Origin of the sequence: Pseudoclavibacter sp. RFBJ3, assembly GCF_002931375.1 — a bacterium.
In the GTDB taxonomy this organism is placed as follows: domain Bacteria; phylum Actinomycetota; class Actinomycetes; order Actinomycetales; family Microbacteriaceae; genus Pseudoclavibacter.
Window position 1 is genome coordinate 57,672 of the sequence record NZ_PSXZ01000013.1, and the last position, 115,343, is coordinate 173,014.

Sequence of the window (115,343 nt, forward strand, 5' to 3'; positions counted from 1 at the left end):
GATGGCAAGGGCTTCGACGTCAAGGTGAAGGCAGGCGACAAGGTCACGCCGGACACGGTGCTCGTCGAGTTCGACCGCGACATCGTGGAGGCCGCGGGCTTCTCGCTCATCACGCCCGTCATCGTGCTGAACGCGGGGTCGTTCGCGTCGGTCGAGGCGGTCGGGCTCGGCAGCGGCAAGGTCGGCACGCCGATCCTCGAGGCGGTGACGAAGGCGCCCGCGCCCAGCGAGGTGTAGCTGGCTTCTGCGGGGCGACCGGTTTCGGCGGCTGAGCGCGACCAGGCGTCCCCGCGTCGCGTCAGCGGACCGCGTCAGCGGATGCGTCAGCGGATGCGTCGTGGAGGAGATCGTCGAGCTCGCGAACCCGCACGGTGGGCATGGGTCGCGCCGACTGCGCTCCAGCGAGCCGGATGCGCGCCTCGATGTCGGAGTTCTGGGCGCCCCGTTCCTCGATCGAGACCTGATTCGAGCTGCCGAGGGCGCCGCGGACGAGCACCAGCTGCGCCCCGACTGGCCAGCGGTCTGCAGGCTCGCCGTCGCCGCGACCGGCCCGGTTGCGCGCGGCCGCGCCGTCGAGCTTGTGGAGGAGGCGACCCGCGACCTGCTCGGCACTCCCCTCGCCGATCTCGCCGAGCAGCACCCCGAAGTGCGTGACCTCGCCGAGGTTCAGCTCGATGCTCTCGCGCACCTCGGCCAGCGCCTCGGAGGTCGTCGCCGTGAGCTCGACGGGCATGACCGCGTCGGCGTAGTCGTCGACGAGCAGCGCGAACGGCGCGACGTCGCGGCCCACGATCGCGACCGTGCTGCCGCCACGGAGCAGGGCGTCGGCAAGCCGCCGGTCTGCTCCATCCTCGCCACCTGCGATGCACCAGATCTGATCGGTCATGGTCGACTCCGTCCCTGTCCCGGCATCCGCTCTGGTGCCCACCTCGAACTATACTTAGACACATCCTCACTATTAGTGAGAAGCTCGACGATCTCAGGGGGTTCACATGGAGCAGGGCGAATCGCGCGAAGCACTCCTCACCCAGCTGAATGACGTCAGGAACGAACTCACCAGGGGCCTCGCCGCGAGGCACATGGCCCCGTTCCTCGAGCTCGACATCACCGCCCAGCAGCTGAAGACCGTCTTCCTCGTGACCACCGGCACGGTCACGACCGTCTCGCAGGCCGCCGAACACCTCGGCGTCGCGGTGCCGACCGCATCCGCCAGCATCGACAAGCTCGTCGAGCACGGGCTCGTGACCCGCACGGAGGGGAAGCCCGACCGGCGCATCCGCCACCTCACGGCGACCCGCAAGGCCATCCGGCTCCACGAGCGCTTCCTCGGACTCCGGACCGACACCGACGAGTTCGCCGCGCACCTGAGCGACGAGGAGCTGCAGGGGCTCGTCATCGGGTTCCAGGGCATCCGCCGAGTGCTGCGTCAGCTCACCGAGGGCAGCTGAGCCCTCAGGAGGCGAACGACCGCCAGAACAGCTCGAGCGCGCGCCGAACGACGGCCTCGCGCTCGACGAAGGGCGTGCGCGGCAGAACGCCGGCGAGCATCGAGAGCAGCAGGAGCAGGTCGTCCGCGCTGATCTCCCGGTCGACCCGACCGCTCGCCCATTCGCGCTCGAGAACGTCGCCGAGCACCGCGAGCATCCGGTCTCGAACACTCGCCCCCTGCGCGTCGGCGGTGTCGGTCAGGGTGAGCTGGATGAGTCCGACCGACACGAGCATCTGCCGGGCGATGAGCTCGAGCAGCCCTGCCAGATCAGCCTCGGGCGAGGCTGCGAGGTCTTCGAGCTCGACGATGGCGTCGCCGAACACCGCGAGCGCAAGCGACGCCCGATCCGGGAAATGCCGGTAGAGACTGCCCTGGCCGACGCCAGCGCGCTTGGCGACGGCGCTGAGCGGGGCATCCACTCCCCCCTCGCCGAAGACCTCCCGCGCGGCCGCGATGAGGGCACGTCGGTTCTCGGGGCCAGCACTTGGCCCTCGGTTGGCTTTCGCTGGAGTCGACACCGGGATAGCATAATCCGGACAGTGTTGTCCGGTTCGTTCGATCCGACACTGTCGCCACCCCAGCCCACGCTCGCCGCGAGCGCGGGCTCGGCGGACCGAGCAGAAAGCTGGCACCACCATGACCTCGAGCGCACACCCCCTCACCGGCGACACCACGATCGGCGAATGGCTCACCGACCCGACGGGAGGCGTCGTCATCCGCGAGATCCTCGCCCAGGGCGGCCAGGACGCATCCTCCCTCACCCCCGTCGCGGGCCTCCCCCTGTCGCAGCTCGTCGAGCTGAGCCAGGGAAAGTTCCCCCAGGAGATGGTGGATGCGATGATCGCGCGAGCGAACAGCGGCGAGGTCACCCCAGCGCAGCCCGGCGAGTTCGGCCCCGCCGTCGACCACGACGCCCCTCGCGCGCCGCGGGCGGCGGCCTGGGTTGAAGCCACCACGGGCGGCCGCTTCGACGGCAAGACCGTCATCGTCACGGGCGCCGGCTCCGGCATCGGCAAGGCGACCGCTTCGCGCATCGCGCGCGAAGGCGGGCGCGTCATCGCCGTCGACGTCTCCGCAGAGCGCCTCGCCGCGCTCGTCAGCGAGCACGACGGCGCCGACATCGTCACCCTCACCGCCGACATCACCGACGACACCGGTGTCGCTCGGATCCTCGAGGCGGCCGGCTCCCGCATCGACGGCCTCGCGAACATCGCCGGCATCATGGACAACATGACACCGGTCGGCGAGGTCAGCGATGAGGTCTGGAACCGCGTCTTCGCCGTCAACGTGACCGGCACGATGAAGCTCATGCGCGCCGTCGTGCCCGCGATGCTCGCCGTCGGCACGGGCGCGATCGTCAACGTCGCCTCCGAGGCCGCACTCCGCGGGTCGGCCGCAGGCGCCGCCTACACCGCGTCGAAGCACGCCGTCGCCGGGCTCACCAAGTCGAGTGCGTTCATGTACGGCCCGAGTGGACTCCGCATCAACGCCGTCGCCCCGGGACCCGTCGCCACCAACATCGAGGCCCGCTTCGACTCCGAGCTCGGCGGGCAGCGCGTCCGTCAGGCGATGGCGCTGCTGCCGACGCCGACCACGGGAACCGCGCTCGCCGCCTCCATCACGTTCCTGCTCAGCGACGACGGCGTCAACATCAACGGCGTCATCCTCCCCTCCGACGGAGGCTGGTCCGCCGCGTAGGCTTCCCCCATGAGCAAACCCGTCACGCGCACACGCAAGTTCTTCTGGATCGGCCTCGTCGTGATCGCGTTGATCTTCATCGGCTCCGGCGTCTACGAGATGCTCGCATAGGGTCCGCGCCGGTTCCGGCCCTCACCCGGGCCTTGGCCACCCTCGTCAGCCCCACCACCCTGCCGACCCCTCTGTGTTCTCCGGATGGCTTCCTCGCTTCCGGATGGGAAAGAACCCATCCGGAAGCGAGGAAGCCACCTCGAGACCGCGCGCGGCCGGCGCGCGATTGCTCGGGACACAACGGAAACGGCCGGGCGCCTCCGCACAGCAGCGGATGCACCCGGCCGAGCCGGATCACGAGATGCGCCCGATCAGGGGCCCGGACCTAGGACGTGAGCTGACTCTGCTCGGCATCCAGGTCGCTGACGGCCTGCTCGAACTGCGAGTTGTAGAGCCTCGCGTACGCGCCGCCCTGCTTCACGAGCTCATCGTGCGTCCCCTGCTCGACGATGGAGCCGTGCTCCATGACGAGGATCAGGTCGGCGTCGCGGATCGTCGAGAGACGGTGCGCGATGACGAAGCTCGTGCGGCCCTGGCGAAGCGCCGCCATCGCCTGCTGCAGGAGCAGCTCCGTGCGCGTGTCGACCGAGCTCGTGGCCTCATCCAGGATGAGGACCTGCGGGTCGGAGACGAAGGCGCGCGCGATGGTGATGAGCTGGCGCTCGCCGGCGGAGACGTTCGACGCGTCCTCGTCGAGCACCGTGTCGTACCCCTCAGGCAGTGAGTGCACGAAGCGGTCGACGTAGCAGGCGGTCGCAGCGGCGAGCACCTCCTCGTCGGTCGCGTCCTGACGCCCGTAGCGGATGTTCTCGCGGATGGACCCCGCGAACAGCCACGGATCCTGCAGCACCATGCCGGTTCGACTGCGGACGTCCTCGCGCCTGAGCTCGGCGATGTCCTGCCCGTCGAGCAGGATGCGCCCGCCGTCGAGCTCGTAGAAGCGCATGATGAGGTTCACGAGGGTCGACTTGCCGGCACCGGTCGGCCCGACGATCGCGACCGTCTGGCCTGGCTCGACCGAGAAGTTGAGGTTCTCGATGAGCTTCTGCTCCGGCGTGTACGAGAAGGTGACGTCGTCGAAGACGATCTCGCCCGCACCGTTCGCCGGCTTGGGCGCGTCGCTCGCGTCGGGCTCCTGCTCGTCCTCGTCGAGCAGCTCGAACACGCGCTCGGCCGAGGCCGTACCCGACTGCAGCACGGCAGCCATCCCGCCGAGCTCGGCGAGCGGCTGCGTGAACTGCTGCGAGTACTGGATGAACGCCTGCACGTCGCCGAGGCGCAGGTTGCCGCCCGCGACCATGAGGCCACCGAGCACCGCGATGCCCACGTAGGACAGGTTTCCGATGAACATCATCGCCGGCATCATGACGCCCGCCCAGAACTGGGCCTTGAAGGCCGCCTGGAAGAGCTGCTCGTTGTCGACCTGGAACTGCTCGCGTGCATCCTTCTCGCGGCCGAACACGCGAACGAGGGCGTGACCGGAGAACGACTCCTCGACGCGCGCGTTGAGGCGTCCCGTCTTCTTCCACTGCTCGGCGAAGTTCCGCTGCGACTTCGGTCCGATGACGCCGAAGATGACGCCCATGAGCGGCAGGGTGACGAGCGCGACGAGCGCGAGCTGCCAGGAGATGGAGAACATCATGACGAGCACTCCGACGACCGTCAGAACGCTCGTGACGACCTGCGACAGCGACTGCTGCATCGTCTGCGTGATGTTGTCGATATCGTTCGTGACGCGGCTCAGCAGCTCGCCGCGCTGCACGCGGTCGAAGTAGCTCAACGGCAGCGCGTTGATCTTGCGCTCGACGTCCTCGCGCAGCTTGTACATCGCCTTCATCATGATGATATTGATGACGTACCCCTGCAGCCACATGAGCAGCGCCGAGAACACGTAGAGCGCGAGCACCGACAGGAGCACCATGCCGAGGCGCTCGAAGTCGACTCCCTCGCCAGGCGTGATGTCCATGGCGGCGACCATGTCGGCGAACTGCGTCTGGCCGGAGTCGCGGAGCCCCGCGACGACCTGGTCCTTGGAGGCGCCCGCCGGCAGCTGGCTGGAGACGACGCCCTCGAAGATGAGGTTGGTCGCCTGCCCGAGCACTCGTGGCGCGATGACGGAGAGCACGACGCCGACGGCGCCGAGGAACGACACGATGATGAGCGCGGCGCGGTAGGGCCGGAGCCTGCCGAGCAGCCTGCCGAAGCTCTGCCCGAAGTTCTTCGCCTTGCCGGGAGCGACGCTGTCCCAGTCGCCGGACGACTGCCTCGCCTGCTCGGCGAGCTCCAGCTCGAGCTGCTCCTCCTCGGTCAGGACCTTCTCGACGACCTCCTTCGGCCTGCGCTTGCCCCGACGGGCGCCCTTGGCGTCCTGGTTCTGGTCGTCTGCGTCACGGCTCATGACTGCGCCTCCACTGCGAGCTGGGAATCCACGATCTCCTTGTACGTCGTGCAGCTCTCGAGCAGCTCGTCGTGCGTTCCGAGGCCGACCATGCGGCCGTCGTCGAGGACGACGATGCGGTCGGCGTCGACGATCGTCGAGATGCGCTGCGCGACCACGATCTTGGTCACGCCGGGCAGCTGCTCCCACAGCGCCCGCCGCAGCCTGGCGTCGGTCGTGAGATCGAGCGCGGAGAAGGAGTCGTCGAAGACGAACACCTGCGGTTCGTGCACGATCGCGCGCGCGATCGCGAGCCGCTGGCGCTGCCCGCCGGAGACGTTCGTGCCGCCCTGCGCGATGCGCGCTTCAAGCTGCTTGTCCTTCTCCTGCACGAAGGCCGTGGCCTGCGCGATCTCGAGGGCCTTCCAGAGGTCGTCGTCGGTCGCGGCCTCACGGCCGTAGCGCAGGTTCGAGGCGATCGTTCCGGTGAAGAGGAACGGACGCTGCGGGACCAGGCCGATGCCGTCCCACAGCAGCTCGGCGTCGGCCTCGCGGACGTCGACGCCGTTGACGCGCACGGAACCGCCCGTCGCGTCGAAGAGACGAGGGATGAGCGAGACGAGCGTCGTCTTGCCCGCTCCCGTGGAGCCGACGACGGCGACCGTCTCACCGGGGGCGGCGCGGAAGGAGATGCCCGTGAGCACCGGCTCCTCTGCACCCGGGTACGTGAACTCGACGTCGTCGAACTCGATGACGCCCGGCTCCGGGAAGTCAGAGACGGGGTCGGCCGGCATGATGAGCGTCGACTCGGTGTCGAGCACCTCGGAGATGCGGTCGGCGCTGACGGCCGCGCGCGGGATCATGATCGTCATGAAGCTCGCCATGAGCACGCCCATCAGGATCTGCATGACGTAGGCCATGAACGCGAAGAGCGTCCCGATCTCGACCGTGCCCTGGTCGACCTGGATTCCGCCGAACCAGATGACGCCGACGACGGTGATGTTCAGCACGAGCATCGCGAGCGGGAAGAGCGTGACGAAGAGATCGCCGACTCGCTTGCCGAGGAGGAAGAGGTCGTTGTTCGCGACCTCGAACCGCTGCTCCTCGATCGGCTCGCGCACGAACGCGCGCACGACGCGCACACCGGTGAGCTGCTCGCGCAGGATCCGGTTGATGTTGTCGAGCTTCACCTGGAACTGGCGGAACAGCGGCACCATCCGGCTGATGATGATGCCGACCAGCAGGAGCAGCACGGGGGCCGCGACGCCGATGATCCAGGAGAGGCCCACATCCTGCTGCAGGGCCATGATGATGCCGCCGATCGCGAGCATGGGAGCCGAGACGAGCATGGTGGAGCCCATCATGGCGAGCATCTGCACCTGCTGCACGTCGTTCGTGTTGCGCGTGATGAGCGAGCCCGCCCCGAAGCGCGAGACCTCGCGCTCGGAGAAGCCGCTCACTCGCGCGAAGACGTCGGCGCGGATGTCACGGCCGAGCGCCATGGCGGCGCGCGCGGCGAAGACGGTCGCGATGATCGAGCACGTGATCTGCCCGAGCGAGATCGCGAGCATGACGGCGCCCGTCGACCAGATGTAGTCGGTGTCGGCGTTGGCGACGCCCTTGTCGATGATGTCGGCGTTGAGTCGCGGCAGGTACAGCGACGCGAGCGCTTGAAGGAATTGGAAGACCAGCACGCCCGCGAGGAGCGGCCAGTACTTCCTGAGATAGCGGGCGAGGAGCTTACCGAGCATCGATTCTCCGGAACGACGAGGCGTCTCGCATTGCGCATCCGCTAGCGTGGTGGATGCGCGTCGCTGGGGACGCGGAGTGGACGGCAATTCGGCGGGCCCGGACTGGACCTGGCACACCGGACCATTGCTGGTCGTGCAGTCATTGCTGACCGACTGGCAGGACGAACTGAGCGAAAGCTCAGCCCTGTAGCTAAACACGACGTAATACATGACGCAACACCCTTCCCACTCCGTGGGAATGTGCAACGCGGCCAATGTCGCCCAACTGCCACACGCTCGGCGTGGTGAGAACCTCCAACCGAGCGCATCTGACAACCTTCTCCCGATAAGTTTGTCGAATCGAGCCAAATCCGGCCGCACCGACCTCAATAGGCTTAGGAACCATGTCGCGAATCTCGAAGCTCCTCATCGCCAACCGTGGCGAAATCGCCGTACGCATCGCACGAGCGGCTCGAGACGCGGGTATCACCTCCGTCGCCGTGTACGCAGACCAGGACCGTGACGCACCCCACGTCCGCCTCGCCGATGAGGCGTACGCGCTGCGAGGCGCCACGAGCGCCGAGACGTACCTCGTGATCGACAAGCTGCTCTCCATCGCCCGCCGCTCCGGCGCCGACGCCGTGCACCCGGGATACGGCTTCCTCGCCGAGAACGCCGAGTTCGCACGCGCCGTCATCCGCCAGGGACTCACCTGGATCGGCCCGTCCCCCGAGGCCATCGAGGCGCTCGGCGACAAGGTCACGGCGCGCCACGTCGCCGAGAAGGTCGGCGCACCGCTGGCCCCGGGCACGCTCAACCCCGTCGAAGGCCCGAGCGAGGTCCTCGACTTCATCGACATCCACGGACTGCCGGTCGCCATCAAGGCCGCGTTCGGCGGCGGCGGGCGCGGGCTCAAGGTCGCACGCGAGCGCGAAGAGGTCGCCGAGCTGTTCGAGTCCGCAACCCGCGAGGCCATCACCGCGTTCGGACGCGGCGAGTGCTTCGTCGAGAAGTACCTCGACAAGCCCCGCCACGTCGAAACGCAGTGCCTCGCCGACTCCCACGGCAACGTCGTCGTCGTCTCCACGCGCGACTGCTCGCTGCAGCGACGCCACCAGAAGCTCGTCGAGGAGGCGCCAGCGCCCTTCATCACCGCCGAGCAGGAAGCCGAGATGCGTCGCGCATCCAAGGCGATCCTCAAGGAGGTCGGCTACGTCGGCGCTGGAACCTGCGAGTTCCTGCTCGCCGCCGACGGCACGGTCGCGTTCCTCGAGGTCAACACGCGCCTCCAGGTCGAGCACCCGGTCTCCGAGGAGGTCACCGGCATCGACCTCGTCCGCGAGCAGTTCCGCATCGCCCAGGGTGAAGCGCTCGGCTACGACGACCCGACGGTCACCGGCCACTCGTTCGAGTTCCGCATCAACGGCGAGGACCCGGGCCGCGGATTCTTCCCAGCCCCTGGCACCGTCACGACCTTCCGCGTTCCTGGAGGCCCCGGCGTGCGCGTCGACTCCGGCGTCCGCGAGGGCGACGTCGTCTCCGGCGCCTTCGACTCACTGCTCGCGAAGCTCATCGTCACGGGCGCCACGCGCGAGGAGGCGCTCGAGCGCTCCCGCCGCGCCCTCGAGGACTTCGAGCTGAACGGCATGCCGACCGTCCTGCCCTTCCATCGCTCCGTCGTCCGCGACCCCGCCTTCACCGCCGAGAACGGCGAGTTCGGGGTCTACACGAGCTGGATCGAGACCGAATACAGCAACACGATCGAGCCGTGGGGTGGCGAGGCCGGCGATGTCAACGAGCCGATCGCGCGCCGCAACGTGGTCGTCGAGGTCAACGACAAGCGCCTCGAGGTGTCCCTCCCCGAGCGCCTGCTCGCCGCCACCGGTGTCGGCCACGGCGGTGCGGGTCGGACCATGGCGGGACACGCCCCGAAGCGTCGCTCCCACACCAACGTCGAGACCCACTCGAGCGGTGACGTCGTCGCCCCCATGCAGGCGACGATCGTGAAGTTCGCCGTCGAGGAGGGGCAGAAGGTCGTCAAGGGCGACCTCCTCGTCGTCCTCGAGGCCATGAAGATGGAGCAGCCCATCCAGGCTCCCCGCGACGGCATCGTCGCATCCATCTCCGGTGCCGCCGGCGAGACGGTCTCGAGCGGCACGAAGCTGCTCGAACTCGCCGACGCCGAGTAGCCTCGGTAGGTGATCGACGCCTCCCTCCTGACCTCCACGCTGCTCTCGTCGCCCCTCGACGCCGCGCTCACGACGAACGACGCGAGCTGGCTCGAGTCGTTCACGGGGCTCGAGGGATTCAACGGCTGGCTGCTCGCGCTCGTCATCGCGGGCGGCTTCGCGGCCGGCTGGGTTGACGCGGTCGTCGGCGGCGGCGGACTCATCCAGCTCACGATGCTCCTCACGCTGCCCGGCGTCACCCCCGTGCAAGCACTCGCGACCAACAAGTTCGGCAGCATCGCCGGCACCGCGACCAGCTCCATCACCTACTTCCGACGCGTCAAACCCGACCTGCGCACCGCGCTGCCCATGGCCGCCATCGCGCTCTTCGGCGCCTACGGCGGCGCGATCCTCGCCTCCAGCATCCCCGCCGCAGCCTTCAAGCCCATCATCGCCATCGCGATCCTCGGCATCGGCATCTTCACCGCCTTCAAACCGAGCGTCGGGCAGCTCGACAAACTCAAGTACGAGGGACGCAAGCACCACGTCATCGCGGGCCTCATCGGCTTCGCGATCGGCGTCTACGACGGCCTCCTCGGGCCAGGGACCGGGTCCTTCCTCGTCATCGCCCTCGTGTCCCTGCTCGGCTACTCGTTCCTGCAGGCCAGCGCGAAAGCCAAGATCGTGAACCTCGGCACCAACCTCGGCGCGCTCCTCTTCTTCGCCCCACAGGGCTACGTGCCCTGGGGGCTCGGTGCCGTGCTCGCCGTCGCCAACGTCGCCGGCGGCTACCTCGGCGCCCGCACCGCCATCCGCGGCGGGAGCAAGCTCATCCGCTGGGTCTTCCTCATCGTCGTCAGCGTGCTCTTCATCAAGCTCGCCATCGACATCTGGAACGAGTACGTCGCGAGCTGACCGCTCTCACGGCGCGGAACGCCGCCAGGCGCCGTTCCAGCACCGAGAAAGCCGAGCTAGGGAGTGTCTGACAGTGGATCGCCGCAGCGAGCGCAGCCTGGTCGTGTGAGCTGCAAGGCGGAGAACGAAGCCCAATGCGGAGCATTGCGCGAGTTCTCCAACGCAGCAGATCGCGCGACCAGGACGAGCGGAGTCGGCGAGGCATTGTCAGACACGAGCTAGGCCTTCGTCTGCTCCTCGTACGGCATGTGCATGGCACGGGCGGCATCCGAGATGCTGCTCGCGAGCGACGGGTAGACCGCCCAGGCACGCGCGACCTGGTCGACCGTGAGGCGCTGTTCGATGGCGATCGACAGCGGCAGCACGAGCTCCGAGGCACGAGGTGCGACGATCACGCCGCCGATGACGGTGCCCAGGTCGTTGCCGGCGATGAGCTTCACGAAGCCGTCGCGCACGCCCTGCATCTTGGCACGCGGGTTCTCGCCGAGCGGCAGCTTGTAGACGCGACCCTCGCGGGTGCCGTCCTCGATGGAACGCTGCTGCCAGCCGACCGTCGCGATCTCCGGGTACGTGAAGATGTTCGAGGCGACATTGCGCAGGTTGATGGGCCGCACCTCGTCGCCGAGCGCGTGGAACACCGCCGTGCGCCCCTGCGTGGAGGCGACGGATGCGAGCGGGAAGAACTCCGTGCAGTCGCCGGCCGCGTAGATGTTCGGCACCGAGGTGCGCGCGACGCGGTTGACGCGGATGTGCCCGGACGGCGAGACCTCGACACCGGCCTCCTCGAGCCCGATGCCGGAGGTGTTCGGGATCGAGCCGACCGCGATGAGGCAGTGCGAGCCACGCACCTCGCGCCCGTCGTCGAGCGTCGCCACGACCTCGTTGCCGTCGCGGACCACGGTCGCCGCACGGGACTTCGACAGCACGGTCATGCCGCCGCGCTTGAACACATCCTCGATGACATCCGCCGCGTCCGCGTCCTCGTTCGGGAGCACGCGGTCGCGGCTCGAGACGAGCGTGACCTTCGAGCCGAGCGCCGAGTAGGCCGACGCGAACTCGGCCCCGGTCACGCCAGAGCCGACGACGATGAGGTGGCTCGGCATCTCCTTGAGGTTGTAGAGCTGGGTCCAGGTGAGGATGCGCTCCCCGTCGGGCTTGCACGAGTCGAGCGTGCGAGGACGAGCACCGACCGAGATCACCGCCGAGTCGAACTCGATGCGGTCGAAGTCCTGCCCACCCGAGCCGGTGCCGACCGTGACGGCCGAGTTGCCGTCGAGCTTGCCCTCGCCCTGGATGACGTTGACCCCGGCAGCCTCGAGCGTGCGCTGCATGTCGTCCGACTGGTTCTGCGCGAGGCGCAGCAGCCGCTTGTTCAGCTTCGAGAGATTCACCGCGACCTCGGGCTTCAGCGGCTTCCCCGTGTCGCCTTTCGCGAAGAACTGCACGCCGAGCTCGCCGGACTCGCGGATCGCCGTCGCCGCCTCTGCGCTGGCGATGAGGGTCTTGGAGGGAACCACGTCGGTGAGGACGGCGGAGCCGCCGACGCCGACGCGTTCGATGAGGGTGACTTCTGCGCCGAGGCGGGCGGCCGAGAGCGCGGCTTCGTACCCGCCTGGCCCCCCGCCGACGACGACGATGCGGTGCTTGCGATCAAAGGGCGTGGCCATACCCGCTATTGTCCTCCTCCCGCATGAACCCGCCAAACCGGAGAGGTTTCCGCGCCGTTCCGAGACGGGGCGGGACATCATCCGCCTGTGCTCCACGCAGGTCCCGCCCCGGTCGCTACGCTGGGGTGCATGTCAACGCACGAGTCAGAGTCGATCGACGATCCAGCCACCTCACCCTTCGAGTTCGCGCAGGCAGCTGCCGCGGTCATCGCCGAGAAGACGGGTGTCGAACGCCACGACATCGCGCTCACGCTCGGCAGCGGATGGGGGCAGACGGCCGAGCTGCTCGGCGAGACGATCGCGACCATCCCAGCCGACGAGGTGCCCGGATTCGCGAAGTCCGACATCCCAGGCCACTCCGGGACGCTGCGCTCGATTCGCCTCGCGAACGGCAAGCACGCACTGGTCATCGCAGCGCGCACGCACTACTACGAGGGCAAGGGCGTGCGCCGCGTCGTGCACTCCGTGCGCACCGCCGCGGCGGCCGGCGCCTCGGTCATGATCCTCACCAACGGCGCTGGCGGCGTGCGCCCCGAGTGGGGCCCTGGCACGCCCGTGCTGATCTCGGACCACATCAACCTCACGGCCGACTCGCCCCTCGAGGGAGCGACCTTCATCGACCTCACCGACCTGTACTCGGCACGCCTGCGCGAGCTCGCGCTGACAGTGCGCGACCTCGACGAAGGCGTGTACGTCCAGTTCCGCGGCCCGCACTACGAGACCCCCGCCGAGGTCAGGATGGCGCGCACGATCGGCGGCGACATCGTCGGCATGTCGACGGCGCTCGAAGCCATCGCGGCTCGCGAGGCCGGCATGGAGGTGCTCGGCATGTCACTCATCACGAACCCGGCGGCCGGCGTCTCGCCCAACCCGCTGAGCCACGCGGAGGTCCTCGAGGCAGGCAAGGCGGCGGAAGCCGATCTCGCCGAGCTGCTCTCCCAGATCGTGGTCAAGCTCTGATGAGCGGCATCGCACGGTCACTGCAGGTCGCGCTCCGGCACAACGCGATGTCCTGGCTCGAGCAGGACCCCGACGAGGTGACGCGCGCCGAGCTGCAGCAGCTGCTCGACGCCGCCGGCGACGTGTCGCCCGAGCTCGCCATCATCGAAGACGCTGACACCAGCGAGCGCGCCGCGGCCTGGCGCGAGCTGCAGGACCGCTTCTGCGCCCGCCTCGCGTTCGGAACCGCCGGCCTCCGCGGCCGCCTCGGCGCTGGCCCGAACCGCATGAACCGGGTCCTCGTCGCCCAAGCCGCTCGAGGCTTCGCCGACTTCCTGCTCGCGCGAGAGGAGTCCCCGTCGATCGTCATCGGCTACGACGCCCGCAACAACTCGCAGCGCTTCGCGCAGGACACTGCGGAGATCATGCAGGCCGCGGGCGTCGCCGCCACGATCCTGCCGAGGCAGCTCCCGACGCCCGTGCTCGCCTTCGCCGTCCGCCGACTCGGCGCATCCGCTGGCGTCATGGTCACCGCCTCGCACAACCCGAAGTGGGACAACGGCTACAAGGTGTACCTCGGCGGGGCCGACGACGGCTCGCAGATCGTCGCGCCCGTCGATGCCGAGATCGCCGAGGCGATCGGCAAGGTCGCGGCCGGCCGGAAGGTGCCGGAGCTCCCGCGATCCGCGGCGTACGCGACGGCCGACGAGTCCATCGTCACCGACTATGTGTCCGCGACCGCGGCCCTCCTGCGCGGAACGCCGAGCGACGTGCGCTTCGTCTACACGCCCCTGCACGGTGTCGGCTGGGAGACGTTCCGCGCTGTCGTCGCAGAGCTCGGCATCGCCGAGCCGGTCGTCGTCGCGCAGCAGGTCGAGCCGGACGGCGCGTTCCCGACGCTCGATTTCCCGAACCCCGAGGAGCCGGGCGCACTCGACCTCGCCTACGAGACGGCGGATGCTGCGGGAATCGACCTCGTCATCGCGCACGATCCCGACGCCGACCGACTCGCCGTCGCCGTCAAGGGCGCGTCCGGCTGGCGGCGCTTCGGCGGCAACGACATCGGGAAGATCCTCGGCTGGCGCGCCGCAGAGCAGGCGAAGGCCGACGGCGTGCACGGCACGCTCGCGACCTCCGTCGTCTCCGCCCCAGCCCTCGGGCGCATCGCCCACGAGTACGGGCTCGACTACGCCGAGACGCCCACGGGATTCAAGTGGATCTCCCGCGCCCCGAACATCCTCTACGGCTACGAGGAGGCTCTCGGCTACCTCGTCAACCCGGAGACGGTGCACGACAAGGACGGCATCTCCGCGTCGGTCGCGATCCTCGAGCTCATCATGGGGCTCCAGGCCGAGGGGCGCACGCTCATCGACCACGACGACGCCTTCGCCGAGCGCTTCGGCACGTTCGTGTCGACGCAGGTCTCGGTGCGCTTCGACGACATCGCCCAGATCCCCCGCGTAATGGCGGTCCTGCGCGGCCACACGCCCACCGAGGTCGGCGGCGTCGCAGTGCTCGAGACCGGCGACCTGTCCGGCGACGAGGTGCCCATCGACCTGCTGCGCTACCAGCTCGCCGACGGCACACGCGTCATGGTTCGGCCCTCGGGCACGGAGCCGAAGATCAAGGTGTACGTCGACGCATCCAGCGAGGACGGCACACCAGCCGAGCGCGCGGCAGAAGCCGAGGCGAAGGCAGCCAGGGCCGGCGAGGCCCTGCGGGTCACCCTCACCACCGCGTAGCCGAAGGACTCCACACGAGAGCCTCTCCTGACGGACCAGGGTCCGCTCAGGGGAGGCTCTCGTCGCAGCACCACGTTCCGCGCTGGCTTCGCGCTGCACCCCGGCTTCGCGATCTGCCAAGGTTTCGGGATGGCTTTCACGCCTCGCGATGGCTTGCAACCCATCCGCAAGCGCCGAACCCATCCCGAGACAGACGAGCGGCAGACGTTCCTGTCTCGGGATGACTTCCTCGCCCGCTTCGCGATCACCCCGGCCACGCGATCCACGCCCGCTTCAGGATCCACCCCGACTTCGGGATGGCTTGCACGCCTCGCGCTGGCTTGCAACCCATCCGCAAACGCCAAACCCACCCCGAAACAGACGAGCGGCAGACGTTCCTGTCTCGGGATGGCTTCCTCGCCCGCTTCGCGATCACCCCGGCCTCGCGATCCACGCCCGCTTCGCGATCACCCCGGCCTCGCGATCCACGCCCGCTTCAGGATCCACCCCCGACCTCGGGATGGCTTGCACGCCTCGCGATGGCTTGCAAGCCATCCGCAAGCGCCAAACCCACCCCGAAACAGACGAGTGGCAGACGTTCCTGTCTCGGGATGGCTTCCTCGCCCGCTTCGCGATCACCCCGGTCTCGCGATCCACGCCCGCTTCGCGATCACCCCGGCCACGCAATCCACGCCCGCTTCAGGATCCACCCCCGGCTTCGGGATGGCTTGCACGCCTCGCGATGGCTTGCAAGCCATCCGCAAGCGCCAAACCCATCGCGAAACAGACGAGCGGCAGACGTTCCTGTCGCGGGATGGCTTCCTCGCCCGCTTCGCGATCACCCCGGCCACGCGATCCGCGCCCGCTTCGCGATCCACCCCGGCCACGCGATCCACGCCCGCTTCGCGATGCACCAAGGTTTCGGGATGGCATGCACGCCTCGCGATGGCTTGCAAGCCATCCGCAAGCGCCAAACCCATCGCGAGACGGCAGACGAGGTCGCCCGGCGCGTCAGCCGGCGTGGGCGAGCTCGCGCTGCAGGAGGGAGCGCTTGACGTCGATACCCCACGCGAATCCGCCGAGCGTGCCGTCCGAGCGCAGTACCCGGTGGCAGGGCACGAAGAGCGCAGGCGCGTTGCTGGCGCAGATGCTCGCTGCCGCGCGCACGGCCGTCGGCCGGCCGAGAGCCGTCGCGAACTCCGTGTAGGTGAGCGGATGCCCTGCCTCGATGGCCCGCAGACCGAGCCACCCCTGCATCCGGAACGTCGCGCCGAACTGGGCGACGAGCACATCGTCGATGGCGCGGAGATCACCGTCGTAGTACGCACGCACGGCATCGGAGGCGGCAGTGCGACCCCGCGCGACGGCGTTCGGCCTGGCCTGCGCCGTGATGCGCTCCAGGACACGCTGCTCGTCGTCGCTCCAGCCGGAGGAGAGCACCGCCCCGTCACGGTCGCGGGCGATGATCGTGAACGGCCCGTCCGGGGTGTCGAGCGTCTCGATGACGGCCCGAGCTTCACTGCTGGTCTGCGTGCTCATGCTGGTGTCTCCGTGGTGGTGGGCGGTGTCTGCGCGGTGGCGCGGATCTTGGTGCCGGGTCGCGCCCTGGGTGGGACAGCTCCCCAGAGGTGGAGGGACAGGTAGCTTCGCCACGGCCTGAACTGCTCCGCGACGTCCGTGAGGGCTCTGGGCTCAGGTGGAAGGCCGAGCGCTCTGGCTCCGCTTCGCAGGGCGACGTCTCCCGTGAGCAGCACGTCTGGGTTGCCAAGCACCCGCATGCTCACGTAGCCGGCCGTCCAGTCGCCGATGCCCTTGAACGCCGTCAGCGCCTCGTGCTGCTCGGCGATGTCGTCACCCGGCGAGAGCCGCAGTCGGCCGTCCGCGATCGCCTCGGCGACGCGTGTGATGGTCGCCGACCGTGCCCTGGGGCCGGCGAAGGACTCCTCGCCGAGCTCCGCGATGGCGGCTGCGCTCGGGAAGAGGCGGTTCACGCCGAGCTCGGCCGCGTGTTCCTCGTTGTCGCCGTTCTGCTCGAGCGAGGCCCCCGCCCGCGCGGCGAGGCGACCAAGAGCCGTCCGTGCCGCCGAGACGGTGATCTGCTGACCGATGATCGCGCGAAACAGCATCTCGTCGGGGTCCACGGCGCCGGGCAGGCGGCGACCCGGGCGAAGGCGCACGCGCTCCGCGATCGCCGGATGCACGGAGAGCGCTCCGTCGACGGCCGCCGGGTCCGCATCCAGGTCGAACAGCCGGCGCACACGCGTGACGAGGGCCTGCAGGTCGCTGAGGTCGGTGAGGCGCGCGCGGAGTCGCAGCGACGCGGGCTGCGGGCCGCCAGCGTCCACGCCGAACCATGCGGGGCCTCCCGGGAGGAGGAGACTGCGCTCGTACCGATCGTCGGTCGCGACCTCGACCCCGTCGATGGCGCGCTCCCGAAGCCAGGTGAAGACGCCCGCGGCGTCGTACGGCTCCCGGTACGCGAGCGACAGCGTCAGCGGGGCGGCTCCGGTGCTGAGCGCCAGGCCAGTGCCGAAGCTCCCGAGGCCGCCGTCCGCAACTCGCGGCGCGGCCGCCGCGGCTCGTCCGCGTGATCGCTCGCGGACGAGGGTCGGCGTCAGCTGGAAGACCTCCTGCACGGTCTCGTTGAACGCTCTGACACTCGCGAAGCCGGCCGCGAAGGCCACCTCGGCGAAGGGCAGGTCCGTCGCGCCGAGCAGCGTCGCGGCCGTGCGTGCCCGCTGCGCACGTGCAAGCGCAAGCGGGCCCGCGCCCAGTTCGGCGGTGAGCACCCTCGCGAGGTGCCTGGACGAGTAGCCGAGTCGGGCAGCGAGGCCAGGGACCCCTTCACGCTCCACGACCCCGTCGGCGATAAGCCGCATGGCCCTGCCGGCGACGTCGCCGCGGAGGTTCCAGGCTGGGTCACCGGGTGCCGCATCCGGCAGGCAGCGCTTGCAGGCCCGGTACCCGGCCTCGTGGGCGGCGGCGCTCGTCGGGTAGAACGTGACGTTCTCCCGCTTGGGTGTGCGGGCGGGGCAGCTCGGTCTGCAGTAGATGCCGGTCGACCCGACGGCGGTGATGAACTGCCCGTCGAAGCGTCGATCCTTGGCGAGGATCGCGCGGTACCGCTCGTCGCCGGTGAGGGTGATGCTTGCCATGCGAAGAGTCTGGCAGGTTGACCCCGCCAGAGCTCGCGGAAATCGGACACGACGGTGGGGGTGTTCCCCCGCCCTGCGGCACTTTCTGCGCACCGAGCGGCGGCGCGCTCCTGCGCCGTGTCGTGCCGATGAGACGAGAAGCCCGGTCAGGCGATGAGCAGCCCCGCTGCGACGAGCCTCGGCTTGAGGAGCTCGACGAACTTCTCGGGCGTGGCTGCGGCGACGAGCTCGCCGAGGACAGCATCGTTGTCGAACGTCTTCGCCAGCGCGGCGATGAGCTTGAGGTGCTCCGACGCGCTGGTCGCCGTCATGCCGACGACGATGCGCACGGGGTCGTAGCGAGCATGGCCGAAGCCGACGCCTTCCGGGTAGGTGATGACGGCCAGGCCGTTCTCGATGGTCTCCTCACCGGGACGCGCGTGCACGAGCGCGACGCCCGGACCGACGACGACATACGGCCCGAAACGTTCGATGACGCGGACCATGTTGCTGGTGTAGCCGCGCTTCGCGTAGCCGCGCTCTGCGAGCAGCTCGCCCATCTGACCGACGGCCTGCCGCCAGTCGAGCGCCTGCTCGGCGAGGCGCACGCTGCTTGCGTCGAACTGAAGCTCAGGTGTGGCCTGCGCGTTCATGCTCCTGCCTCGTCGAACCCTTCGCTCACGATCTCAGCCAGCTCTTCCCGGTCTTCGATCGGCAGGAACGCGCCCTCGGCGGCGTTCAGCTGGAACGTCTCCAGGTCGGCGAGGTCGTAGTCGAAGGCGTCGGCGAGCAGCGTCAGCTCTCGGGAAATGCTGGTCGCGCTCATGAGGCGGTTGTCGGTGTTGACGGTCACCGTGAAGCCGAGCTGGTAGAGCAGATCGAAGGGATGGTCTTCGATGCTCTCTCCCCAGGCGGCGATGGCGCCGGTCTGCAGGTTCGAGGATGGGCTGAGCTCGAGCGGGATGCGGCGGTCGCGCACCCACTGGGCCAGCCGGCCGAGCGACACGTAGGTGCCGTCGTCGTCTTCGCCCTCGAGGTCGATGTCTTCTGCGATGCGCACGCCGTGGCCGAGGCGCAGCGCGTGGGCGTCGAAGAGGGCGCTCTCGATGGAGTCGAGGCCTGCGGCTTCCCCGGCGTGGACCGTGGCGGGGAACCGTTCCGACATGAGGTAGTCGAAGGCTTCCTGGAGGTTCGTGGGCGGGAACCCGTCTTCCGGGCCGGCGATGTCGAAGCCGACGACGCCAGCCTCGCGGTGGCGCACGGCGAGCTTCGCGATCTCGAGTCCGTTGCCAGCGTGGCGCATGGCGCTCACGAGCTGGCCGACGCGGATGCGCTTGCCGTGGGATCGGACGTCGTCGATGCCCTCGTTGATGCCGGCCTGGACCGCGTTCACGGCGTCGTCGAGGCTCAGGCCACGCTTGAGGTGCTGCTCTGGCGCCCAGCGGACTTCGCCGTAGACGACCCCGTCGGCACCGAGGTCGTTGACGAAGTCGCGAGCGACGCGCCGCAGACCGTGTGTGGTCTGCATGACGGCCGTGGTGACGTCGAAGGTCTTGAGGTACTCGACGAGCGAGCCGGAGTCGGACTGGTCGGAGAACCAGTTCGACAGTTCGGGCGCGCTCGTCGCGGGAAGCTCCAGACCGATCTCGTCGGCGAGCTCGATGATGGTCTGCGCCCGCAGCCCACCGTCGAGGTGGTCATGCAGCGACACCTTCGGCAGCGCTCGGATGCTGGTGCCGTCTCGTAGCGTGAAATCGCCCTCGTCGTATGGCGCGGAGCTCTGCACAGACACGGTGTTCCCCTTCGAATGTGGCCGCGAACCAACAAGTGCGGCCGTCCAGAGCCCTGATTCTATCGGGCGGAGACAACCGGCGCGCGAGGCGGCGCGGCGGTGTGGAGAAGGTTTCCCTTCTCGACACCGCCTGCCTGCACTATTCGGCCCCGATGCGTCCTGCGATGAGCGGACCGCCGGTGAGGACCTCCGACCCGGTGTCCCCGACCTCGTACGCGCCCTCGAGCGCCTCGAGCGCACGCGGGAATCGAGCGGCGTCTTCGGCAGAGAGCGTGAAGAGCACGTCGCCCTTCTTGACGGTGTCGCCCGGCTTCGCAGCCAGGTCGATCCCGGCTGCGTGGATGACCGGATCCTGCGCGCGCGCGCGCCCAGCTCCGAGGCGCCACGCGGCGATGCCGAAGGGCAGCGCCTCCTGGCGGGTGAGCACGCCGTCGCGGTCTGCCCGCACCTCGTGCGTCTCGTTCGCCACAGGCAGCGCGCCGTCCGGGTCTCCGTCCTGCGCCGCGACCCAGCGCCGCCACACGTCCATCGCCGCGCCGTTCTTCAGCGCACCCTCGACGTCGGCGTCCGGCTGGCCCGCCAGACGGAGCATCTCGCGGGCGAGCTCGACCGTGAGCTCGACGACGTCGGAGGGCCCCCCACCCGCGAGCACCTCGACCGACTCGCGAACCTCGTTGGCGTTGCCGATCGCGAGCCCGAGCGGGACGTTCATGTTCGTGAGCAGCGCCGACGTGCGCACGCCGGCGTCTTCGCCGAGCGCCACCATGGTCTCGGCGAGCGCACGGGAGCGCTCGATGTCGCCCATGAAGGATCCGGAGCCGAACTTCACGTCGAGCACAAGCGAGTCGGTGCCCTCCGCGATCTTCTTCGACATGATGCTCGACGCGATGAGCGGGATGCACTCGACCGTGCCGGTGATGTCGCGGAGCGCGTACAGCTTCTTGTCGGCTGGCGCCAGGCCGGCTCCAGCGGCGCAGATGACGCCGCCGATCTCCTGGAGGAGGCGGAACATCTCCTCGTTGCTGAGGTCGGCCCGCCAGCCGGGGATGGCCTCGAGCTTGTCGAGGGTTCCTCCCGTGTGGCCGAGCCCGCGGCCGGAGAGCTGCGGCACCGCGACACCGAAGGAGGCGACGAGCGGCATGAGCGGAAGCGTGATCTTGTCGCCGACGCCCCCGGTGGAGTGCTTGTCGACCGTGACCTTGCCGAGCCCGTCGAAGTTCATCCGCTCACCGGATGCGATCATCGCGAGGGTCATGTCGCGGATCTCGGTGCGCTCCATGCCGTTGAGGAAGATCGCCATCGCCATCGCGGCCATCTGCTCGTCGCCCACGAAGCCGTTCGCGTACCGCGAGATGAGCCAGTCGATCTCCGGCGTCGACAGGGATCGCCCGTCGCGCTTCGCCTTGATGAGGTCGACGGCGTCGAACGCCTCGATTGCGGAGAGGGCGGGGGTGGAGCTCATGCGATCCCTTCGAGATCTCTGGGGCCGAACGCATCCGGCAGTACCTGGTCGATGGTGCGGATGCCCGAGACGGTGTCGAGGAGCATCCCTGGTGCTGAGAACTCGTACAGCAGCTGACGGCAGCGGCCGCACGGCATGATGATGTCGCCGGCGCCGTTGCAGCAGGAGAACGCGACGAGCTTGCCGCCGCCGCTCGCCTGGAGCGCGGACACGAGCCCGCACTCGGCGCACAGGCCGACTCCGTAGCTGGCGTTCTCGACGTTGCAGCCGACGACGATGCGTCCGTCGTCGACGAGCGCGGCGGCGCCGACCGAGTAGTTCGAGTACGGCGCGTAGGCCTTCGCCATGATGTCGCGTGCGGCCTGACGCAGGGCTTCCCAGTCGGGTGCGAGCGCTTCGGTGTCCGGTGCTGTCATCACTATGCCTTCACGTAGGGTTTGCCCGCCGCGGCGGGTCCGCGCGACTGGCCGACGAATCCGGCCACGGCGAGGATCGTGACGATGTAGGGGATCATCGCCATGAACTCGGGTGGGATGTTCGCGCCGACCTGGCTCACGAGGGTCTTCAGGTTCGAGGCGAAGCCGAAGAGCAGCGCCGCGAGGGTGGCGTAGACGGGGTGCCAGCGCCCGAAGATCAGTGCGGCGAGGGCGATGTAGCCCTGGCCGCTTGTCATCTCCTGGCTGAACGAGCCGACGCTGCCGAGCGTGAAGAAGCTCCCGCCCGCGCCGGCGATGGCGCCCGAGAGGAGGACGTTCCAGAACCGGGTCTTGTTGACCTTGATCCCGACCGTGTCGGCAGCCTTCGGGTGCTCGCCGACGGCGCGGAGGCGCAGGCCCCAGCGGGTCTTGAAGAGCGCGAAGGTGAGCGCGGGCACCGTGAGGAACATGAGGTACACGATGAAGGTGTTGTCGAAGAGCAGCGGCCCGATGACGGGGATGTCGCTCAGCAGCGGGATAGCGAAGCGCGGGTACTTCTCGTTCTGCGCGATCGTGTTGAGGAACCCGCTGTCGCGGGTCATGACGCCCGAGTAGAGGAAGTTCGTCAGGCCGATGACCAGCATGTTGATGACCACGCCGACGACCACCTGCTCGACGAGGTAGCGGATCGAGAAGACTGCGAGGATGAGCGAGACGAGCATGCCCGCGAGGATCGCGCCGAGGAGGCCGAGGAACGGGTTGCCCGTCATGGAGCCGATGAGCGCCGAGGTGAACGCGCCGGCGAGGAGCTGGCCCTCGATGGCGATGTTCACGACGCCGACGCGCTCCGAGACGAGTCCCGCCATGGATCCGAAGATCAGCGGGGTCGAGATGGCGAGCGTTCCGGTGAGGAGCCAGGTGAGCGGGACGTTGGCGTTGGCGCCGATGAAGACGATGAGCGCCCACACCCAGAGGATGCCGAAGACGACCATGACCCACATGGGCAGCTTCTCGCCCGCCGCTGTGCGGAGGAAGGCGACGACGGTGATTCCGGCGAGGATCACGCCGATGATGAGGTTCGTCATCATGGTCGGCAGGACCAGGGGGGCGAACTTGATGGGGACGCCATCCGAGTTCAGGTCGATCGTGCTCGAGGCGCCCGCAGGTGCGAGCAGCCCGAAGACGATGAGGACGAGCGCGCTGAAGAACGCATACGCGATCGGCGCCTTCCAGCTGCGGGTCGAGCGGACCTCGGCCTTGGTGCTTGCCCCTACCGGGATCTGCTCCTCGGTGCTCGGCGTCACTGCGGTCATGCGTTCACCTCGTTCTTCTTGCCGTTGCTGCCCTTGTCGCTGCTGTCTTCCCGGCCCTCGCGCGACGCGCGGATGCGGTCGAGGAGTCGGATGCCGGACGGCCGCGGGAGGCGGAAGATCGCCCGGATGAGCGGCGGCGCTGCGATGAAGAGCACGATGAGGCCCTGGATGACGGCGACGATGTCGATGGGGATGCCCTCGACGACCTGCATGGGGAAGGAGCCCGCCTTGAGCGCTCCGAAGAGGAGGCCGGCGAGGATGATGCCGACCGGGTGACCGGCGCCGAGCAGCGCGACGGTGATGGCATCGAAGCCGATACCCGCGTGCACTCCAGGGTCGTAGCCCGCTGTCGCGCGACCGAGCACCTGCGTGGCACCGGCGAGGCCGATGAAGGCGCCGGCGATGGCCATCGTGAGGAAGGTGATGAAGGCCACGTTGATGCCGGCCGTTCGAGCGGCGCTCGGGTTGAGACCGACCGCGCGCACCTTGAAGCCGACCGTGGTGCGCTCCATGATCCACCAGTAGACGAATGCGGCGGCGATGGCGAGGATGAAGCCCCAGTCGGCGGCACCGACGAGGTCAGGCAGCTGCGCGGACTCGACGATGGGCTTGGCCTTGGCGTTGCCGCCAGCGCCCTCGGCCTGGAAGACCGGGGTCTTCAGCAGGTAGGTGATGCCCCAGAAGGCGATCCAGTTGAGCATGATCGTGACGATCACCTCGTGGGCGCCGGTCTGCGCCTTCAGCCAGCCGGCGATGCCGGCCCAGAGCGAGCCGCCGACGATGCCGGCGAACGCCGCCACGAGGACGTGCACGACGAACGGCAGCTGCAGGCTCGCGCCGATGAAGCCCGTGAAGAGCGCGGCGATGAGGATCTGACCCTGACCACCGATGTTGAAGAGGCCGGCACGGAACGCGAACGCGACGCCGAGGCCCGCCGTGATGAGCGGGGTCGCCCACATGAGCGTGTTGGTCAGCGGCACGAAGCCGTTGCGGGGCGAGTAGATCGCGCCTTCCCACAGCGCGCGGAACGCACCGCCGATGACGCCGCCCGCCGCCGTGAAGAGGTCCATCGGCCGCGAGAAGAAGTAGCCGGTGGTCTCGAGCACGTCGTCGCTCGTGAAGACGACGAGGAGGGAGCCGATGAGCAGCGCCAGCACGATCGCGAGGATCGAGCGCAGCGGCCCTCCGCCGAGGATGTCGCGCCAGAGGCCGTGCCACGGCGACTGCTCGCTCGCGGCGGCCGGCACCTGGGTGCCGGGTGGCGGCGGGGTCTCCGCCGTCACGTTCTGCAGCTGGCTCATACCTCTACCCCCGCCATCATCTGGCCGAGCACGTCTCGTGACGTCTCCGGTCCAACGATTCCCATGCTCTTGCCCTGGTACATGACCATGATCCGATCTGCCAGCTGGACGACTTCGTCGAGCTCCGTCGACACGATGATGACCGGGATGCCCGAGTCGCGGACGCGCACGATCTGCTCGTGCACGAACTCGATCGATCCGACGTCGAGACCTCGGGTCGGCTGCGAGGCGATGAACATCCGCAGGTCGCGGCCGAGCTCGCGGGCGAGGACGACCTTCTGCTGGTTTCCGCCGGAGAGACGACCCACGGCCGTCTCGATAGACGGTGCCCGGACGTCGAAGTCCTTGACGTTCTTCTCCGCGAAGGCGGTGATCTCCCGCAGGTTGAGCGCGATGCCGTTCGAGAACGGCGGGCGGTCCGCCCGGTCGAGCACGAGGTTCTCCGCGATCGTGAAGTCGCCGACGATGCCGTCTTCGGTGCGGTCTTCCGGCACGAAGCCGAGTCCCGCATCCAGCGTCTTCTTGACCGACTGCCCGATGAGCTCGTTGCCGTCGAGGCTGATCGAGCCGAGCGCCTTCTTGTGGAGGCCGAGGATGGCCTCCGTGAGCTCGGTCTGGCCGTTGCCCTGCACGCCGGCGATCACGAGGATCTCGCCCTCGCGCACCTCGAAGCTCAGCTCGTCGACCTGCTTGGCGCCGACTTCGTCGAAGACCGTCAGCTCGGAGACGACGAACGTCGTCTCGCCCAGCTTCGGGGCCTCCTTGTCGACGTCGAGGTCGACCGCTCGGCCCACCATCTTCGCCGCGAGCTCTTCGTTGGACTCGCTCGGGAGCGCCGTGCCGACGACCTTGCCTCGCCGGATGACCGTGATGCGGTCCGCCACCTTGCGGACCTCTCGCAGCTTGTGCGTGATGAAGACGATGGAGGTGCCGGCCTTGCGCAGCTGATCCATGATGACGATGAGCTCGTCGGTCTCCTGGGGTGTGAGCACGGCGGTGGGCTCGTCCAGGACCAGGATCTTCGCGTCGCGCGAGAGGGCCTTGATGATCTCGACGCGCTGCTGCGCGCCGACGGGCAGGTGCTCGACCAGCGCATCGGGGTCGATGTTGAAGCCGAACTGCGCCGACAGGTCGCGCACCTTCTGGCGCGCGCTGTCGATGTCGAGCACGCCGAGCCCACTGGCCGGCTCGTGCCCGAGCATGAGGTTCTCCGCCACGGTGAAGACGGGGATGAGCATGAAGTGCTGGTGGACCATTCCGATGCCGGCGGCCATGGCATCGCCAGGACCGGAGAAGTGCCGGACGTCGTCGTCCAGCAGGATCTCGCCCTCATCGGCCTGATAGAGGCCGTAGAGCACGTTCATCAGGGTCGACTTGCCAGCACCGTTCTCGCCGAGGAGCGCATGGATCTCGCCCTCCTCGATCGTGAGGTTGATGTTGTCGTTGGCCGTGAAGGCACCAAATCGCTTGGTGATGCCTCGAAGCTCGAGTTTCATAGCGGTCCACTTCGCTGTGCAGTAGTGCGGAATACGGCCTGGTGGGCCGGTGATACGCGAGCCGGTCGCGGTGGTGACCGCCGCCAGCTCGAGATGCATGCGTAGGCATGCTACGGGGCCGCCGCGAGTTTGCGCGACGGCCCCGCATCATGTTGTGCCCAGACGTCAATCTGGACAGCAGAGGATCAGACCTTGGGTGAGGAAGGCGACAGTTCCGGGTACTTGCCGTCGATGACTTCCTGCTTCAGGGTGTCGATCTCGTCGAGCGTGCCGGAGGGCAGCTCGGACTCGAAGGCGCCGAAGCCGGAGAGGCCGACGCCCTCGTTCTCGAGGACGCCCGTGTAGGTCGTGCCACCCTCGAAGGTGCCGTCGACGCTCTGGGAGATCGCGTCGAGAACCGTGACGTCGAGGCCCTTCATGATCGACACGAGGATGATGTCCGCGTACTGCTCGTCTGCGACCGCGAGGTCGGAGTCGACGCCGAGGATGACGGCGTCCTGGCCGCCTTCGCGGATCGCCTCAGCTGCACCCTGGTAGAGGGGGCCGCCGACGGGGAGGATGACGTCTGCACCCTGGCTGAGGAAGCCGGTGGAGATCTCCTTGGCGCGGGAGACGTTCGTGAAGTCGTCCACGAACGAGCCCTGCTGCGAGTCGACGTCCCAGCCGATGACCTTGACGTCCTTGCCCTTGACCTCGTTGAAGTGCTTGACGCCGTTGGCGAAGCCGTCCATGAAGATCGTGACGGTCGGGATGGCGGCGCCGCCGTAGGTGGCGACGGTGCCCGTCTTGGAGTACGCAGCCGAGGCGTAGCCCGCGAGGAACGCGGCCTGCGCCGTGTCGTAGTTGAGCTCGAGCACGTTCGGGATGCCGAGGCCCTCGACGTCGACGATCGCGAAGTCGACGTCTGGGTTCGCCTCGGCCGCTGCGGCCGTCGCGTCTGCCAGCTTGAAGCCGACGGGAACGATGATCTTGCAGCCCTGGTCGACCATGGTCGTCAGGTTCGCCGCGTAGTCGTCCGGTGTTGCCGACTCCGCCTCGAGCACGTTGACTCCGAGCTCGGACTCCGCGTTCTCGAGCCCCGTGTGCGCAAGCTGGTTGAAGGAGCGGTCGTCGAACCCGCCCTCGTCAGACACCATGCACGCGGTGAAGTCGGATGCGCCTTCAGCGGCCCCATCGCCTGCTTCTGGCGCGGGGGCACAACCGGCGAGCACGAGGGCTGCGACGCCCACCGTGCCAAGTGCAGCGAAACGCTGCTTCGAAGAGATAGCCACTCTCGATCCTCCTGAGTTGGATGTCCGTCGGGCCGCAGAACGCGAACACGACGAAGCTGGTGATTGCCCGAGCATAGCCGTAGCGCTGCGTCACAATTCGGCCGAAATCGGAATCGAAACCCGACCGTTGCACAGTTACGAGTGTGTTTCTCGGCGCGTCGCCCGGCGGCGCTCACGGCACCGCATCGTCGCAGGCCGATCGGTCGGTGCGGACGTGCGGATGCCCGCTCCGGGGGTCCGTCAGTTCGCTCCCGTCGGCGATGAGGGCGACTCGACGACGATCTCGCCGGAGATGATCTTGGCCTTGAGCGCCTCGACCTCCGCCTTCAGCTCGGCGGGGATCTTCGCATCCCAGTCGTGGAAGGACGAGAGCCCGACGCCGTCGTTCTCGAGCGTGCCGACGTTGTTGCCCGCCTCGAAGGTCCCCGCGATGTCGGAGCCGATGACGCCGAGGATGGCCGGCTCCATCCGCTTCTCTACCGTCGTGACCAGGAGCGGCCGGTACTCCTCGCCCAGAAGCTCGTACCCGTCGGAGTCGACCCAGATGATGCCGACATCGCCCGCGGCCAGTGCCGCCGCAGCAGCACCCTCGCCCGCCTGAGCCGCGACGGGCATGATGATGTCGGCCCCCTGCGAGATGAGCCCCTGCGCCGTGGTCTGCGCGGCGTTCGTGTTCGTGAAGTCGTCGGTGAAGGATCCCTGCTGCGACTCCGGGTCCCAGCCGACGACCCGCACCGAGGCGCCCTTCGTCGTGTTGTACTGCTCGACGCCCGCCGCGAAGCCGTCCGTGAAGACCGTCACGGGCGGCTGGTTGCCGCCGCCGAACGTCCCGACGACCCCGGTCTTGCTGACCCCCGCCGCCAGGTAGCCGGCGAGGAACGCCGCCTGGGCCGTGTCGTGCACGATGGACGCGACGTTGGGACCATCCACGACCTCGTCGACGATCGAGTACGTGATGTCCGGGTTCGCCTCCGCGGAAGCGCGGGTCGCGTCGGCCAGCTCCCAGCCGACCGTGACGATGTAGTCGCAGCCCTCGCCGACCATGGTCTCGAGGTTCGTCTCGTAGTCAGCCTGCGACTGCGAGACTGTCTCGCGCATGTCGACGCCGTACTCCGCCTTGGCCGCCTCGAGCGACTCGAAGACGGCCTGGTTGAAGGAGCGGTCCTGGATGTTGCCGCTGTTCGCGACCATGCACGCCAGGTAGTCGCTGCCCGCAGCCGCTGCGCCCGTCGACCCCGGCGCCTCCGGAGGCGCCTGGCAAGCCGTGAGAGCGAGCGATGCGACGGCGAGCGCGCCGATGGCGCCTGGAATACGAGAGCGTGACATGCCGGAAGAGTAGTGGGAGCCGGGCGCAGACCGCTACGCGCGTGCACGGATCGTTGTGACCGCGCACGCGCGCAGATGAGTGGAAGGCGGGCTAGAGGACTTCCGGCCGCTTCGACGCCTTGATCTCGGCGACGAGCTGCTTGACCTTCTGCGCGTTCGCCGCGGTCGTGACGAGCAGTGCATCCGGGGTGTCGACCACGACGATGTCCTTGATGCCGGCGATCGCGACGACGCGGTCGGTGTGGTTGACGATGAGGCCGGAGCCGTCGACGACCACGACGTTGCTCTCATCGCCGTGCACGGTCACGCCGTTCCCGTTGGTGCTCTTGCGGAGCCGGCTCACGGCCGCGAAGTCCCCCACGTCGTCCCACTGGAAGTAGCCGGGGATGACGGCCAGCTCGCCGCGGGCGGCCGCCGGCTCGGCGACGGTGTAGTCGATGGCGATCTTCTCGAGGTTCGGCCAGACGCGAGCGGTGACCTCCGCCTGCTGATCGGTGCCCCAGGCATCCGCGATCTCGTTGATGCCGGCGGCCAGTGGCGGGTTCGACTCGGCCAGCGCCTCCATGAGGCGGTCGACGCGGGCGAAGAACATGCCGGCGTTCCAGAGGTACTCGCCGGAGGCGAGGTAGCGGCGAGCTGTCGCCTCCTTGGGCTTCTCGACGAACGCGTCGACCTTCCGCGCACTCGGGGCGGCGGGGATCTTCAGCGGCTTGCCCGCTCGGATGTAGCCGAAGGCGGTGGACGGCTCGATGGGCTGGATGCCGATCGTGACGATGGCTCCGGCGTCGGCCGCCTCGACGGCTTCGCGCACCGCCGCTGCGAAGCGGTCGGTCGCACCGATGAGGTGGTCAGCGGCGAACGAGCCGATGATGGCGTCGGGCACACGCCGCTGCAGGATGGCCGCGGCGAGGCCGATGGCCGCCGTCGACTCGCGACCCTCGCTCTCGAGGACGATGTTCTCCTCGATGAGCTCTGGGAGCTGCGCGCGCACCTCCTTGGCGTGCGCCTCTCCCGTCACGACGAGGAGCCGGTCCTCCGCGCACAGCGGCGCGAGGCGGTCCCAGGTCGCCCGCAGGAGGGTCGAGCCGTTCCCGACGACGTCGTGGAGGAATTTCGGGGCTTCGGCCCGCGAGAGGGGCCACAGTCGGGAGCCGACGCCTCCCGCTGGAATCACGCCATAGAACCGATCGATCGCATCTGCCATGCGCAACACCCTAGGGGAACACTGTCACGCGCTGGTTTCGGCGGGACGAAGCTGTGGAGAAGTCGTCGTGCGGGCGTCGCCGCGAGTTCACCTCCGTGCCACTCCCAGCACCTACGTTCGCCCTATGCGCATCGCGGTCGTCACCGAGAGCTTCCTCCCCACCGTCAACGGCGTGACGAACAGCGTCTGCAAGGTGCTCGACCACCTCGCACTGCGCGGACACGAGGCCATCGTCATCACTCCGGCAGCCGGCTCGCCGAAGGACTACAGGGGGTTCCGCGTCGTCGAGGTGCCTGCTCTCGACTACCGCCAGTTCCCCGTCGGACTCCCCTCCCCCAGGGTCGATCGGCTCCTCGCCGAGTTCGCGCCAGACGTCGTACACGCCGCGAGTCCACTCTTTCTGGGATCGCAGGCGATCGCAGCCGCGAAACGACGCGGCATACCGAGCGTGGCCGTCTTCCAGACCGACGTCGCCGGGTACACGAAGCGCAACAAGCTGAGCGCCATGGAGGGCTTCGCCTGGTGGTTCATCCGCTGGCTGCACAACAACGCAGACCTGACGCTGGCGCCGTCGAGCGCGGCGCTCGGCGACCTGCGGCGCGCCAAGATCACGAACGCCACCCGCTGGGGCCGAGGCGTCGACCTCGAGACCTACCATCCGCGCAACAAGCACGAGCAGAGCGTGCGCAGCAGCCGCAAGCGCCTGGGCGCCGACTCGCGCACCATCATCGGCTACGTGGGCAGGCTCGCGCCCGAGAAGCAGGTCGAGCGCCTCGCCTCGCTCAGGGGGCTCGACGACGTGCAGCTGGTCGTCGTGGGCGATGGGCCGTCGGAGCCGAGCATCCGGAAGGCCCTCAAGGGGGTCCCGGTTCATTTCGCCGGGCGACTCGGCGGCCGAGACCTGGCCATGGCCTACGCGAGCTTCGACGTCTTCGTGCACACGGGGACGGAGGAGACCTTCGGGCAGACGATCCAGGAGGCCCACGCCAGTGGCCTGCCCGTCGTCGCCCCCTACGCGGGCGGGCCCATCGACCTCATCGAGCACGGCGTCGACGGATTCCACTTCGACCCCGACCGAGCAGGCGACCTCGATCTGCGGGTCATGCTCGAGAAGCTCGTCGACGCTCCCGAGCTGCGTGCCAGGATGGGCGAGGCCGGCCGCCGCCGAGTGCTCTCGCGCTCGTGGGAGAGCGTCTGCGACGAGCTGCTCAGCCACTATGCCGACGTGTTGGACGAGGCGCGGCGCCCCGTCACGCTGCCGCTCGCCTGAACGGCCCGGTCCATGCCTCGGCCTCACGCAGACAAGGCCGCCAAGGAAGGTTAACCTTGCCAGTCGGAAACGGCGGGAGGCGTAGTCTAGGCGGGTATCAACATGCCCAACGCAGTGTGGTTGGGAGCTGCCGCTCAGTCTTCACCTTCTCGGCGCAAGAGTCCTGAGCGGAAGAACGCAACGCGACAGAAGGGCAATCCCGTGTCAGCCGTACAGACACCAGCTCCGGCGGGCTCGACAGCCCCAAAGAACACAGCGAAGAAGCCGCGACGCGGCGGCACGCTGTACCGGGGGAACGAGGGCATGTGGTCCTGGGTCCTCCACCGCATCACCGGCGTCTCCATCTTCTTCTTCCTGATCGTGCACGTGCTCGACACGTCGCTCGTGCGCGTCAGTCCTGAGGCCTACAACGCGGCCATCCACACCTACCAGACGCCCATCATGGGCATCGGCGAGGTCGGACTCGTGGCAGCCATCTGCTACCACGCGTTCAACGGAATCCGCATCATCCTCATCGACTTCCTGCCCGGCGGCGCGAAGTACCAGAAGCTCATGTTCTGGATCGTCATCGGCCTCTGCGTCGTCACGATGATCGGCTTCACGCCCCGCCACCTCATCAACGTGTTCAGCCACTAGGAGGGAGCTGCCATGACTATCGAAACCATCGAGTACCCCCGTTCAGCAGCTGCCGCCAAGAACAGCACCAACTGGGAGCGCATCGGCTGGGCGTTCATGCGCGTGTCCGGTGTGCTGCTGGTCATCCTCATCTTCGGCCACCTCTTCACGAACCTCATGGTCGGCCAGGGCGTCGCCGCCATCGACTTCGCGTTCGTCGCCGGCAAGATGGCAGACCCCTTCTGGGTGGTCTGGGACACGCTCATGCTGGTCCTCGCGTTCATCCACGGCGCCAACGGCATGCGCACGATCATCAACGACTACGTGTCGAAGGCGAGCACGCGTCGCGCACTGCAGGTCACGCTGTTCCTCGTCACGACGGTGCTCATCGTCCTCGGCCTCCTCGTGATCTACACGTTCGACCCGTGCCCCGCGAACGGCGCAGCCGAGAACCTGCCGAGCTTCTGCCCGGCCTAGCCGACCCGCTCGGCCACACGACTTCCACCACCTCAGAAAGAAGAGCCACAGACACATGGCAGAGAAGCTCGCTCCGACGCGCACCGTCGACGGCGTCCACTACCACCAGCACGAGATCGTCATCGTGGGCGCCGGCGGCGCCGGGATGCGCGCGGCCATCGAGGCCGCGCAGGGCGCTGACACGGCTGTCGTCACGAAGCTCTACCCGACTCGCTCGCACACCGGTGCGGCGCAGGGCGGCATGGCGGCGGCTCTCGCGAACGTCGAGGACGACAACTGGGAGTGGCACACGTACGACACCGTCAAGGGCGGCGACTACATCGTCGACCAGGACTCTGCCGAGATCCTCGCGAAGGAGGCCATCGAGGCGGTCATCGACCTCGAGAACATGGGCCTGCCCTTCAACCGCACCCCGGAGGGCAAGATCGACCAGCGTCGCTTCGGCGGCCACACGCGCGACCACGGCAAGGCGCCGGTTCGCCGCGCCTGCTACGCGGCTGACCGCACGGGTCACATGATCCTCCAGACGCTCTACCAGAACTGCGTCAAGCACAACGTCAAGTTCTTCAACGAGTTCTACGCGCTCGACATCGTCATGACCGAGGTCGACGGCCAGGAGGTCCCTGCGGCCATCGTGGCACTCGAGCTCAAGACGGGCGAGCTGCACGTCTTCCAGGGCAAGGCCTTCATCTTCGCGACCGGCGGCTTCGGCAAGGTCTTCAAGACGACCTCGAACGCGCACACCCTCACGGGTGACGGCATGGGCATCGTCTGGCGCCGTGGCCTCCCGCTCGAGGACATGGAGTTCTACCAGTTCCATCCCACCGGCCTGGCCGGCCTCGGCATCCTCCTCACCGAGGGTGCGCGCGGAGAGGGCGCCATCCTCCGCAACGCCTCCGGCGAGCGCTTCATGGAGCGCTACGCGCCGACCATCAAGGACCTCGCGCCCCGCGACATCGTGGCTCGTTCCATGGTGCAGGAAGTGCTCGACGGCCGCGGCGCCGGCCCGCACAAGGACTACGTGTACCTCGACTGCACCCACCTCGGTGCCGAGGTGCTCGAGACGAAGCTGCCCGACATCACCGAGTTCGCGCGCACCTACCTCGGCGTCGACCCCGTCACCGAGCCGGTCCCCGTGTACCCGACCGCGCACTACGCGATGGGCGGCATCCCGACGAACAACGCCGGCGAGGTGCTCTCCGACAACGAGACCGTCATCCCCGGCCTCTACGCGGCCGGCGAGTGCGCCTGCGTCTCGGTGCACGGCTCGAACCGTCTCGGCACCAACTCGCTGCTCGACATCAACGTCTTCGGCAAGCGCAGCGGCCGCAACGCCGTCGAGTACGTCAAGACCGCCGAGTTCGCTCCCCTGCCCGACGACGCAGCGGCGTTCGTCAAGGGCATGGTCGACGACCTGCAGGCATCGACCGGCACCGAGTCGGTCGCCGGCCTGCGTCGTGAGCTGCAGGAGACGATGGACAAGAACGCCCAGGTCTTCCGCACCTCGGAGACGCTGACCGAGGCGACGAAGGTCATCCACTCCCTCCGCGAGCGGTACACCGAGATCTCGGTCTTCGACAAGGGCAAGCGCTACAACACGGAACTGCTCGAGGGCATCGAGCTCGGCTTCCTGCTCGACCTCGCCGAGGTGCTCGTGTACTGCGCCCTCAACCGCGAGGAGAGCCGCGGCGGCCACATGCGCGACGACTTCCCGAAGCGCGACGACGTCAACTGGATGCACCACACCATGGCGTACCTCACGGGCGACCGGAAGTCTCCCGACCCCGCAGACCACATCCGTCTCGACAAGAAGCCCGTGCGCGTGACGCGCTACGAGCCGACCGAGCGCAAGTACTAGGAAGGGCTTCACAGAATGACTGCTGCAACGACTGAAGCACCCGAGGCGCCCATCGAGGCTCCCAAGCCGTTCACGGTGACGCTCAACGTGCGCCGCTACAGCCCCGAGACGGACACCGAGCCGTACTGGGAGGCGTTCGATGTCGAGATGTACCCGACCGACCGCATCCTCGACGCCCTGCACCGCATCAAGTGGGACCAGGACGGCTCGCTCGCGTTCCGTCGCTCCTGCGCACACGGCATCTGCGGCTCCGATGCGATGCGCATCAACGGCCGCAACCGCCTCGCGTGCAAGACGCTGGTCAAGGACCTCGACATCTCGAAGCCCATCTACGTCGAGGCCATCAAGGGGCTCCCCCTCGAGAAGGACCTCATCGTCGACATGGAGCCGTTCTTCGAGGCGTACCGCGAGGTGCAGCCCTTCCTGAAGGCTCAGGCCGAGCCGGAGAAGGGCAAGGAGCGCTTCCAGTCGATCGCCGACCGCGAGCGCTTCGACGACACCACCAAGTGCATCCTGTGCGCCGCGTGCACCACGTCGTGCCCCGTGTTCTGGACCGACGGCCAGTACTTCGGACCTGCCGCCATCGTGAACGCGCACCGCTTCATCTTCGACTCCCGTGACGAGGACGCGAAGGTCCGCCTCGACATCCTCAACGACCGCGAGGGCGTCTGGCGCTGCCGCACGACCTTCAACTGCACCGAGGCCTGCCCGCGTGGCATCCAGGTGACGAAGGCGATCGCCGAGGTCAAGCAGGCAATGCTGAAGGGCCGCGTCTAGCCACGACGTGAGCACCAGCGAAAGGGAGCAGCCGTACTCGGCTGCTCCCCTTCTCTTTCTCGCGTCGAGGTGGCGGCCGAGCGCGCGCCCTCCCCGCCGAGGGCACCGCGCGCGCCTAGCCTGCCTCTATGACCACCCCCGGGGCAGCCCATGAGACCAGCGTCGTCAAGGAACGGACGGCTCCGGATGCGCGAGACCCCCGTAAGCCAGACGGGCTGAGGAACGTGGTCGGCCCGGCCTGGCGGTACATCCTCATGCGCGCCATCCGGGAGTTCCTCCGCGACCGCTGCACGGTCCTGGCCGCGGCGCTCACCTTCTTCATGCTGCTCGGCCTGTTCCCCGCGCTCCTGGCGCTGATGTCGGTCATCGGCCTGTTCGGGCTGACCGACACGGCGGTGTCCTTCATCGACGAGATGTCGACGCACCTCGCAGACCCGACGTTCGCGGAGACGCTGCGGAGCACGGTGCTGCAGCTGGGCGAGTCGCAGGGCGCAGGCACGGCGTTCATCGTCGGTCTGCTCGGCGCGTTGTGGTCTGCGTCGGGCTACGTGAACTGCTTCTCGCACGCGATGAACACGGTGTACGAGATCGACGAGGGGCGGCCGTTCTGGAAGCTGCGCCCCACCATGATGCTGTGGACGATCGTGCTCCTGCTGCTCATGCTGGTGATCTTCGCCATCCTCGCCCTCTCGGGACCGGTGGCCTCGGCCATCGGCGGCATCATCGGCCTGGGCGACGCGTCGCTGACCGTGTGGAGCTTCGCGAGGTGGCCGATCGTGCTGCTCGTCGTGATCGTGATGATCGCCGTCCTGTTCTACGGCACGCCGAACGTCAAGCTGCCGAAGTTCAAGTGGATGACGCTCGGCGCGTTCATCGCACTCTTCGTGACGGGCATCGCGAGCGCTGGCTTCTTCTTCTACGTGGCGAACTTCAGCAGCTACGAGCGTCTCTACGGCAGCGTTGCCGGTGTCATCGTCGGGCTCCTGTGGCTGTGGATCGTGAACCTCGCCCTGCTCTTCGGTGCGCAGTGCGATGCGGAGATCGAGCGTGTCCGGCAGCTGCGGGGCGGCATCGCGGCGGAGCAGAGCATCCAGCTGCCTCCGCGCGACACCAAGGCCAGCGCCAGGCGCCTCGAGCAGATCGAGAAGGACGTCGTTCGGGGGCGCGAGCTGAGGCATCGCGCAGAGTAGCCGACACCCTCCGGCGCACCGCGTGCGCGTGCTTCCGGGCACGAGTTGGACATACTTGTATATACATGTATGCTAATCTCGTGATCCGGTGAGATCAACAACATGTACATACTTGAATATGCTTGTATGTACTTGTAGTCACGATCGAGCTGTACGCCACGATGCAAAGGAGCATTCGGTGAAGAAACTGATCAACACACCCGCGACCGTCCTCGACGAGTTCATGCGCGGGTTCGCGCGTGCCAACTCGTCGCTCGTCACGCTGCACACCGATCCCGTGCACTTCTCGAGGGCGGCGCCCGCCGCCTCCCCCAAGGTGGGCGTCATCTCGGGCGGCGGTTCCGGGCACGAGCCGCTCGGCGGAGGCTACGTCGGCGCCGGGATGCTCGACGCAGCCGCACCCGGAGCGTTCTTCAGCTCCCCCACCCCCGACCAGATCCTCGCGGCGACGAGCTCCGCCGATCAGGGCCGCGGTGTCGTCCACCTCGTCCTCAACTACACGGGTGACATCCTCAACTTCGAGGCCGCGGCAGAGCTCGCCGACCTCGAGGGCATCGAGGTCGAGACGGTCGTGCTCGACGATGACGTCGCGGTCGAGGACTCGACCTACACGGCAGGTCGCCGCGGCGTCGCTGGCACGATCGTCACGATGAAGCTGGCCGGTGCCGCAGCCGAACGCGGTGACGACCTCGCCGACGTGGTCCGCATCGCCAGGAAGGCCAACACGAACATGGGCACGATGGGCCTCGCGCTCGAAGCGTGCACCGTCCCCACCGTCGGCAGGCCTTCGTTCGATCTCGGGCCCAACGAGATCGAGATCGGCATCGGCGTGCACGGTGAGCCCGGGGTTCGACGCGGCGAGATGACGACGGCCGACGAGATCACCGACATCCTCCTCGAGCGTGTGATCGGCGACCTCGAGATCACCTCGGGAGACCGGGTCCTGCTGTTCGTGAACGGCCTCGGCGGGACCCCCCTCTCCGAGCAGTTCATCCTCTTCAACCACGCCGCCGATGTCCTCGACGACCTTGGGGTGACCATCGAGCGCAGCCTGGTGGGCAACTACTTCACCTCGCTCGAGATGAAGGGCGCCTCCATCACCCTCCTGCGCCTCGACGACGAACTCACCGAGCTGTTCGATGCCCCCGTCCACACGAGCGGATGGCGGACGGGCGCATGACCGACGAACTCGACACCGGCTGGGCGATCGCCTGGGTGCAGGCAGCGGCTGCCGACGTCCTGACGGCACGCACGGAGCTCATCGAGCTCGACAGGGCCATCGGCGACGGCGACCACGGCGAGAATCTGAGTCGAGGCCTCGCAGCCGCGGCGACAGCCGTCGGGGAAGGCACCCCCATCAGCGTCAAGGAGGTGTTCGCCGTCACCGCCAAGACCCTCATGTCGACGGTCGGCGGCGCATCCGGCCCCCTGTACGGCTCGGTCTTCATCGGAGCGGCGAAGTGCGCGACGTTCCCACTCGACGGCGCCGGGGTCGCGACGATGCTCGAGAGCGCGCTCGAGAGCCTCATGAAACGCGGCAAGGCGCACGCCGGCGAGAAGACGATGGTGGACGCCTGGACCCCGGCGGTCGAGGCGGCGAAGGCGGCCGCCGCCGCAGGTGCGGGCCCGGCGGAGACGCTGGCGGCCGCCGCGGAGGCAGCCGCAGCAGGCGCGGTCGCCACGGAGCCGCTCATCGCGACGAAGGGGCGTGCCAGCTACCTGGGCGAGCGCTCGCGAGGGCACCGAGACCCGGGCGCCCAGTCCACGGCGATCATCCTCGCGACCGCCGCCAGCACGGCGGCATCCAGGAGCTGACGAGTGACGGACCAACGCAGGCCCCTCACCCGTGACCTTCCGCATCCACCCGCTCCACGACCGAACCCAGCGGCCTCACGCGCCGACCCAACCACGTAGGAGAACACCATGACCTTCGCAAGCACGCGGCGGCTCGCTGCCGCCGCCCGGGCTGGCGGGTATGCGATCCCCGCCGTCAACATCGTCGACCAGCTGTCGCTGCAGGCCACCGTCGCCGCGGCGCAGGCCGCGAACTCGCCGATCATCCTGCAGACGTCCGTCAAGACCCTCAAGGTCGTCGGCGCTGCGCAGCTCGCCGCCGCCGCGCGCATCGCGGCTGATGCCGTCGACGTGCCGGTCGCACTGCACCTCGACCACTGCCCCGACCGTGCCGTCATCACCGAGGCGATCGCGCAGGGCTGGAGCTCCGTGCTCTTCGACGCCTCCGACCGGGGTCTCGACCAGGCGTGGGCAGAGACCCGCGAGGTCGTCCAGGAGGCGCACGCAGCAGGAGTCGACGTCGAGTCGGAGATCGAGAACATCGTCGGCGTGGAAGACGGCGTCGGCTCGGACGAGGCCACGCACGCCTACTCGGTCGACACCCTGCTCGAGGTGGCGAACGACACGGGCACGGACCTGTTGGCCCCGCAGCTGGGCACGGCGCACGGCCTCTACACCGCGAACCCGACGCTGCTCTTCGACCGGGCGGCCGAGTTCTCGAGCCGCACCGATATCCCGATCGTCCTGCACGGCGGCACCGGCCTCTCGGCAGAGGACTTCGCGCGCTTCATCGCCTCCGGCACCTCGAAGATCAACATCTCCACGGCGCTCAAGCTCGCCTACCTGCACTCGGCGCACCGCCACCTCGTCGCCGCAGAGGCAAGCGGGAAATGGGAGCCGGTGAAGCTCTTCGCGGAACAGGTCGAGGCAGTCACGGCGACCGTCACCGAGCACATCGACCTCTTCGGAAGCCGCGACACTGCGAACGGGGCAGCGGCATGACGCGCGCACTGATCCTCGACTGCGATGGAGTCCTGGCCGACACGGAGCTCGACGGTCACCTCGTCGCCTTCAACCGGGTCTTCGACGAGCTCGGGCTGGGCTTCCAGTGGAGCGCCGACGAGTACGGCGAGCTGCTGCGGGTGGGTGGGGGCAAGGAGCGCTTCAAGGCCTACCTGGGTGAGCATCCCGAGTTCGCCCCCGCCGATTCGGCCGAGCTGGACGCACTCGTCGCGGACGTGCACCAGCGGAAGTCGGCGGCGTACGTGGAGATCATGGGCTCAGGCAGCGTGCCTGGCCGCCCCGGCGTTCGCCGCCTCATCGCGGAGGCGCTGGACGCCGGCTGGGTCGTCGCCGTCGCGTCCACGTCGGCACTCGGCAGCGTGGAGGCCGTGCTCGACACCGTGATCGGTGCGGACCTGCGGTCCCGTCTTGCCGGAGTCTTCGCCGGCGACGTCGTGCCCGCAAAGAAGCCGGCCCCGGACATCTACCTCCTCACGCTCGACACGCTCGGGCTCGCGAAGGACGAGGCGGTTGTCATCGAGGACTCGTGGGGCGGCGCGCAGGCTGCCGCCGCTGCGGGCCTGGCGCACATCGTCACGGTCAGCCACTTCACGGCGGACGACGACTTCCCCGCCGCGACGAGTGTCGTCTCCCATCTCGGCGAGGCCGGCGCCCCGTCGACCACGCTGCGCGGCGCCGACCTCACTCGCGCTGATGGAACCATCACCGTCGCCTCGCTGGAGGCAGCGCTGGCGGCGTGATGCCGTGCGAGGTGCACGAGACCTGACTCTCCGACAGGCGGTGCCCGCAGAGACCCGCACGAAGAAGAACGGGCCCCGACCGAGGATGGATGCTCCTCCCCGGTCGGGGCCCGTTCGTGTCGCTCGCGGCTGCCGCATCCGCTGCCTGCGTCAGAGCGAGTAGGAGAACTCCAGCCGGACCTTGTCGCCGCGGAACAGGATGCGCGTGAATTCGAAGGGCGTGCCGTCGTCGTTCGAGATGCGCTGCTCGAGCAGGAGCATCGGGGTGCCGGTTCGCGCCTTGAGGGTCGTGAGCGTGGACTTCGACGGCACCGACGACTCGAGCGTCTCGATGACGTTCGCCATCCGCAGCTGGTGGTTCTCCTCCAGCACCGTGCACAGCTGGCGGGTGACGAGGTCGGCTTCGAGCAGCTTGGGCGCGAGTCGCTCTGGCACGTATGACTCGTGGATGCTGATGGGCTCGTCTTCCGCGTAGCGGAGCCTGCGGACCATGAAGAGGCTCTCGGTCTCGCCGATGCCGAGGATCTGGCCGATGCGGCCTCCCCCAGCGATGCGCTCGAGCTCGAGCATCTCGGTGCGGGTCGCGAATCCCTGCTGCTCGAGCTGCTCGCGGATGCCCTGATACGACGGCGACTTCGTGCTGATCTTCTGGTGGGCGACGAACGTGCCCTTGCCGTGGACCCTGAACAGGAGCCCCTCGTCGACGAGCTTGGAGAGCACGTTGCGCGCCGTCATCCGGCTGATGCCGTAGATCTGGTTCAGCTCGTTCTCGGAGGGAATGCGCTGATCAGGCTTCCATTCTCCGCTCTGGATCTTCGAGCGCAGCACGTCAGCGAGCTGCACGTAGAGCGGGACTGCCGCATTTCTGTCGAGCGTCTCTCCGCTGAGTCCTTGATCGGCCACGGTTTCACCAACGTCCTTAGATGCATATACATGTCTAGCCATGTACAGTAGGCTCTGTTCATGGCTCGCCCGGCCAATCCTATGTGAAGCCAGGACCGTGCATGTACAGACAACTGGGAAGCGCAGTGCAGCGCTGTCGCCCAGACAGATGAGCTCCCCACCAGGGAGCTCACGAGCGGAGGATCACACACTCGATGTCTACCATCAAGAACCTCAAGCCGAACGTGAGTTGGGTCCAGCTGGAGACCACCCAGGAGGACTGGGACGACGCAGCCCCGGAGCTCCTGCAGAACTTCGCGGTGCAGCTGCACCTCGTGCGGGCCTTCGAGGAGGAAGTCCTCAACCTCGCCGGCCAGAAGCTCATCAACGGCCCCGCCCACTCCTCGATCGGCCAGGAAGGCGGCGCCGTCGGCTCCTGCGTCCCCCTCACCCCCGCCGACCAGGTCAACGGCTCGCACCGAGGCCACCACCAGTTCCTCGCCAAGGTCTTCGGGTACGTGCAGCCGACGGGCTTCTCCGTCGACGACGAGCTGAGCCCCGAAGTGGTCGACGTGCTCTACCGCAGCCTCGCGGAGATCGCCGGCCTCAAGGACGGCTACTGCAAGGGCCGCGGTGGCTCCATGCACCTCCAGTGGAAGGAAGCCGGCGCTATGGGCACGAACGCCATCGTCGGCGGCGCGGTGCCCTTCGCGACCGGCTTCGCGTGGGCCGACAAGCACGCCGGCAGCGACGCGGCAGCCGTCACGTACTTCGGTGACGGCGCGGCGAACATCGGCTCAGTGCTGGAGGCGTTCAACCTCGCCGCCGCCTGGAAGCTGCCGACGCTCTTCTTCATCGAGAACAACCAGTACGCGGTCTCGACGACCGTCGAGGAAGCGACAGGCGAATCCAGACTCTCCGGCCGCGGCCAGGGGTTCGGCATCCGCAGCTGGCGCGTCGACGGACAGGACACGCTCGCCGTCTACCTCGCCACGCAGCAGGCCCTCGAGCACATGCGAGCAGGCGAGGGCCCCGCGATCATCGAAGCGGACACCTACCGGTACTTCCACCAGAACGGCCCATTCCCGGGCAGCGCGTTCGGCTACCGCTCGAAAGACGAGGAGCAGGGCTGGCGCGACCGCGACCCCATCGCGCTCGTCGAAGCACACCTCGAGCGGCGGGGCATCGCGACGCGTGAACAGCTCGACAGCCTGGCCGGCCGCATCAAGGAGGTCATGACCGAGGTGGGCTCGCGCATCGTCGAACCCGACGCCTCCGGGCGCCCGGGCAAGCTGCAGATCAAGCAGAGCCTGTGGCCGTCGACGGACTTCATCGACATCGGCATCCGCGGCGAGGCCCCGGAGTTCACGGGCGACGTCAAGGAGTGGGGCGACTTCGCCGATGACGAGCTCGAGAAGCGCAAGTTCGTCGACGTCGTCGCGGCCGTCATGGATCGCCGCATGGAGACGGACGACAGCGTCATCGTGCTCGGCGAGGACGTGCACAAGCTCAGCGGCGGTTCCCGCGGCGCCACGAAGGGGCTCGCGGAGAAGTACCCGGGCCGCGTGCTCGGCACCCCGATCAGCGAGGCCGCGTTCACTGGCCTCGGCGGGGGCATCGCGCTCGACGGCCGCTACTACCCCGTCATCGAGCTCATGTACGCCGACTTCCTCTGGGTGGCCGCAGACCAGCTCTTCAACCAGATCGGCAAGGCCCGCCACATGTTCGGCGGCGAGCACGACATGCCGCTCATCCTGCGCATCAAGATCGGCACGTCGACCGGATACGGCTCGCAGCACTCCATGGACCCGGCGGGCATCCTCGCCACTTCCGTCGGCTGGCGCATCATCGCCCCATCCACGGCCGTCGACTACGTCGGCCTCCTGAACACGGCGATGCGCACGAAAGACCCGGTCGCCGTGCTCGAGCACGACGCCGACCTGTACAAGACGGAGGGCCTCGCGCCGAAGGATCTCGACTACGAGCTCCCCCTCGGCAAGGCCGCTGTGCGGCGCGAGGGTTCCGGCGTGACGGTCATCTCGTACCTCTCGATGGTGAAGCGCGCATTGGACGCCGTCGAGGAGTCCGGCGTCGACGGCGAGGTCATCGACCTCCGCTGGCTCGACCGCGCCAGCATCGACTGGGACACGCTCGAGGCCTCCATCAAGAAGACGAACCGCGTCGTCATCGTCGAGCAGGGCGCGCAGGGCACCTCCTACGGCGCTTGGCTCGCAGACGCCATCCAGCAGCGCCTCTTCGACTGGCTCGACGCCCCCGTCGCGCGAGTCCACGGCGGCGAGGCATCCCCGAGCATTTCCAAGGCGCTCGAAGAGGCCGCGAACGCCACGACGGCCGACATCGTCGCGGCCCTCAAGGCCTTCTGAGCGAGAGAGAGAACCTGACATGGCAACATTCCTCAGGATGCCCGGAGTCTCCGCCGACTCCGATGAGGCCGCACTCGAGAACTGGCTCGTCGCAGCCGGCGCCTCGGTCAAGAAGGGCGAAGCCGTCGCCGCCGTGGAGACGGAGAAGGCGGTCGTCGACATCGTCGCAGAGCTCGACGGCGTCGTGCACACGCTCCTCGCCGACGTCGGCGACATGGTTCCCGTCGGGGACCCCATCGCGATCGTGCTCGCAGTCGGCGAGGACCCCTCTGCAGCCGCCGAGCTCGCCGCCCAGCTCAGCGGAACCCCGGCCAGCGCCGAGGTCGTGCCGAGCGCGCCGGCTGCAACCGCAGCGTCTGCGTCCGTCGCCGAAGACGAGGCCGCCCCCGTGAACCCGGATCCAGTGTCGGTCGAGGCGGCGCAGGACGATGCCTCCACGGGCTCAACCGCCGACGCGTCGTGCGCCACCGGCTCGACCGGCAGGTCGTGCGACCCGGGGCCGAAGGGCGGTCGCATCTTCGCGAGCCCCCTCGCTCGTCGCCTCGCGAAGGAGTACGGGCTGTCGATCGAGGACCTCGACGGCACGGGGCCGAACGGGCGGATCGTGCGCGACGACGTCGAACGGGCACGCGCGTCCGCCGCCACCCCGGCCGCAGCCGCTCCCGCACCACAGCGCGCTGCCGCACAGCCGGCACCCACCCCGGCTGCCGACATCGACCTCCCGGAGGGAGGGGAGGCGACGCCGCACAGCAAGCTGCGCAGGCTCATCGCGAACCGCCTCCAGACCTCGAAGCGCGACGCCCCGCACTTCTACCTCGAGGCGACGCTGCGCGTCGACGAGCTGCTTGCCCTGCGCACACAGCTCAACGAGGCGAGCGAGATCCGAATCTCCGTCAACGACCTCTTCGTGAAGGCCGCCGCCCTCGCACTCCGGGACGTGCCCGAGCTCAACGTGATCTGGACGCCGGACGCCGTGGTGTCCTTCGCGACCCAGGATGTGGCGGTCGCGGTGGCCAGCGAGCGCGGCCTCGTGACGCCCGTCATCGCGAACGCCGGGGCGCTCAGCATCGGGGCCCTCGCGGCGAAGGTGAAGGACGCGGTGGCGCGCGCCAACGAGGGCCGGCTCCAGCAGAGCGAGCTGCAGGGCGGCGCCATCTCGGTGACCAACCTGGGCATGTTCGGCGTCGACGCGTTCTCGGCCATCATCAATCCGCCGCACTCCGCGATCCTCGCCGTGGGCGCGGCGCGCAAGGTGCCGGTTGTGCTCGACGACGACACGCTCGGAGTCGGCACCGTCGTCACCGTGACGCTGTCCGTCGACCACAGGCCCGTCGACGGCATCATCGCGGCCAGGTGGCTGGCCAGACTCCGCGAGCTCATCGAGAAGCCGCTGGGTCTCCTCATCTAGCCCGGGGCTCCTTCCCCGGGCGAGGCCACACCCCGCCAGGGAACCGGCCGAACAGGAGGGGCGGACACCACGCGGTGTCCGCCCCTCCTGCTGTGCGCGCACACTCATGGGCGACGGGTCCTGTCGACCCGCCCCGCCGCCTTCGACGCTCAGCGCCCCTCCCCCTCGCCAGCACCCAGCGATCTTCTGACCAACATGAGTGCACGAATCGTGCCTGCCGAGCCTCCGCTGCGCCCGACGCCGTGTTCGTGCACCGATGTTGGTCAGCGTTGACCGAACCCGCCCTGGACCTCACCCGAGCGGCAGACTGATGCCCGAGATGTGCCACCGGGGCGCGAAGAAGGGCCGGACACCGTGGGATGTCCGGCCCTTCGTCCCTACGCGCCGCGTGGCCCTTTCCCTCGAGAAAGTCGGCGCGGAGTCTCTACAGCCCGCCGCCGGCCGCGTCTGCCCTGGCGATGACCTTGTCCAGGAACTCGTCGGTCCAGGCTCCGCCGACGACGAGGAGGTCTGCCAGCGTCAGCCGATCGCGCATGAACGGCAGCGCGGACAGCACCCACCTCGCCGTCTCGGCGTCGACGGGCGGCGTCAGCTCGCGGAGGCGAGTCGGCGCACCCCATGCGCGCAGCGTGCCGACGACCGCCTCCGGCGTGACGAGCTGCGCCCGCACCTCGGCGAGCACGCCTGGTGCGAGCCCGTCGCCGCCCTGCCAGAGCGCGCGCTTGCGCTCGACGTTGGCGGCGCACGTGGCACCCAGGCGGCCGCTCGCATCGACCCGCGACCAGAGCTCGCTCACCCGCTCCTCGAGGTCGTCGGGATACGCGGAGCCGGGTGCGAGGCGCACGAGCCCCTCGCTCAGCGCGACATCCCACAGTGCCGCGCTGAGCACCGTCGCGACCCCGACCTGCGCGCCGTGCAGGTCGTGCGGCTGGTCCTGTGCCATGGCGGACATGTCGAGGATGTGGCTGAGGAGATGCTCGTTGCCCGAGAGCGGCGCGGTCGTGCCGAGTGCGCCGATGATGAGGCCGCCGACGGTGAGCGCGTCGACCAGCGCGGGCATGGCGCCGGGGGCGTGCGCCCCAGCGGCGAGGCGAGCGACGGCGTCACGGATCGGCACGAGCGCCGCCGCGTCTGCCCGCGTGCCCTGCAGCGCGGACGCGAGCAGCCAGTCGGCGCCGGAGCAGCCGATGGCAACCGCGTCGCCAACACCGGCGGCCACGAGGCGGGCCGGTGAACGGTCGAGGGCATCCGCGTCGATGAGGAGCGCGTCCGGCCACCTCGTGGGCGTCGTGGACTTCGCCCCGCCGCGCACGAGCACGCTGAGCGAGTCGGCGAAGCCGTTGACGGAGGGCGCGCTCTGCACCGCGACGAGCAGCACCCCAGCCGGGGCGACCGCCTTGCCGAGATCGGTGACGGTGCCGGAGCCGACGGTGACCACCGCCCGCGCTCCATCGACTGCGGACGCTGCGCTCGCGACGGTCGCCTCGTCGAGGACCAGCCCGTGCCCGCCGATCTCCAGGGCCGGGCGGCGCACGAAGTATCCCCCCGCGGCGAGCGCGGCCGTGACCTCCTCCCCGAGCTCGCCCGTCGAGGTGAGCTTCTGCGCGCCGTCCGCGAGCAGCGCGACGTCGGCACCGTCGGGCACGCCGAGGTCTCGCAGCACGCGACCGACCGCGAGGCGCACATCAGCTTCGTAGCGCAGCACCCGGAGCTTGCCGCCGGAGGCCTCGAATGCGTATGCCTGCAGCGCTGCCGTCATGCGGCGGCCTCCCGTTCGGTTGTGGTCAGGTCGCGTTCGAGCCTGCTCCAGGCACCTGAGCGGTGCAGGTCCACGAGTTGGTCGATGCCGGACAGCACCACGTGCGGCCGTTCGGCTCCCGGCGCGAGCTCGGCATCGCCGGGCTGCGCCTCGCCGGTGAGCACGAGCGCCGTGCCGGCACCCCAGGCCCTGCCGAACGCCATGTCGGTCGCGAGTCGGTCGCCGACCATCACGGTGCGCTGCGGGTCGAGCCCACGAGCGCCCGCGATGACGTCGAAGAAGTCGACGCTCGGCTTCCCGAAGACCGCGACGCAGCGGGTGCCCGTGCCGGCCTCGATGGCCGCCGTCACGCAGGCCGCGTCCGGCTCCCCTCTGCCGCCCGGGAACGGGCAGTACCGGTCGGGGTTGGTGGCCACGAGCTCCGCGCGCTTGTGCATCCAGATGGCGTCGAACGCGATCTGCAGCTTTCGGTAGTCGAAGTGGCGATCGTAGGAGGCGACGACGAGGTCGATCGCCTCCGGGTCCTCGCTCACGGTGATGCCCGCAGCGATGAGCGCGCCGAGGAGCGGCTGCTCGCCGATGGGGAACACCGTCGCGCCCGGCCGGTGACGGGTGATCCATTCGACGGTGGCCACGAGGCTCGTGTACACGTCGCGCTCGTCGGTGGGGATGCCGAGGGCGGTGAGCTTCTCTGCGTAGTCGCCCGGCGTCTTGGTGGGGTTGTTGCTGCAGAACAGCACCGTGGCTCCCGCCTCCCGGAGCTCGATGACGGTGTCTCGGGCCCCGGGGAGCAGACCACCGCCGAGGTAGATCGTGCCATCGAGGTCGAAGAGGTACGCGTCTGGGACGTCGGCTCTCACTGCTCGTCGGTCCTGGTCGCCGCCTGCAGCTCGTCCCAGATGGGCAGCATCGCGGTGCGGATGCTGCGGTAGACGGGGAAGAAGCGGTCGTAGATCTTCGTGTTGTCGCGGTTGGGCTCGTACGTGCGGACGATGTTGACGGTCGCGTCGGCGCCCTGGGCGTAGGACGCGAAGACGCCGGCTCCGACGCCCGCGACGATGGCGGCGCCCTTGGCGCCGAACTCGGTGCCCGCCGGGACGATGATCGTCCGACCGAGCACGTCCGCGAAGATCTGGCACCAGACGGCGCTGTTCGCACCGCCCCCGGCCATGCGCACGGTCTTGACCTCGGTCGGGATGGAGTCGAGGCAGTCGCGGATGCCGTAGGCGACACCCTCGTAGACGGCGCGCAGCATGTGGCGGCGCGTGTGGGAGCCAGTGATGCCATTGAAGGAGCCGCGGGCGCTGGGCTTCACGAAGGGCGCGCGTTCGCCGCCCGGCGCGAGGTAGCCGTGGTACAGCACGCCCTCGGCTCCGACGGGGGTCTCGGTGACGACCTCGTCGAGGTAGTCGAAGATGTCGATGTTCTTGCCGCGGGCTTCGAGCGAGAAGGCGGCGCCGAGCTCGGCGAGGAACCAGTCGAGGTTGGGCGTGCAGAAGTTCATGCCCATGGCGCGAATCCACGTGTCGGGGCTGTGCGGGATGACCCAGCCGGAGTCTGCGGGCTCGAAGCCGTGCTCGAGCGTGTCGGTCGCGACGGTGACGATGCCGGCGGTGCCGATCACGGCCATGCAGTCGCCTGGGCGGGCGACGCCGACGCCGAGCGAGGACGCGGTGATGTCCATCTGGCCCTTGTAGACGGGGGTACCCGCGATGAGTCCGGTGACGCCAGCAGCCTCCTCGGTGATCTCGCCAGCGAGGTCGGTGGAGGACTTGATCTTGGGCAGGACGTGCTTGATGTCCTCGATGCCCCACGTGCGCAGGACCTCGTCTGACCATTGGCGGGTGCGTGCGTCGATGCCGGAGAGGCTGGCGTCGGAGGCATCGGTGGAGATGTCGCCGGTGAGGCGGTACTCGATCCAGTCCTTGCACCACAGCTGCGTGGCGCCTTCGAGGAGCTCGCGCTGGTTGTCGCGGCGCCAGCGGAGGATGGCGGAGGCGGTGCCGGCGTATGGGCCGGTGCCGCTGATGTCGAACTGCTTCGTGACGGTGCCGTCGGTGTACCACTCGTCGATGATGCTGCCCGTGCGGCCGTCCGTCCAGAGGATGGCGGGACCGGCCGGCTTGCCGTTCTTGTCGATGAGCCAGCTGCCGTCGCCTTGGCCGGTGACAGAGATCGCGATGATCTCGCGGGGCCGCACCGCGCTGCCGGTGATGGCGTCGCGGATGGCCGTGGTGGCGGCGATCCAGACGGTCTCCATGTCTTCCTCGGCCTCGTAGGACTTGGGGTTCGAGATGGGCACATTCGCGGCGCCTCTGCTGAGCTCCGTGCCGCGTTCGTCGAAGACGGCGGCCTTGATGACGGATGTTCCCGCGTCGATGCCGAGAAGGTACGAGGTCATTGGGGGTGTTCCTCTCCATTGAGGTGCCAGTGCTGGCCTATCGCTCGTGACAGTAATACACCTGACCGAACTTGTCTAGCCATGCACAGTCTTGTACATGCTTGTACTTTGCTCCGGTCCTTGCCAGGATCGGAGCATGAAAGCTCTCCTCAAGTTCTCGCCAGCAGCCGGGGCTGTCGAACTGCGCGACGTGAAGGAGCCGAGCATCGCCGACGATGCCGTGCTCATCGACGTGGCCTACGGCGCCGTCTGCGGCACCGACCGGCACGCGATCGACAGCGTCGGCGACCAGCACACCCCGCGCATCCTGGGCCATGAAGCATCCGGCACCATCGCCGCCCTCGGCGACGGGGTCGTGCGTGCCGACCTGCAGATCGGCACTCCGGTCACCTTCGAGACGGATGCCGTGCTCTGCATGCAGTGCACCTACTGCAGGTCCGAGCAGTACAACCGCTGCGCGAAGCGCACGGGCATCGGCACGACGACCGACGGCGCACTGGCGGACCGCATCGCGATGCCCGAACGCGCCGTGCACGCACTGCCACCGGGGGTGGGCCTCCGAGCGGCCGCGCTGACAGAGCCCCTCGCCGTGTCCGTGCACGCCGTCGTCGAGCGCTCCGCGCCACTCGCCGGCGAGGTCGTCGTCGTGACCGGGCCTGGGGCGGTCGGGCAGCTGACAGCACTTGTCGCCCTCGCCGTGGGTGCGACGCCCATCCTCGTGGGGCGCAGCCGACACCGGGAGACGCTCGACCGCGCACTGGAGATGGGGATCCCGTACGTCGTGGACAGCGAGCGCGAATCGGTCGTCGAGCTCGTGAGGTCGCTCACGGGCGGACTCGGCGCGGCCGCCGTGTTCGAATGCTCCGGCAGCCCGGAGGTTGCAGAGAGCGCACTCGAGCTGCTCGCGAAGGGCGGTGAGCTCATCATGGTGGCGTTCTACACGCGCAATCCGGACTTCGACATCGGCGCCGTCGTGAACCGAGAGCTGACCCTCAAGGGATCACGAGGGAAGCGCCCGTCAAGCTACCGCACGGCACTTCGGCTCATGGGCCAGGGGCGCATCGACACGGAAGCCGTGATCGGGCGCGAGCTCGCCCTGGAGGACTGGCGGGCAGGGATGGATCTCGTCGCGAAAGGCGTCAAGGTCGTCTTCCGCATCCACGACTAAGTGAACGCCATTCACCAAGCTTGGGGAATTCTCCGACAATCGACCCGGGGAATTCGGTGAATTGAATTGCATCCTCTGAAAGCTGCAATCACCCACAAAAAAGTCTCATTATGAAGCCCGCGACACGCCACCGAAGGCGACCTATCTTGCAATAGACCTCTGGATTCAGAACACTTGTTGCATGGCCGCTCCCCCCGGCGCTCACCGATCCTCGCTGATCCTGAGCTCTCAACGTTCCGTCGTGGACGGAGTCTCGGCGAGCGCGGATGTGGAGACGGGGGTCGGTCGATTCTCGAGCGACGACCGCAACTGGCACCTGTCCGCCGCCGGCGTGGTCTTCGAGAACGGCTGCGTGTTCCGGGCCGAGGTCCGCACGGGACCGGTGCGGATCGAGAACGAGTCAGCGCGACAGCGCATCGTCCTCGGGCTGGTCCGCCAAGGACGACTCACCATCGACCCCACGGGTGCGTCGCACACGATCACGGCCAGCGGGGGCTTCTTCCTGGGGCCGGGAGCGCAGTCCTCGATGAGATTCGAGGAAGCCTCCGCCGTGATCCTCGCGTCGGTTCCCGCCCAGGTCGCGGCCGACCTCGGCGTGCGGGTCTCGAACCACAGCGGCGTGTTGCGCTCCGATACGGCGCTCGCACGCCCTGTGACCTCGTTCCTCGAGGTGCTCGCGCGGCTGGACGAGGATCCGACGGTCCTGTCCTCCTACTTCCTCCAGCAGCTGCTCCACGAGCAGTCGGGTGCGCTCCTGCTGAGCAGCGAGGGCTTCCACGCGGACGTGCAGGTCGGCACCCAGGGCCTCTACCCCCGCGCGCTGGAGCTCATGATCGTGCGACGCGCGGACCCCGACGTCTCGCCGTCGACCATCGCGCGGGATCTGAGTGTCTCCCTGCGGCAGCTCCAGAGGGAGTTCCACACGCACGGGGACGCTCCGGCCTCCGCGTTGCGACGCGCTCGAGCCGAGCTGGCGCACCAGCTGCTCAACGACGAGCGCTACGCGCAGGTGCCGGTCACCCAGCTCGCGGAGCTCTCCGGATTCTCCTCATCGCAAGTCATGCACCGCGTTCTGAAGCGGTATCAATTCAACGCAGTATCCGCTTCGCCCCAGAGCGCCTAGCACTTCTCACTGCATTCTGCATTCTCTCGCCCTCGACCCGGGCAGGCTGAACGATTCGCGCCGTCTATCCGGCAGAACGCGACGGGATAAGCGCTCATTCCGTGCGCAAAAGCGATTCTTCATTCAATAGCGGGGAGCACTTGCTCGAACAACGTCGTCACTCGCGAGAGGTCTCCCCCCATGACCGATTCTTCCCCCAAAGCACCGAAGACCATTGATCGCCGCAACCTCGTGAAGGGTGCCGCGTGGTCGGTTCCCGTCATCGCGCTGGCGACCGCCGCACCCTTCGCTTCCTCGTCCCAGCTCGTCAACGTCGGCAACTTCCGCGTGGTCGGCGATTGCGGAGTTCTCGCCCTCATCGGCCCCGGGTTCGTGGTCACGGCGGGTGCGCAGCCCCTGCCGATCGGCACCCAGATCGACATCGTCGGCTCGGGTATCGCCAACATCGGCGTCTTCTCCGTCACGGGCGCCACCGCCAACGTCAACGTCCTCAGCGGAAACACGCGCCGGATCACGCTCACGTCGGCACTGCCCGCGAACGCGGCGCTCGAGCTGCGCACCACGCTGTCGATTTCCGTCGCGTTCACGCTCAACGCCACCGCGACGCTCCCGACCGGCTTCACGGCCGGGTCCACCGCGAAGCCGAGCGGCGCGGTCAGCTCGACGCTCATCCTCTGCAGCGGGACCTGATTCGAACCACCCCTGGAGATTCGGTCCCTCCGCGAACGAGTGACGGAGGGACCGAACTCGACGAGGAGTTCAGTCCTCGCTCTTTCCCCACGCCGTCGGCCTGGGCCCCGATTCCGCTTCCGGGTCTGGGTCCGAGCTCGAGGCCACGGCGTCGAGCAGCACGAGGTCGCTCAGCCGGAGGAGCACACGGGCATCATCGTCCTGCTGGCCGTGGATGAGCTGCACCACGAGCCTCGACACGGGCCCCCTCCAGGAAAGGCGGAGACTGCGCTGGCGCGACCCCAGGTTGTGGAACGGATCGGCTTCCGAGCCATCACCCCCGAGGCCGCGTTCGCGCTCGAAGGTCAGACCGGAGGAGGTGACGACGATCCGCGCATCCTCGTCATCGACGCCCGGGATCTTCAGCAGGGAGAACGAGACGCCCTGCACCGCTCGGCTGAAGGCGATGCTCAACCGCGTCGCCCTGCTCCCCCGAGCCGGCGACACAGCAAGATGCCTCCCGACCCCCTTCAGCGCGGTGATCGTCGCCCGCTGCTGAACACCGACGCTGGAGTCGGTTGTGGCGTCGAACTGAAGATCGAGCGGACCGTTGGACGTGGAGGTGAGGACCTTGCCAACGGGCGCGCCGACACGGTAGCGACGCCAGGACACCAGGCTGACGGGCGACGTCGACGAAGAGGGGGTGCGCTGCAGGGCTCGCCGGAGCTTCGGGGGCAGTTCTTCCCCGGCGCGAGGGCCGGTATTCGATGCAGGCAACGGTGGAACGCTTTCAGTGACGGTTGTGATGGCGCGCGAACGCTCGAAAAGGGCGAGGGTTCAGCGCCGCCCAGGGTGGGGTGCGGGCTGGAACTCCCTGCATTCTTCTGCAGCACGGCGTCTCCTCGAGAACCGTGAAAACTTGCCCAAATGACCACCACTGCGCCTGATCGGCGCACGTGCCCAACACTGCCAACCAGCAGACTACGCGGGACCGCCTGGGACTTGGATGGTCCGAAGCCGTGTAATCGTCGCCAAAACCTCTCCGATCAAGCACAAAGGTACCCTCTGGATGTTCCAGAGGGCACCTCCGACCTCGCGGAAAGGGAGTCGCTACGCCACCTTCTTGGCCCACCCCATGGTGAGCTCCCGAGCAGCGCGCCAGCCGGCGTACATCGAGTCGGCCTCATCCCGCGAGCGCTGCGGCTCGAAGACCCGGTCGACCTTCCACTTGCTCTCGACCTCCTCGAGGTCGGCGAAGATGCCGGCCGACATCCCGCCGAGCAGCATGGCACCGAAGATGGTGGCCTCCGCGATCTTGGGACGCACGACTGGAATGCCGAGCACATCGGCCTGCAACTGGCAGAGCAGGTTGTTCTTGACGGCGCCGCCGTCGACGCGCAGCTCAGAGATGGAGATCTCGCCGCTCTGCGTCGCGGCCTCGACGACGTCGCGGGTCTGGAACACCATCGATTCCACGGCGGCGCGGATGATGTGCAGTCGGGTGGTCGCGTTGCTCATGCCGATGATGGCCGCGCGAGCGTGCGGGTCCCAGGTCGGCGCCGCGAGACCAGTGAAGGCGGGAATAAGGTACACCCCCTCGGTGCTGGCCACCTGTCCGGCGTACCACTCACTGTCTGGGGCCGCGTGGATCAACTGCAGGTCGTCGCGCAGCCACTGCATGGTCTTGCCCATGGCGAAGAGCACGCCCTCGATCTCGTACGAGGTCTTGCCCTCGACAGTCCAGGCCACGCTCGGGGTGAGCCCTTCGATGCGCTGCGGCTTGTCACCGGAGTTGATGTTCAGCACGCCAGCGGTGCCGTACGTCATCTTGCTCAGCCCCTTCCTGAAGGCGGCCTGCCCGAAGAGGCCAGCCTGCTGGTCGCCCAGGTTGCCGCCGATCGGCACGGGGGCCCCGAACGTCGCGCTGAGGTCGCCGACGATCTCGCCGCTCGGCACGATGTCGGCGAGCATCTTGCGAGGGATCCCGTAGTGACCGAGCAGCTCTTCATCCCACTGGAGCGTCTCGAGGTTCATCATCATGGTGCGGGAGGCGTTGGAGGTATCGGTCACGAAGGCCTTGCGGCCCGTCAGGTTCCAGATGAGCCACGTGTCGATCGTTCCGGCGAGCAGCTCGCCCGCCTCAGCTCTGGCCTGGGCGCCCGGCACCTGGTCGAGGATCCAGCGGATCTTGGAGGCCGTGTAGTACGCATCCGGGATCAGGCCCGTGCGCTCCTGGATGAGCGGGCCGATGCCCTGCTCGACCCAGCCTTCGACGACTTCCACCGAGTGCCTGGACGCCCACACGATGGCGTTGTAGATCGGCGCGCCCGTCTCCTTGTCCCACACCACTCCGGTCTCGCGCTGGTTGGTCATGCCGACCGCGCTGAGATCGCTCGGCTCGAGGTTCGCGTCACGCAGAGCGGCACGAATCACCTCGAGCTGGGTGTTGAGGATCTCGCGAGGGTTGTGCTCGATGAGGCCGGGTCGAGGGTAGAGCTGCGTGAGCTCCGCCTGGGCGAAGCCCACGACGTTGCAGTCCTCATCGATGATGAACGCGCGGGCACTCGTCGTGCCCTCGTCGATGCCGAGAATGTACTTTGCCATTTCGTCCCACTTCTTTGTGATCACGGGGCGGTGTTCCGCCAGAGCCGAGCGTACGATCGGTGTACGAACATGTCAATGCTTGCACATGCATGTATAGACTTGTATATGCTCATGGGAGTTCGCGTCAACGGTGACGCGTGTCGAGAAAGGCCTCGCCCATGGAAATCGACCTGTTCTCCATCCTCGCCGCACTGGCAGGTGGCTTCTTCGGAGCAGCGATCGGAAGTCTGCACGCCTTCGTCTTCACCGGTGTGCTCGTCATCGTCGGGTTCGTCGCACAAGTCGCGGTCCCGGATGCACCCATCATCAGCAGCCTCGCGTTCGGTCCCGCTTTCGGCCCCCACATCGCGTTCGCCGGCGGTGTCGCCGCGACCGCGTACGCGGCACGCCGCGGCTACATGGAGAACGGCAAGGACATCGTCCTGCCCCTCGCCGCACTCGCCAAGCCGGACGTGCTCGCCGTCGGAGCCGTCTTCGGGCTCTTCGGCTACTTCGTGCAGAAGCTCATCGCGATCATCCCCGGCTTCGGCGCCATCACCGACTCCGTCGCCCTGACCGTCGTCATCAGCGCCATCCTCGCCCGCGTCCTCTTCGGGCGCACCAAGGTCTTCGCCCGGAACAACTCAGGCAAGAGCGGCTTCGACTCCTTCGAGCCCAACGACGCCGGCTCCTGGATCCGCGCCCAGGAGAGCTTCGGCATCAACACGGCGCTCGGCGTCGGAGCGGGGCTCTTCGCCTCCTTCATCTCCATCACGCTGCTGCAGGCCTTCCCGGAAGCCGCCAACGCGTCGACCTTCGTGTTCGGCATCTCTGCGCTCTCCCTGATCCTCCTCTCCGCAGGCCAGCCAGTGCCGGTCACGCACCACATCACGCTGCCGGCCTCCATCGCGGCCGCGACCTTCTACCCCCTGGTCGGCGAGAACGCCGCCCTCGCGATCATCATCGGCGCCGCGGCCGGCGTGCTGGGAGCCTGGTTCGGGGAACTCTTCGCCCGCCTGTGGCAGTCTCACGGCGACACGCACATCGACCCGCCGGCAGCAGCCATCTGGCCGGCGACGACGATCGTGCTCGGCCTCGGCGCCGTCCTCGGAGCCGCCGGCTGACGACGAGCTCCAAGCACCCGCCGCACCACGCAGCCGCTCGACGCCCGACCGCCTGACCTCGATCCGACCCGACCCGACCCGAAGGAGCACCCCCTCGTGCCAGCATCCGTGAACCTCGACACCGTGCGCGCAGTCGCGCTCGATGTCGACGGGACCATCGCCGGAGCCGACCACCAGCTCACCCCGCGCACGACAGCAGCCCTCCGCTCGCTCGTCGAGCACGGCATCCCGGTGATCCTCCTCACCGGACGGGCGAGACAGAACGTGCTCGAGCTGGCGCGGGAGGCGGGCATCCGCAACACGGTCGCAAGCAACAACGGGGCGGTCATCTTCGACCCGGTGGAGGACACCAACACGACGATCACGCCGATGACGCACGCCGAGGCCAGGCGCATCCTGGACCTCGGCGCGCGCCTCGGGCTCGAACGCACCTGGTGGTCGGTCACCGACATCTACGTCGACCGGGACGGCGAGTGCTCGCGGATGCTGCGGGAGCTCAACGAGCGGGACATCATCGTCGGCGATCCCGACGAGCTGCCTGACGACATCACCAAGGTGATGCTCTTCGGCAGCGAGGCGGAACTCGACGAGGTCGCCGACCGCATCTTCGACGCCGCGCCGTCCGGCACCCGCTCCATGTACTGCTTCTTCGAGTTCGTGGCGCCGGATGCGACGAAGTGGCATGCGCTCGAGACCATGCTCGAGGAGCACGGCGTCGACCCAGCGCACACCCTCGGCCTCGGCGACGGCGGCAACGACCTCGCCTGGCTCACCCAGATCGGCTTCCCCTTCGCGATGGAGAACGCCCGCCAGGAGGTCAAGGACATCGCGATCGGCGTCGTCGGCCACCACGCCCACGACGGCGCCGCCGAGATCCTCGAGGAGCTGGCCAGGAGCATCGGCGCCGATGCCCCGGCACCGGCCGCCAAGCAGCAGGAGCTCGCCGAGCAGCAGGAGGACCACTGATGGACATCGAATTCGTCCCCGCCGACCTCGCCCTCGAGCGCGACCTGATCCTCGCGAGCTACGTCTTCACGCTGCCGGCGAGCCAGGACGCGCACGCCGTCGTCCAGCGCTTCGCAGTCGGCCAGACCACCGGCACCTGGCTTCCCGTCCCCGGCCTCACGCGCGAGCTGCGCGACAGGCACGAGGCGCGCATCGTGCGCATCCAGCCCATCCCGGCCGCCGACACGACGAATTCGGCGCCAGACGACGCGAGCTGGTACTTCGCCACGATCGGCGTGCCGGCAGTGAACATCGGGGATTCGATTCCGCAGCTGCTCACGACCCTCATCGGCAACGACGCCTCCACGTCGCTCGAGGCGAAGCTCGTCGACCTCGAGTTCCCGCGAGCGCGCCTCGACGCGTTCGCTGGCCCCCGCTTCGGCATCGAGGGACTCCGGCAGGTGCTCGACGTCGAGTCGCGCCCCCTGCTGCTCAACATGCTGAAGCCATGCACGGGCCTGACCCCCGACGAGGGCGCCGCGATCGCATACGAGACGGCACTCGGCGGCATCGACATGATCAAAGACGACGAGCTGCTCGGCAACACCACCTTCTCGCCCGTCGTCGACCGTGTCATCGCCTACAACGAGGCGCTCGACCGCGCCGCGCAGGTCACCGGCCGGCGCACCATGTACATCCCGAACGTCTCCGACCGGCCGGACCGCATGCTCGACACTGCCAGACGAGCCGTGGATGCGGGAGCTCGCGCGGTCATGGTCTGCTACGCCAACGTGGGCTACGGCTCGGTCGAGGCGCTCGCCGACGCGGTCGACGTTCCCATCCTCGGGCACTTCGCCGGCTCAGCCCCCTACTTCGAGAACGCCACGACGGGCATGACCTCGCCCATCGCGAGCGGCCTGCTCCCCCGCCTCGCGGGCGCCGACCTCGCGCTCGTGAACACTCCGTACGGCGGGTACCCGATCACGCGGCTGCAGTACCTGCAGACCGCGCAGCAGCTCAAGGTGCCCCGCCCTGGCCTCCGCAGCACGGCGCCCATCATCGGCGGCGGCGTGCACCCGGGCACTGTGGCGACGTACGTCGGCGATCTCGGCAACGACATCGTGCTGGGCGTCGGCGGCGCCATCCAGGGGCACCCGGGCGGACCCGCGTCGGGAGGCCTCGCCATGCACCAGGCCATCGACGCGGCGCTCGCGGGCCGCGACGTCCGCGACTCCGACGGGCAGACACCGGAGCTCGACGCGGCCATCGCAGCCTGGGGCACCCTCGACTAGGCGTGCCTCAGAGCTGATCGCCCGGCACCGTCGGCTCCGGACAAGGTCTCTCGCACGAAGTCCTAGCTCCAGGCCACGACGAGTCGTGCGGCATCGCCGGGCAGCATCGGGTCCAGGCCCGTGACCTCGGCGAACCGCCGCAGGCGATTGCCGAGCGTGTTCCGGTGGCAGAAGAGCTCTGCCGCCGACGCGCTGATGTTCCCGGTCCGCAGATAGCTCACGACCGCTTCCCGTAGACGAGTCTGCTCAGAGGGGCCGCAGCGAGCGAGCGCCGCATCGACATCCGCCAGGAGCGGCACCCCCGCATCGACGACTGCGCGCTTCGCGAAACGCGCCCACCCCCGCTCCCACGTCAGAGCATCGACCTCGTCTGGGCCGAGCAGACGAGCGAGAGACAGAGCGACTTGAGCAGTCTGACCGAGCTCGGGGAGCCCGCGACGAGCCTCCACCAGGCCACCCCGGTGCTCCCGCAGGCGTTGGAGCTGGGCGGCGGATGCAGCAGTCCGGTCACCCCACGGACTCCGTGGCGCGAAGGCGATGATCCCGTCGGCGACCGTATGCGTGAAGAATCGCGTGCCGACCCGATCGAAGTCCGCGAGCAGCAGACGCAGCGCCTCCGTGTCCGACCCCACGGCGGCGCACACGAGCAGAGGCGCCGAGACCTGCACACCGAGATGCGCGGCGACAGCCTGGAGCCGATCGTTCGCCGGAGCCCCTTCGAAGAGACTCGCGATGTGGCCTTGCAGCACCGCCGACGCCTCGCCCTGCATGCGTTCACGCTCGGCGACGTACGCGCGCTGCGCCCGGTGGGCGTACTCGTCGACGGTTCGGATGACGACGGCCGTGTGCCGCACGATGAGGCCCGCGTCCGAGGGGGACGCGGTCCGAGTCACGGCCTCCCAGAGCACCTGGAAATCGGCGTGGATGGCCGACATCAGGGAACTGAGCGGAACGTCCGCACGGGCGCGTGAGACACCGACACGATTGGCCACCTCGACCACGTCCGGCAGGCCACCCTCCCTGAGCCCGTCGATCATCGCATCGAACGCCTGGGTCGCCGTCCTGCGAATCTCGGATCGCGGCACCAATGACGAGGCGTAGCCGGGAATGGTGAAGATCAGGTCCATGAACGCTTCGACAAGCTGCGGCACCTCGATCAGGTCGATGATCGCGAGCCAGCGCTCGCGGTCCTCCGTTCGGGGATGTCGGGAGATCCCCGAAGGGGAGGGTGAGGTCATGACCTCCACATTATGTGCAGATGCACTGATTTGGGGAGCAAGATGGGAGCCGATGCCCCCGAAATGATGACGAACCTCCTGGGAGGCTTCCTGTGGGCCCCCGCATACGGCGGTTGCCGGCCAGATCCTCACTGGAGATCATCATGAGCCACCACGCACCGACAGCAACGATCGAGTACAGCGCAGTACAAGAGCTGAGCTCAAGAGACGCCAACAAGGTCGCCATCGGCGCACTTGTCGGCACCGCACTCGAGTACTACGACTTCTTCCTCTTCAGCGCAGCCGCTGCGCTCGTCTTCAACGTGCAGTACTTCACCAACGAGAACGCGAGCGCAGCAGCGCTCGCCTCGTTCGCCACGTTTGGTGTGGGCGTCGCCGCCCGCCCGCTCGGCGGCATCATCTTCGGGGCGATGGGCGACCGGATCGGGAGACGCAAGACGCTGATGATCACCATCATCGGCATCGGCCTCATCACCGGGCTCATCGGCATCCTGCCCACCTACGCGGCGATCGGCATCGCAGCCCCGATCCTGCTCGTGCTCCTCCGCGTCGTCCAGGGGCTCTTCGTGGGAGGTGAATGGTCGGGAGCGCTCACGCTCGTCGTCGAGAACGCTCCCCTGCACCTGCGGGCGCGCTACGCGGTCATCCCCCTCATCGGCTCTCCGATCGGAACGATCCTGTCGTCAGGCGGGTTCTTCCTCATCACGTTCTTCTTCACGCAGGAGAACTTCGACTCGTGGGCCTGGCGGATCCCGTTCCTGCTCTCCCTTCCGCTGCTGCTCATCGCCATCTACATCCGCAGCCGACTCGAAGAATCACCGGTCTTCCGCCAGCTCGAGGCGGCCGGCGAGACAGCGCCGACGCCGGTCCGGACGACGTTCAAGCACAGCTGGCGCCAGATCCTCGTCGGACTGGGTGCCTCGCTCCTCGGCATGGGCGGCTTCTACCTGGTCACCACCTTCTGCGTCTGGTACGGCGTCAACGTGCTCGGCTATGAACCGTGGCTGATGCTTCTCGGGACGATCGCCGCCGCCACGGCGGAGATCTTCGTGATCGTCTGGGCCGGGAGGCTCGGGGCGCGGTTCGGCTCCAGCCGCGTCATCTTCTGGGGCGGAATCGCGTCCGCGATCGTGGCGATTCCCGCCTTCATGCTGCTCACCTCAGGTATCCCGACCCTGGTCATCCTCGCGATGGTGCTTGCCGTGTCGACCCTGTCGTTCCCCTACGCCGGCACGGGAGCCGTCTTGACCGGACTCTTCCCCGCGAGAACCCGGTACACGGGCGTGGCGGTGGCGAACAACACGGCCGCCATGGTGGCCGGCTTCGTCCCGCTCATCGTCACGGGACTGGTCGCGACGGCCAATGACTCCTGGTGGCCCGCCGCCCTCATGCTGGCACTCATCTCGATCATCACTGCCGTCTGCGGTGCCATCGCGCCGCGCTTCAGCGTCAGCCTTCCGGGGTTCAAGCACTAGCACCTCGTCGCGCGGATCAGGGCGAGTAACGAGCAACAGGGAAGAGAGAGCACCATGCACATCGACGTGAAGATCCGAGCCCACGAGATCCTCACCATGGACCGGGCGCGACCGAAGGCGAGCTGCGTCGGAATCCTCAACGGACGCATCGTCGGGTTCGACCAGGACCTCACCGGCATCAGTGCTCGCGAGGAGATCGACTTCGGCGACGCCTGCATCACCCCGGGATTCATCGACGCGCACTGCCACACAGCATGGTGGGGGCTCAGCCTCGGGGCGGTCGACGCCGGCGACAGCCCCACCTACGCATCCCTGTACGGCGCGATAGAGGCAGCTGTCGCTGCGGTCGACGACGAGCCTGGCGCCTGGATCCACGTGACGGGCTTCAATCAGGCTCGCTATGACGGCAGATACCCCAGCCTCGAGCGGCTCGACGAGATCACCGGTGATCACCCGCTCTCCATGCGCCACACGTCTGGACACGCCTCCATCGTCAACACCGAGACGCTTCGAAGGATCGGCGTCTTCCGGGACGGCTTCGAACCGCCAGCAGGCGGAGCTGTCCTCCTGGACGAGAGCGGTGCACCGACCGGTGTGCTCGAAGAGGCAGCGCAAGGCCTTGTCCAGGCACTGCTCATGCCCTATTCGCAGGATGTGCTCGTGGACGCGATCGAAGCTGCAACCGCCAGGTACGCCGCCGAGGGCATCACCAGCTTCTCCGAGGCCGGCGTCGGCGGCGGCTGGATCGGGCACAGCCCTGTCGAGGTGGCCGCCTACCAGGCCGCGGCCGAGCGAGGCTCATTGCACGCTCGCGCTCAGCTCATGCCGGCCGCAGACGCCCTCCGTCCGCTCCGCGCGCACCCAGCCGACTTCCACGGCCATGGCGAGGGGAGGGGCCTCGATCTGGGCGTGCGCTTCGGCTTCGGGACCGACGAGGTGCGGTTCGGGCACGTCAAGGTGTTCCTGGACGGGTCACTGCTCGGCGCGACGGCAGCCGTGACCGAGGACTTCTGCGGGCACGACCACAATCGCGGGTACCTGCTCGATGAGCCTGCGCACTACCGAGAGCAGGCGCTCGCCATCTACCGCTCGGGCTGGCCGCTTGCGCTGCACGCCATCGGCGACGCCGCCATCGACCTCGCTCTGGACCTGATCGAGGAAGCGCACTCGCTCTACGGCCCCCTCCCGGCGCCGTGCAGGATCGAGCATTTCGGGATCGCCCGACCAGACCAGGTCACACGCGCCGGGCGCCTGCGAATCGCCGTGACCCCTCAAGCAGGGTTCATCGGGCCCCTCGGCGACCAGATCCTCAAGCGGGTCGGGGCAGGACGCCGCGACTGGCTCTACCGTGGGCGGTCGATCATCGATGCCGGGGGGATCCTCACCGGCTCGTCGGATCTGCCAGTGGCAGACAACAATCTCAGGAGAGGCATGCAGTCAGCCGTGGACCGCCTCACCGCGGGCGGCGAGATCCTCGGGACGCGCGAGGGAATCACGCCGGAAGAAGCACTGCGGACGCACACGGAGTGGGCCGCTAAGGCAACGGGGCAGCTGCGAGACAAGGGCACCCTCGAGGTCGGCAAGCTCGCCGACATGACCGTGCTCGCGTCCTCGCCGATCTCGGCGACGGATATCTCGGCGATCGAGGTCGTCGCGACAGTACTGGGCGGAGAGCTCAGCTACGACTCGCGGAGCTCCGCCGTTGGCGGCCCGGCTCCGATTCCCACGACGATCAGAGACAAGAGAGCAGGAGCAAGATGAACGTGTCCGATGCGACCGCCCAGAGCACACCCCCGACCGGGGGCAGGCAAGCTCCCGGCACTCCTGGCGAGACAGCGGAGGGTCTGCGAGAAGTCCTCCATGCGCAAGCACGCTTCGACGAAGCCCTCTCTCACCTGGACGCCGGGGATCTGCGGGACGCCTCGCTCCTCCCCGGTTGGACGCGCGCCCATGTCATCGCGCACGTGGCCTACAACGCACGCGCGCTGGCTCGCCTCGTGGACTGGGCGGCGACTGGGTCTCGGAACCCCATGTACGAATCCCGAGCGGCACGCGATGCAGAGATCGAGGCCGGGTCTCAGCTGACCGCCGCGCAGCTGGCACGACTCTCGGCGGCGGAGGCGCGGAGCTTCGAGGCCGCCTGGTCCGCGCTCCCCGAGGACCGCTGGGACTACCAGGTCCGGGACGGACGCGGGTCGCCACTCGCGGTGAGGGACACGCTGGAGCTGAGAACCCGCGAGCTGTGGATGCACCTCATCGACCTCGACGCCGGAGTCACCCCGAGCGACGTCCCCGCCGTCCTCCAGCGACGCATCCTGCAGGAGGTCCTGGACACCTGGGCTCGTCACGACCACTTCGTCAGTGCCGTGGCGACGGATGACCGGAGCGCGTTCCACCCGTGGGCCTCGGCCGAATGCGGGCCAGGGGTCCGAGACACGGACCTGCGGGTCTCCGGCACGCTCTCCGACCTGCTCGCATGGGCAACTGGTCGGTCGCTGTCGGGAGTTGCGGCCGCAGACTTCCAGGGCCGGCCACTCGACACCGCGCCGCCCGCCAAACCCTGGATCTAGGCGCCTTCTCGGAGCACCAGGCGACCGAGGCGGACGCCGTCACGGCGGCTTACGCCGTGCTCGCCCGCGGCGTCCAGGCTCGCGAGAGGATCATGACGAGGAGCGCGACGGCGGTGAGCGCTGAGGCGACCCAGACTGGCGCGAGCGCCCCCACCCCCAGTGCGAGCCCGAGCGCACCGAGTACCGGTCCGGCGGCCGCCCCGATGTTGAGGGCAGCGGTCGCGTAGGAGCCGGCCATCGTGGGCGCTGCGGAGGCTTCGTACAGGACTCGGGCGATGAGCGTGCTGCCGACTCCGAACGAGAGCACCCCGAGCACGAGGACCAGGGCGAGGAGCAACGCAGGGTGGGTGGCGCCGCAGGCCATCGCGATCCATCCGGCCAGCAGTAGGGGGCCGCCGACGCCGAGGGCAAGGCCGGGTCGCTGATCGGACATCCGACCCGCGATCGTGACGCCGAGGAACGAGCCGACACCGAACAGCACCAGCGCGACAGGAACCCACCCTTCGTCGAGCCCCGCAGTGTCGGTCACCACCGGTGCCAGGAACGTGAACGCCGCGAAGGTGCCGCCGTTGATGAGCGCGCCGAGCCCCATCGCTCGCAGGAGCCTCGGTGACGCCAGCTGAGCGAGCTCGGCGCGCAGACTCGGCGCGACGCCGCTCGCCTCGTCCCGAGCGTTCCTCTGCGGGATGCCCCGGACGATCCCGATGAGGGCGGGGACACAGAGGATCGCGATCCCCCAGAACGTCGCGCGCCACCCCAGCGCGGTGCCGAGCAGAGCGCCCGCGGGCACGCCAGCGACGGTGGCGATCGTCGTGCCGGACAGCAGGATCGACAGCGCACGCCCCTTCCGGTCAGGCGGAACGAGTGTGGTGGCGACGCCGAGGGCTACCGCGAGGAACCCCGCGTTCGCGAGCGCACCGAGCACCCGCGTGACGATCAGAGGCGGGAACGTCGTCGCCACCGCGCCGACGACGTGGCATCCCGCGAACACGCAGAGACAGACGATGAGCGTCAGACGCGGTGGCCAGCGTCGCGCGAACGCCGCCATAGCGGGCGCGCCGACGACCATGCCGATCGCGAAGGCCGAGGTCAGGAGACCCGCGGTGCCGACGGAGACGTCGAGGTCGGCGGCTATCGCGGGAAGGAGACCCGCGAGCATGAATTCGGATGTGCCCATGACGAAGACGGCCAGGGCGAGCAGATACAGGGCAGCAGGCATCGAGGACTCCGAGGTGAGCGATCAAGAGAGGGAACTCCTGTCACCACGGCCAGCTGCCCGGGAGAGCGGACTCGCACCCGCAGCGTGCGGGGCGGTACGACTAGTGGTTCGCGGGGCTGGCGGTGTGACCGGCAGCCCCTGACCTGTCTGACTCGGGACTCGACATGACCAGCACCCTACCCGCGATCGATGCGCGGCGCATCGATCACCAGCTGGTCCTGCACCGCTCGCACCTCGCGGACGGTTTCCATGAAGCTTGCCGCCCGGAGGCCGAAGCGTCCGAGGAAGACGCCATCGGGGTGCCCCGCGCCGAGCTCTTCCGCGGCATCCCAGATGGCGGCGAAGGTCCCCGGCCCGGCGCTGCCGCCGTAGAGGATGCGCACGTCCCCCGAGCGACCGGCGAGCTGCCCGCGGATATGCGCGATGGTGGCCGCCACGTAGTCGCCGGGGGCCGGCTCGGGCTGCCCGATCGCCCAGCTCGGCTCGTAGGCGACGACGATCGGCCGGTCGCCGGGAACATCCGCGAACGCCTCCGTCAGCTGCCGGTCGATGATCGACCTGGCCGCCTCACCCCGTTCCGGCTCCCCGGCGATCAGGATGGGGACCACTCCCGCGTCGGATGCGGCACGGCACTTCTCTCGCACGTCGGCGAGGGTCTCGCCGAGGAGCTTCGCGCGCTCGGGGTGCCCGACCATGACCAGCGTCGCACCGACCTCCGACAGCACCTCGGCCGCCGTCTCGCCGGTGAAGGCCCCGAGACCGAAGGGCGAGACATCCTGCGCCCCGACCTGCGCTCCGATCTCGTCGAGCGCGTTGCCTGCGATCGAGATGACCGGGTCGGGCGCGCAGAGGAAGATGCCGTCGCCGCTGCGGGGACTCCCCCTCAGCTCGCCCACGACCTCGGCGACCCAGGCTCGCGTGTCGGCGAGGGTCGCGTAGGACTTCGAGCTGTGACCGATCATCATGGCTGGCAGCGTCATCGCTGTTCCTCCGTAGTCGTGGCGTTCAGGGTCGTCGAGCACACTCTCAGCAGCGCACTCGCCGCAAGTCTAATCCTGTGCGAACATGTACGTACAACTTCGTTTCGCGGCCTGGCCGCACGACCGGGTCAGGAGCACCATGGCAACGACGCCGAGCACTTCCCTCCACCGCGGACTCCCGCGTGCGAGCCCACGCGAACTCGCGAGCCGCACCTTCGACGTCATCGTCGTCGGCGCCGGCATCAACGGCGCCGCCGTCGCCCGCGAAGCCGCCATGCGCGGCCTGAGCGTCGCCCTCCTCGAACGCAGCGACTTCGGCGAGGGCACGTCCGCCTGGAACTCCCGCCTCATCCACGGCGGCCTCCGCTACCTGGAGCACGGGGAGATCCCCCTCGTCTACGAGTCGCTCCACGACCGCGAGGCCCTCCTCCACATCGCGCCGCACCTCATCGAGCCCATGCCCTTCATCGTGCCGCTCTACAAGCACAATCACCTCCCCGGCTGGATGTTCCGGATCGGGATGATCCTCTACGACGTGCTCTCCCTCCAGAAATCGCTGCCGTCGCATCGGCACCTCGGCGTGAAGGAGCTCGCCACCGAGTTCCCCGGCCTCCGCCGCAGAGGCCTCGGCGGCGGACTCCACTATTACGATGCGCAGATCGCGTACCCGGAGCGACTCGTGCTCGAGACGATCCTGAGCGCAAGCGACGCTGGCGCGCGCGTCGCGAACTACACGAGCGTGGACAGCCTCGTCCGCGACGGCACCGCCGTGACCGGAGTGGAGGCCACCGACCTGACGAGCGGCGAGCGCTTCACGGTGCGCGGCCAGACCGTCGTCAACGCGGCAGGCCCCTGGCTCGACGAGCTCTCCCTGCCCGCGGGAGTGAAGCGGCAGATCGGTGGCACCACCGGCACGCACCTCGTCGTCGACGAGTTCCCGGGCGCCCCGACCGCCACCATCTACTACGAGGCGTTCACCGACAACCGCGCGATCCTCGTCATCCCCTGGAACGGCAAGTACCTCATCGGCACGACCGACGACCGCTTCGACGGCGACCCGGGCAAGGCGCGCGGCACCGCGACGGAGGTCGAGTACATCCTCAAGGAGACGAACCTCGTCATCCCACAGGCGAAGCTCACCAAGGCCGACGTGCTCTACAGCTACACCGGAGTCCGCCCCCTGCCCTTCGTCGACGCCGCCAAGACCGGTGCCATCTCGCGCAGCCACATCATCACCGCCCACGACGACCGCCTGGGCCTCGTGAGCATCGTCGGCGGCAAGCTCACGCCGCACCTCAGCCTCGCGAAGGAGACCGTCGACCTCATCGCCGACAAGCTCCTCGGGCGGAAGCTGCCCGCCTCCGGCGCGGCCAAGGCCACCCTGCCCGGCGCATCCTGGAGCAAGTGGCCGAGCACGTCCCTGCGGCGCACGAACCTCAGGCGCGAGCTCCCGTGGGACGAGGCGATCTCCGACCGCCTCGTGCGCGTCTACGGCGCCCGCGCCCTCGAGATCGCCGCCCTCGCCGCGGAGAGGACGCAGCTCGCGGCGGTCATCGGCGAAGGCCCCTCCGCCATCGTCGCCGCTGAGATCGTGTTCGCCATCGAGCAGGAGAGCGCCGTGCACCTCAGCGACATCCTGCATCGGCGCACGATGGTCGGCCTCGAGGGCGACCTCGCCGTCTCCGTCGCCGAGGAGTCGGCGGCCGTCGCGGCGGATGCGGCCGGTTGGTCGGCAGAGCGCGTCACCCAGGAGCTCGCCTACCACGCCGCGTACATCACTCGCTTCCGCGGCGGGCTCGACTAGCCACCCGATCGACGTGCCCCTGGCTGGCTCCCCACGCAGCCGGCCAGGGGCACGTCCTAGACTCGACTGGTGCCACTCACCCGCACGCTCATCGACACCGCCGCCCTCAGGCCCGATCGCATCGCGCTCGCCGGCGACGGGGAGCAGCTCACCTACCGTCAGCTCTCCCGCTCGTGCGCAGCGGTGCGCGCGGGGGTGGAGACCATCCTCGGCTCGTCCGAACCCGTCGCGCTCGGCGCCTCGTCGGCTGAGACACGAGGCGTGCCGATCGTGGCCGTCTCGCTGTCGCGCGCGATCGACGCGGCGCGGCTCCTCACCGGCACCATTAGCTTCCGGGCCGTCGCCGCTGTCCTCGACCCGCTGTGGCCGCTCGAGCACCGGCTCGAGATCCTGCAGCGCGTCGAACCCGCACTGGTCATCACCGACGACCCCAGCTTCGAGGAGCGCCTCCGGGCCTCCTCCTTCACCGGAACCGTCGTCTCCCTCGCCACGTTCGACTCGGTGGCGGCGGATGCCCTCGCTCAGCGAGGCGACTCGGCGCCTGGCCCCGAGGTCCGAGACCGCGACGAGCCGTTCCTACTGCTGTTCACCTCGGGCACGACCGACCTCCCCAAGGGCTTCCTGCGCACCCGGGGCAGCTGGGACCATAATGTGGACATCAGCCGCAGGTACCTCGGCGTCGAGGACGGCCGCTCGACGATCGCACCGGGCCCGCTCTCCTACAGCCTCACGCTCTACGCGCTCGTCGAGGTCCTCGCGACCGGCGGCTCCCTCTTCCTGCAGAGCCGCTTCGACGCGCAGGCCACCGCGCGGACCATCTCGACCGACCGCGTCGAGCGCCTCGTCGGCGTGCCCGCGATGCTGCTCGCGATCCTGCAGGCCGCGCGTCGCGCCGAGCAGCCGCTCGACTCCCTGCTCGAGGTCATCACTGGCGGTGCGAACCAGCCGGAGCACATCCGCCGCAGCTTCGAGGAGACGCTCCCGACGGCGCACCTGCGCAGCTATTACGGCGCCTCCGAGATCGGCTTCATCGGGTACAGCGACGCGGGCGACGGCACGAGCCTCACGCCCTTCGGCGGCGTCGAGGTGAGCGTGCGCGACGAATCTGGTGCGGAGGTGCCCACCGGCGAGACGGGCACGCTCAACATCAGGGTCGGCTCAGCCGTCGAGCGCTACCTCGCCGCGACGAGCGCAGAGCGCATCACGGACGCCGACGGCTGGGCCAGCGTCGGCGACCTCGCCTCGTTCGCGGGCGGGCGCATCCAGCTGCTCGGCCGTGCAGGTGACGTCGCGGTCTCCGGGGGCCACAAGGTGTCCCTGCCCCAGGTCGAACGCGCGCTCGCATCCCTGCCCGACTGCGAGCAGTGCTGTGCCGTCGCCCTCCCAGACGCCACGCTCGGCTCGATCGTGGCCGTCGTCGTCGAGGGCGAGGCGGAGTCGCTGCCCGCCAAGGCGCGGATGCTCGCGCACCTGCGTGCGCACCTGGCGCCGCAGTTCGTCCCCCACCGCCTCTACCGTGCCCGCGTCCTGCCGAGGACCGCCGGCGGGAAGATCCGCCGCGCCGCCGTCCTCGCGCTCGTCGAGTCGGGCGACACGGACCGGCTATGAACCGCGCCGTCGTCACCGCCATGGGAGCCGTCACACCGAACGGGCTCGACGTGGCGAGCACCTGGTCGTCGCTGGTCTCCGGCAAGAGCGGCATCGACCGCATCGCCGGCGTCGACGTCTCCGACCTCGCCGTGCGCGTCGCCGGAGAGGTGCGCGGCTTCGACGCCGCCTCCCACCTGCCCAAGCGGGACATCGCGAGACTCGACCGGCACGCGCACTACGCTGTGGCGGCGGCCGACGAGGCGATGCGCGCCACCGGCATCATGCCTGGCACCCTGCCGTTCGATGCCAGCCGATTCGCCGTCACCATCGCAACCGGCTCGGGACCCGTCTCGCTCACCCAGGATGCCGCGCGCATCCTGGATGCCTCAGGCCCTCGCCGGGTGCCGCCTGGCGTCGTCGTGTACGGCGGCCCCGACGCGGCAGCCGCGTACCTCAGCGAACGCTACGGCGCGCGCGGGGCGAGTGCCGGGCTCTCGGCGACGTGCGCCAGCGGCACCGTCGCGCTCGGCGAGGCGATGCGCACCATCAGACACGGCTACGCCGACGCGGTGCTCGTGGTCGCGGCCGACGACTGCCTCAACCGCGTCAACCTGGCCGTGAACGCCACGCTCGGCGCCCTCGCGCTCGGCCACGAGGATGCGCCCGAGACCGCCAGCAGGCCCTTCGACCGCGGACGCCACGGCTTCGTGATGTCGGCCGGAGCGGCCGCCCTCCTCGTCGAGTCAGAGACCAGCGCACTTGCGCGGGGCGCGGAGATCCTGGGCGAGATCGCGGGATACGGTGCGACGTCGGACGCCTACCATCCGACGGCGCCGAGGCCGGACGGGAGCGGCGCGATCGCCGCCATGCGCTCCGCCCTCGACGACGCGAAGCTCAGCACCGGCCAGCTCGACCACGTCAACGCGCACGGCACGAGCACGCCGCTGAACGACGCCATGGAGACCGCCGCCCTGCGCGAGCTGCTCGGCGCCCGCCTCGGAGAGGTGCCCGTCACCGCGAACAAGTCCGCGACCGGGCATCTGCTGGGCGCCGCGGGCGCGCTCGAGGCCGTCATCTCGCTGCTCACCATGCGCGATTCCCTGATTCCACCGACCCTCAACCTCAACGACCCCGAGTTCCCAGAGCTGGACGTCGTGGCGCGCGAGGCCCGCCCCGCGCGCATCCGAACCGTGCTCTCGAACTCCTTCGGCTTCGGCGGGCACAACGCCTCGATCCTGCTGCGCGAGTTCGTGGCGCCCGCCCGCTCGCGGGATATCTAGAACGCCGGCGGCACGTCAAGCGACTCGAGCGTCTCCCGCACGTGGTCGCTCGTGAACGCCTTCTCGAGCGCCGCGATCTCGGGCGTTCCGAGCATGTCCTCGCGCGTGACGAGCGTCACGGCGAACTGAGGGTCCTGTTCGACGGCGAGACCGTTGTCGACCGGCGTCAGCCCCAGCTGGCGCGCGAACGAGGGCAGGTTGAAGACGGCATCCGCCTCTTCGTACGCCGTGTTGAGCTGCAGCAGGTCGACCTGCGTGATCGTCAGCTCGCGCGGGTTCTCCGTGATGTCGGCGACCTTCGCGGTGAACCGCTCGACGCTCGGGTCGAGCGTGATGATGCTCTGGTCGGCGAGCAGCTGCAGGGCACGTGCCGCGTTCGCGCTGTCGTTCGGGATGACCACGCTGCCGCCTTGCGGCAGCTCGTCAAGCGAGCTGAGGGTCTTCGAGTAGAACGCCACGACCGTCGAGTAGATCGGCTTCACCCCGGCGAGCGAGGCGTCGTTCTTCGTGTTGAACTCCTCCATGAAGGGCACGAACTGCACGAAGTTCGCATCGATCTCGCCGTTCTCGACGAGCACGTTCGGCTGCACGTAGTCCGAGACGGGCACCAGCTCGATCTCGTAGCCCTCCTCGATGACCTCGGCCGCCGCCTCGACGACATCCGTCATGGGCGTGACCGTCGCGGCGACCTTGATCGTGACGACGTCGCCACCCGCTTCCCCGGCGGACGGAGAGCACCCTGCGGTCAGGAGGGCGAGGGAGCCGACAGCCAGTGCGGCGCCGATCGAGCGGAGGCGAGGTCTCATGGCGGTTGGTTCCTTTTCGGGTCGTACGGGAGGCGGATGGGCGTCGTCCGACGGGGAGTCAGCGGCGGTCGAGGGCGACCGAGAGCCGGTGGCCCCCGGTCTGGAGGAGCTGCACGCAGACGATGACGATGACGATGGTCGTGTACATGAGCGGGTAGTCGTACTCCTGGTACCCGTAGCGCAGGGCGAAGTCGCCGAGCCCTCCGCCCCCGACGACACCGAGCACCGTCGAGTACGAGAGCAGGCTGATGGCGGCCGAGGTGAGCGCGTAGACGAGCCCGCTGCGCGCCTCCACGAACAGGAAGCGGGTGATGATCTGCCCAGTATCGGCGCCCATGGACCTGGCGGCGTGGATCACCCCGGAGGGCACCTCCAGCAGGATCTGCTCGACGAGGCGCGCGTAGATCGCGACGCCCACGAAGCACAGCGGGAACGTCGCCGCCTGCGTGCCGAACGTCGTGCCGAACACGAGGCGCGTGAGCGGGATGAGGAACACCACGAACAGCAGGAAGGGGAACGACCGGACGACGGTGACGTAGAGGTTGGCGATCCGCCACAGACCACGATGCTCGCGCACCCCACCCGGCCGCGTCAGGTAGATGAGGACGCCGAGCGGTAGCCCGAGCACAACCGCCGCCGCGAGCGAGAACACGAGCATGTACCCGGTCTCGGCGAGGGCCTGGCCGATCGCGTCGACGTTGCCGGTCAGGGAGGAGACGATGCTGTCGATGAGCTCCATCACGACTCGAGCATCCGCTTCGCGTGCTCGGCATAGGAGCCGCGGTCGTCGCGCGCGCTGTGCTCGACCGAGACGATGCCCTGCAGGCGGCCCCGGTCGAGGATCGCGGCCCGGTCGCAGATGGCCTTGACTGCGGCGAGCTCGTGGGTGACGAGCGCGATGGTCGTGCCGAAATCCTCGCGCGTCGAGGCGAGCAGCCGCAGGATGTCGCTGGTCGTCCGCTCGTCGAGCGCCGAGGTCGGCTCGTCGCAGAGCAGCAGCGGCGGCCGCGTCACGAGCGCGCGTGCGATGGCGACGCGCTGCTTCTGCCCGCCCGAGAGCTGAGCCGGGTAGTCGCCGCCGCGATCGCCGAGACCCACGTAGTCGAGCAGCTCGTCGACGAACGCCGGATCCTTGCGCCGCTGGAGCCGCAGCGGGAGCTCGACGTTCTGCCGCGCCGTCCGGTTCGCGAGCAGGTTGAAGCTCTGGAAGACCATCCCGATTCGGCGGCGCAGGCCACGACGCTCGCGCTCGCGCATCGCAGACGGGTCGGCGCCCTCGATGAGCACCGTCCCCTCGCTCGGCGTCTCGTCGGCATCGAGGAGCCGCAGCAGCGTCGACTTCCCGGCGCCGGACTCCCCCACGATGCCGAGGATCTCGCCCCGCCGGATCTGCAGGTCAATGCCGTCGAGCGCTGGCGCACCCGCCCCGTATCGCACCGTGACACGTTCGAGAGCGGCCACGGGGCCGGGATCAGGCATGCACGCTCCGTCGTTATTAGATTGTGTACAACTATAGCGCCGAGCCGTCGGATGCGGAACCCCCGCGCACGCAGAAGCGGGGCGCATCCGGAAGAATCCGGATGCGCCCCGCTCGACACCTGCGACGCCCGCCGGTGAACCGACAGCGCCTGCAGAGTGAGGCCTACGCCTCGACGACCGGCACGGCCGTCGTGATGACACCACGCGTCGCGAGCGCGTCGACGACGCGCCCCTTCGCACCCTCGGCCGACTTCGCGAAGATCGCGAGGTGCGCGATCTCCTTCGCCTGCTCGAGCGTGACGCGCTTGAGCGCGGCGCGGACCTCGACGAACGCGGGAGGAGCCATGGAGAGCGAGCGAACGCCGAGACCCACGAGCACGATCGCCAGGTTCGGGTCGGCCGCGGCCTCGCCGCACACACCCACGTTCTTCTGGTGGTGCTCACCCGCCTCGCCGATGCGCTCGATGAGGCGCAGCACGGCAGGGTGCCACGGGTCCTGGAACGCCGCGACGCTGCCGAGGAGACGGTCGGCCGCGAGCGTGTACTGCGTGAGGTCGTTGGTGCCCACGGAGACGAAGTCGCTCGTCTCCAGGATCTGCTCGGCCAGGAGCGCAGCCGAGGGAACCTCGATCATGCTGCCAGCCGTCATGAGGCCGTACTCGCGAGCCAGCGCCGTGAAGTGCTCGCTCTCGTGCGCGTCGGAGACCATGGGAGCCATGACCCAGACCTTCGCCTCGGTCGCGGCCTGCGCGTTGGCAAGCGCCTGGAGCTGGTCGCGGAGGATCTGCTCCTTCTTCATGAGGACGCGGATGCCGCGAAGGCCAAGTGCCGGGTTGGGCTCGTCGGCCTCGGTGAGGAACGCGAGGGGCTTGTCGGCACCGGCGTCGAGCACGCGCACGACGACCTTCTTGCCGGGGAAGTGGGCGAGCGCCGCCGTGTAGTCGGCGGTCTGCTTCTCCACCGACGGGGCCGTGTCGCTGTCGAGGAAGAGGAACTCGGTGCGGAACAGGCCGACACCCTCGGCGCCGAGCGCTGCCGCGCGCTCCGCATCCACGGGCTTGCCGATGTTCGCGAGGATCTGCACGGGGGTGCCGTCGGCGAGCTCGCCAGGCTCGACCGGGGCGGCCTTCATCGCCGCGACGCGGTCGATCTCGGCTTGGGCCTCCGCGATGCGCTCGGCGGACGGCTCGGTGATGACCTGGCCCTTGGCCGCGTCGACGACGATGGTCTCGCCGTCGCGGAGGCTGTCGGCCTCCTTGACCGCGACGACCGCGGGGAGGCCCTTCTCGGCCGCCAGGATGCCGGTGTGCGCCTTCGGGCTGCCGTCACGGGTGACCAGCGCGAGCACCTTCGACAGGTCGAGCTTGGCCGTGTCGGCGGGCGCGAGGTCGTGCGCGACCAGGATGAACGGGGTGTCGCTCGACGGCACCTCGGGTGCAGGAACGCCGCGGAGCAGGGCGATGACGCGCTGCGAGACGTCACCCAGGTCGGTGGCGCGCTCTGCCAGGTAGCCGCCGAGGCTCTTGAGCATCTCGGCGAACGAGGAGAAGGACTCGAAGACGGCACGCTCGGCGGTCTTGCCACCCTCGGTGGCCGCCTTGATGCTGTCGGCGAGCGACGGGTCGGCAGCCATCATGGCCTGCGACTCCAGCACGTTCTTCGCCGCGCCGTCGACGGTCGCTGCGCGAGCGGTCAGCGCCTCGCCGGTCTCACGGAGTGCGGCGATCGCACGCTCGTACTCGGTCGCGGCGTCGCCGGTGGCGCGCTCGTCGGCCGGTTCGGGGAGCGGATCAGGCATGCGCAGGACTTCACCGAAAGCGACGCCGGTCCCGACGCCAAACCCCGTGTATTTCATAGCAACTCCTTCGTGCTGGTAACTCAGACAGCGTATCGGCACAGCAACGTAGGCTTCGACCGTGACCGAGCAAGACTCAACCAAGAGTTCGCGCAGTTCCACTTTCGCGCCGCCGTTTCCGAAGTTCCCCCCGGAGGCGCCGTTCGGCGAGCGCATGCAAGCACTGATCGCCTGGGCCCAAGCTACCCGCCCCGCCCGAGTCTTCGCCCATTTCGGGGCGAGAAGTGCTTCGGTGCTCGCCGGCGGCATGGCCTACTCCGCTATCTTCTCCATCTTCGCGGGCATCTGGCTACTCTTTTCTGTCGCCGGCATCTTCCTCGCGACGAACACCGAGCTCCGCGACGGGCTCATCGGAGTGCTCAACTCATCCCTGCCCGGGCTCATCGGCGAGCAGGGTGCGATCGACCCGAGCCTCCTCGAGAGCACGGGAGCCTTCGGCTGGGCGAGTGCCATCGCCCTCATCGGTACCCTCGGCACCGCGCTCGGCTGGCTCGGGCAGGCGCGCACGGGCATCCGGACGATCTTCGACGTCCCCGTCGCGACCAAGCGGAGCTTCGTCGTCCAGAAGCTCGTCGACCTCGGCTTCCTCCTCGCGTTCGCCGTGGCCCTTGCGATCTCGACCGCGCTCACGGTGCTCTCCTCGACCTTCCTCTCGTCGCTGCTCGAGACGGTCGGCATCGACGAGTCGAGCGGGTTCGCGCTCGTCGTCATCCGCATCGTGACGATCCTCATCCTCCTCGCGTTCGACACCGTCGTCCTAGCCGGCATCCTGCGCATCCTCGCGGGCCTGCGCATCCCCACGCGCTCGCTGTTCTTCGCCGCCTTCCTCGGGGCGATCATCATCGGCATCCTGAAGCAGGTCTCGACGGCCCTCATCGGCGGCGCCACGAGCAATCCGCTCGTCGCGTCCTTCGCCGTGCTCCTCGGCCTCATGATCTTCCTCAACCTGCTCTGCACCGTGCTCCTGCTCACCGCGGCGTGGGTCAAGGTGACGATGGACGACATCGGTGCCTCCCCGAGGCTCCTCACCGCCAAGGAGGCCCGCGAGGAATCGTCCGACACGATCCTCCGTGCCGAGCGCGAGAAGATCGCGACCCAGGTGATCGAGTCTCGGGAGCGACTCAACGCGGCACCTCGGTTCTTCCGGTGGAAGGCCATGGCCGAGTACCGGGCTCTCCTGCGTGAGCAGCGCAGGATCGAAGCCGAGGCGCAGCGACGCCGATTCCAAGGCGGACGCGTCTAGACGACGCGCCCCAGTTGAGCGGCGCCAGGGGACAGGCGACCGGCGACGCCGAGTTCCCGTGTCGGTGGTCCCGTCTAGACTCGAGCGCATGCCAAGAACCATTCGCATCGCGTCAGTGAACGTCAACGGAGTCCGTGCCGCCTACAAGAAGGGCATGGGCGAGTGGCTCGCCGAACGCGAGGTCGACATCCTGGCACTGCAGGAGGTTCGCGCCCCCACGGAAGAGCTGCACAAGCTCATCGACACGTCCGATTGGGACCTGCACGACCACCTGGCGACCGCGAAGGGCCGCGCCGGCGTCGCCATCGCCTCCCGAATCCCGATCAGCGCCGTCCGCACCGAGCTCGGCCCGGACGACTTCGACTCGGCGGGCCGCTGGCTCGAAGCCGACTTCGACATCGACGGCACCCCGCTCACGGTAGTGAGCTGCTACGTCAACTCCGGCGAGGCAGACACCCCGAAGCAGGACGAGAAGTGGAAGTTCCTCGACGCCATGAGCGCGAGGCTCCCCGAGCTGCAGGCGCACAGCGCCCACTCGCTGATCGTCGGCGACCTCAACGTCGGCCACACGAAGCTCGACATCAAGAACTGGAAGGGCAACGTGAAGCGGGCCGGCTTCCTCCCCCGCGAGCGCGCCTACTTCGACCGCATCTTCGGCGAGCACGGCGCGAGCGTCGAAGGCGCAGACGGCAGCACCGGCACCGGGCTCGGCTACGTCGACGTGGGCCGCGCGCTCACCGGCGAGGTCGAAGGCCCATACACGTGGTGGTCGCAGCGAGGCCAGGCGTTCGACAACGACACCGGATGGCGCATCGACTACCAGGTCGCGACCCCCGAGCTCGCCAAGCGCGCCGTCTCCTACGCCGTCGACCGCGCCGCCAGCTACGACACCCGCTGGTCGGACCACGCGCCCGTCGTCGTCGACTACACGTTCTGACCTCCGGGGTCATCGCCCCGCATCCGCCCGCACCGGCCCACCCCACTCGCACGACCAACCGCACGACCTCGAGGATCTCCTGATGACCAAGCCAGTGCTCTTCTCCGGCATGCAGCCCTCCGCCGACTCGCTCCACCTCGGCAACTTCATCGGCGCGCTCAGCAACTGGGTGCCCATGCAGGAGGACTTCACGGCCATCTACTGCGTCGTCGACCAGCACGCCATCACCGTGCCCTTCGAACCGAGCTCGCTGCTCGAGCGCACCCGGGTGACGGCGGCGCAATACATCGCGGCAGGCATCGACCCCGAGAAGTCGATCCTCTTCGTGCAGTCGGCGGTGCCCGCGCACGCGCAGCTGCAGTGGGTGCTGTCCACCATCACGGGCTTCGGCGAGGCCAGCCGCATGACGCAGTTCAAGGACAAGTCGCAGCGGTACGGCGCAGACACGACGACCGTCGGCCTCTTCACCTACCCCGTGCTCATGGCCGCAGACATCCTGCTCTACCAGGCCGCGTCCGTGCCCGTCGGCGAAGACCAGCGCCAGCACATCGAGCTCACCCGCAACCTCGCCGAGCGGTTCAACTCGCGCTTCGGCGACACCTTCGTCGTGCCGGAACCGCACATCATGAAGGAGACCGCGAAGGTCTACGACCTGCAGAACCCAACCGCCAAGATGTCGAAATCGGCGGAGTCGGACGCTGGCCTCCTCCGCCTGCTCGACGACGAGAAGGTCACGCGCAAGAAGATCATGCGCGCGGTGACCGACGCCGACGGCGAGATCCGCTTCGACCGCGAGACCAAGCCAGGGGTGTCGAACCTCCTCACCATCGCCTCCGTCCTCTCAGGGTCGTCGATCGACGAGATCACGGCGCAGTATGCGGGCGGCGGCTACGGCGACCTCAAGAAGGGCCTCGCCGAGCTCGTCGAGTCGACGTTCGCTCCCATCCGCGAACGCACCAACGAGCTCCTGGCCGACCCCGCCGAGCTCGACCGCATCCTGGAGCGCGGCGCAGAGCGGGCAAGCGAACTCGCCCTCACGACGCTCGACGAGGTCTACGCCCGCGTCGGCTTCCCCAAGCCGAGACGCTGACCTCGCCAGTTCCCTGAGAGGCGAGCTGGGCACTTCCCACACCCCAGCTGATCGCACCATTTCTGCCGAATCTCCGCGCTAGGATGACGCAATGCCCGAAACGCTCGTCATCATCCCCACCTACAACGAACGCGAAAACGTCCGCTCCATCGTGGACCGTGTTCTCGGGGCGGACTCGCGTATCCACGTGCTGGTCGTCGACGACAACAGCCCAGACGGCACCGGCGACATGGCCGACGAGATGGCCGCGGCCGACGAGCGCGTCACCGTGCTGCACCGCGCCGGCAAGCTCGGTCTCGGCACCGCCTACCTCGAGGGCTTCGCGCTCGCAGCCGAGCGCGGCTACACCTACGTCTTCGAGTTCGACGCCGACGGCTCGCACCCGCCCGAGCGACTGCCGGAGATGATCGACGCGCTCGATGCTGGCGCAGGCCTTGTCATCGGAACCCGCTGGATGCCCGGCGGGCGCACCGAGAACTGGCCCCTCCAGCGCCAGATCCTCTCCCGCGGCGCGTCCATCTACGCCCGCGTGCTGCTGCAGAGCAAGATCCGCGACATCACCGCCGGCTACCGCGGCTACCGCGTCGACCTCCTCCAGGGCTTCGACCTCGGCCGCATCAAGAGCGCCGGCTACTGCTTCCAGATCGAGATGGCCTGGCTCTTCGAACGCTCCGGCATTCGCGTGAGCGAAGTGCCCATCACGTTCGTCGAGCGCCAGGAAGGCGCATCCAAGATGTCGAGCGACATCATCGTCGAGGCCGTCTGGCGCGTGTTCGCCTGGGGCCTCGGCTACCGACTCGGCGCGCTCTCGCGCCTGACCGGTCGTTGAGCGAAGGCGATTCCATGAGCGACGCACCCACCTCCTCCGTCACCTTCGAGGCCGAGACCTCGATCCCCACGCGCCACGGGGTCCTGCGCTTCCGCGCGTACACCGACGACGCCGACGGGCAGCTGCACCTCGCGATCATCTCCGGTGAGCCCGAGAACGGCGCCATCGTGCGCGTTCACTCCGAGTGCCTCACGGGTGAGGCCTTCGGCTCGCTGAAGTGCGAGTGCGGGCCGCAGCTCGACGCCTCCCTCGAGGCGATCGGTCGCGACGGCGGCATCGTGCTGTACCTCCGCGGCCACGAGGGCCGCGGCATCGGACTCCTCAACAAGCTCCGCGCCTACGCCCTGCAGGAACAGGGGCTCGACACGGTGGATGCGAACCTCGCGCTCGGTCTCCCCGCCGACAGCCGTGCCTACACGGCAGCCGCCCGGATGCTCGACGACCTCCACATCTCCCGCATCCGCCTGCTCACGAACAACCCCGCCAAAGCCGAGGCCCTCGAAGCGCACGGCATCACAGTCGAGGAGCGCGTGCCCCTCGAGGTGGGGCGTGAAGACGCGAACCTCGCCTACCTGACCACCAAGGTCCAGCGCATGGGTCACATCATGAGCGAGCTTCCCCAGCTGCCGAACGACGACGCCGCCAGCTGAGCACAGCCGGAACCGCATACCTCATGCGGCCCACGATTGGGTAGTGGGCCAGCGAAAGCGACGAATGACGTGTAACCTCGTCTCGGCCGGAAGCCACAAGCATCCGACCGAGCACGCGTCAATCCACCTCGCATCCGCACGGTCCGACGCGTTCCACCCACCGCTGCTCTGAGCTCAAGCACCGCGCAACCCGCACCGAAACCGCGACTCACCAGCGAGCCAGCTGTCTCAGGAGCAACGTGTCATCCCCCAGCAAGACCAAGACCGGAGCGTCCGTCGAGGAGTTCGAGGTCAAGAACTCCCGCGGCAAGGTCCTCACCGCGAGCCTCGTCGGAACCTCGATCGAGTTCTACGACTTCTACATCTACGCGACCGCCGCGAGCCTCGTCTTCCCGGCCCTCTTCTTCCCGAACGACAACGAGACGACGGCACTCCTCGCCTCGTTCGCCGTCTTCGGCGTCGCCTTCATCGCTCGCCCCATCGGGTCGATCCTCTTCGGCCACTTCGGCGACCGCATCGGCCGCAAGGGCACCCTCGTCGCGACGCTCCTCACGATGGGTATCGCCACCTTCGCGATCGGGCTCCTCCCGACGGCGCTCACGCCCGGCTGGGAGATCCTCGCGCCGACGCTGCTCGTCATCATGCGCTTCTGCCAGGGCCTCGGCCTCGGCGGCGAGTGGAGCGGCGCGGCCCTCCTCGCCACGGAGAACGCCCCGGCGAACAAGCGCGCCATCTACGGCACCTTCCCGCAGCTCGGCGCCCCCATCGGCTTCATCCTCGGCAACCTGCTGTTCGTGCTGCTCTCCCACTTCATGAGCGACGAGACCTTCTTCGCCTGGGGCTGGCGAGTGCCGTTCCTCCTCAGCGCCATCCTCGTCATCGTCGGCCTCTGGGTGCGCATCAGCCTCCTCGAGACGCCCGCGTTCGAGAAGGTCGTCGCCGCAGGCGAGGTCTCCAAGGTTCCGCTGTTCGCAGCGTTCAAGACCAGCTGGCGCCAGATCATCCTGGGCACGTTCATCATGCTCGCCACCTACGTGCTCTTCTACATGATGACCGCGTTCACGCTGTCCTTCGGGACGAAGGCCACGACCGAGCAGGCTGCCGCGAAGGCGGAAGCCGCCGGTGAGGCGTTCGACCGGTCCGCCTGGGTGCCAGGTCTCGGCTACATGCGCGAGCAGTTCCTCATCATGCTCATCGTCTCCGTCGTCTTCTTCGGCATCTTCACGCTCGTCTCCGGCCCGCTCGCCGAGAAGTACGGCCGCCGCAAGATGCTGCTCTGGACCACCGGCGCGATCTTCATCTTCGGCTTCGCCATGACCCCGCTGCTCGCTGGCGGATTCATCGGCACGCAGGGAATGCTCGTCATCGGCATGACGCTCATGGGCCTCACCTTCGGCCCCATGAGCGCCGTCCTCCCGGAGCTCTTCCCCGCCAACGTGCGCTACACCGGAAGCGCCATCGCCTACAACCTCTCGAGCGTCTTCGGCGCCGGCTTCGCGCCGACCGTCTTCATCGCGCTCTGGGCGTTCGGCGACGGTAGCCCGTTCTGGGTCGGCGTGTACCTCGCCGGCGCCGCGGTCCTCACCTTCGTGGCGCTGCTGATCTCCAAGGAGACCCGCGACATCGCGTACGTGACCAACACGAAGTAGTCGCCGCGCCTCATCGACGGGGGCCGTGCATCCACTGCGGATGCACGGCCCCTTCTCGTCTGCCTGCCCAGCGGGCCGGGAGGGGCGGATGCCCCAGGTCGGGGCGGGTACCCTTGGCGGGTGCGCGCACACGACTGCGCGCCATCGGCGTGCGCGCATCTCGGCGCGCTGCGGGCGAAAGGCCAGGAGTTTGGGCGACAAGCCAGTGGATGCAGGAGCAGTTGGCAGCGGGGAGACGGCGCAGAAGAAGCGCAGGGGATTCCCCGGGCGACCGGCTCGTGAGGCGTCGGGCGCACCGAGGGCGACCTTCAAGCAGCTCCTCCCGCACCTCCTCGTCAACAAGCCGCTGCTGGCGGGCATCATCGCCATCAGCGTGCTCAGCTCGGCGTTGAGCCTCGCCCAGCCGCTGCTCGTGAACGTGCTCATCGGCCAGGTCGAGGTCGGCACCATCGCCGCCTGGGTCGTGTGGGTGCTCGTGGGCGCCGTGGTCATCGGCGCTATCGCCAACGGGGTCCAGCACTTCCTCCTGCAGCGCACGGGCGAGTCGATCGTGCTCAACACGCGACGCCGCCTCGTCGCGAAGCTCCTGCGGCTGCCGGTCGCCGAGTTCGACGCCCGCAGGACGGGCGACCTCGTCTCCCGCGTGGGCAGCGACACCACCATGCTCCGGGCCGTGCTCACGCAGGGACTCGTCGAAGCCATCGGCGGCGCCCTCACCTTCATCGGTGCCGTCGTCGCGATGATCGTGCTCGATGGCGTCCTGTTCCTCATCACCTTCGCCGTCGTCGTCGTGGCCCTGCTGCTTGTCGTGGGCATGTCGATGCGCATCCGCGAGGCCAGCGCCGCGGCCCAGCAGAAGGTGGGCGACCTCACCGCCTCCGTCGAACGCGCCATTTCCTCGGTCAGGACCGTGCGGGCGTTCGGCGCGACCGAACGCGAGGAGCGCCTCGTCGACACCGACGCGGTCGGCGCCTACCAGCGTGGCCTCGACGTGGCCCGCATCTCCGCGTTCATCGTGCCCGTCGCGGGCTTCGCCATGCAGGGCGCGCTCATCGCGGTACTCGGCGTCGGCGGCCTGCGCGTGGCGGCAGGCGAGCTGAGCATCGCGAACCTCATCGCCTTCATCATGTTCCTGTTCATGATGATCATGCCGCTCGGCCTCTTCTTCGGCGCCCTCACCGCGGTGAACACCGCCCTCGGCGCGCTCGGGCGCATCGAGGAGATCATCGCGATCCCCGAAGAGGGGGCAGTCGACCGCGACGAGGCGGCGCTGGTCGTCCTCGAGGGGCCGGCCAACGAGCGCGGGGCACCGGACGCGCCCGCCGTGGAGTTCGAGGACGTCACCTTCCACTACCCGGAGGACGTCGTGCGCGCGCGGGCAGCTCGCGAGCGGGCAGCCGCGCGGCTCGAGACGATCCGCCGAGAGTCGTCGCGCGGCGGCATGGCAGCGGCCATGACGGGGGCCGCGTCCGACCCCGACGCTCGACTCTTCGCGGAGGACGGGGCTCAGGCGCGCGTCGAGGCGCCGCTGGTGCTCGACGGCGTCAGCTTCGCGCTGCGCCGCGGCGAGCGCCTCGCCCTCGTCGGCCCCTCCGGCTCGGGCAAGTCGACGGCCCTTGCCCTGCTCGAGCGCTTCTACGACCCCACGGGTGGCAGTATCCGCCTCGGCGGCGTGGACCTCCGCTCCATCGACCGGCAGCAGCTGCGCGCACAGCTCGGCTACGTGCAGCAGGACGCGCCCGTGCTCGCCGGAAGCCTGCGCGAGAACCTCCTCCTCGGCCGACCGGACGCCGACGACGTCGCCTGCGAGGAGGTGCTCCGCGAGGTGAACCTCGGGGACGTCCTCGACCGCAGCGACGACCGCCTCGACACCCAGGTCGGCGAGTCCGGCGTCATGCTCTCCGGCGGCGAGCGCCAGCGCCTCGCGATCGCCCGCGCCCTGCTCTCGGCCCCGCCCATCCTGCTGCTCGACGAGTCGACGTCAGCCCTCGACGGTGCCAACGAGCGGCTCATGCGCGACGCCCTCGACAAGGTCTCGGAGGGTCGAAGCGTCATCGTCATCGCCCACCGCCTGTCGACGGTCGTGGACAGCGACGAGATCGTGGTCCTCGAGCATGGTCAGGTGCTCGGCCGCGGCAAGCACCTCGAGCTCGTCGACACGGTCCCCCTCTACCGGGAGCTCGCACAGCACCAGCTGCTCCTCCCCCGCTGAGCCGGCCAGCTGGCCCGCACGCGGGCAGGAGCGCTACTCGACGGTGACGCCGGCGGCACGCAGCTCGTCGAGAGCCGCCGCGCGGGACGCTGCGGCCACGGCTGAGGTGAGGCCGTCGACGACACGCACCGTGAACCCCTCCCGGTGGGCGTCGAGCGCGGATGCCCGCACGCAGTGATCGGTCGCGATGCCCACGACGTCGAGGTGGTAGACGCCGCGAGCGCGCAGCGCCTCGGCGAGCGGCTCGCCCTCGGCGGTGGCACCGTCGAAAGCCGAGTAGGACGGCGAGCCCTGCCCCTTGAAGATGTGGAGGTCGACGAGCTTCGTGTCGAGCGCGGGGTGGTAGTCGGCGCCCGGCGTGCCGGCCACGCAGTGCTCCGGCCAGCTGTCGACGAAGTCGGGCTGCGGGTGGAAGTGCCCACCGTTGTCGCTGTCGGCGTCGTGCCAGTCGCGCGAGGCGACGACGACCGCGTAGTCCTCGCCGTGCTCCGCGAGGTGCTCGGTGATGCCAGCGGCCACGGCGGCACCACCGGCTGTCTCGAGGGCCCCACCCTCGGTGAAGTCGTTCTGGACGTCGACGATCAGCAGTGCGCGGCTCATGCCCCCAGTCTGCCGCAGCGTTCCTGGATGAGCCAGGCGCATCCGCGCCCGCTCAGCTCGTCGCTCACCAGTTGGCGAGGGATGCGCCGCACGAGTAGGCGCGGGCGGCGATGCTGTCGAGCGCGTCGCGGTTGGCGGGCGTCACGGCGCCGACGACGAAGAACGCGAAGGTCAGCCTGCTGCCGTCCGCGGCGGTCATGTAGCCGGCGAGTCCGTAGACCTCGTTGATCCACCCGGTCTTCGCCGTGATGGCGCCTGGGGGGACGCCCAGGGAGGTGAGCCTCGTCTGGAGGGTGCCGGTCTGGCCGGATGCGGGCAGGTCGTCGAGCATCTGGGACGCGGCGATGTCCGGCTGCGAGATGGCTTGCAGCAGCTCGGCGACGAGTTCGGGCGGGACTCGGTTGTCGGCGGACAGACCGGAGCCGTCCGCGAGAACGAGGCCGTCGGCGTCGAGGCCGAGGGTCGACAGAGCCTGGCTGGTCGAGGCTTGGATGGCGGCGAAGTCAGTGCCGACACCCTGCTCGATCGCGACGAGCCGCGAGAGCATCTCGGCGACGTTGTTGTCGCTGTCGATGAGGGCGTAGTGCACGAGTTCGGAGACCGGCTGCGACCAGACCTCTGCGAGCAGCGTCGCGCCCTCCGGCACGGTGCCGCTCGCGCCTGCCGTCGCGGCTCCGAGCCTCGTGGCGAACGCGCCAGCGGCGGCGCCGCTCGGGTCATCCGTGCGGGGCGAGACGAGGCTCGCCGGGTTCTGGCGTCCGCCGTCGACCATGAGCGCCGAGATCGGGCTGATGTAGCCGTCGGTGCGGTCCGCCTGCAACCACGACGGCTGCCACTCCGGCCCGCTGAACGCCGACTTGTCGACGAGCACCTGGGTGAGGGGCGTGCCGGAGAGGCTCGGGTCGCTCGCCCAGGCCGTCCGGGTCTGGGCGGCGAGGTCGGCGAGCGTCGCGGTCGCGCCGGAGTAGTAGCTGCCCGCCCCGGTGTCGGTGGAGGCGAGGGTCACGTCCCCACCTCCCACGATGACCACCGAGCCCGGCTCGCTGCCTGCGTAGACGCGTGTCGGGATGCGGAAGTCCGGGCCGAGCACCTGCATGGCCGCGGTCGTGGTGAGGAGCTTCATGACGGATGCGGTCGGCACCGCGTCCGTCGCCTTGCGCTCGTAGATCGCCTCGCCGCTCTGCGAGTCGACGACCACGCCGTGGAAGTCGAGGGCTCCTGCGGCGCTCGCCACGTCCTCGATGGAGCAGGTTCGCATCGGCTCGGCGGCGGTGGCCTCGACGGGTGCCACGCGAACCGCGCCGAGCGACTTGGCGGGGAGGACCTCGGACGTGCCGGCGAACGCCGGTGCTGCTGCTGCGAACCCGGCCGCGCCGGCCGCGAAGCCCCCTCCGAGCGCGAGGACGCCCGCGAGCGCGAAGCCGACGAGGCGACTGGCGACTGAGCGCGGGGACTTTCCTGACCTGGCCATGTCACCTCCGGGCGGAACGAGGGGCCGCGTCGTCGTTCGACGGCACGGCAAGCTGCAAGTCTAGCCAAGCGATGCGGGCGCCGCGCCTGACCGAGGATTCGGGGAGGCCTCCTGCCCGCTGGCGCGCTCGGCGGGGCAGGCGGGAGACTCGAGCCCTCAGCTCAGGCCGGCAGAGCGGAGGTAGTGGAGCAGCAGCGTGTCGTCGCACTCCAGGACACCGGCAAGGGCGAGCGGGTGCTGCGCAAGCGTCTCCGAGTGCGTGATGCGTCCACCCTGCCCACCAACCGACGCCGGCGAGATCGTCAGGCAGAGCTCGTCGAACGCGCCCTGAGCGTTGACCTCGCCAAACAGCGAGGGCCCGCCCTCGCAGAGCACCTCCGTGTGGCCCAGCTCGCGCAGCATGGCGCGGAGCTCGGTGACGTCGAGGGTTCCAGGGCGCTCCGGATGCTCCGGCACGGTGAGCACGGTCGCGACCTCCCGGAACGGTGCGAGCCGCTCGGGATCGGAGACGGGAGTCACCACGATGGGCGGTACGGGTGCATCCGCGAACATCTCGTGCTTCGGGTCGAGCGCGAGACGGTTCGAGACGATGCCCAGCGTCGGATGTGGGGGGCGCCCCCGCTCTTCGCGCCAGGCGACGGAGGGCTCGGAGACTCGAAGGCCCACGTAGCCTTCGTCGCGAAGGGTGCCAGCCCCCACAAGCACAAGGTCCGCGAGGCGACGCAGCAGCTCGAACACACGATGGTCCGCGGCGGTGCCGAGGCTCCCCGACCTGCCGTCGCCGCCCATCGCAGCCCCGTCGACGCTCGCCACGAAGTTCAGCCGGAACGCCCCGTTCGCGGGGTAGGCGTAGTGGGCGAGCAGCTGCTCGTCGTCGAGCTGCTCACGGGCACCCGCAGGACCGAGCAGCGAGCGGATCGCCGAGGATGGAGCGTTCATGCTGAGAGCATGCCACGCAGACGTGGACGGCAGTGGTGAGTCGAGTGCGAACTTGGGGGCGCCCTAGACGTTGTGTCGCGTGTACGCGGGCGCACGGAGGCCGAGGATCGCCTCGGTCATGCGGGTCGCGTCGACCGCCTCTGGCACGTTGTGCATGCGGACGATGCGAGCGCCGAGCAGGATGCACGCGACGGCCGCCGCCAGCGACCCGGCTACCCGCTCCCGCTTCGGCCTGTCGAGGCTCTCGCCGATGAAGTCCTTGTTGGAGACCGCGGCGAGGGAAGGGAAGCCCAGCGACGAGATCTCGTCGAAGTGCCGTGTCAGTGCGAGCGTGTGCAGCGTGTTCTTGTTGAGGTCGTGCCCCGGGTCGACGATGAGCTGGTCCTCCCCGACCCCCAGCTCGATGGCCCGCTCGGCGCGCGCCTGCAGGAACGAGCGCACCTCTCCCACCACGTCGTCGTAGTGCGGCCGGGCGAGCTCCGCCCGCGGGGCCGCGACGCTGTGCGTGATGACGAGCTGAGCACCCGAGCCCGCGACGACCCTCGCGAGGTCTTCGTCGCGGAGGCCGCTCGTGTCGTTGATGATGCCTGCGCCCGCTTCGAGGCACGCCTCGGCGACGCGTGCACGGTAGGTCTCCGCGGAGATGGGGATGCTGGTCCGCTCCCGCACGGCACGGATCACGGGCACCACCCGGCTGATCTCGTCCTGCTCGGAGAGCTCCTCACCTGGCGCGAAGGGCTGACCGCCGATGTCCACGATGTCCGCTCCCGCCCGCTCGGCGGCGAGCACCGCATCCACGGCACTCTCGAGCGCGAAGGTCGCCCCATCGTCGTAGAACGAGTCGGGGGTGCGGTTCACGATCGCCATGACCGCGACCCGGCGAGAGAAGTCGAACCCCTCCCCCTCGCCGAGCCGATGGACCGGGCTGCGCAGGCCCGGGAATGCCAGGGGCGGGTGCTGGTCGGGGTCTTGGTGGTGCCGGCGCTCGAGCATCTCATCAGCGTAGGCGAGGCGCGCTGAGGAGCGCGGCCGACTCGGTGCCGCCTGAGAAGACGAAAGCCCCTCCGCACCGAAGTGCGGAGGGGCGATGGGGCCGCCTGCGAGAATCGAACTCGCGACCTATTCATTACGAGTGAATCGCTCTGCCGACTGAGCTAAGGCGGCCTGCCTGCAGCTCAACTCCCTGGGGCGCTGAACTCGACACCAAAGCATAACGCACACTCAGCTCAAGTGCACATCGGGGTGTCGGAGTCAGCAGACGAGGCCCTCTGCGGGCACCGTCCCGTCGATGAAGTACGCGTCGACCGCGCCCGTGACGCAGCTGTCGCCCTGCGTGTAGGCGAGGTGTCCTTCACCCTCGAAGGTGACGAGCGTGGCCGATTCGAGCTGCTCGGTCACTGCCTCCGCCCACGCGTATGGCGTGGCCGGGTCGCCCGTGGTGCCGATGACCAGCACGGGGTCCGCACCCGCTCCCGTGACGGGCGCGAGCTCGTTGGTGGATGGGAACGCCCATTGCTGGCAGGTCGTGTCGCCGAGCGCTTCAGGGCCGGGGATGCCGATGGGGGTCGACTCCGCGATCTGCCGGTTGAAGTCGGCGATCTTCGCGGGATCGGTCTCGACCGGGTAGTCGAGGCAGTTGATGGCCGTGAACGCCTCGAACATGTTGTCCGCGTAGGTGCCGTCGGGCTCGCGCCCGTAATAGGAGTCGCTGAGCGCGAAGAATCCTGCCGGGTCGCCGGTGGCCTCGTAGGCGGCGAACGCCTCGCTCAGGTACGGCCAGCTCTGGTCGTTGTACAGGGCCGAGCTGATGGCGGTGTCGATGACGCTGCTGGTGAGCTTCCGCCCGTCGGCGTTGTTGGGGAGCGTGTCGTCGGCCTCGGCCATGAGGGCGTTGATCTTCGCGATCGCGTCGTCGACGCTGCCCGTGAATGGGCAGCTGGTCGTCGTCAGGCAGTCCTCGAGGTAGGTGCGGGTCGCTTCGCCGAACGCGCCCTGCTGGGCGAGCACGACCTCGAAGGTCGAGAGCGTGGGGTCGGTCGCGCCGTCGAGCACGACGCGTCCGACGGTCTCGGGGAACATGTCGATGTACTGCGCGCCGATGTCGGTGCCATACGAGAACCCGAAGTAGTTGACCTTCGGGTCGCCGACGAGGGCTCGCATCATGTCGAGGTCCTTGACGGTGCTCTTCGTGTCGACGAACTCGAGGAGAGCCCCCGTGTTCTCGAGGCAGTCGTCGGCGAACTCCTTGGAGTTCGCGGTCACCGCGTCGATGATCTGCTGGTCGGTCGCCGTCTCGGCGTCGAGTTCCTCGTCGACGCCGTAGAACCATTCGTCCATGCCTGCGTCGTCGCGGCAGTCGACGGCGCTCGATTCCCCGACGCCGCGCGGGTCCCAGCCCACGATGTCGAAGTCGTCCATGAGCTCGGGCGTGAAGACGTACTCGGCGCTGTCGCGGACGAAGGAGATGCCGGAGGCGCCGGGGCCACCCGGGTTCGTGAAGATCGTGCCGAGGGGGTTGCCGCTCGCTGCTGGCACCTTGACCATGGCGAGCTCGATCTTCTCGGACGCCCCGTCGCCCCAGTTCATGGGAGCTTCTGCGGTGGCGCACTCGCGCCCGTTGCCGCAGTCGCCCCAGTCGAGGTCCTGCTCGTAGTACGCCTGGATGCTCGGCTCGAGCCCGGAGGGCACGAGCTGCGCGTCTTCCTGCGGCCCGCGGTCTCCCGACGTTCCGGGGCCAGAGAGGGTCGTGATGAGCGTGCATCCGCTGAGCGCGAAGATGACGGCGGCTGTGAGGAGCGAGGCGCCGATGCCCCGCGCCGTCGCTCGAGCGCGGGTGGTCGTTCTGGTCATGATGCTCCCTGCTGCTTCTGCGTCCAGCTGATCAAGAATGCCTCCAGCACGAGCGCCACGGGCACGTTCGCGGCGAGTCGTGCGCGAGCCTTGCTGACGGCGTCGATGCTGGTGAGCACGTCGTCGGAGCTGCGGGAGCCCGTTGCGGCTTCCAGCTCGCTCCTCCGGTGCTCGTTGACGAGCTCGACGGGCAGCTCGAGCTGCAGCATGAGCAGGTCGCGCAGCAGGGAGACGGAGTCGGTGAGGATGCGATCGATCGCGTCGACCTGCCCTCGCTTGGCCCGGCGCTTCTGGTGCTCCTCGAGCTCGCGGATCTGGCCGCGCAACTGCCGTGGCACCGCCTGTCCCGGTGTCAGCCCGAGCGAGCGGAATGCCGCGGCGCGCTCGTGCTCGTCGCGATCGGCGGCGTTGGCGGTTGCATCTTCGTCGGCGATGGTGACGAGCTGCGCGGCCTTGCGAACGGCCTCGCCGGTGGTGCGGATGTCGAGCAGCCCGTCGAGCGACGCGTCGCGCCTCCCCCAGGCGTCTTCGCTGGTCGCAAGGCGCTTGGCCATGCCGACGTGGCTCTGCGCTTCGCGGGCGGCACGCAGCGCGGTGTCGGGCTCGATCCCGTCGCGCCGGACGAGCAGGGCCGCGACGTCTCGAACCGCGGGGACGCGCAGGCGCACGCTGCGCACTCGCGAGCGGATGGTCGGCAGCAGGTCGGCCTCGCTCGGAGCACAGAGCACCCAGACGGTCGATTCCGGCGGCTCCTCGATCGCCTTGAGGAGGGTGTTGGAGGTGCGTGCGACCATGCGGTCGGCGTCCTCGACGATGATGACCCTGTAGCGCCCGGTCATGGGGGACATGGAGGCGCGTTCGACGAGCTCGCGGGCGGTCTTGATGTCCAGCTGCACGGTCTCGGTCACGACCGCCGTGAGGTCGGGATGTGAGCGAGCGCGCACCTGCACGCACGACGGGCACACCCCGCATCCGCCGTCCGGGCAGAGGAGCGCGGCCGCGAAGGCGTAGGCCATGTTGCTTCGGCCGGAACCCGGAGGGCCGGTGATGAGCCAGGAGTTGGTCATGCCACTCGGGTCGATCGCTCCCCGCTTCGAGGCTTTCGCCGCGTTGGAGAACAGCGCTATCGCGTCATCTTGACCGGACAGGTCGTCCCAGACGGTCACGGCTACTCGCTCGCCGACTGCCGCTCGAGGAGCTCGGCGACGCGGGTGCGGATGAGCTCGGCCACGTGCTCTCGAGGCTGGGTCGCGTCGATGACGAGGAACCTGTCGGGGTCTGCTGCGGCGAGGGCGAGGAACGCCGAGCGGACGGAGTCGTGAAACGCCTTGGACTCCGCTTCGAGCCGATCGTAGGTGCCGCGGGTCTCGCCGATGCGGCGGCGGCCCTCTTCCGGGTCGAGGTCGAAGAGCACGGTGAGGTCGGGAAGGAGGCCGCGCGCGGCCCAGAGCGAGAGGTCTCTGACCTCGTCGGCGCCGAGCTCACGACCGGTCCCCTGGTACGCGATCGAGGAGTCGAGGTACCGGTCCTGCACGACGATGTCGCCGCGCTCGAGGGCTGGCCGCACGACCGTCGCGATGTGCTGTGCGCGGTCGGCGGCGTACAGGAGCGCCTCGGCTCGCGCGTCCATGTGCCCCTTGCGGTGGAGCACGAGCTCTCGGATGTCGGCGCCCAGGTCGGTGCCGCCTGGTTCGCGGGTGCGCACGACCTGCTGGCCGAGCGAGTTCAGCCAGTTCTCGAGCAGGCCCGAGTGCGTCGACTTCCCTGCCCCGTCGCCGCCCTCGAGCGTGATGAAGAGGCCCGTCATTCGGTGGCTGCTGCTTCGCTGGCCTTGGCGGCCGGCTTCTTGGCGGGTGCGCGCTTCGCGGCCGGCTTCTTCGCGGCGGTCGTCTTCGCCGTCGTCGACTTGGCCGCCGGCTTCTTCGCGGCAGGCTTCTTGGCGGCGGGCTTCTTCGCGGCCGTGGTCTTGCGCTTCACCGGTCCCTTGGCGCGCTTGTCGGCGAGCATCTGCACGGCCTCTTCGAAGGTGACATCCTCGGGGTTCGCGCCCCGTGTGACGGTCACGTTCGTCTCGCCGTCGGTCACGTACGGCCCGAAGCGGCCGTCCTTGATCTTGATCGGCTTTCCGCTGACCGGGTCGGCTTCGAACTCCTTGATCGCGGCCTTCGTGGTGCGAGCACCGTACTTGGGCTGCGCGAACAGCTCGTGCGCCGCTTCGAGCGTGACCGTGAAGATCTCGTCCTCGCTCGTGAGGGAGCGGGTGTCGGTCCCCTTCTTCAGGTACGGGCCGTAGCGGCCGTTCTGCGCGGTGATCTCCGCACCTGTCTCGGCGTCGACGCCGACGACCCTGGGCAGCTCGAGCAGCCCGATGGCCTGCTCGTAGGTGACCTGCTCGGGGATCATGGACTTGAAGAGCGATGCGGTGCGCGGCTTGTCTGCCGCGGCGGCCTTCTTGGCGCGCGGCTTCTTGACGGGGCGCCCCTCGGCCGCAGCGGCTTTCGCCTCCGCCTCTTCCGCGAGTGCCTTGGCCTTCGCGTCCGCCTCCGCGGCGGCCTCTTCAGCTTCGGAGGGGCCTTCGGTCACGTAAGGGCCGAAGCGGCCGTCCTTGACGAGGATGCGCTTGCCGGTCTCGGGGACGACGCCGAGCACGCGGTCGGTCTGGATCGGTGCCTCGACGAGCTCGATCGCCTTCTGGGCCGTCAGCTCGTCCGGGGCCAGCTCCTCAGGCACGTTCACGCGGCGAGGAGTGTCGCCCTCCGTCTCCGGCGCCACCTCGAGGTACGGGCCGTAGCGTCCGATGCGGAGCACGATGCCGTCGGCGAGGGGGGTGGAGTTGATCTCGCGGGCGTCGATCTCACCGAGGTTGTCGATGACGCCGCGCAGGCCCTTGTGGTCGTCGGTGCCGAAGTAGAAGCCCCGCAGCCAGTCGTTGCGCTGCTCGGATCCTGCGGCGATCCGGTCGAGGTCGCCTTCCATCTGCGCCGTGAAGTTGTACTCGACGAGGTCGTGGAAGTGCTCCTCCAGGAGGCGGACGACGGAGAAGGCCGTCCAGCTGGGGACCAGTGCGCTGCCGCGCGGTGCGACGTAGCCGCGGTCGATGATCGTGGAGATGATCGACGCGTAGGTGGACGGACGGCCGATGCCGAGCTCGTCGAGGGTCTTGACGAGGCTGGCTTCCGTGTAGCGCGGGGGTGGGCTCGTCTCGTGGCTCTTGGCGTCTGCCGTCTCGGTCTCGAGCTTCTGGCCCTTCTCGAGCGGCGGCAGCTTGGCCTCCGCGGTCGTCGAGTCGTCGCGCGCTTCGTCCTTGCCCTCCTCGTAGGCGGCGAGGAAGCCGCGGAAGGTGATGACGGTGCCGGATGCCTGGAACTCCGCCGCGCGGCTGGTGACCGTCCCCTGCGCATCGGACACGTCGACAGGCGAGGCGTCGATCGTGACGGTGGCCGTCTGCCCCTTGGCGTCGGCCATCTGCGAGGCGATGGTCCGCTTCCAGATGAGGTCGTAGAGCTTGAAGTCGTTCGGGCTCAGCTTGGGGCGCAGCTCGCTGGGAAGCGCGAAAGTGGACCCTGCTGGCCTGACCGCCTCGTGCGCTTCCTGCGCGTTCTTCGACTTGGAGCCGTAGAGGCGGGGAGCGGCGGGGACCGTCTCGGCGCCGTAGAGCTTCGACGCCTGCGTGCGGGCCGCGTTGAGGGCCTGCGATGAGAGCGACGACGAGTCGGTACGCATGTAGGTGATGTACCCGTTTTCGTACAGCGACTGGGCGACGCTCATCGTCTGGCGGGCGGTGAAGCGCAGCTTGCGCGCCGCCTCCTGCTGGAGCGTCGAGGTCGTGAACGGCGCGGCGGGGCGGCGCGTGTACGGCTTGGACTCGACGGAGGAGACCGTGAGGGGCACGGTGCCCGCGGTGAGCTGCACGGTCAGCGTGGTCGCCTCGGCCTCGCCGAGGATCACGCTGGTGTTCTTGAGCACACCGTGATCGTCGAAGTCGCGTCCGGTGGCGACGCGCTCGCCGTCGAGCTTCGTGAGGCGGGCGACGAAGGCTGCGCCGTCCTTGCCGGGCTCCGGCGCGAAGCGTGCTTCGACGCCCCAGTAGCTGGCCTTGACGAAGGCGAGGCGCTCGCGCTCGCGGTCGACGATGAGGCGTGTCGCCGCTGACTGCACGCGGCCGGCGGAGAGCCCGGGGCCGACCTTGCGCCACAGGACCGGGGAGACCTCGTAGCCGTAGAGACGGTCGAGGATTCGCCTGGTCTCCTGGGCGTCGACGAGGTGCACGTCGATGTCGCGAGTCCGGTCCTTGGCCGCCTCGATCGCCTCGCGGGTGATCTCGTGGAAGACCATGCGCTTGACGGGGACCTTCGGCTGGAGCACCTGCAGGAGGTGCCAGGCGATGGCCTCTCCTTCGCGGTCCTCATCAGTTGCGAGGATGAGCTCGTCGGCATCCTTCAGAGCTCGCTTGAGCTCGGCGACGGTCTTCTTCTTCTGCTCGGAGACCACGTAGTAGGGCTCGAAGCCGTTGTCGACGTCGACGCTGAACTTGCCGAGGGAGCCCTTCTTGAGTTCCGGCGGGAGGTTCTTGGGCTCGATGAGGTCGCGAATGTGTCCGACGGAGGCGAGCACGGTGTAGTCATCACCGAGATACTGCGAGATGCTCTTCACTTTGGTCGGCGACTCGACGATGACCAGTGTGTTGCTGCCTGACACAAGCGTTCCTTGGATGGGTCTGCGTGCTTTCGCACGGCGATTCCGGCTGGCCGGAGTGATGTGGGGGCTGTTGCCACCCGTCGGCGCCCATTATATGGACGGGCTGGTCTGTGAACGGGCTGGCTGAAACGGAAGGCTTCCAAATGCTGGCGGCTCCGCCTCACGTCTTCTCGTTCCGGCGGCGGTCCTGCCCTCGACGATTCCGAAAAGACGAACGGGCCGGACTCTACACGAACTCGCACAACGGCCTCCCGGCCATCGGTCGCGCACTCCTCCAGCGATGCGCCGTTCGCCTCGACGACGCGACCCGCTTCCGCACACGGTTCTCCGTCCAGATACCCCGAGGCGACGTCCGCCGCCGCGAGCGCCCCGGCATCCGCGGCCGCCTGCGCAGCTTGCCTGGCGGGGAAGGCAGCCAGCATGCCGATCGCGCCGATGGAGATCGCGAGGACGAGCAGCCCGACGGCGAGCACGACGACCCCGACGGCGCCGCGCTCTCCGGCGAGCTTCGCGGCGATCACCTGCCACCACCGAGAGCGCAGGCGCGTGCGGCGACCGTGACGGGCAGCTCCCGCTGGCCGAGTTCGAGCGGCGCGGATGCGAGCGCGCACACGAGCCCACCCGCGTGGCTGATCTCGAGCTTCGCGTCGGGCACGAGCGCCCGGATGCGGGCACGCGCGATGGACTCGTCGTCGCCCCTGGCGATGAGCCTGACCGAGTCGGCGACCGCATCCTGCAGCCGCACCTGCACCACGACGCCCTGGAGTCCGGCGAGGCACAGCGCGAGCAGGAGGACGACGGCGGGTGCGACGATGGCGAACTCCGCGGTCGCGGAGCCCCGGCACGAGCGGGCGAGCTGTCGCCACCGCGGCACCCGAAGCATCATTCGTCCAGCGTGAGCGCGGTCCGGATGATGTTCTCGAGCAGTTCGCGGACCTCGTCGCTCTGCATGATGACGACGAGGAGTCCCGCGAAGGCGACGGCGGCCATGGTCGCGATCGCGTACTCGGCGGTCGCCGCACCCTCCTCGTCGTGGAGACGGGCTCGGAGTCTCGTGAGGATGGCGCGTGGGCCTGCGCTGAGGCGGTCGTTGGTGAGCAAGGTTGTACCTCTCTTATTGGTTGTCAGTTCGGAGTCGGCACGAGCGTCGAGGGGCAGCCGTCTGGGCTGCCGAAGGAGTGGCGGAGGTGGCGGCGGCGGCGCGCCCTCGAGGCGCGCATCACAGCCGCGAGATCGTCTGGGTGAGCACCGCGAGGATGAGCGGCGCGACGCCGAGGAGCAGGAACGCGGGGAGCACGCAGAGCCCGAGCGGCAGCATGAGGCGCACTCCGAGCTGCGCGGCGTTCCGGCTCGATGCGGCTCGGGCGTCTCGGCGCTCCAGTGCGGCCTCGCTGCGGAGGAGCTCGGCGGCGGGTACTCCGGCGTCTCTGGCGAGGTCGAGGACCCGCTCGATGCGACCGTCTGAGCGCGAGGCTTCCCGAATCGGCCGGTCGCCGTGGGCCAGGTCGGCGTCTTCGAGGACACGCTCGACCTGATGCAGGACGGTGCCGGCGGATGCCCCGCCGAGCATGCCGAGCGCCGTCAGGTCGAGTGCAAGGCCCGGCACCGGGTCTCGTCTCGAGGCCGCCGCGATGAGGGCGCGGTTCCAGAGGTGCGCGGTCGTCATGAGCGCGAGGCCGCCGACGAGGCAGGCCAGGCCGATGGGGGTGCCGAAGAGCACGGCGAGGCTGTCGAAGCCGAGCGCGAGGCCGAGCAGCACCCCCACTGCGGGCAGACCCATGACGAGGCGTGCGGCGCTGCTCGGGCCGGCGAGCGCGAGCTCGACATCGCGCTCGGCTGCTGCATGATCTCGGAAGGACTGCCCGAGGTCGGCGAGGCCGCGGGCGAGCGGGGCACCCGTGCGTTCGGCGAGCGACCACGCGCAGCCGAGGGAGCGCCAGCTCGTCGCCTGCTGCTCTCGGAGTATCGCGCCGACGCGCTGGCCCGAACGCAGGCCTCGCGCGACCCGGAGCTCGACGGGCTCGGCGATGTCGACGCGCGGCGGCGCCACCCTCACGCGGAACACGGCGATCGCTCGTCGTCGCAGCTCGCCTCGGAGCGCGCTTCCCGCCCGAGCGCGATGACTCGCCGGGTGCGCCGACTCGGCTGCGGCGAAGCTCGCGACGTGCTGCCAGGCGGAGGCCGCCGTGGCGCCGCCGAGGAGCAGTGCGGCCAGGCGCTCGACGACCGCAGCCGTCTGCTCGGCCTCGTCGATGGCCTGCCTCGTCATGACCGCCTGGGCTCTCGGTGACGGGTTCCGGTCGTGCCGGTCCCCGTCCCCGCCTCAGGGAGGGACGTGGACCCGGCGACGTCGACGCCGGGCGCGCCCCGCGGGCGCGTCACCGTGGCGATCGCCAATCGGCCAGCAGCATCGAGACGGAACTCGCCGATCTCCGCGAGTCGTCGATGCCCGGACGGGGTGCGCTCGACGTGCATGACGAGGTCGATGGCACTCACCGTCTGCCGCGCAACCGCGTCCGGTGTCATCCCCGCGAGCGCACCGAGGGCCTCCAGCCGGGAGGGCACGTCCGCGAGCGAGTTCGCGTGCAGCGTGCCCGCGCCGCCGTCGTGGCCGGTGTTGAGGGCCGCCAGCAGCTCCCGCAGCTCCGCGCCACGGCACTCGCCGAGCACGAGGCGGTCAGGGCGCATCCGCAGGGACTCGCGGACGAGGCGCTCGAGGGGCACGCTGCCCGCGCCTTCGATGTTCGCCTGCCTCGCCTCCAGCGAGACGCTGTGCGGGTGCGCGATACGCAGCTCAGCTACGTCCTCGATCAGGATGATGCGGTCCCGCGCATCGGCCTCCGAGAGCATGGCAGCCAGGAAGGTCGTCTTCCCGCTTCCGCCCGCACCGGTCACGAGGACGTTCGCTCGGGTCCGCACCGCCTCGCGAACGAGTTCCTCGGCACCGGGAGCGAAGAACGCCTGTCGGTCGAGCTGCTCAAGCGTGAGCTGACGAACCTTCGGGGCTCTGATCGAGAGCAGGGTGCCCGTGGTCGAGACGGGCGGGAGCACGGCGTGCACCCGGATGCCGTCGGCGATCCGCACATCCACGCATGGCGCGGATTCGTCGAGGTGCCGTCCGCCGGCCGCGACGATGCGGACCGCGAGTTCCCGCAGCGCCCGCTCGCTCGGGGCCAGCCAGGACTCCTCCCGCTCGGCGCCGCTCCCCCGGTCGACGTACAGCCCGTCGCAGCCGTTGACGAAGAGGTCGGTCACCTCGCCGTCTGCCACGTACCCGGCGAGCGGGCCGAACGCGTCCGCTTGGCCTCGGGTGAGCGAGCGCACCGATCGCGGTGTGGAGTCGTCGAAACCGGCGCGTGGCGGCAACGTGAGCGACGCGGCTCGGTCGGCTGCTGGACGAGCGACGAACCGCTGGGCGGGCGCTGCGCCGGAGCCTGAGGTGAAGGACATGCAGGAAGCGTACGAACGGCCGCGCTCGAGCGCGGGCGACGGTGCGCCGATTGGGGAGGAGCGTTCTCCACAGGTCCAGGAGCCGCAGAGTCGCGCGGTTAACTGAAGAGGCGCCCGGACAGGGGGATATCCGAGCGCCTCAGCTCATGCAGCGTTCAGGGGGGTTGATTGCTGCAGAGCGACGACAGTTGCGACAGAGAGCGAAACCATCGAAGTCCATGCTAGTGCATATTTCGCCCGAGACCACGTCTGGTTCCCGGACAATCGAAAAATGTTCGGCTGGGCACTCACGACCGCACGGCTGCACGAATCCCGCACGCTGAAAGGCCGGTGGGGCTGCGCTCCGGCGCTCGGAGACCGAGCGTCGAGCGCGTCGCCGCTGGCACTGCTGCCGGTTCACTTCCGCGGGACCCGGCGCCGCAGGGATCCTCCGAAGCGCTCCGACATTCCCCCCGAAAGGCGGGAGTCGGAGCACATGCTGGCTCCGTAGACTTCTCAGAGGCTGCGCCGCAATGAGGTGGCGCGGCATCGCAACGACGCGAAAGGACCTGTGGTGGCTGACAAGATCGAACACCTCCTGGAAGACCTCGAGACCTTCCCGCCCAGCGACGACTTCACGTCCTCCTCCCCCGTGCCGGCCGACCTCGGCGCACGGGCAGAAGAAGACCGGCTCGGATTCTGGGCCGAGCAGGCCAAGGAGTTGCACTGGTCGACGCCGTTCACCGAGGTCCTCGACTGGAGCGATGCTCCCTTCGCGAAGTGGTTCGCCGATGGCACGCTCAACGCGAGTTTCAACTGCGTCGACCGTCACGTGCTCGCCGGCAACGGCGACCGAGTCGCGATCTACTGGGAGGGCGAGCCCGGCGACAAGCGCACCATCACGTACTCCGACCTCCTCGGCGAGGTGAAGCGGGCCGCGAACCTCCTGGAGAGCCTCGGCGTCGCGGCCGGAGACGTCGTCGCCATCTACATGCCCATGATCCCGGAGACCGTCGTCGCGATGCTCGCCTGCGCGCGCATCGGTGCCATCCACTCGGTCATCTTCGGCGGCTTCAGCGCCGACTCCATCCGCAGCCGCGTCGAGGATGCGAACGCGAAGCTCGTGATCACGAGCGACGGCTCCATCCGCAAGGGGCGGATCTTCCCCCTCAAGGAGACCGTGGATGCGGCGCTCGAGGCAGACGGGCACACCGTCGAGCACGTGCTCGTCGTCCGTCGCGCCGACAACGAGCCGTCGCTGACCCCGGGGCGTGACCTCTGGTGGCACGAGGAGATCGCGCAGGTGAGCGATGAGCACGTCGCGAAGCCGTTCCCCGCCGAGCACCCGCTCTTCATCCTCTACACATCGGGCACGACCGGGAAGCCGAAGGGCCTCCTGCACACGACCGGCGGCTACCTCACCCAGACGTCGTTCACGCACCGCACCATCTTCGACCTGAAGCCGGAGCAGGACGTCTACTGGTGCTCGGCCGACGTCGGCTGGGTGACCGGCCACAGCTACTTCGTCTACGGACCGCTCGCGAACGGTGCGACGCAGGTCATGTACGAGGGCACGCACGACACCCCGGACCTCGGCCGCTGGTTCGACATCATCGAGCGCTACGGCGTCACGATCTTCTACACGGCGCCGACGGCGATCCGCGGATACATGAAGTCGGGCAGGCAGATCCCCGCGAAGTACGACCTCTCCTCGATCCGCCTCCTCGGCTCCGTGGGGGAGCCGATCAACCCTGAGGCCTGGTCCTGGTACCGGGAGGTCATCGGCGGCAACCGCGTGCCCGTCGTCGACACCTGGTGGCAGACCGAGACGGGCGCCATCATGATCTCCGCGATCCCGAGCCAGGTCTCGCTCAAGCCCGGCGCAGCGCAGGTGCCTGTTCCCGGGGTGGTCGTCGAGGTCGTCGACGACAAGGGCGAGCGCGTCAACCCCGGCGAGATGGGGCTCCTCACGATCACGGAGCCGTGGCCGTCGATGACTCGAGGCATCTACGGCGACCGGGAGCGGTTCATCGAGACGTACTGGTCCCAGTTCCCTGGCCGCTACTTCGCCGGCGACGGTGCCGGCGTCGACAAGGACGGGCACCTCTGGCTGCTCGGCCGAGTGGACGACGTCATGAACGTCTCCGGCCACCGGCTCTCGACGACCGAGATCGAGTCGGCGCTCGTCGACCACCCGTTCGTCGCCGAGTCGGCGGTGGTCGGCGCGAGCGACGAGACGACGGGGCAGGCGGTCGTCGCCTTCGTCGTCCTGAAGGAGAGCAAGAAGGCGGAGATCGAGGCCTCTGATGCTCCGAAGGTGCTGCGCGAGCACGTGTCGACGAAGATCGGCGCGATCGCTCGCCCCCGTCAGGTGTATGTCGTCGCAGAGCTCCCCAAGACCCGTTCCGGCAAGATCATGCGGCGCCTGCTGCGCGATGTGGCAGACGGCAAGGCGGTCGGCGACACGACGACCCTGACCGACGCCTCGGTGATGTCGGCGATCTCCTCCGGCGTCGCATCCGGAGCCGCCGACGACGATTGACCCGACGCAGCCAGAACGACGGAAGCCCTGCATCCCTCGGAGGAGGGATGCAGGGCTTCCGTCGGTTCAGCTGCTCGCGCCGCGCGCGGCGGGTCGTTACTCGTACGCGACGATGAGGTCGACCTCGACCGGTGAGTCGAGCGGCAGCACGGCGACGCCCACCGCGGCGCGGACGTGCGTGCCCGCGTCGCCGAAGGCGAGCCCCAGCATCTCGGAGACGCCATTCGCGACGAGCGGCTGCTCGGTGAAGTCGGGGGCGGATGCGACGTAGACGGTGACCTTCACGACCCGCGTCACGCGATCGAGGTCGCCGATGACGGACTTGATGGCCGCAAGCGCGTTGAGCCCGGCGAAGGCCGCGAACTCGATGGCATCGTCGCGCGGCACCTCAGCGCCGACCTTGCCCTTCTCGGGGAGCGCTCCCTCGATGAACGGGAGCTGCCCCGACGTGTACACGAGGCCGCCGTGCTCGACTGCGGGCACGTAGGCGGCGACCGGAGCGGCAACCGGAGGCACCGCCATTCCCATCGCACCGAGACGTTCTTCTACCTGGCTCATGCTCACTCCCCCGCGATCGGGCGCTTCATGTAGGCGACGGATCCGCCCTCAGCATTCGTGGAAACCTGCACCAGCTCCCAGCCCTGAGCACCCCAGTTGTTGAGGATGACAGTGGGGGTGTGCAATGGGAGCGGGGTGATGAAATATTCCCACTTCTGCATGGACGTCCTCCTGTGCGATGAGCGCTCAGGCTCTTCATGGGGTACTCATTGAACACTCCTGAAGACGCCACGAGCGGGTGTGACTTACCCTTGATCCTATGTCTGTCACGAATCCAGGGGCGCCCAAACGCAACATTCTGGGTGGCCTCCTAGGGCTGCTTGGTATGAGCGGAGTCGCGGGCGTGCTCGTCACGGCCATGATCACCCCGCTCATCGCCGTCACCGGCGTCGCCGCGAACAGCACCATCTCGCTGTTCGAGAACCTCCCGACGTACCTCGAGATCGGCTCACTGCAGCAGAAGACCGAGCTGTACGCCGCCAACGGACAGAAGTTCGCCGAGTTCTACAACCAGAACCGCGAAGAGGTCCCACTCGACCAGATCTCCCCGTACGTCGCCGCCGCGGCGATCTCGGTGGAGGACCCCAGGTTCCGCGAGCACGGTGGCGTCGACGTCATCTCCGCGGCGCGTGCGCTCGCCCAGTCCGTCATCGGCGATGGCGCGGCAGGCGCATCCACGATCACCATGCAGTACGTGCGCAACGTGCGCGTGCAGACGGCCGAAGCGATCCCGAATCAAGAGGAACGCGACAAGGCCTACCTCGAGGCGACCGAGACCACGACGGGCCGCAAGCTCCAGGAGATGCGTCTCGCGATCGGCGTGGAGAAGCAGTTCTCCAAGGACGAGATCCTCCAGGGCTACCTCAACATCGCCCTCTTCGGTGGCACCACCTACGGCATCGAGTCGGCCGCCCAGCGCTACTTCGGCAAGTCCGCGCTCGACCTGAACCTGCAGGAGTCCGCGAGCCTCATCGCGATCGTGCAGGAGCCGAACGCCTACCGCCTCGACGTGCCCGAGAACATCGAGCCGAACAAGGTGCGCCGCGACTACATCCTCATGCGCATGATGGAGGAGGGCGCGATCGACCAGGCGACCTACGACGCGACCGTCGTGCTGCCCGTCGAGCCCCGCCCGACGGAGCCGAAGCACGGCTGCGGCGCGGCCGAGGGCAACGCGCAGTACTTCTGCGACTACGTGCGGCTCGTCATGGTGCAGGATCCCGCCTTCGGTGAGACCTACGAGGAGCGGCAGTTCAACTTCCAGACCAAGGGCTACCAGATCCACACGACCCTCGACCTCGACATGCAGGCTCAGGGCCAGGCTTCGATGGCCTCGGCCGTGCCCGCCTACGTCGACGGCATGGACATGGGATCTGCCGCTTCGATGGTCGAAGAGGGCACGGGCCGCGTGCTCATGATGGTGCAGAACACCGCCTTCGGCGACACGGAGGAGTTGGCCGGCCAACCGGGGTACACGTCGGTGAACTACAACACCGACTACGAGTACGGCGGCTCCACGGGGTTCCAGGTCGGGTCGACCTACAAGATGTTCACCCTCGCCGAATGGCTGGCGTCGGGGAAGTCGTTGAACTCCTCGGTCAACGGCAAGGACCGCGCCTTCAACCTCGCGAACTTCCAGAACTCCTGCCTCGGCGCTGACGGCGGCTCCTGGTCGCCGACGAACGACGGCGGCGCGAAGGTCGGCAACGTGTCGGTCCGCCAGGCGACGTCGCAGTCCATCAACACGGCGTACGTGGCCATGGCCGAACAGCTCGACCAGTGCCGCATCCGCGACACCGCGATGGCCATGGGCGCGCACCGCGCCGACGGGGCCATCAACGAGTCGAACCCGGCCGCAGTGCTCGGAACCAACACGATCGCGCCTCTGTCCATGGCGACCGCCGTGGCCGGATTCGCGAACGGCGGCGTCACCTGCACGCCCATCGCGATCGACAGCATCACGCTGCGCGACGGCTCATCCATCGAGGCCCCGAAGTCGACGTGCAACCAGGCGGTGACCCCCGAGGTCGCGGCCGGCGTGACCGCGGCCCTCCAGGGCGTCGCCAACGGCGGCACGGGCAGCGCCTCGAACCCCGGCATCGCACCGCTCATGGGCAAGACCGGAACGACGGACAGCGGCCTGCAGACCTGGATGGTCGGAGCCACCACGAAGGTCGGCCTCGCTGTCTGGGTGGGCAACGCCAGCGGCCAGGTCCCCATGTACGGCGTCGACCTCCCCCGTGCGGTCGGAAGCCAGACGCGTCACGTCATCTTCAACGACGTCATCGCCCAGGCGATGCGCACCTACGGAGGCGACTCGTTCCCCGAGCCGACCGGCAGCGCCGTCAAGAACGAGCAGGTGACGGTCCCCGACCTGACCGGAAAGACGACCGCTGAGGCGAAGTCCTCGCTCGAGGGGCTCGGCTTCACCGTGTCCGTCGGCAACGCCGTCGCATCCGATCAGCCGGAAGGCACCGTGGCGAGCACCCTGCCGAGCGCCAACACCCGCGTGACGCAGGGAACGACGATCACGATCAGCCCGTCGCGCGGGCCAGCCCCCACACCGACCACCGCGGCGCTCGTCGCACCGGACCTGGCGGGGCAGACACAGGAGCAGGCGCAGTCAACGCTCTCCCAGCTCGGCTTCAGCGGCACGATGGCGATCCTCACCGAGGAGAGCTCGACCGTCCCGAAGGGACAGGTGATCCGCACCGACCCGGCGCCCGGCGCAGAGCTGGAGCGCAGCGGTTCCATCCAGGTCTACGTCTCTTCCGGCCCCTAGCAGGCCATCGCACCAACTGAAACGAGTTCCACATGGCGAATTCCGTCGCCACCTCGGGCCAAGGAACCTCTTCCGGCCTCGGACCAGCAAGCGCCGTCGCCCTCACCCTTCTCGGGGTGGGGGCGGCGACCGCCGTCTACGGCACGATGATCGAGCGCCGCGCGTTCCGCCTGCGACGCATCGAGTCGCGCATCCTGCCCCCGGGCTCGGCCCCGCTGCGCGTGCTGCACCTCAGCGACTTCCACGTCGCCCCATGGCAGCGCAAGAAGCAGGACTTCGTCAGAGGGCTCGCCGCCCTCCAGCCCGACCTCGTCATCGGCACAGGTGACAACCTCGGCCACGTCGATGCGGTCCCGACCGTCGCCAGCATGCTCGAGCCGTTCGAGGGGATCCCCTCGGTGCACGTGTACGGCTCCAACGACTACCTGGGCCCCGTCCTCAAGAACCCCTTCACGTACTTCAGCAGCTCCACCCACGTTGCGAAGAAGGCTCCGCACCTCGACACGGAGGGCCTCACCGCCCACTTCGACCGCCTCGGGTGGACGCCCCTCAACAACGGTGCCGCCGTCCTCGAGGTCGCCGGCAGGCGCATCCGCTTCTTCGGGGTCAACGACCCGCACATCGACGCCGACGACTTCGCCGCGGCGGGCGAGGCGCTGCGAGACGCGTCGGAGGGCCAGGACTGGGACCTCACGATCGGCCTCGCTCATGCCCCGTACCAGCGTGTGCTCAGCGGCCTCGTCGACCTGGGCGCAGACGCGATCTTCGCCGGCCACACCCACGGTGGCCAGGTCTGCGTGCCCGGCTACGGGGCGCTTGTCACCAACTGCGACATCCCGCGTGAGCAGGTGAAGGGCCTCAGCACGTGGACCTCGCGTGGCCGCAGCGCCGCCCTGCACGTCTCTGCCGGACTCGGCACCTCCATCTACGCCCCGGTGCGTTTCGCATGCCCACCGGAGGCGACCCTCCTGACCTTCCTACCCCGGGTATCGTGACCGCCATGGCAACAAAGCAACGTGGAAACCGGAAGCGCGGTCCTCTGACGCGCGTCCTCGGACTGGTCGGGGTGAGCGGCCTGGCCGCCGTTCTCATCACCGCGCTCGTGACTCCGCTGATCTCCGTCGCCAACATCGCGGACAACAGCTCGATCAACCTGTTCGAGAGCCTCCCCGACTACCTGGAGATCAACGAGCTCCAGCAGGTCACCGAGCTCTACGCCAAGCAGGGCGGGCAGCACGTGAAGTTCGCGCAGTTCTACAACCAGAACCGCATCGAGGTACCCCTCGACCAGGTCTCGCCGTGGGTGCCGCTTGCTGCCATCTCGGTTGAGGACCCGCGTTTCCGGGAGCACGACGGCGTCGACGTCATCTCCGCTGCGCGAGCCCTCGTGACCTCGGTCATCGGCGACGCCTCAGCTGGCGCCTCGACCATCACCATGCAGTGGGTCCGCAACGTGCGCGTGCAGGAGGCCGAGGCGATCCTCGACCCCGCCGAGAGCGAGAAGGCCTACATCGAGGCGACCGACCCGAACACGGGCCGCAAGCTCCAGGAGATGCGCCTCGCCATCGGCGTCGAGCAGCAGTATTCGAAGGACGAGATCCTCCAGGGCTACCTCAACATCGCCCTCTTCGGCGGCACCACCTACGGCATCGAGTCGGCCGCGCAGCGCTACTTCGGCAAGTCCGCGCTCGACCTGAACCTGCAGGAGTCCGCGAGCCTCATCGCGATCGTGCAGGAGCCGAACGCCTACCGCCTCGACCGCGAGGAGAACATCGAGGGCAACAAGGAGCGCCGCGACTACATCCTCATGCGCATGATGGAGGAGGGCGCGATCGACCAGGCGACCTACGAGGCGACCATCGCGCTGCCGGTGGAGCCGAACGTCACGGAGCCGAACCACGGGTGCGAGTTCGCGGAAGGCAACGCGAAGTACTTCTGCAAGTTCGTGCAGCTCTCCGTGCTGCAGGACGAGGCCTTCGGTGCGACCGAGGCCGAGCGAAACTTCAACCTCGCCGGCAAGGGCTACAAGATCTACACGTCCCTCGACCTTGACATGCAGGGCGTCGCGACGCAGTCGATGCAGAACGCCGTGCCGTCCAGCTACCCGGGCACGGAGCTCGGCGCCGCCGCTTCCATGGTCGAGAACGGCACCGGCCGCATCCTCGCGATGGTGCAGAACACCCAGTTCAGCGAGGTGGCCGAGAACCAAGGCCAACCCGGTGTGACCTCGGTGAACTACAACGCCGATTACGAGTACGGCGGCTCCACCGGATTCCAGACCGGCTCGACGTACAAGATCTTCACGCTCGCCGAATGGCTCTCGTCGGGGAAGTCGCTCTACTCGTCGGTCCCAGGACAGAACCGCACCTTCTACCTCGAGAACTTCTCCAACACGTGCGAGGCCGAGTCAGACGGCCCGTGGGCTCCGACGAACGACAGCGGCCAGCGGGTTGGGACCGTCTCGGTCAAGTCGGCGACTGCCTCGTCGATCAACACCGCCTACGTGACGATGGCGGAGCGCCTCGACCAGTGCCGCATCCGCGACACCGCGATGGCCCTCGGCGGTCACCGCGCCGATGGAGCGATCAACTCCTCGGTACCCGCCGCCATCCTCGGCGCCGCCAACGAGATGGCCCCGCTCTCGATGGCAACCGTCATGTCAGGGCTCGCGAACAATGGCACGACCTGCTCGCCGACAGGCATCGACCGCGTGACGCTTCCTGACGGCACCGAGGTCTCGGGTCCCGAATCCCGTTGCATCCAGGCCGTCTCGCCGCAGGTCGCGGCGGGCGTCGACGAAGCCCTCGCTGGCGTCGTCAACGGCGGCACCGGCTCGCGGTCGAACCCGGGCATCGTTCCCCTCATCGGCAAGACCGGCACGACCGACAACGGCCTGCAGACGTGGATGGTCGGGGCGACGACCAGGGTCGGACTCGCCGTCTGGGTCGGCAACGCCAACGGCCTCCTGCCCATGTACGACGTCGACCTGCCCCTCGCGGCGGGGAGCCAGACGCGTCACGTGCTCTTCAACGACATCATCGGGCACGCGATGACCACGTACGGCGGAGGCGACTTCCCCGAGTACGTGGAGGACGAGGACGCGCTGGTGCTCGCAACCGTGCCGGACGTGACCGGCCGGTCGACGGAGGAGGCACGCCAGGTGCTCGAGGGGCTCGGCTTCGGCGTGTCCATCGGGCCATCGGCCGACTCCGACCAGTCGCCGGGAAGCGTCGCGAACACCCTGCCGACCGCCAACACGCGTGTCGACAAGGGGACGACGATCACCATCCACCCCTCGGCCCTGTCGGAGGACGCGTCGAACGGACTCCTGGCACCGGATGTGGCGGGCAAGACCCAGGATGAGGCGACGGCGCTGCTCGCGGGCGCCGGCTTCAGCGGGACCGTCACCGTGATCGCCGAGAAGAGTGCGAGCGTGCCGAGCGGGCAGGTGATCCGCACCGACCCCGCGACCGGCACTCCCATCGAGCCGACCGGCGACATCAGGCTGTTCGTCTCCTCCGGGCCGTAGGAGTTTCCGTTGCTCGCGCCCTCGGTTGGCGGCGCGAGCAACCTTCGGGTACTCTTGGGGAGTTCGCCGCTCAGCGGTGAGCGATCGGGGTGTGGCGCAGTTTGGTAGCGCGCTTCGTTCGGGACGAAGAGGTCGTGGGTTCAAATCCCGCTACCCCGACAGTTGTGTGATCGAAGAGGCCTGAGCTTTCTTGCAAGCTCAGGCCTTTTTCGTGCCCGCATTCGTGCCCGCCTTCAGCCCTCGCTCCGAGAGGAACGCGCCCCGCGTGATGGTGTACTTTCGGCGGATGCCGTCAGTGTGGCCATCGTGCTGATCCCAGAAGACCTCGTCCGCCGCGTCGCGGGTCGCCCCGCCGACCTCGGGGTGGACGGCGACGAGTGGCTCCGCCGCCTGCCGTCTCTCATCGACGAGCGCCTCGACGCGTGGGAGCTGACCATCACCGGTGCGGCTCACAACGGCCATAACGCGATCGTGCTGCCGGTCGCTCGTCACGGGCAGCCGCAGGTACTGAAGCTCAGCTGGCCCCATCGGGAGGCAGCCGTCGAGCACCTCGGGCTTCGCCACTGGAACGGCGGGGGCATCGCGCGGCTCGTGGCGGCGCATCCGGCTGACTTCGCGCTGCTCCTCGAGCCCCTCGACGCGGATCTCGACCTGCATTCGGTCGAGACCGACGACGCGTGCCTCGTGATCGGCGGCCTCCTGCGGCGCCTCCACGTCGCACCCCCGCATTCGGTGCCCGATTTCCGCGTCGAGGCGCGCGACTGGATCGCGCCCCTGCGGGCGCATCCGCCTTCGGTGCCTCGCCGGTGGGTCGACCGCGCCCTCGACACGTTCGACTCGCGTCCCTACGAGCCGAGGCTGCTGCACCTCGATCTGCACTACGGGAACGTGCTCGTCGCCGAGCGGGAGCCGTGGCTTGCCATCGACCCGAAGCCCGTCGCGGGTCCCGCCGGATTCGAGGTGTACCCGGCGCTGCGAACTCGCGTCGAGGACTACCGGGGCGGTGCGCTCATGCACGCGGAGGTACGCAGCCGGGTCGAGCTGATCAGTGGCGAGGCGGGCATCGATCTCGATGACGCCAGGGAATGGTGCATCGCGCACGCCATTCTGAACGCGCACCAGGTCTCGGAAGAGGGGTGGCCCACGCTCGTGACCCTGCACCTCGCGATCGCGAAGGCGCTGTCCGACCTCTGAGACACCGAAATCAGCTGTTTTTCGTTTGGCGAATGACTGCCTCAATCTGATTTAAGTCTTGCGTTTGGGTTTCGGACCACGCATGATCATGTGATGGATGCAGACGTTGTCGTCATCGGACTCGGAGCCGCCGGCTCGTACGCGGCCTGGAATCTGGCCTGCAATGGCGCGAGCGTGCTGGGCCTCGAGGCGCAGACCCTCGTCCATGACGACGGGGCCTACTCGGGCGAGAGCCGCCTCTTCCGCGCGGCCTACCACGAGGGGTCCCACTACGTGCCCCTGCTGCTCGCGGCCCGTCATGCCTGGCTCGAGCTGGCCGAGGAGAGCCGGGCACCCATCTTCCAGTCGACGGGGGTGCTCTCGATCGGCTCCCCCGACGACCCTCGCCTCGAGCAGGTGCGCCGCTCCCTCGCCCACGCCGATATCCCGCACGCGGCCCTGTCGACGGCGGAGCTCCGGAGCCGCTACCCGCAGCATGAGCAGCTGACCGATGAGATCGCCGTCCTCGACGAGCTCGGCGGTGCGCTCAGACCCGAATCGGCCGTGACCGAGATCCAACGACGCGCGAGCGCCGCGGGCGCCGAGCTGCGCGGAAGCACGGCGGTGCTCTCGATCGAGGAGACCGCAGGCGCAGTGCACGTCACCACAGCGGACGGCACGCTGAGCGCCAAGCAGGTCATCGTGTCGGCAGGGATCTGGACCCCACAGCTCCTCCCGGAACTCGCACCGCACCTGACGATCAAGCCCATCGCGCTCACCTGGTTCGCGCCAGAGAACCCCCACGACTTCGCACCCAAGGTGTTCCCCGCGTTCATCCGAGACCACGGCAACGTGCATATCTTCGGCGTCCCGACCCTCGACGGCTCGCTCGTGAAGGCCGGCTACGACGCGAAGTGGGGAGACATCGACGCTCCCGAGCAGCTCGAACGCCGCCTGAGCGTCGCCGAGCGCGCCAAGATCTCGCACGACATCCATGCGCGCATCCCGGGCCTGCCAGACGCGATCGCCAAGCACTCCGTGCACGCAGACCTCTTCACGTTCGACAAGACCCCGATCATCGGGAGGATCAGCGAGCGCATCACGGTGGGCACCGGATACTCGGGCCACGGCTTCAAGTTCACCCCGGTCTTCGGCGACATCCTCGCCGACACCGCCTTGGGCCGCACACCGGAGTTCGACATCTCCCCCTTCGCGCCGCAGCGGTTCAGCGCGTGAGCGAGATCAGCCTGAAGCAGCTGCGCTGCTTCGTGGCCGTCTACACGGAGCGCAGCTTCACCCGAGCTGCGAAGCGACTCGGACTCGCGCAGTCGCCCGTGAGCCAGGCGGTCGCGGCCCTCGAGGCGCAGCTGGGCGTCACCCTCTTCGAACGCGGCGGACGTGACGTCGTCCCGACGCCGGCCGCCGAGGCGCTGTACCCGGAGGCGGTGGAGATCCGCCGTCGAGCAGAGGGCCTCCAGCACCTCGCGTCGACGGCCACCGAGGAACGCGCGAAACGGGTGCTGCGCCTCGGATCGATCAGCTCACTGTTCTCCAGCGCGCTGCCGACTCTGCTCCGCGCCGAGCCGCTGTCGCCCTACGCCGTCACGGTCTCCGACGGTGGCACGACGGACCTGAGCAGGGCCGTCGACGACGGCGACCTCGACGTGGCGCTGCTCCGGGACCTCTCGCCGGACAGCGACCGGCACGCGGTCGCCTTCCGCGAGCGCCTCTGCGTCGCCGTGGCGGCCGACCATGAGCTGACCGCGCAGCAGATCGTCTCGGCCGAGCAGCTCCGCGACTTCCCGCTCGTGCTCTTCGATCGCGGGCGAGCGCCGCTCGCCTTCGACCTGACGGCGAGCGCGTTCCTCCGTTCCGGCCACCCGCTCCGAATCGCCGCGCGCGTCACGAACGAGCAGGCCATCCTCGGTCTCGTCAGCGCCAGGCTGGGCATCGCGCTCGTGCCGCAGTCGCTCGCGCTGCACCCGTGGCCGGGGGTGGCGTTCCGTGAGCTGCAGGACGCGGAGCACAGCTATCCGCTGGCAGTGCGCGTCGCGGCGGGCGACCCGCTCGGCCTGCTCGGGCCGATCAGCTCGGCGCTCCACGGCTGGGCCGCTCAGAACTCGCTCATCCGCTGACCCGCCCATTCCTCCCGGTCAGCGACGACCGGATTCACGATCCCCAACGCACAGAAAAGAGTTCTCGTGGAGTACACGCCTCAAGCTCTCCTCGTCGATGCCGGCCTCATCGGCATGCTCCTCATCATCGGCACCCTCGCGAGGGCGAAGATCAAACCGCTGCAGACGATGATGATCCCCGCGTCGGTCATCGCCGGTGCGCTCGGCTTGCTGCTCGGTCCGAACGGGCTCGGGCTCCTTCCCTTCTCCGACCAGCTGGGCACATACGGCTCGCTGCTCATCGTCCTCGTGTTCGCGTGCCTCGCGCTCACCGACGACTTCAACATCTTCAAGATCGGCCGCAACGTCGCGGGGTTCGCCGCCTATGGCGTGCTCATGTACTCGCTGCAGGTCGTCATCGGCCTCGTGTTGGTGCTCGTGCTCCTCGGCCCTCTGCTCGGGGCTCCAGACAGCATCGGCCTCATGCTCTTCGCGGGCTGGGCGGGCGGCTTCGGCTCGGCGGCGGCGATCGGGGCGGTGTTCGCGGATGCGGGCCAGCCGGAGGTGCAGTCGATCGCGTTCACGGCGGCGACCGTCGGCATGCTCGTCGGCGTGGTCGGCGGCATCATCCAGGCGAAGATCGGTGCGATGCGTGGCCACGCGAAGGAGTTCGCTGGCATGAAGAGCATGCCGGAGGACCTGCGCACGGGTGTGCTCGATCAGATCAAGACGCGGCCCTCGATCGGCACGCACACCTTCTCCGGTGGGACGATCGAGTCGCTCGCGTTCCAGGCGGCGATCGTCGCCGGCGTGTCCGCCGGCGCCTACGGCATCAACCTGATGCTGGGCGAGCTGCTCCCCGCCGTGACGTTCCCGCTCTTCTCGATCGCATTCATCGTCGGCCTCGTCCTGCGGGGGCTTATGGCCGTCTCGAAGACGCGCAAGTACATCGACCCCGACTCGCTGCGCTCCATCTCCGGCGCAGCCACCGACGTCCTCGTCGTGTGCGGCATGGTCTCCATCGTGCCGAGCATCGTGGCCGACAACTGGCTCGCCCTGCTCATCCTGTTCCTCGTCGGTCTCGCGTTCTGCCTGTTCCTCGGCTTCTTCGCGGCGCCTCGACTCATGCAGGACGGGTGGTTCGAGCGCCAGCTGTTCACGTGGGGCTGGGCGACGGGCGCCGTCGCGACCGGCATCGCCCTGCTTCGCATCGTGGACCCGCGCATGAAGTCGCGCACGTTGGAGGACTTCTCGATCGCCTACCTGCCGGTCGTGCCCGTCGAGGTCGCGGCGATCACCTTCGTGCCGTTGCTGGTGATCGGCGGTGCCGCGTGGGCCGCTGTCGGCATCTGGGGCGCGATCGCCATCGTCGCGGCGATCGGCGGGGCCATCGTGATCTTCACGGGGCGGAAGTCGCAGCGAAGCCCCGGCGGGGAGCCGGGCAGGGCCGCCGCGGTCGGACGCGGCTCGAGCTCGAAGTAGGGCTCGAGCCCGAGCCGTCGAGCATCACCCTCGCAGGATGCCTGCGGCGTACGCGGCCTGGCCGATGTGCTGGGCCGCGTCGTCGATGATGCTGACGATGCGGGCGGCGCGCGTGACGGGCGGGTCCCACTGCTCGTCGACGATCTCGCCGAGCGCATCCGGGCTGAGCGAGCGGATGTACGTGCGCAGTGCATCCGTCGCCGCGCGCAGGTAGTCGAGCAGCAGCGTGGCATCGTCGACGATGACGGCGCGCGCCTGGGCCGTCGAGTGCCCGTAGCCGACCGAGTCGCCGAGCTCGCCGAGGCCGAAGCGGGCGTCGAAGCCCTCAGCTGACCAGACCTCGGGAACACCGGAGAGGGCCGTGAGCTGCACGTCGATCTCGCGCGCCGTGTGCCAGAGCAGCCAGGCGATCGAGTTGTCGTGGCCGCCCGGATGCGCGTTGAGGGCATCTGCGGTCAGCTCGCCCGCGAGGCGCTCGGCAGCCTCGACGGGGCGGCTCGCGAAGTCGTCGAGCACGGCGATCACGTCGCCGCTCATGCGCGCGAGCGTCCGAGGTGCACGAGGTCGTGAGCAGCCTCGATGGGCTCTGGGTTCGGGCCGGGAGGGGTGCCGTCGCCGAACGGCGACCCGCCGAGCTGCTCGCGGAAGTGCGGCAGCTTCCAGTTGTGGAGCTCTGGGCCTGCGGGGACGATGCCGCTCGGGTTGATGTCTCGGTGCACCTCGTAGTAGTGGCGCTTGATGTCGACGAAGTCGGTCGTGTCGCCGAAGCCGGGGGTCTGGAAGAGGTCGCGCGCGTAGGCCCAGAGCACCGGCATCTCGCTCAGCTTCTGCCGGTTGCACTTGAAGTGGCCGTGGTACACGGCGTCGAAGCGGGCGAGCGTCGTGTAGAGACGCACATCGGCCTCGGTGATCGTGTCGCCCATGAGGTAGCGACGTGTCTCGAGGCGCTCCGAGACGATGTCGAGCGCCGCGAAGAGTCGGTCGTAGGCCTCGTCGTAGGCTTCCTGCGACCCCGCGAAGCCGCACCGGTAGACGCCGTTGTTGATCTCGGTGTAGATGTGCTTCATCACGGCGTCCATCTCGTCGCGCAGCACCTCCGGGTAGAGCTCGGGGGCGCCGTCGCGGTGGAACTCGGTCCACTCGGTCGAGAAGTCGAGGGTGATCCACGGGTAGTCGTTCGTCACGACGCCGCCGCTCGGCACGTCGACGATGGCGGGCACGGTGATGCCGCGGGGGTAGTCCGGGAAGCGCTTCAGGTAGGCGTCCTGGATGCGCGGGATGCCGAGCACCGGGTCGAGCTCGCCCGGGTCCTTGTCGAAGGTCCACGAGCGCTTGTCGTGCACGGGGCCGCAGATGCCCATCGAGATGGCGTCCTCGAGGCCGAGGAGCCGGCGGACGATGGTCGAGCGGTGCGCCCACGGGCAGGCGCGAGCGACGACGAGCCGGTAGCGTCCGGCTTCGACGGGCCAGGTCTGGATGCCCTCGCCGACCGGGCGCGCATCCTTCGTGATGCGGTCGCCGATGTAGTTGGTATCTCGGTCGAAGGGCTGCCCGGCCTTCGAGTACACGCCCTGATCTGCCGCTTCTTCGCCGTCTGGTCGTGCGTCCTGCGTCGCCTGAGTCATATCGCAATCCTAGGAAGCGGATGTGGATGCTCGCTGGGGGCGAGTCGGGCCCGTCGCGGAGGCCTCTCGGGAATAAATTCACTAGGCCACGACATAACTAGAGTGTCGTCCTGCGACTGCCGGGCGATGCACCGCAACGAAGGAGAAGCATGTCTCGGTTCACCGACAAAGTCGTTCTGATCACCGGCGGAGGATCCGGCCTCGGCCGCGCCACCGCGGTCCGCGTCGCGAGCGAGGGCGGGAAGCTCGCACTCGTCGACATCTCGGAGCAGGGCCTTGAAGCGAGCAAGGCGGCCATCCTCGAGGCCGCGCCTGACGCCGAGGTCTTCACGACGACCGCGGACGTCTCCAGCGAGGCCGACACGGACGCCTACGTGGCCGCCACTCTCGAGCGCTTCGGCCGCATCGACGGCTTCTTCAACAACGCCGGCATCGAAGGCCGCCAGAACCTCACCGAGGACTTCGGCGCAGACGAGTTCGAGCGGGTCGTCTCCATCAACCTCCGCGGGGTGTTCCTCGGCCTCGAGAAGGTGCTCAAGGTCATGCGCGAGCAGGGCTCCGGCTTCGTGGTGAACACGGCATCCGTCGGCGGCATCCGCGGCGTCGGAAACCAGTCGGGCTACGCTGCCGCGAAGCACGGCGTCGTCGGCCTCACCCGAAACTCGGCCGTCGAGTACGGCCAGTTCGGCGTGCGCGTCAACGCCATCGCGCCCGGCGCGATCTGGACGCCCATGGTCGAGAACTCGATGCGCCAGCTCGACGCGGAGAACCCGAAGCAGGCAGCAGAGCAGTTCATCCAGATCAACCCCACGAAGCGCTACGGGCAGCCCGAGGAGATCGCAGCGGTCGTCGCGTTCCTCCTGTCGGACGACGCGAGCTACATCAACGCGGCCGTCGTTCCCATCGATGGCGGCCAGTCGGCGAAGTACTGACCGGCGCCCCGAGCCCGAGCAGTGCTGCGAGTCGAGCCGCCAGCGGACCACAGGTCTACGCTGGCGGCATGACCGCTGCCCCGTCGCCGGATGTCGACGCCTACTTCGCCGAGCTCGAGCATCCACTGCGGGATGCGGCGGTCGGCCTGCGGGGGCTGCTGCTGGACGCGCATCCCGACGTCGTCGAGAGCATCAAGTGGAAGTCGCCGAACTACAGGGTCGCTGACGACTTCGCGACCCTCAACCTCCGGCGCCCGAAGGCCGTGCAGCTCGTCCTGCACACGGGCGCGAAGGTGAAGCCAGCGCACCCGGAGGTCGTCGTCGACGACCGCTCGAAGCTGCTCACGTGGCGGGGCCCGGGCCGCGCCGTCGTCTCGTTCGCGAGCTTGGCCGAGTTCGCAGATGCGCGGGACGCACTCGCCGAGCTCGTGAAGGCCTGGGCCGCGCAGGTCGAGGCCTAGCTATCTTGGCGGAGCTGTCCTGGCCTCGCCGTCTTGGTCTCGCACCCCTGAGCTACCGCGCCGACGTGTAGCTGTTGCCCGCGGCTGGGGCGCCGCCGAAGATCTGATCGATCGTCACGAGCACGAACCCCCGGTCGTGGAGGCCTGTGAGGATCTCGGGCACCGCGTCGACGGTCGAGTCGTGGATGTCGTGCATGAGGATGATCGACCCGGCCTCCGCCTCGTTCGCGCCGCGGTCGACGAGCGTCTCGTGAGGCGGCCCCTCCCAGTCGAGGGTGTCGATGTCCCACAGGATGGCCGGCATGCCGAGCTTCGTGAGGACCCGCGCGTCGAGGTCGCCATACGGGGGCCTGAAGACGCTCGGCCGTTCGCCGGTCGCGGCCGCGATGGCGTCGTTGGTCTTCTTGACCTCTTCCTCGATCTTCTTGTCGTCGAGGGTTGTGAGCCGCGGATGCGTCCACGAGTGGTTGCCGATCTGGTGGCCGTCGTCGTCGATCTGCCTCGCGATCTCTGGGTGCCGCTGCACGTTCGGGCCGACGAGGAAGAAGGTCGCGGTCGCGTCCTGCTCCCGCAGCTGCCCGAGGAGCGTCTCCGTGATCGGCGCGGGGCCGTCGTCGAAGGTCAGGGCGACGCACGGGAACAGCGTGCAGTCGACCTGGCGGTCGCCGGCGAGCGGCCGCTGGCCCGCGACGAGCGGCTGCGGGGTCGCCGAGGCGGCGACGAGCTCGCGGCCGAGGTCGGTGAGCATGGGGGCTGCCAGTTCCGCGCCGATGTGGATGCTCGGGAAGCGGTGCGAGATCGGCTCGCCGACGACGAGCGTGGTCTCGCCGTCAGGAGAGACGGGAGGGGATGCGTTCGCACCGCCGGATACGTCCATCTCAGGGGTGAGGAGGCCCGCGGGGATGCCGATGCGCAGTCCACCGTCCGGTGTGGGCGTGACGTCGGCGAACCCCTGTGCGAGCACGGCCGCGTTGGTGTCGCTCGGCGCCGCGACCTGCGTATCCCAGAGGGCGCCGAGTTCTCGCCGCGCGGCGAGCACGAGCTCGTTCCAGATGGCCAGTGCCGCGTCCGCCGTGATGACGTCGGCGCCACCGGCTTGCTGCGCCGTCGCGGTGTCGGCGAAGAAGACGAAGCTCTCGTCTCGGGTGACCGCCGGGGCTGCTCCCGCGGTTCCCTCGACGACCCGGACGCGCTCGCCGAACTCGCTGCCGCTGGCGACGACGATCTCGCACGTGATGACGAGCGCCTCACCCGCCGTGGCGCCACCCTGGGCGAGCACCTCAACGGCCGGCATGCTGCTGGAGCCCGCCTCGCAGCCGCGACTTCCGAGCCCAGCTCCCGCTGCCGCGGCCTCCGGCTCGTAGACGGTGCCGAGCCTCGTCGCGAAGTCGCCGACCGCGTCGACGACCAGCGAGCGGACACGCGTGTTCAGATCGGTCTGCCCTGGCACCTCCGTCCACCTCGCGTCGACGGCGGGTGCCGAGTCGCGGATGCGGTAGTGGTCCAGGGGCGTGGCCCCGGCTTCCGCGCCGGCGACGTCACCGACCGCCTCGTCGAAGCTCGTCACGGCCGCGCGAACGGGCGGCTGCCAGGCCAGGTCGGGAGCGGGGGCGCACGCCGAGAGCGCGAGGGCCGTGGCCGTGAGCATCGCGACCGCGAGCAGGCGCCGCACAGGGCGCGGCTGTGTGCTGGGCTGCCGCGAGCGCCATCGACTGCGCGTCACGCGGCCGACCCGCCGATGCTCTCGAGGATCTGGGCGATGGCGGGGCGGTACCGGTCGAGGTCGTCTGCACTGGCGCTGAACCGTACCGCAGCGTTCGGCGAGGTGGCACCAGCGCTCGCAACGGCCGCGGAGCCGACCATCACGCCGGGAGCCCCTTGTCCTTCTGCGGCAGCCTGCCCGTACTCGTAGCTCGCGTGGCGCACGGAGAGCCCCTCCTTCGGCACCTCGTCGATCCAGAAGAGGCTTCCGACGTCGGCGGCCATCGCGCCCTCTGGCACCAGCCCGTCCTTGGCAAGCACCTCGCTCGCCTCACCTGCTGCGGCTTCAGACGCATCCACCATCGACTGGGGCTGGGACGGCACTTGGAAGGTGATCTCGAGGCGCGCATCCGGACTGCGAAGCGTCACGACGTCGGTGCCGAAGTAGTGGGGCACGATGACCCACCCGGCAGGCGCGACGACCGCGACGGCCGACTCGTCGCTGCCGACGGTGACCGTCTCGTCGGTCTCCGCGGCGCGGCTCGTGGCCTGCGTGAGCAACGCGCCGCCGAAGAAGAAGCCGAGCACCGCGAGCGCGG

The 115,343-nt window shown here is 68.9% G+C and carries 97 protein-coding genes and 2 tRNA genes (2 of these 99 cut by a window edge); 49 read left to right on the plus strand and 50 right to left on the minus strand.

Annotated features, from left to right (window positions below; translation table 11 throughout):
- Positions 1-237, plus strand: partial view of a glucose PTS transporter subunit IIA gene (locus tag C5E07_RS12440; RefSeq protein ID WP_104299669.1) — the final stretch only. 1,824 nt of this gene lie to the left of the window's left edge; 237 of the gene's 2,061 nt are visible here — the last part of the coding sequence; the start codon falls outside the window, past its left edge; its stop codon occupies positions 235-237.
- 61 nt (positions 238-298) lie between these two features.
- Here C5E07_RS12440 and C5E07_RS12445 read toward each other — a convergent pair whose 3' ends face one another.
- Positions 299-886 (minus strand): hypothetical protein, encoded by a 588-nt coding sequence (locus C5E07_RS12445; protein ID WP_104299670.1) that lies wholly within the window; start codon positions 884-886, stop codon positions 299-301.
- 106 nt (positions 887-992) lie between these two features.
- On the opposite strand from C5E07_RS12445, the gene C5E07_RS12450 reads away from it, so the two are divergent.
- Positions 993-1,448, plus strand: coding sequence for a MarR family winged helix-turn-helix transcriptional regulator (locus tag C5E07_RS12450; protein ID WP_104243019.1), 456 nt, complete (start codon positions 993-995; stop codon positions 1,446-1,448).
- Positions 1,449-1,452: 4 nt separating this feature from the next.
- Here the strand turns inward: C5E07_RS12450 and C5E07_RS12455 are convergent, their stop codons facing one another.
- Positions 1,453-2,007, minus strand: coding sequence for a TetR/AcrR family transcriptional regulator (locus C5E07_RS12455; RefSeq protein ID WP_181058006.1), 555 nt, complete (start codon positions 2,005-2,007; stop codon positions 1,453-1,455).
- Positions 2,008-2,125: 118 nt separating this feature from the next.
- Between C5E07_RS12455 and C5E07_RS12460 the strand changes: the two genes are divergently transcribed.
- The gene (locus C5E07_RS12460) at positions 2,126-3,187 is read left to right on the plus strand and encodes an SDR family NAD(P)-dependent oxidoreductase (RefSeq protein WP_104299671.1); all 1,062 of its coding nucleotides are present in this window, start codon (positions 2,126-2,128) and stop codon (positions 3,185-3,187) included.
- 376 nt (positions 3,188-3,563) lie between these two features.
- On the opposite strand, the gene C5E07_RS12465 is transcribed toward C5E07_RS12460, so the two are convergent.
- Positions 3,564-5,636 (minus strand): ABC transporter ATP-binding protein, encoded by a 2,073-nt coding sequence (locus C5E07_RS12465; protein WP_104299672.1) that lies wholly within the window; start codon positions 5,634-5,636, stop codon positions 3,564-3,566.
- On the minus strand, positions 5,633-7,366 hold the full coding sequence (locus tag C5E07_RS12470; RefSeq protein WP_104243025.1) for an ABC transporter ATP-binding protein: 1,734 nt from the start codon (positions 7,364-7,366) through the stop codon (positions 5,633-5,635). The genes C5E07_RS12465 and C5E07_RS12470 overlap by 4 nt, the downstream gene beginning before the upstream one ends.
- A gap of 383 nt (positions 7,367-7,749) precedes the next feature.
- Between C5E07_RS12470 and C5E07_RS12475 the strand changes: the two genes are divergently transcribed.
- The gene (locus C5E07_RS12475; RefSeq protein ID WP_104299673.1) at positions 7,750-9,534 is read left to right on the plus strand and encodes a biotin carboxylase N-terminal domain-containing protein; all 1,785 of its coding nucleotides are present in this window, start codon (positions 7,750-7,752) and stop codon (positions 9,532-9,534) included.
- Positions 9,535-9,663: 129 nt separating this feature from the next.
- Entirely contained in the window at positions 9,664-10,428 is a 765-nt protein-coding gene (locus C5E07_RS12480; RefSeq protein WP_104299868.1) for a TSUP family transporter, read from the plus strand.
- Positions 10,429-10,646: 218 nt separating this feature from the next.
- Here the strand turns inward: C5E07_RS12480 and C5E07_RS12485 are convergent, their stop codons facing one another.
- Positions 10,647-12,095, minus strand: coding sequence for an NAD(P)H-quinone dehydrogenase (locus tag C5E07_RS12485; protein ID WP_104243028.1), 1,449 nt, complete (start codon positions 12,093-12,095; stop codon positions 10,647-10,649).
- Positions 12,096-12,224: 129 nt separating this feature from the next.
- Between C5E07_RS12485 and C5E07_RS12490 the strand changes: the two genes are divergently transcribed.
- The gene (locus C5E07_RS12490; RefSeq protein WP_104243030.1) at positions 12,225-13,055 is read left to right on the plus strand and encodes a purine-nucleoside phosphorylase; all 831 of its coding nucleotides are present in this window, start codon (positions 12,225-12,227) and stop codon (positions 13,053-13,055) included.
- Positions 13,055-14,776, plus strand: coding sequence for a phospho-sugar mutase (locus C5E07_RS12495; protein ID WP_104299674.1), 1,722 nt, complete (start codon positions 13,055-13,057; stop codon positions 14,774-14,776). The genes C5E07_RS12490 and C5E07_RS12495 overlap by 1 nt, the downstream gene beginning before the upstream one ends.
- 990 nt (positions 14,777-15,766) lie before the next feature.
- Here the strand turns inward: C5E07_RS12495 and C5E07_RS12500 are convergent.
- The 12 genes from C5E07_RS12500 to C5E07_RS12555 form a co-directional block, all read right to left on the minus strand.
- Positions 15,767-16,294: a methylated-DNA--[protein]-cysteine S-methyltransferase gene (locus C5E07_RS12500; RefSeq protein ID WP_104299675.1), complete on the minus strand. Its 528-nt coding sequence runs from the start codon at positions 16,292-16,294 to the stop codon at positions 15,767-15,769.
- Positions 16,291-17,910, minus strand: coding sequence for a DNA-3-methyladenine glycosylase 2 family protein (locus C5E07_RS12505; protein ID WP_104299676.1), 1,620 nt, complete (start codon positions 17,908-17,910; stop codon positions 16,291-16,293). Before C5E07_RS12505 ends, C5E07_RS12500 begins: the two co-directional genes overlap by 4 nt.
- A gap of 146 nt (positions 17,911-18,056) precedes the next feature.
- Complete coding sequence (locus C5E07_RS12510) at positions 18,057-18,542, minus strand: PTS sugar transporter subunit IIA (protein WP_104243038.1); 486 nt, start codon at positions 18,540-18,542, stop codon at positions 18,057-18,059.
- The gene (locus C5E07_RS12515) at positions 18,539-19,681 is read right to left on the minus strand and encodes an adenosine deaminase (protein ID WP_258063931.1); all 1,143 of its coding nucleotides are present in this window, start codon (positions 19,679-19,681) and stop codon (positions 18,539-18,541) included. Before C5E07_RS12515 ends, C5E07_RS12510 begins: the two co-directional genes overlap by 4 nt.
- A gap of 139 nt (positions 19,682-19,820) precedes the next feature.
- Positions 19,821-21,143: a thymidine phosphorylase gene (locus C5E07_RS12520; RefSeq protein ID WP_104299678.1), complete on the minus strand. Its 1,323-nt coding sequence runs from the start codon at positions 21,141-21,143 to the stop codon at positions 19,821-19,823.
- The gene (locus C5E07_RS12525) at positions 21,140-21,559 is read right to left on the minus strand and encodes a cytidine deaminase (RefSeq protein WP_104243042.1); all 420 of its coding nucleotides are present in this window, start codon (positions 21,557-21,559) and stop codon (positions 21,140-21,142) included. Before C5E07_RS12525 ends, C5E07_RS12520 begins: the two co-directional genes overlap by 4 nt.
- 2 nt (positions 21,560-21,561) lie before the next feature.
- Positions 21,562-22,872, minus strand: a complete 1,311-nt coding sequence (locus C5E07_RS12530) for an ABC transporter permease (protein WP_104243044.1) — start codon at positions 22,870-22,872, stop codon at positions 21,562-21,564.
- Positions 22,869-24,173 carry an ABC transporter permease gene (locus C5E07_RS12535; protein ID WP_104243047.1) on the minus strand — a complete coding sequence of 435 codons (1,305 nt, stop codon included), beginning with the start codon at positions 24,171-24,173 and terminating at the stop codon, positions 22,869-22,871. The genes C5E07_RS12530 and C5E07_RS12535 overlap by 4 nt, the downstream gene beginning before the upstream one ends.
- The gene (locus C5E07_RS12540; protein ID WP_104243049.1) at positions 24,170-25,669 is read right to left on the minus strand and encodes an ABC transporter ATP-binding protein; all 1,500 of its coding nucleotides are present in this window, start codon (positions 25,667-25,669) and stop codon (positions 24,170-24,172) included. Before C5E07_RS12540 ends, C5E07_RS12535 begins: the two co-directional genes overlap by 4 nt.
- 185 nt (positions 25,670-25,854) lie before the next feature.
- Positions 25,855-26,940 carry a BMP family protein gene (locus C5E07_RS12545; RefSeq protein WP_258063371.1) on the minus strand — a complete coding sequence of 362 codons (1,086 nt, stop codon included), beginning with the start codon at positions 26,938-26,940 and terminating at the stop codon, positions 25,855-25,857.
- A gap of 240 nt (positions 26,941-27,180) precedes the next feature.
- A complete protein-coding gene (locus C5E07_RS12550) occupies positions 27,181-28,266 on the minus strand; it encodes a BMP family protein (protein WP_104299679.1) in 1,086 nt (361 codons plus the stop codon).
- Between the two features lie 91 nt (positions 28,267-28,357).
- Positions 28,358-29,470 (minus strand): mannose-1-phosphate guanylyltransferase, encoded by a 1,113-nt coding sequence (locus C5E07_RS12555; protein ID WP_104243055.1) that lies wholly within the window; start codon positions 29,468-29,470, stop codon positions 28,358-28,360.
- A gap of 124 nt (positions 29,471-29,594) precedes the next feature.
- Here C5E07_RS12555 and C5E07_RS12560 point away from each other — a divergent pair, with 124 nt between their 5' ends.
- From C5E07_RS12560 to C5E07_RS12605, 10 genes are all read left to right on the plus strand, one after another.
- Positions 29,595-30,740: a glycosyltransferase family 1 protein gene (locus tag C5E07_RS12560; RefSeq protein ID WP_104299680.1), complete on the plus strand. Its 1,146-nt coding sequence runs from the start codon at positions 29,595-29,597 to the stop codon at positions 30,738-30,740.
- A gap of 303 nt (positions 30,741-31,043) precedes the next feature.
- Entirely contained in the window at positions 31,044-31,376 is a 333-nt protein-coding gene (gene sdhC / locus C5E07_RS12565; RefSeq protein ID WP_104252310.1) for a succinate dehydrogenase, cytochrome b556 subunit, read from the plus strand.
- A 12-nt stretch (positions 31,377-31,388) separates the two neighbouring features.
- Positions 31,389-31,832: a succinate dehydrogenase, hydrophobic membrane anchor protein gene (gene sdhD, locus C5E07_RS12570; RefSeq protein WP_181058009.1), complete on the plus strand. Its 444-nt coding sequence runs from the start codon at positions 31,389-31,391 to the stop codon at positions 31,830-31,832.
- Between the two features lie 55 nt (positions 31,833-31,887).
- Positions 31,888-33,690 carry a succinate dehydrogenase flavoprotein subunit gene (sdhA, locus tag C5E07_RS12575; RefSeq protein WP_104243062.1) on the plus strand — a complete coding sequence of 601 codons (1,803 nt, stop codon included), beginning with the start codon at positions 31,888-31,890 and terminating at the stop codon, positions 33,688-33,690.
- A 15-nt stretch (positions 33,691-33,705) separates the two neighbouring features.
- On the plus strand, positions 33,706-34,467 hold the full coding sequence (locus C5E07_RS12580; RefSeq protein WP_104243064.1) for a succinate dehydrogenase iron-sulfur subunit: 762 nt from the start codon (positions 33,706-33,708) through the stop codon (positions 34,465-34,467).
- Positions 34,468-34,595: 128 nt separating this feature from the next.
- Positions 34,596-35,657, plus strand: a complete 1,062-nt coding sequence (locus C5E07_RS12585; RefSeq protein ID WP_104299681.1) for a YihY/virulence factor BrkB family protein — start codon at positions 34,596-34,598, stop codon at positions 35,655-35,657.
- A 178-nt stretch (positions 35,658-35,835) separates the two neighbouring features.
- A complete protein-coding gene (dhaK, locus tag C5E07_RS12590) occupies positions 35,836-36,837 on the plus strand; it encodes a dihydroxyacetone kinase subunit DhaK (protein ID WP_104299682.1) in 1,002 nt (333 codons plus the stop codon).
- Positions 36,834-37,472 (plus strand): dihydroxyacetone kinase subunit DhaL, encoded by a 639-nt coding sequence (gene dhaL, locus C5E07_RS12595; RefSeq protein ID WP_104299870.1) that lies wholly within the window; start codon positions 36,834-36,836, stop codon positions 37,470-37,472. The genes dhaK and dhaL overlap by 4 nt, the downstream gene beginning before the upstream one ends.
- A gap of 108 nt (positions 37,473-37,580) precedes the next feature.
- Positions 37,581-38,453: a class II fructose-bisphosphate aldolase gene (locus tag C5E07_RS12600; protein WP_104243070.1), complete on the plus strand. Its 873-nt coding sequence runs from the start codon at positions 37,581-37,583 to the stop codon at positions 38,451-38,453.
- A complete protein-coding gene (locus C5E07_RS12605) occupies positions 38,450-39,214 on the plus strand; it encodes an HAD-IA family hydrolase (protein ID WP_104299683.1) in 765 nt (254 codons plus the stop codon). The genes C5E07_RS12600 and C5E07_RS12605 overlap by 4 nt, the downstream gene beginning before the upstream one ends.
- A gap of 150 nt (positions 39,215-39,364) precedes the next feature.
- Here C5E07_RS12605 and C5E07_RS12610 read toward each other — a convergent pair whose 3' ends face one another.
- Positions 39,365-40,117, minus strand: coding sequence for a GntR family transcriptional regulator (locus C5E07_RS12610; RefSeq protein WP_219820080.1), 753 nt, complete (start codon positions 40,115-40,117; stop codon positions 39,365-39,367).
- Positions 40,118-40,311: 194 nt separating this feature from the next.
- Between C5E07_RS12610 and C5E07_RS12615 the strand changes: the two genes are divergently transcribed.
- Together C5E07_RS12615 and C5E07_RS12620 are read left to right on the plus strand one after the other, a co-directional pair.
- Positions 40,312-42,480, plus strand: coding sequence for a thiamine pyrophosphate-dependent enzyme (locus tag C5E07_RS12615; RefSeq protein ID WP_104299685.1), 2,169 nt, complete (start codon positions 40,312-40,314; stop codon positions 42,478-42,480).
- A 19-nt stretch (positions 42,481-42,499) separates the two neighbouring features.
- Positions 42,500-43,888, plus strand: a complete 1,389-nt coding sequence (locus tag C5E07_RS12620) for a dihydrolipoamide acetyltransferase family protein (protein WP_104299686.1) — start codon at positions 42,500-42,502, stop codon at positions 43,886-43,888.
- Positions 43,889-44,312: 424 nt separating this feature from the next.
- Here C5E07_RS12620 and C5E07_RS12625 read toward each other — a convergent pair whose 3' ends face one another.
- Genes C5E07_RS12625 through C5E07_RS12635 form a run of 3 tightly spaced genes read right to left on the minus strand, consistent with a single transcriptional unit; the run spans position 44,313 to position 48,048 of the window.
- Positions 44,313-45,647: an iron-containing alcohol dehydrogenase gene (locus C5E07_RS12625; protein WP_104299687.1), complete on the minus strand. Its 1,335-nt coding sequence runs from the start codon at positions 45,645-45,647 to the stop codon at positions 44,313-44,315.
- Positions 45,644-46,507 carry an HAD-IIA family hydrolase gene (locus tag C5E07_RS12630; RefSeq protein WP_104243083.1) on the minus strand — a complete coding sequence of 288 codons (864 nt, stop codon included), beginning with the start codon at positions 46,505-46,507 and terminating at the stop codon, positions 45,644-45,646. The genes C5E07_RS12625 and C5E07_RS12630 overlap by 4 nt, the downstream gene beginning before the upstream one ends.
- Complete coding sequence (locus C5E07_RS12635) at positions 46,504-48,048, minus strand: FGGY-family carbohydrate kinase (protein WP_104299688.1); 1,545 nt, start codon at positions 48,046-48,048, stop codon at positions 46,504-46,506. Before C5E07_RS12635 ends, C5E07_RS12630 begins: the two co-directional genes overlap by 4 nt.
- A gap of 136 nt (positions 48,049-48,184) precedes the next feature.
- Between C5E07_RS12635 and C5E07_RS12640 the strand changes: the two genes are divergently transcribed.
- From C5E07_RS12640 to C5E07_RS12650, 3 genes are all read left to right on the plus strand, one after another.
- Positions 48,185-49,216, plus strand: coding sequence for a zinc-binding dehydrogenase (locus C5E07_RS12640; protein ID WP_181058011.1), 1,032 nt, complete (start codon positions 48,185-48,187; stop codon positions 49,214-49,216).
- Between the two features lie 181 nt (positions 49,217-49,397).
- A complete protein-coding gene (locus C5E07_RS12645; RefSeq protein WP_104243089.1) occupies positions 49,398-50,339 on the plus strand; it encodes a helix-turn-helix domain-containing protein in 942 nt (313 codons plus the stop codon).
- Between the two features lie 180 nt (positions 50,340-50,519).
- Entirely contained in the window at positions 50,520-51,029 is a 510-nt protein-coding gene (locus C5E07_RS12650) for a hypothetical protein (RefSeq protein ID WP_104299690.1), read from the plus strand.
- A gap of 69 nt (positions 51,030-51,098) precedes the next feature.
- On the opposite strand, the gene C5E07_RS12655 is transcribed toward C5E07_RS12650, so the two are convergent.
- Together C5E07_RS12655 and C5E07_RS12660 are read right to left on the minus strand one after the other, a co-directional pair.
- Entirely contained in the window at positions 51,099-51,785 is a 687-nt protein-coding gene (locus C5E07_RS12655) for a hypothetical protein (RefSeq protein WP_146080593.1), read from the minus strand.
- Between the two features lie 333 nt (positions 51,786-52,118).
- Positions 52,119-53,612: a glycerol kinase GlpK gene (locus C5E07_RS12660; RefSeq protein ID WP_104243095.1), complete on the minus strand. Its 1,494-nt coding sequence runs from the start codon at positions 53,610-53,612 to the stop codon at positions 52,119-52,121.
- Between the two features lie 158 nt (positions 53,613-53,770).
- Here C5E07_RS12660 and C5E07_RS12665 point away from each other — a divergent pair, with 158 nt between their 5' ends.
- From C5E07_RS12665 to C5E07_RS12675, 3 genes are all read left to right on the plus strand, one after another.
- The gene (locus C5E07_RS12665; protein ID WP_104243097.1) at positions 53,771-54,715 is read left to right on the plus strand and encodes a hypothetical protein; all 945 of its coding nucleotides are present in this window, start codon (positions 53,771-53,773) and stop codon (positions 54,713-54,715) included.
- A 96-nt stretch (positions 54,716-54,811) separates the two neighbouring features.
- Complete coding sequence (locus C5E07_RS12670) at positions 54,812-55,681, plus strand: HAD family hydrolase (protein WP_104299692.1); 870 nt, start codon at positions 54,812-54,814, stop codon at positions 55,679-55,681.
- On the plus strand, positions 55,681-56,952 hold the full coding sequence (locus tag C5E07_RS12675) for a RuBisCO large subunit C-terminal-like domain-containing protein (protein WP_104299693.1): 1,272 nt from the start codon (positions 55,681-55,683) through the stop codon (positions 56,950-56,952). The genes C5E07_RS12670 and C5E07_RS12675 overlap by 1 nt, the downstream gene beginning before the upstream one ends.
- 62 nt (positions 56,953-57,014) lie before the next feature.
- On the opposite strand, the gene C5E07_RS12680 is transcribed toward C5E07_RS12675, so the two are convergent.
- Positions 57,015-58,190, minus strand: a complete 1,176-nt coding sequence (locus C5E07_RS12680; RefSeq protein WP_104299694.1) for a CdaR family transcriptional regulator — start codon at positions 58,188-58,190, stop codon at positions 57,015-57,017.
- Positions 58,191-58,333: 143 nt separating this feature from the next.
- On the opposite strand from C5E07_RS12680, the gene C5E07_RS12685 reads away from it, so the two are divergent.
- From C5E07_RS12685 to C5E07_RS12695, 3 genes are read left to right on the plus strand one after another with little or no spacing between them, the layout of a single operon-like run.
- Entirely contained in the window at positions 58,334-59,665 is a 1,332-nt protein-coding gene (locus C5E07_RS12685) for an MFS transporter (RefSeq protein ID WP_104243106.1), read from the plus strand.
- 54 nt (positions 59,666-59,719) lie between these two features.
- Complete coding sequence (locus tag C5E07_RS12690; RefSeq protein ID WP_104299695.1) at positions 59,720-61,426, plus strand: amidohydrolase; 1,707 nt, start codon at positions 59,720-59,722, stop codon at positions 61,424-61,426.
- Positions 61,423-62,235, plus strand: coding sequence for a maleylpyruvate isomerase family mycothiol-dependent enzyme (locus C5E07_RS12695; RefSeq protein ID WP_104299696.1), 813 nt, complete (start codon positions 61,423-61,425; stop codon positions 62,233-62,235). The genes C5E07_RS12690 and C5E07_RS12695 overlap by 4 nt, the downstream gene beginning before the upstream one ends.
- A 49-nt stretch (positions 62,236-62,284) precedes the next feature.
- Here C5E07_RS12695 and C5E07_RS12700 read toward each other — a convergent pair whose 3' ends face one another.
- Positions 62,285-63,454: a Cmx/CmrA family chloramphenicol efflux MFS transporter gene (locus C5E07_RS12700; RefSeq protein ID WP_104299697.1), complete on the minus strand. Its 1,170-nt coding sequence runs from the start codon at positions 63,452-63,454 to the stop codon at positions 62,285-62,287.
- Positions 63,455-63,630: 176 nt separating this feature from the next.
- The gene (locus tag C5E07_RS12705; RefSeq protein WP_146080594.1) at positions 63,631-64,434 is read right to left on the minus strand and encodes a triose-phosphate isomerase family protein; all 804 of its coding nucleotides are present in this window, start codon (positions 64,432-64,434) and stop codon (positions 63,631-63,633) included.
- Between the two features lie 139 nt (positions 64,435-64,573).
- Between C5E07_RS12705 and C5E07_RS12710 the strand changes: the two genes are divergently transcribed.
- From C5E07_RS12710 to C5E07_RS12720, 3 genes are all read left to right on the plus strand, one after another.
- Positions 64,574-66,238 carry a glycerol-3-phosphate dehydrogenase/oxidase gene (locus C5E07_RS12710; protein ID WP_104299699.1) on the plus strand — a complete coding sequence of 555 codons (1,665 nt, stop codon included), beginning with the start codon at positions 64,574-64,576 and terminating at the stop codon, positions 66,236-66,238.
- Positions 66,239-66,307: 69 nt separating this feature from the next.
- Entirely contained in the window at positions 66,308-67,846 is a 1,539-nt protein-coding gene (locus C5E07_RS12715) for a class I adenylate-forming enzyme family protein (RefSeq protein ID WP_104299700.1), read from the plus strand.
- A complete protein-coding gene (locus C5E07_RS12720; protein WP_104299701.1) occupies positions 67,843-69,108 on the plus strand; it encodes a beta-ketoacyl synthase in 1,266 nt (421 codons plus the stop codon). The genes C5E07_RS12715 and C5E07_RS12720 overlap by 4 nt, the downstream gene beginning before the upstream one ends.
- Here C5E07_RS12720 and C5E07_RS12725 read toward each other — a convergent pair.
- The 4 genes from C5E07_RS12725 to ptsP form a co-directional block, all read right to left on the minus strand.
- Positions 69,105-69,914, minus strand: a complete 810-nt coding sequence (locus C5E07_RS12725) for a MetQ/NlpA family ABC transporter substrate-binding protein (RefSeq protein WP_104299702.1) — start codon at positions 69,912-69,914, stop codon at positions 69,105-69,107. The genes C5E07_RS12720 and C5E07_RS12725 overlap by 4 nt on opposite strands.
- Positions 69,915-69,972: 58 nt before the next feature.
- Positions 69,973-70,653, minus strand: coding sequence for a methionine ABC transporter permease (locus tag C5E07_RS12730; RefSeq protein ID WP_104299703.1), 681 nt, complete (start codon positions 70,651-70,653; stop codon positions 69,973-69,975).
- Positions 70,653-71,393: a methionine ABC transporter ATP-binding protein gene (locus C5E07_RS12735; protein ID WP_104243125.1), complete on the minus strand. Its 741-nt coding sequence runs from the start codon at positions 71,391-71,393 to the stop codon at positions 70,653-70,655. Before C5E07_RS12735 ends, C5E07_RS12730 begins: the two co-directional genes overlap by 1 nt.
- 163 nt (positions 71,394-71,556) lie before the next feature.
- Positions 71,557-73,248: a phosphoenolpyruvate--protein phosphotransferase gene (gene ptsP / locus C5E07_RS12740; RefSeq protein WP_104243127.1), complete on the minus strand. Its 1,692-nt coding sequence runs from the start codon at positions 73,246-73,248 to the stop codon at positions 71,557-71,559.
- A 232-nt stretch (positions 73,249-73,480) separates the two neighbouring features.
- Here ptsP and C5E07_RS12745 point away from each other — a divergent pair, with 232 nt between their 5' ends.
- The 7 genes from C5E07_RS12745 (at position 73,481) to C5E07_RS12775 (ending at position 81,858) form a co-directional block, all read left to right on the plus strand.
- Positions 73,481-74,491, plus strand: a complete 1,011-nt coding sequence (locus tag C5E07_RS12745; protein ID WP_181063553.1) for a YihY/virulence factor BrkB family protein — start codon at positions 73,481-73,483, stop codon at positions 74,489-74,491.
- A gap of 88 nt (positions 74,492-74,579) precedes the next feature.
- A complete protein-coding gene (locus C5E07_RS12750; protein WP_104299705.1) occupies positions 74,580-75,428 on the plus strand; it encodes an exodeoxyribonuclease III in 849 nt (282 codons plus the stop codon).
- A gap of 82 nt (positions 75,429-75,510) precedes the next feature.
- Complete coding sequence (gene trpS / locus C5E07_RS12755; RefSeq protein WP_181058015.1) at positions 75,511-76,518, plus strand: tryptophan--tRNA ligase; 1,008 nt, start codon at positions 75,511-75,513, stop codon at positions 76,516-76,518.
- Between the two features lie 91 nt (positions 76,519-76,609).
- Positions 76,610-77,347: a polyprenol monophosphomannose synthase gene (locus C5E07_RS12760; RefSeq protein ID WP_104243135.1), complete on the plus strand. Its 738-nt coding sequence runs from the start codon at positions 76,610-76,612 to the stop codon at positions 77,345-77,347.
- 14 nt (positions 77,348-77,361) lie between these two features.
- A complete protein-coding gene (ribA, locus tag C5E07_RS12765; RefSeq protein WP_104299707.1) occupies positions 77,362-77,997 on the plus strand; it encodes a GTP cyclohydrolase II in 636 nt (211 codons plus the stop codon).
- A 239-nt stretch (positions 77,998-78,236) separates the two neighbouring features.
- Positions 78,237-79,646, plus strand: coding sequence for an MFS transporter (locus tag C5E07_RS12770; protein WP_104243140.1), 1,410 nt, complete (start codon positions 78,237-78,239; stop codon positions 79,644-79,646).
- 190 nt (positions 79,647-79,836) lie between these two features.
- Positions 79,837-81,858 carry an ABC transporter ATP-binding protein gene (locus tag C5E07_RS12775; protein WP_258063935.1) on the plus strand — a complete coding sequence of 674 codons (2,022 nt, stop codon included), beginning with the start codon at positions 79,837-79,839 and terminating at the stop codon, positions 81,856-81,858.
- Between the two features lie 33 nt (positions 81,859-81,891).
- Here C5E07_RS12775 and C5E07_RS12780 read toward each other — a convergent pair whose 3' ends face one another.
- The 14 genes from C5E07_RS12780 to C5E07_RS12845 form a co-directional block, all read right to left on the minus strand.
- On the minus strand, positions 81,892-82,458 hold the full coding sequence (locus C5E07_RS12780; RefSeq protein WP_104299709.1) for an isochorismatase family protein: 567 nt from the start codon (positions 82,456-82,458) through the stop codon (positions 81,892-81,894).
- Between the two features lie 64 nt (positions 82,459-82,522).
- Positions 82,523-83,929, minus strand: a complete 1,407-nt coding sequence (gene dacB, locus C5E07_RS12785) for a D-alanyl-D-alanine carboxypeptidase/D-alanyl-D-alanine-endopeptidase (RefSeq protein WP_104299710.1) — start codon at positions 83,927-83,929, stop codon at positions 82,523-82,525.
- Positions 83,930-84,085: 156 nt separating this feature from the next.
- Positions 84,086-84,868 (minus strand): dihydrofolate reductase family protein, encoded by a 783-nt coding sequence (locus C5E07_RS12790; RefSeq protein ID WP_104299711.1) that lies wholly within the window; start codon positions 84,866-84,868, stop codon positions 84,086-84,088.
- Between the two features lie 63 nt (positions 84,869-84,931).
- Complete coding sequence (folP, locus tag C5E07_RS12795) at positions 84,932-85,861, minus strand: dihydropteroate synthase (RefSeq protein WP_104299712.1); 930 nt, start codon at positions 85,859-85,861, stop codon at positions 84,932-84,934.
- Positions 85,862-85,956: 95 nt separating this feature from the next.
- Positions 85,957-86,032: transfer RNA gene (locus C5E07_RS12800), tRNA-Thr, on the minus strand.
- Positions 86,033-86,119: 87 nt separating this feature from the next.
- Entirely contained in the window at positions 86,120-87,718 is a 1,599-nt protein-coding gene (locus C5E07_RS12805; protein ID WP_104243152.1) for an alpha/beta hydrolase, read from the minus strand.
- A complete protein-coding gene (locus tag C5E07_RS12810) occupies positions 87,715-88,884 on the minus strand; it encodes a DNA polymerase III subunit delta' (RefSeq protein WP_104243154.1) in 1,170 nt (389 codons plus the stop codon). The genes C5E07_RS12805 and C5E07_RS12810 overlap by 4 nt, the downstream gene beginning before the upstream one ends.
- Before the next feature lie 2 nt (positions 88,885-88,886).
- Entirely contained in the window at positions 88,887-89,525 is a 639-nt protein-coding gene (tmk, locus tag C5E07_RS12815; RefSeq protein ID WP_104299713.1) for a dTMP kinase, read from the minus strand.
- The gene (topA, locus tag C5E07_RS12820) at positions 89,522-92,416 is read right to left on the minus strand and encodes a type I DNA topoisomerase (protein ID WP_104299714.1); all 2,895 of its coding nucleotides are present in this window, start codon (positions 92,414-92,416) and stop codon (positions 89,522-89,524) included. The genes tmk and topA overlap by 4 nt, the downstream gene beginning before the upstream one ends.
- Entirely contained in the window at positions 92,368-93,027 is a 660-nt protein-coding gene (locus C5E07_RS20005; RefSeq protein WP_104299715.1) for an Rv3654c family TadE-like protein, read from the minus strand. Before C5E07_RS20005 ends, topA begins: the two co-directional genes overlap by 49 nt.
- Positions 92,934-93,302 (minus strand): TadE family type IV pilus minor pilin, encoded by a 369-nt coding sequence (locus C5E07_RS12830; RefSeq protein ID WP_258063937.1) that lies wholly within the window; start codon positions 93,300-93,302, stop codon positions 92,934-92,936. The genes C5E07_RS20005 and C5E07_RS12830 overlap by 94 nt, the downstream gene beginning before the upstream one ends.
- Positions 93,299-93,517 (minus strand): DUF4244 domain-containing protein, encoded by a 219-nt coding sequence (locus tag C5E07_RS12835; RefSeq protein ID WP_181058019.1) that lies wholly within the window; start codon positions 93,515-93,517, stop codon positions 93,299-93,301. The genes C5E07_RS12830 and C5E07_RS12835 overlap by 4 nt, the downstream gene beginning before the upstream one ends.
- Positions 93,518-93,635: 118 nt before the next feature.
- A complete protein-coding gene (locus C5E07_RS12840; protein ID WP_104299716.1) occupies positions 93,636-94,685 on the minus strand; it encodes a type II secretion system F family protein in 1,050 nt (349 codons plus the stop codon).
- Complete coding sequence (locus tag C5E07_RS12845; protein WP_104299717.1) at positions 94,682-95,866, minus strand: TadA family conjugal transfer-associated ATPase; 1,185 nt, start codon at positions 95,864-95,866, stop codon at positions 94,682-94,684. Before C5E07_RS12845 ends, C5E07_RS12840 begins: the two co-directional genes overlap by 4 nt.
- Positions 95,867-96,419: 553 nt before the next feature.
- Between C5E07_RS12845 and acs the strand changes: the two genes are divergently transcribed.
- Positions 96,420-98,387, plus strand: coding sequence for an acetate--CoA ligase (gene acs, locus C5E07_RS12850; protein WP_104299718.1), 1,968 nt, complete (start codon positions 96,420-96,422; stop codon positions 98,385-98,387).
- 96 nt (positions 98,388-98,483) lie between these two features.
- Here acs and C5E07_RS12855 read toward each other — a convergent pair whose 3' ends face one another.
- Positions 98,484-98,945, minus strand: a complete 462-nt coding sequence (locus C5E07_RS12855; protein ID WP_104243168.1) for a RidA family protein — start codon at positions 98,943-98,945, stop codon at positions 98,484-98,486.
- Between the two features lie 2 nt (positions 98,946-98,947).
- Positions 98,948-99,106: a hypothetical protein gene (locus C5E07_RS19535; protein WP_181058021.1), complete on the minus strand. Its 159-nt coding sequence runs from the start codon at positions 99,104-99,106 to the stop codon at positions 98,948-98,950.
- A 164-nt stretch (positions 99,107-99,270) separates the two neighbouring features.
- Between C5E07_RS19535 and C5E07_RS12860 the strand changes: the two genes are divergently transcribed.
- The 8 genes from C5E07_RS12860 to C5E07_RS12895 all read left to right on the plus strand — a co-directional run bounded on the left by C5E07_RS12860 (position 99,271) and on the right by C5E07_RS12895 (position 110,025).
- On the plus strand, positions 99,271-101,727 hold the full coding sequence (locus C5E07_RS12860; protein WP_181058023.1) for a transglycosylase domain-containing protein: 2,457 nt from the start codon (positions 99,271-99,273) through the stop codon (positions 101,725-101,727).
- A 32-nt stretch (positions 101,728-101,759) separates the two neighbouring features.
- Entirely contained in the window at positions 101,760-102,722 is a 963-nt protein-coding gene (locus C5E07_RS12865) for a metallophosphoesterase (protein ID WP_104299719.1), read from the plus strand.
- A gap of 5 nt (positions 102,723-102,727) precedes the next feature.
- Positions 102,728-105,256, plus strand: coding sequence for a transglycosylase domain-containing protein (locus C5E07_RS12870; protein WP_181058025.1), 2,529 nt, complete (start codon positions 102,728-102,730; stop codon positions 105,254-105,256).
- 85 nt (positions 105,257-105,341) lie between these two features.
- Positions 105,342-105,415: transfer RNA gene (locus C5E07_RS12875), tRNA-Pro, on the plus strand.
- A 147-nt stretch (positions 105,416-105,562) separates the two neighbouring features.
- Entirely contained in the window at positions 105,563-106,450 is an 888-nt protein-coding gene (locus C5E07_RS12880; RefSeq protein ID WP_181058027.1) for an aminoglycoside phosphotransferase family protein, read from the plus strand.
- Positions 106,451-106,543: 93 nt separating this feature from the next.
- Positions 106,544-107,665, plus strand: a complete 1,122-nt coding sequence (gene solA, locus C5E07_RS12885; protein ID WP_104299722.1) for an N-methyl-L-tryptophan oxidase — start codon at positions 106,544-106,546, stop codon at positions 107,663-107,665.
- Positions 107,662-108,564 carry a LysR family transcriptional regulator gene (locus tag C5E07_RS12890; protein ID WP_104243181.1) on the plus strand — a complete coding sequence of 301 codons (903 nt, stop codon included), beginning with the start codon at positions 107,662-107,664 and terminating at the stop codon, positions 108,562-108,564. Before solA ends, C5E07_RS12890 begins: the two co-directional genes overlap by 4 nt.
- 66 nt (positions 108,565-108,630) lie before the next feature.
- A complete protein-coding gene (locus C5E07_RS12895; protein WP_219819520.1) occupies positions 108,631-110,025 on the plus strand; it encodes a sodium/glutamate symporter in 1,395 nt (464 codons plus the stop codon).
- Between the two features lie 24 nt (positions 110,026-110,049).
- Here the strand turns inward: C5E07_RS12895 and C5E07_RS12900 are convergent, their stop codons facing one another.
- Together C5E07_RS12900 and C5E07_RS12905 are read right to left on the minus strand one after the other, a co-directional pair.
- Positions 110,050-110,562 (minus strand): DinB family protein, encoded by a 513-nt coding sequence (locus tag C5E07_RS12900; protein WP_104299723.1) that lies wholly within the window; start codon positions 110,560-110,562, stop codon positions 110,050-110,052.
- On the minus strand, positions 110,559-111,650 hold the full coding sequence (locus tag C5E07_RS12905; RefSeq protein WP_104299724.1) for a glutathione S-transferase family protein: 1,092 nt from the start codon (positions 111,648-111,650) through the stop codon (positions 110,559-110,561). Before C5E07_RS12905 ends, C5E07_RS12900 begins: the two co-directional genes overlap by 4 nt.
- A gap of 149 nt (positions 111,651-111,799) precedes the next feature.
- Here C5E07_RS12905 and C5E07_RS12910 point away from each other — a divergent pair, with 149 nt between their 5' ends.
- Both C5E07_RS12910 and C5E07_RS12915 read left to right on the plus strand, forming a co-directional pair.
- Positions 111,800-112,582 (plus strand): glucose 1-dehydrogenase, encoded by a 783-nt coding sequence (locus tag C5E07_RS12910; RefSeq protein WP_104243187.1) that lies wholly within the window; start codon positions 111,800-111,802, stop codon positions 112,580-112,582.
- Between the two features lie 68 nt (positions 112,583-112,650).
- Positions 112,651-113,043 carry a DUF1801 domain-containing protein gene (locus C5E07_RS12915; RefSeq protein WP_104299725.1) on the plus strand — a complete coding sequence of 131 codons (393 nt, stop codon included), beginning with the start codon at positions 112,651-112,653 and terminating at the stop codon, positions 113,041-113,043.
- Positions 113,044-113,095: 52 nt separating this feature from the next.
- Here the strand turns inward: C5E07_RS12915 and C5E07_RS12920 are convergent, their stop codons facing one another.
- Together C5E07_RS12920 and C5E07_RS12925 are read right to left on the minus strand one after the other, a co-directional pair.
- Positions 113,096-114,715, minus strand: coding sequence for a polysaccharide deacetylase family protein (locus C5E07_RS12920; RefSeq protein ID WP_104299726.1), 1,620 nt, complete (start codon positions 114,713-114,715; stop codon positions 113,096-113,098).
- Positions 114,716-114,762: 47 nt separating this feature from the next.
- Positions 114,763-115,343, minus strand: partial view of a hypothetical protein gene (locus C5E07_RS12925; protein ID WP_104299727.1) — the 3' portion only. The gene runs 82 nt beyond the window's last position; the window shows 581 of its 663 coding nt (coding positions 83-663); the start codon falls outside the window, past its right edge — the gene reads right to left on this strand; the stop codon is at positions 114,763-114,765.

What these genes read in the sequence shown, in the direction of transcription:
- C5E07_RS12495 (WP_104299674.1), top strand. Translation starts at nt 13,055, where the DNA reads ATGAGCGGCATCGCACGGTCACTGCAGGTCGCGCTCCGGCACAACGCG.
- ptsP (WP_104243127.1), bottom strand. Translation starts at nt 73,248, where the DNA reads ATGAAATACACGGGGTTTGGCGTCGGGACCGGCGTCGCTTTCGGTGAA.
- C5E07_RS12475 (WP_104299673.1), top strand. Translation starts at nt 7,750, where the DNA reads ATGTCGCGAATCTCGAAGCTCCTCATCGCCAACCGTGGCGAAATCGCC.
- C5E07_RS12830 (WP_258063937.1), bottom strand. Translation starts at nt 93,302, where the DNA reads ATGATGCTTCGGGTGCCGCGGTGGCGACAGCTCGCCCGCTCGTGCCGG.
- C5E07_RS12585 (WP_104299681.1), top strand. Translation starts at nt 34,596, where the DNA reads ATGACCACCCCCGGGGCAGCCCATGAGACCAGCGTCGTCAAGGAACGG.
- C5E07_RS12695 (WP_104299696.1), top strand. Translation starts at nt 61,423, where the DNA reads ATGAACGTGTCCGATGCGACCGCCCAGAGCACACCCCCGACCGGGGGC.
- C5E07_RS12535 (WP_104243047.1), bottom strand. Translation starts at nt 24,173, where the DNA reads ATGAGCCAGCTGCAGAACGTGACGGCGGAGACCCCGCCGCCACCCGGC.
- C5E07_RS12540 (WP_104243049.1), bottom strand. Translation starts at nt 25,669, where the DNA reads ATGAAACTCGAGCTTCGAGGCATCACCAAGCGATTTGGTGCCTTCACG.
- C5E07_RS12900 (WP_104299723.1), bottom strand. Translation starts at nt 110,562, where the DNA reads ATGAGCGGCGACGTGATCGCCGTGCTCGACGACTTCGCGAGCCGCCCC.
- sdhC (WP_104252310.1), top strand. Translation starts at nt 31,044, where the DNA reads ATGTGGTCCTGGGTCCTCCACCGCATCACCGGCGTCTCCATCTTCTTC.
- C5E07_RS12860 (WP_181058023.1), top strand. Translation starts at nt 99,271, where the DNA reads ATGAGCGGAGTCGCGGGCGTGCTCGTCACGGCCATGATCACCCCGCTC.
- C5E07_RS12525 (WP_104243042.1), bottom strand. Translation starts at nt 21,559, where the DNA reads ATGACAGCACCGGACACCGAAGCGCTCGCACCCGACTGGGAAGCCCTG.
- C5E07_RS12905 (WP_104299724.1), bottom strand. Translation starts at nt 111,650, where the DNA reads ATGACTCAGGCGACGCAGGACGCACGACCAGACGGCGAAGAAGCGGCA.
- tmk (WP_104299713.1), bottom strand. Translation starts at nt 89,525, where the DNA reads ATGACGGGCCTCTTCATCACGCTCGAGGGCGGCGACGGGGCAGGGAAG.
- C5E07_RS12625 (WP_104299687.1), bottom strand. Translation starts at nt 45,647, where the DNA reads ATGACGGCAGCGCTGCAGGCATACGCATTCGAGGCCTCCGGCGGCAAG.
- C5E07_RS12620 (WP_104299686.1), top strand. Translation starts at nt 42,500, where the DNA reads ATGGCAACATTCCTCAGGATGCCCGGAGTCTCCGCCGACTCCGATGAG.
- C5E07_RS12780 (WP_104299709.1), bottom strand. Translation starts at nt 82,458, where the DNA reads ATGAGCCGCGCACTGCTGATCGTCGACGTCCAGAACGACTTCACCGAG.
- solA (WP_104299722.1), top strand. Translation starts at nt 106,544, where the DNA reads ATGGATGCAGACGTTGTCGTCATCGGACTCGGAGCCGCCGGCTCGTAC.
- C5E07_RS12720 (WP_104299701.1), top strand. Translation starts at nt 67,843, where the DNA reads ATGAACCGCGCCGTCGTCACCGCCATGGGAGCCGTCACACCGAACGGG.
- dhaL (WP_104299870.1), top strand. Translation starts at nt 36,834, where the DNA reads ATGACCGACGAACTCGACACCGGCTGGGCGATCGCCTGGGTGCAGGCA.
- C5E07_RS12910 (WP_104243187.1), top strand. Translation starts at nt 111,800, where the DNA reads ATGTCTCGGTTCACCGACAAAGTCGTTCTGATCACCGGCGGAGGATCC.
- C5E07_RS12680 (WP_104299694.1), bottom strand. Translation starts at nt 58,190, where the DNA reads ATGACCTCACCCTCCCCTTCGGGGATCTCCCGACATCCCCGAACGGAG.
- C5E07_RS12470 (WP_104243025.1), bottom strand. Translation starts at nt 7,366, where the DNA reads ATGCTCGGTAAGCTCCTCGCCCGCTATCTCAGGAAGTACTGGCCGCTC.
- C5E07_RS19535 (WP_181058021.1), bottom strand. Translation starts at nt 99,106, where the DNA reads ATGCAGAAGTGGGAATATTTCATCACCCCGCTCCCATTGCACACCCCC.
- trpS (WP_181058015.1), top strand. Translation starts at nt 75,511, where the DNA reads ATGACCAAGCCAGTGCTCTTCTCCGGCATGCAGCCCTCCGCCGACTCG.
- C5E07_RS12520 (WP_104299678.1), bottom strand. Translation starts at nt 21,143, where the DNA reads ATGAGCTCCACCCCCGCCCTCTCCGCAATCGAGGCGTTCGACGCCGTC.
- C5E07_RS12760 (WP_104243135.1), top strand. Translation starts at nt 76,610, where the DNA reads ATGCCCGAAACGCTCGTCATCATCCCCACCTACAACGAACGCGAAAAC.
- C5E07_RS12865 (WP_104299719.1), top strand. Translation starts at nt 101,760, where the DNA reads ATGGCGAATTCCGTCGCCACCTCGGGCCAAGGAACCTCTTCCGGCCTC.
- C5E07_RS12560 (WP_104299680.1), top strand. Translation starts at nt 29,595, where the DNA reads ATGCGCATCGCGGTCGTCACCGAGAGCTTCCTCCCCACCGTCAACGGC.
- C5E07_RS12445 (WP_104299670.1), bottom strand. Translation starts at nt 886, where the DNA reads ATGACCGATCAGATCTGGTGCATCGCAGGTGGCGAGGATGGAGCAGAC.
- C5E07_RS12685 (WP_104243106.1), top strand. Translation starts at nt 58,334, where the DNA reads ATGAGCCACCACGCACCGACAGCAACGATCGAGTACAGCGCAGTACAA.
- C5E07_RS12555 (WP_104243055.1), bottom strand. Translation starts at nt 29,470, where the DNA reads ATGGCAGATGCGATCGATCGGTTCTATGGCGTGATTCCAGCGGGAGGC.
- sdhA (WP_104243062.1), top strand. Translation starts at nt 31,888, where the DNA reads ATGGCAGAGAAGCTCGCTCCGACGCGCACCGTCGACGGCGTCCACTAC.
- C5E07_RS12915 (WP_104299725.1), top strand. Translation starts at nt 112,651, where the DNA reads ATGACCGCTGCCCCGTCGCCGGATGTCGACGCCTACTTCGCCGAGCTC.
- C5E07_RS12635 (WP_104299688.1), bottom strand. Translation starts at nt 48,048, where the DNA reads ATGACCTCGTACCTTCTCGGCATCGACGCGGGAACATCCGTCATCAAG.
- C5E07_RS12460 (WP_104299671.1), top strand. Translation starts at nt 2,126, where the DNA reads ATGACCTCGAGCGCACACCCCCTCACCGGCGACACCACGATCGGCGAA.
- sdhD (WP_181058009.1), top strand. Translation starts at nt 31,389, where the DNA reads ATGACTATCGAAACCATCGAGTACCCCCGTTCAGCAGCTGCCGCCAAG.
- C5E07_RS12550 (WP_104299679.1), bottom strand. Translation starts at nt 28,266, where the DNA reads ATGTCACGCTCTCGTATTCCAGGCGCCATCGGCGCGCTCGCCGTCGCA.
- C5E07_RS12465 (WP_104299672.1), bottom strand. Translation starts at nt 5,636, where the DNA reads ATGAGCCGTGACGCAGACGACCAGAACCAGGACGCCAAGGGCGCCCGT.
- C5E07_RS12660 (WP_104243095.1), bottom strand. Translation starts at nt 53,612, where the DNA reads ATGGCAAAGTACATTCTCGGCATCGACGAGGGCACGACGAGTGCCCGC.
- C5E07_RS12840 (WP_104299716.1), bottom strand. Translation starts at nt 94,685, where the DNA reads ATGACGAGGCAGGCCATCGACGAGGCCGAGCAGACGGCTGCGGTCGTC.
- C5E07_RS12645 (WP_104243089.1), top strand. Translation starts at nt 49,398, where the DNA reads ATGGCCGCTCCCCCCGGCGCTCACCGATCCTCGCTGATCCTGAGCTCT.
- C5E07_RS12710 (WP_104299699.1), top strand. Translation starts at nt 64,574, where the DNA reads ATGGCAACGACGCCGAGCACTTCCCTCCACCGCGGACTCCCGCGTGCG.
- C5E07_RS12805 (WP_104243152.1), bottom strand. Translation starts at nt 87,718, where the DNA reads ATGACCAGAACGACCACCCGCGCTCGAGCGACGGCGCGGGGCATCGGC.
- C5E07_RS12450 (WP_104243019.1), top strand. Translation starts at nt 993, where the DNA reads ATGGAGCAGGGCGAATCGCGCGAAGCACTCCTCACCCAGCTGAATGAC.
- C5E07_RS12505 (WP_104299676.1), bottom strand. Translation starts at nt 17,910, where the DNA reads ATGGCAAGCATCACCCTCACCGGCGACGAGCGGTACCGCGCGATCCTC.
- C5E07_RS12580 (WP_104243064.1), top strand. Translation starts at nt 33,706, where the DNA reads ATGACTGCTGCAACGACTGAAGCACCCGAGGCGCCCATCGAGGCTCCC.
- C5E07_RS12855 (WP_104243168.1), bottom strand. Translation starts at nt 98,945, where the DNA reads ATGAGCCAGGTAGAAGAACGTCTCGGTGCGATGGGAATGGCGGTGCCT.
- C5E07_RS12500 (WP_104299675.1), bottom strand. Translation starts at nt 16,294, where the DNA reads ATGAGCACGCAGACCAGCAGTGAAGCTCGGGCCGTCATCGAGACGCTC.
- C5E07_RS12675 (WP_104299693.1), top strand. Translation starts at nt 55,681, where the DNA reads ATGGACATCGAATTCGTCCCCGCCGACCTCGCCCTCGAGCGCGACCTG.
- C5E07_RS12690 (WP_104299695.1), top strand. Translation starts at nt 59,720, where the DNA reads ATGCACATCGACGTGAAGATCCGAGCCCACGAGATCCTCACCATGGAC.
- C5E07_RS12845 (WP_104299717.1), bottom strand. Translation starts at nt 95,866, where the DNA reads ATGTCCTTCACCTCAGGCTCCGGCGCAGCGCCCGCCCAGCGGTTCGTC.
- C5E07_RS12750 (WP_104299705.1), top strand. Translation starts at nt 74,580, where the DNA reads ATGCCAAGAACCATTCGCATCGCGTCAGTGAACGTCAACGGAGTCCGT.
- C5E07_RS12650 (WP_104299690.1), top strand. Translation starts at nt 50,520, where the DNA reads ATGACCGATTCTTCCCCCAAAGCACCGAAGACCATTGATCGCCGCAAC.
- C5E07_RS12605 (WP_104299683.1), top strand. Translation starts at nt 38,450, where the DNA reads ATGACGCGCGCACTGATCCTCGACTGCGATGGAGTCCTGGCCGACACG.
- C5E07_RS12735 (WP_104243125.1), bottom strand. Translation starts at nt 71,393, where the DNA reads ATGCCTGATCCCGGCCCCGTGGCCGCTCTCGAACGTGTCACGGTGCGA.
- folP (WP_104299712.1), bottom strand. Translation starts at nt 85,861, where the DNA reads ATGCTCGAGCGCCGGCACCACCAAGACCCCGACCAGCACCCGCCCCTG.
- C5E07_RS12615 (WP_104299685.1), top strand. Translation starts at nt 40,312, where the DNA reads ATGTCTACCATCAAGAACCTCAAGCCGAACGTGAGTTGGGTCCAGCTG.
- C5E07_RS12600 (WP_104243070.1), top strand. Translation starts at nt 37,581, where the DNA reads ATGACCTTCGCAAGCACGCGGCGGCTCGCTGCCGCCGCCCGGGCTGGC.
- C5E07_RS12510 (WP_104243038.1), bottom strand. Translation starts at nt 18,542, where the DNA reads ATGAACGCGCAGGCCACACCTGAGCTTCAGTTCGACGCAAGCAGCGTG.
- dacB (WP_104299710.1), bottom strand. Translation starts at nt 83,929, where the DNA reads ATGGCCAGGTCAGGAAAGTCCCCGCGCTCAGTCGCCAGTCGCCTCGTC.
- C5E07_RS12725 (WP_104299702.1), bottom strand. Translation starts at nt 69,914, where the DNA reads ATGAGACCTCGCCTCCGCTCGATCGGCGCCGCACTGGCTGTCGGCTCC.
- C5E07_RS12530 (WP_104243044.1), bottom strand. Translation starts at nt 22,872, where the DNA reads ATGACCGCAGTGACGCCGAGCACCGAGGAGCAGATCCCGGTAGGGGCA.
- C5E07_RS12490 (WP_104243030.1), top strand. Translation starts at nt 12,225, where the DNA reads ATGTCAACGCACGAGTCAGAGTCGATCGACGATCCAGCCACCTCACCC.
- C5E07_RS12790 (WP_104299711.1), bottom strand. Translation starts at nt 84,868, where the DNA reads ATGAACGCTCCATCCTCGGCGATCCGCTCGCTGCTCGGTCCTGCGGGT.
- C5E07_RS12705 (WP_146080594.1), bottom strand. Translation starts at nt 64,434, where the DNA reads ATGACGCTGCCAGCCATGATGATCGGTCACAGCTCGAAGTCCTACGCG.
- ribA (WP_104299707.1), top strand. Translation starts at nt 77,362, where the DNA reads ATGAGCGACGCACCCACCTCCTCCGTCACCTTCGAGGCCGAGACCTCG.
- C5E07_RS12665 (WP_104243097.1), top strand. Translation starts at nt 53,771, where the DNA reads ATGGAAATCGACCTGTTCTCCATCCTCGCCGCACTGGCAGGTGGCTTC.
- C5E07_RS12870 (WP_181058025.1), top strand. Translation starts at nt 102,728, where the DNA reads ATGGCAACAAAGCAACGTGGAAACCGGAAGCGCGGTCCTCTGACGCGC.
- C5E07_RS12730 (WP_104299703.1), bottom strand. Translation starts at nt 70,653, where the DNA reads ATGGAGCTCATCGACAGCATCGTCTCCTCCCTGACCGGCAACGTCGAC.
- C5E07_RS12640 (WP_181058011.1), top strand. Translation starts at nt 48,185, where the DNA reads ATGAAAGCTCTCCTCAAGTTCTCGCCAGCAGCCGGGGCTGTCGAACTG.
- C5E07_RS12700 (WP_104299697.1), bottom strand. Translation starts at nt 63,454, where the DNA reads ATGCCTGCTGCCCTGTATCTGCTCGCCCTGGCCGTCTTCGTCATGGGC.
- C5E07_RS12485 (WP_104243028.1), bottom strand. Translation starts at nt 12,095, where the DNA reads ATGGCCACGCCCTTTGATCGCAAGCACCGCATCGTCGTCGTCGGCGGG.